We start from the raw sequence: 115,343 nt of genomic DNA, 5'->3' as shown, positions 1-115,343 counted from the left end.
GCGACCCAGGCCGAGGCAGAGGCAGAGGCCCAGCTTCTCGCAAAGAAGGTTGGGTTCGAGTAAGCAAGTGAAAGGCTTTACTGTCACTACCGCAATCTCCGGCGGCCATAAGTTGACCGGTACTGCCTTCAGTTGCACTACTGGCTTCAACGTCTTCGACGCAGATCGTGAGCTTGGCGTCCTCACGGCCGGTCACTGTGACAATACGCTGACCTATCAGGGCATTGCCGCGCCTCTCGTTTTCCAGAGCGAGCAGAACGTAGGCGACTACGATGTCCAGTGGCATAAAGAGCCGCCCAGGGGCGCGCCCCACGCGCAGACAAATGAAATCTCCCTGATCAATGGTCCGTCGCAGACGCTCGAAATAACCAGCACACTCCCCTCCAGTTCGACGCATGTGGGGGATGTGATCTGCAAGAGTGGAATTCACGGCCATTACGCATGCGGGACCATTGAGGATATGAATTCAAGGTCCAATCATAATGGGGCCATAGGCAGGTACATTCGTGCACGCAACCTTTCTCCAGGTCCTCTCAGCGTCGAAGGTGACAGCGGTGGGCCGGTCTTTTCGAACAATGCGGCCCTCGGCGTCATTCACGGCCGGGGCGGTGAAGACACGGGATTTGAGAACGACCTGTTCTACATGCCCATCGAGCGGGTTTCAGCACTTGGCGTTACCGTATTGACGGAGGCCTTTGAAGTTACCGGCATCGCAGATCGCACAGAAAATTACTTCAGGCCATTTTCCGTTCCGGTTGCGTACAAGGGAGTTCCGAAGTTCCCGATAGAGTTGACGCTGGAGCGCCCGGTGTGCCCGAGCGGGCCCTGCGAACCCGCCACGGAAACGTTGCCGGACAAGATGCCCTCCCCGCTCAACTACACATGGGCCTGCTTCTACCCCATCGTGCTCTACCCGCCTCCCGTCATTCCCCCTCCCCCGTTGACCTGGAGGGAGCGGATTACCTTGAAGGATGCGTCTGGAATCACCGCCGAGCCCGTTGAGTACAACCTGCACTGCAGTGGATGCCCTGATTGTCCATAGCCCGCATCTGTTGATGAGTGCAGTGCTGGAACCACGTGCGTGGATTTTTCGTCAGCCGAGCATGGCTCGGCTCTACATAAGCGCCAGCTCCCTGGCAAGGAACGGCGCCGTCCTGCTGCCTTTGGCGCGAGCCACCTGTTGCGGCGTTCCTTTCGCGACGATGGTGCCCCCTGCCCCGCCAGCTCCGGGGCCTACGTCAATCACCCAGTCCGCCTGTGCAACCGCCCGCATATCGTGCTCGATCATCACCACGGTATTGCCCGCGTCCACCAGCCGCTGCAGCTGCACCAGCAGCCTGTCCGCATCCGATGCATGCAGGCCGGTAGTGGGTTCGTCCAATACGTACAGCGTGCGCCCGCGCTGGCTGCGCTGCAGCTCGGTGGCCAGCTTGATGCGTTGCGCCTCACCGCCGGAAAGCTCCGTGGCCGGCTGGCCCAGCCGCAGGTAGCCGAGGCCGATCTCCTGCAGCAACTGCAGCGGCCGGGCAATGGCCTCTTCCTCGCTGAAGAACGCATGCGCCTGGTCCACCGTCATCTGCAGGACCTCGGCGATGTTGCGGTCATTCCACTGCACCTTCAGCGTGGCGTCGTTGTAGCGGGCGCCATGACAGGTGGGGCACGGCGCATAGACGCTGGGCATGAACAGCAGTTCGACGCTGACGAAACCTTCGCCCTCGCAGGTCTCGCACCGGCCCTTGGCCACGTTGAACGAGAAGCGGCCCGCGTCGAAACGGCGGCGGCGCGCGGCGGGTGTCGCAGCGAACAGCTTGCGCACGTGATCGAACAGCCCGGTATAGGTGGCCAGGTTGGAGCGTGGCGTGCGGCCGATGGGCTTCTGGTCGACCTGCACCACCCGCTGGATGGCGTCTACATCGCCCGCCAATGTGCCCCGGGTCGTTTCGATCACGGTTGGCCCGTCGGTGGGCGCGCTATCGGCGTTGTCGTCCGCAGGCTCATGCCCGAGGTGCAGCAGTAACAGCTCGGGCAGCGCCTGCGCCATCAGGCTGGACTTGCCGGAGCCGGAAATGCCGGTCACCGCCGTCAGCAGCCCCAGCGGTACCTGCGCGTCCACACCCTGCAGGTTGTGGCGGTGGATGCCCTTCAATTCCAGCCAGCTGCTGGCGTTGCGCTGCCGGCTGGCAGGTGCGGGCACCTGATCGAACAGATACAGGGCCGTGCGCGACTCCTGGATGTGGCGCAGGCCATCGGGCTCGCCACTGTAGAGCACGCGCCCGCCGTGTTCCCCTGCCTGCGGCCCCACATCCACCAGCCACTGCGCGCGGCGCATCAGCTCCAGATCGTGTTCAACAACGAACACCGAGTTGCCGCCGTCGCGCAGCCGTTCCAGTGCGTCGTACAGCGCCTGGCTGTCGGCCGGATGCAGGCCGGCCGAGGGTTCATCAAGCACGTACAGCACGCCAAACAGCAGCGAGCTGAGCTGCGTGGCCAGCCGTAGGCGCTGCAGCTCGCCGGCTGACAGGGTTGGCGTCGCACGGTCCAGCGAGAGATAGCCCAGGCCCAGGTCACGCAGCTGGCGTACACGCGCCATGACTCCGCCTGCCAATCGTTGTGCTGCCAGGCGCTTCTCTTCGGACAAGGCCGAGGTCAGGCGCACGTCCGGAGCGCCCTCGTGGGTCGCCTGGCCACTCGCGGCCCTCCGGGCGCGATCGCGGGGTGTCGCGCTCCTGCTGGTGCGAGCGCCCTTGCTGTGCGCGCCGAAATCACCTTGTGCGATGGGCTCCAGCAGCGCCGCCAGCTGGTCCAGCGGCAGCCGCATGAACTCACCGATATCCACGCCGGCAAAGGTGACCGAGAGCGCCTCCGGCTTCAGGCGCTTTCCGTGGCAGGCCGGGCACAACCGGCCTTCCATGTAGCGCGACACGCGCTTGCGCATCAGCGCGCTCTGGGTGTTGGCAAAGGTGTGCAGCACGTAGCGGCGTGCGCCGGTATAGGTGCCCATGTAGCTGGGCTCCTGCTTGCGCTTGAGTGCGGCACGGGTCTCTGCGGGCGTGAAACCGGCATAGACCGGCACGCTGGGCGCTTCCTCGGTGAACAGGATCCAGTCCCGGTCCTTCTTCGGCAGCTTCTTCCACGGTATGTCGATGTCGTAGCCGAGCGTGACCAGGATGTCGCGCAGGTTCTGGCCATGCCATGCCGGCGGCCAGGAAGCGATGGCGCGCTCACGGATGCTCAGCGACGGGTCCGGAACCATCAGCGCTTCGGTTACTTCGTAGACATGCCCCAGGCCATGGCAGGTGCTGCAGGCGCCCTGTGGCGTGTTGGGCGAGAAGTCCTCGGCGTACAGCATGGGCTGGTTGGCCGGGTACGCACCGGCACGCGAGTACATCATGCGCACCAGGCTGGACAGCGTAGTCACGCTGCCCACCGATGAACGTGCATTGCTGGCGCCGCGCTGCTGCTGCAGCGCCACTGCCGGCGGCAACCCGTCGATGGCATCCACGTCCGGCACGCCCGCCTGGTCGATCAGTCGCCTGGCATACGGCGCCACCGACTCGAAGTAGCGCCGCTGCGCCTCAGCGAAGACAGTGCCGAAGGCCAACGACGACTTGCCCGAACCCGACACCCCGGAGAACACCACCAGTGCATTGCGTGGGATGGAGACGTCGACATTCTTGAGGTTGTGCTCGCGCGCACCGCGCACCTCGACGCAACCGCTGGCGGCGGCAGCGCATGACGATTCACCAAAGGGGGTGTTGGACATCGTTACGATCCTGCAGGCAGTGAGTGGCGCGCGCCAGGGCGCGCCCAATGATGCATTTTCGCTGCTGCGGGGTGAATGTGGGTGACGGACGATCCTGCAATGCGTGATCTGCTGGCTGCAGAACACCTTCTCAGGCGATACACGCTGTCCGCCGCCGCCCATTCAATGTGGCCGGCCAACGGCAGGCAGGACGGATCTACTCCCCGGCCGCTTGGATGTGCCCTGCCCTTGTGGTCGCATTTCCTTCGATGGCCCAAACGCTGTCCTTGTGGCCCATCTTTGCGCGCTTCCTGGATCGCCTCGCCAGTTGCCAGAAAATGGCAGCAGCGACAATTGCGGTCGCGTCCACGGCCACCCCGGCACTTGAATGGTTCCAGGTGCCGGGGACGCCAGCCAACGCCGCAAGGCTGCCGACCGGGATCAGTGCCGTCACTACTGCGCCAACGTACAGCAGCTCATAAGCGGAGCGCGCGGCCCCACGCAGGAATGCCCAGGCCACTGCCAGCAGGAAGGCCGCATAGTAGATGCCTTCGTGCCATGCCGGGACATTGGCAACCAGCCCAGGCAGCCACTTGGTAGCTGCCAGTGTTGCCGATATGCCGATGACACAGCCCAGGGACACACCGATGGTCAGCGATCCCAGCACACGGGTGGATCGCTTCTGCTCGGGAAGGTTGGCATCGCGCTGCTTCTTGCGTCGTGACTCGATCCACAGCAGGTTGCCGGTGTAGAACACGATCGCACCGCCAAGCCCAAGGAGCAGGTACATCCAGCGCACGGGGTTCCCGCCAAAGCTGCCGAAGTGCAGCATGAAGAAGGCATTGACCGCCGTATCCCAGCCGCCCATGTGTCCTGGCAGGTCATGTGTGTCCACCATGCCAGTGTACGGATCGAGATGGGTACTCATGTAGGTGCGGGCACGGGTCCCGTAGCGGATATCCAGGCCGGTGACACGCCCCTCGACCACACTGCCCTTCTGCTGGAAGCCCAGGCTGTAGACCTCAAAGCCCGGCAGCTGTGCCTTTACCTTTTCCAGCAGTGCAGGAGCAGGCAGAGGCTGGGCGCCCGGAGCGGGCCGGTCATCGTGCTCCTCGCCCCATTGGATGCCATTGGGATAAACCACCTTGTCCTGGATGTCGTAGAACTGATCGTGGAACGCGAATACCACGCAGGTCACGGCCATGATCAGGTGGAATGGCAAGCTGACAATGCCCAGCGCGTTGTGCACATCCAGCCACATGCGCTTGATGTTCTTGCCTACCCTCACGGCGAAGAAGTCTTTCACCAACGTCGGCAACAGCACGATGACGCCGGAGATCAATGCGACGGCATACATCAGCGCAATGATGCCCATGATGGGGCGCGAAATCGCATCGGGGAACGGCAGGCCGACGAACTGATGCAAGGTGTCGACAAGCTGCGCCACCGGTGCCTTTCGCAGCTGCTCCACCTGAAGCCGCCCTTCCGCGTCGAAGCTTGCGCCAAATTCGGTGAACTGCCGTGGCTTGTCGCCGCGTACTCGCCAGATCACCCGGGCAGACGCCTCAGGTGAGGTCTGCACCATCACGCTGTAGTTCTTCGCCGCCTCGGGATGCGCCTTGAGCACCGCGGCCAGCAGTTCAGGTGCACGTTCCATTGGGACCGGCGCAGACAGCGCAGACGGGGGTGTTGCCCATCGCTCCAGCGGCTTCTCGAACATGGTGATCGAGCCGGCATAGAAGGCAACGAACAGCATCAGGCCAGCAAAGATGCCGACCCAGATGTGCACGTCCTTGTAGACCTTGATGATGTCGTTGCGGATCTTCATGTGAGGTCCAGTCAGCCCAGATGGCTGCGCGCCAGCCAGAGCGCGCCAAAGGCAACCACGTTGGCAGCACCGAGCCACAGCCAGGCGCTTGCGCTGCTACGAAAAAGGAAAACAAATGACAGGATCGGGGCCCACAGCAGCGCGACCAGCCACATATTGAACTGGGCCTTGCCGCCCCCGCCATCAATGCCGCCGGGTCCGAACCACGCGAACAGGCCGGACAGGGCCAGGGAGAGCCCAAAGCCCAGCAGTACACCGGCACATGTCTTCCCGAACCAGTGTCGGCTCTGCAGCTTGTCAGGGCCGGCCATGGGCACCTCCACGCTGTCGAGCGCGCCAGACGCCCAGGAAGGGCGCGGCCGACCAGACCAGCATCAGAATCGTCAGCCAGGTGAAGAAGGCCGCACCGCTTCCCATCAAGGACAGGAACATGGCCAGCGAGACCAGCGACAAGGCGCTGCCGGGAATCCATTTCCCACGGACAGGCCAGGGTCCGGCGCGCCGCCACTGCTGCTTCGGTGACGCCAGATAGAACAGCCACGCCCCGACCACACCCGCGGCTGAAGCCAGCACTGCCATCATGACCGACATTCTGGAAGTCTCATTTGGAGGCCCCGTGACCTGGCTGGCCGGTCACGGGGCAGAAGGGTTACCAGGTGAACCGGGCGGTGGCCGTGACGGTGCGTCCTGTGCCGAAGAAGCATGAGGAGACACCGCTGCACGTGGTCACGAATCGCTTGTCGGTCAGGTTGCTGACGTTCAGTGCGAACTGCGTGCCCACACTCCCGATCGCACCGACGTCATAACGGATAGCTGCATCCCACATCGTGTAGGACGGAATCAGGTAGACGTTGGCGCTGTCGCCGTAGCTTTCACCGTTGTAGCGGACGCCTGCGGCAAGGCTCAGGCCTGCGAGTGCCCCGCCTTGGAAGGTGTAGTCACCCCACAGCGCAGCGGTCCAGTCCGGAACCATCGCCAGCTGCTTGCCCTGGTAGCCGTTGTTGCTCTTGGTGACTTCCGAGTCCATCCACGACGCCGCGCCGATCACGCTGAAGCCATCGAGGGGGGTGATGCGGCCTTCCAGTTCCACGCCACGCACGCGACCCTCGCCATCCTGCACCTGGCACTGGCTGGACCCAGTCGTGCCGCAGGTGTTGTGGCTGGGATCCGGATCGTTGGTCAGGATGTTCTGCTGGCGCAGATCGTAGGCTGAAAGCGTGATCAGGCCATCGAATCCAGACGGCTGATACTTCACGCCCACTTCCCACTGCTTGCCGGTGATCGGGTCGAACGGGGTCCGGTCGAAGGACTGTGTAGCTGTGCTGCCTGCGGGCTGGAACGACTCGGCATAGCTCAGATATGGCGTCAGGCCATTGTCAGCCACGAACAGGATGCCCGCGTTGCCGCTGAAAGCCTCGTTCTTGATGCGGCTCGGCGCGCGTGCGCCATAGCGATCCGTAGCCACGGTGTACGACTGCGTCCAGGTGTCGTCCTTGGTCCAGTCGTAACGGCCGCCCACGGTGAAGCGCCACTTGTCCAGCGCGATCTGATCCTGCAGGTAGGCTCCCGTCTGGCGGTTGACGCCTCCCGAGTAGCTGATGCTGTTGGTCACCGGGACATAGCCGGTGTAGACCGGATTGAAGATGTCGATCGGCGCCGGATCACGCATCGCACCGCGTGCCGCATCCCAATCGGCCTTCTGCCAATCCACGCCCACCAGCAGCGTGTGTTCAGCCGAGCCGGTCTGGAACTTGCCGGTAACGCGGGTGTCGATGGTGTCGCCCTGGGAGTCTCCCTCGCCCCAGGTGGCACGTCGCTTCTGCGTGCGCCCATCCTGGTTCAGGCCACCGTTGGTCACCACGGTGCGGAAGGTCGATTCCACGTTGGTGCGGCGGGCACCCTGGCTCAGGGTCCAGTTCTCGTTGAAGGCATGTTCGAACAGCCAGCCGGCCGTCCAGATCGTGCGGTCGTAGGTGTTCCAGTTCGGTTCGCCAATGAAGGTCGTGTTCTTCATGCGCCCATAGGGGGTGGCCTTGAGCGTGCCGTCCATCGGCAGGAACTGGTAGGTCGAGCCGCCGTCATCGCGCTGATAGAGGCCCAGCACCGTCAGCCGCGTACGCTCGGCCATCTGGAAGGTATAGCTGGGGGCCAGGAACCAGTGCTGCTGCTGGGTATGCTTGATCTGGGTGTCACCGTCGCGATACAGGCCCACCAGGCGCCCGAGGTGGCGCTTGTCGTCCGATGCCGCGCCCAGATCGAACGCGCTGCTGTACTGGCCGTTTCCATCCAGACCCAACTGCAGCACCTGCTGCTGGTCAGGTGTCGGGGTCTTGCTGACCTGGTTGACCATGCCGCCCGGAGCCACCTGACCATACATCACGGCCGACGGTCCCTTCAGCACCTCGACACGGTCCAGGTTCCAGCTGTCCACCATGGTCCGGTTCCACTGGCCACCCTGCGGCGCTCGCATGCCGTCGACGGTGACGTTGTTGCTCCAGCTGCCGGCGTCGAAGCCGCGGATGCGGAAGTCATCGACGCGATTGTCGATGCCGCCGCTCTCCAGAACCACGCCGGCCACGTAGCGCATCGCCTCGTTGAGGTTCTGCACACCGCGGGCATCGAGCTCTTCGCGGGCAATGACCGAGACCGACTTGGCCATTTCCGCAACCGGCGTGTCGGTCTTGGTAGCGCCGGAGGTGTGCGTGGTTGTGCGATAGGCGTTGACGCGTACCGCATCGAGCGTGGTGGCGCTGCCATCGGGGACTTCTGGCGAGGGCGGTGCTTCAGCGTGACCGGCCAGCGGGAAGGCCAGCATGAGGGCAACGGACACGGACAACAGAGAGCGCCTCGGGGCGCGGGAAGTAGTGGCGATCTTGTTCATTTGGGGGCCTACGGTAGGAAGTGCGCCCTAGGCGGCAGCTGCGGCGGCGTTAATTTCGCGTTAAATAATACCAAATGCAAATCGTTCGCACTAGCAACCGCAGGCGCCTGCCCTGTCGGGAGCGCTCTCACCCTGTCTGAAGCATCGCCACCCACACCCCCATCAGGGCACTCCCCGCCAGCAGACTCAGCCACACCTTCCCCACCCTGCGGGCGCTGAAGACGCCCACAGCAATGGCAATGAACAGCACGAACCCCAGCAGTGAACTGGCCAGGACCGAAACGGCTGTCCTTACCCCCACCAGCACGGGCAACAACAACGCCAGTGCCGTGGCAGTAACGGCGGTGAACACGTAGCCGCCCAGCGAGGCGGCCAGCACACGGCTCGCCACCTGCCAGCGATAGGCCGCTTCCCGCCCGGCCGGAGGCTTGGCAGGGCGCGCCGCCTCCGGCGCCCGTGGCCAGCGGCGCTGCAGCATCACGGCCACTCTGGCCAACATCAGCCCGAATGCCAGTGCGACCAGCTCCACACCGGCCTGCTGCCATGCGCCCCGCTGCAGGTACATCAGCAGCCCCTGCCCGGTGGTTGCCAGATTCACCAGCGGCAGCGCCAGGCACAGTGCTGCGGCCAGCCACAACTGATCGATCCAGGCCAGGCGCGGTGGGCGCCACAGCGCGTGCGCCACCGAGGCAGCGCAGGCCGTAAGAAAAATGCGTATTTCCCACGCACTTCGATCGCTCATTTCCAGTGGCAGCAACCGATTGCCGTACAGGTAGACGATGCTTGCCAGCGCCACCCCGGCCAGCGATGCGACGTTGAACGCTTCCACGCAGCGATAGATGCCCGCCGTGGCCGCGCCGAACTCGTGCTCGCTGCGCTTGCGCCGCTTGATGGAAAACAGCAGCGTGCCAATGGCGATCATCGCCGTGCCGAGCAGACCGCTGATGAAGTACAGCCACTTCATCGGCCAGCCGCCGAAATCGGCCTTGTGCAGTGCTTCGATGGTTTCGTGCACCTGTACGGCGCCAATGGCATGCGGATGTGCGCCATGCTGTTGCAGCAGCGTGCCGCTGGCAGCATCGAACGCCGCCCGGCTGGCCTCGGTCAGCAGATGCCTGTCCGCGCCCCCCTCCGGCTTGCGGCCGATCACCTCCACCACGCTGTGCACGGTGCCGGGCGCCTGGATCACGATCAGTACTGGCGGCTGCCCGCTGATGGCCTGCGCGCGTGCGAGCAGTTGCTGGAGGTCCGGCAGTCGCGCGGTGGATACCAGGATGCCTGGCGGAGTCGGCTGTGCAGGCGCCAGCTCGGCTTCATAGCGCGCATAGGCGTCATCGGCATCGCCATAGGCTGCCTGCACGGGCCACGGCAGATAGCTGCTGTAGAAGAAGGTCAGCCCCGTGTAGCCGATCATGAACAGGAACGGCAGGGTCAGCACGGCACTCAGGTTGTGCGCATCCAGCCAGCTGCGCTGTCCCTTGCCCGGGCGGAAGGTAAAGAAGTCCTTGAAGATGCGTTTATGCACCACCACGCCGGACACCAGCGCCAGCAGCATGCAGGCCGTGATCCAGCCCACCAGCCAGTAGCCGGCCATGCCGCCGTGCAGGGTGTAATGGAAGGACATGAAGTGGCGCCCGCCTTCGGTTTCCCGAAGACGAGGTGGAGGCTGTGGCATGCCGGTGCCGGCATCCACCCAGCGTTCGTGCGCGGTGCCGTCGCCATCCTCCCATGACAGCTCCAGCGGCCAGCCGTGATGCGCAGGCCAACGGATCTGCCATGCCCGGGCTTCGGCGGCGTTGGCGGCCAGCCAGTGCTGCGCACGTACCGCCTGCATTCCCGTGTCCACCGCCGGCGAGGAGACCGGCACGGGGCCGGCCTCCATCCATCGCGTGATCGACTCGCGGAACACGCTGAGCGTGCCGGTCAGAAAGATCGCGCACAGCAGCCAGCCACAGGTCAGGCCGCACCAGGTGTGCAGCCACGACATGCTCTGCCGGAAGCCCGCTTTCATGCCTGCCCCGTGGCGGGCAGGCCGTTGCCCCGCCGGCTGCGGAAGATCACAGCGAGCCGCGCAGCGTCAGCATCACATTGCGGGGTTCGCCAAAGAAGTTGCCGCGGCGGATCTGGCTGATCATCGCGTAGTAGCGGGTGTCGAACAGGTTGGCCACGTTGACGCCTACGCTCCAGCGCGGATTGATCCGGTAGCCGGCGCGCAGGTCCCACACGGCACGTCCCGCTGCGCCCATGCGCCAGTCCGGGTCGTCGTAGGCCGGATAGGAGTAGCTGCTCTGTGCCGATACACCACCGCCCACAGAGAACGCGTTCCACTTGCCCGGCAGCTGGTAGGACGTCGACAGGCGCAGCAGGTGGCGGGGCGTCTCGGCGCTGATGGTCGCGCCCTCATCGTCGCGGCTGGTGACGTGGGTATAGCCCGCCATCATCTGCCAGCCCGGCGCCAGTTCGCCGCTGGCCTCCAGCTCAAAGCCCTTGCTGCGCAGCTTGCCGCCATTGCGGTAGCAATCGGACGACGCCAGCGAGCCACGGCAGCTGCCCGGGTCGGATTCGTCCACCACGGCGTTGCCGGTCTTGCGGATGGAGAACACTGCGGCGGAGACATTCAGGCGGCCATCGTTCAACTCACCCTTCACGCCCAGCTCGTAGTTGGCGCCGATGGCCGGATCCAGCACCGAGCCGGATGCGGTGACGTACGAGCTCTGCGGCTGGAAGGTATCGGCGTAGCTGGCATAGACCGACCATTGCGGACCCAGGTCGTAGACAAGGCCGGCGTACGGGGTGAATTCGTGCTTCTGTTCGTAGTCGCGGCTCTTGGCGCCGGTGAAGCCATCGCTGGACTGGTACTTCACCCAGCTCAGCCGGCCACCCAGCGTGAGGTGCAGCGGTTCTGCTAGCTGCAGGCGCAGGTTGCTGTACACGCCGCTCTGCTGGGCGCGGGCGTTTTCTGACCAGTCCCACGCGGGCTGCAGCGGCTGCGCGATGGCGCTGTGGTCGGGTGCGTAGACATCAATCGGCACGTCGATGGCCAGGTCCGCCGAGCTCTGGCGGGTACGCTGGCGCGACCACATCGCGCCCAGCAGCAGCTGATGGCTGCGGCCGAAGGCGTCGAAACTGCCGGTGGTGTGCAGGTCGATGCCATCACTGCGCACGCGCGAGCGGTTGAAATAGATGTCATAGAAGCGCGAACCGATGCCGGTGGCGCGGTCCACCCCGCCCAGCGGAACCGCGACACGCTGGTCCAGGTCCGACTCGGTGCGGTTCACCGACAGGCGTGCCTTCCAGCGTTCGTTGAAGCGGTGCTCTGCCTCTGCAAAGGCTTCGTCGACGGAGCCCTCCTGCCGGTTCCAGTCCTGGATGAGCGAGGTGGAACGCTTGATGTCCAGCGCACCGCCATCGGTGTAGCGCGGCAGGCCGAACAGCCAGTAGCCGTCGGTGTCACTGGCCTGATGGCGCAGGCCGAAGGTCAGCGTGGTATCCGTGCCCAGATCGGCATCGATCACGCCGTAGGCGACTGGAGTCTTCGATGAGGTGCCGCGCTGGAAGTAGTCGCGGTCCTGGTAGGCGGCGACGAGTCGGCCACGTACCGTGCCAGCGGCATTGAGCGGGCCGCCACCGTCGACCTCGAGGCGATAGTTGTCCCACGAGCCCAGCGTGGCCGCCAGATCCAGATGGGCCTGGTCGCGCGGGCGCTTGCGCACCATGTTGATCGCCCCGCTGGGGTCGGCCGCGCCGAGCATCATGCCACCGGCACCGCGCAGCACTTCAACCCGTTCCAGCACGGCGGTGTCGATCGGCAGCCAGCCCACCGGGGCATAGACAATGCCGGCCACGCCATCGACCAGATAGTTGCTGTCGTCCACGGTGAAGCTGCGGATCGAGAACTTGTGGTTGCCGAAGTTGCGGGCGGTCTTGGTCACGCCGGTGGTCTGTGCCAGCGCTTCGTCCAGCGTGGTGAGGTTGCGGTCGTCCAGCTGCTGGCGGGTGATCACGCTGACCGACTGCGGGGTCTGGCGGATGCTCTGCCCCAGCTTGCCCAGGCTCAGCTCACGTGCCGTGTAAGCGCCATCGCTTGGGGCATTGGCGGTGACGTTCACCGTCTGCAGGGTGGTCTGGGCCTCCTTGCTGCGCGCAGGTGTTGCTGCTTCCTGGGCCAGGGTGAACACGCCCGGACGGGTGGCATTGACACGCACGCCACTCCCCTCCAGCAGGCGCGCCAGTGCTTCCTGCGGCGTGTAACTGCCGGTCAAGGCCGGAGCGCGACGGCCCGCCACCGCCGATTCGCTGAACAGCACCTGCTGCCGGGACTGCTCGGAAAAGCGGCGCAGTGCGGCATCCAGCGGTTGCGCCGGAATATTGAACTGCACGCGTGCAGCCGGCTGCGACTGTGCAATGGCCGGCGCTGCCAGCGCGCTGGAAATGCACAGTGCCAGCAACGGCAGCCGCTTGGCGTGTACCCCCGTAGAGAACGCGCCAGCAACAAGTGCGCGCTTGATCTTCATGTACCCCATTACCGCTCCATCATGCTTGGCCGCTACTGGCCTCACTGGGGTAAACGGAAAATGACGGCGGGGTGGGAACCCGCGCCGGAAGAAATTTTCGTTCCGGCGTCAGCGGGTAACAGGTCGTTCGTCGATGCGATAGCCGCCCTGGGCATTGCGGGTCACCTGCACCGGCAACAGATCCGGCAGCGCTTCCAGGAAGGTGGCCGGGGCATCGGTGGCTGCGTAGCCGGAGACCGGCAGGAACTTCAGCCCTGGCTGGCCCAACGTGACGGGATGGCCCAGATACTGCCCGACCTCCTGCGCCACTTCGTCCAGCGGGGTGCGCCGGAACACCAGGCGTCCATTGCGCCAACCGCCAATGCTGTCTGCGCTTGCGGCGATGGGGCGATAAGCAGCGGTGAGCGTGGTAACGGCCAGGCCCTGTTCGGCGCGCAGGCTGACCGGCGAGGCACCTTCGGCGCGATCCGGCTGTACTCGCACGTGCCCATGCAGCACCTTGACCACGACTTCGCCCGGCCCATTGCGCACATTGAAGGCCGTGCCGACCACCGTCACCCGGCTGCGCTGGGCATCAACGGTGAAGGGCCGGTCGGCCGCCGGGGCGACCTCGAAGAACGCCTCGCCCTGGCTGAGCACCACTTCACGGCGGGATCGATAGAAATGCACGGCCAGCGTGCTGCGTGCATTGAGCGAAATCCGTGAGCCGTCCGGCAATTGCAGATCACGTATCTCGCCCGCGCCGGTGGCCACGTCCTGTACGTAGCTGGGCGCGGCGTACCAACCGTAGCCGACGTACCCCAAGGCCAGCATCGCCACGGCCGCAGCCGCCGCAACGCGTGGCAGGCGCCACGAGCGTGCACGCCGCGCCGCCCTGCCCCGCCGTAGAGCGGCAGGTGCAGGTACTGCTGGGGTGATCACCGCATGCGCGTCCGAGGCCAGTACGGGGCGTGGCAGCTGGCCCAGGTCGTGCCAGGTTCTGGTCACATCGGCGAACGCCTGTCGATGTGCTTCGCTCCCGGCCAGCCAGTGCTGCAGGGCTGCCTCGTCCTTCGGTTGCCAGTCCGCATCCTGCCGCCGTACCAGCCACGCGGCCGCCGCCTCATGCAGGGCAAACGGGTCGGAATCTGCGGGAGAAGGGAGATCGGTCATCGGCAGGGAAAATCAGCATCGATGGCAGGCGCCAACGCCTCGCCCGCCTTGGTCGGACGATGCAGTTCCTGCATCTGTGCCAGAGACGCATAGCGTACCCGCACTTCGCAGTAGGCAACCGCTCGCGACAGGTGCTTGACCACCATGCGGCGGGAGATCTGCATGCGAGCGGCCACGTCCTCCTGGGTCAGGCCATCGAAGCGGCAGAGCACGAAGGCCTCGCGTTGACGTTCCGGCAGCTCGGCCAGCGCTTCTCGCAGGCGCTCCAGGCGCTGCCGCTGGGCGCTGAGCTGCAACGGGCACTGTGATTCATCGCTGGTGATGGCCTGGCCCGCATCCTCGGCATCTGCCAGTGGCAGGGTCTGGAGACGGCGGCCTGCGGTGTGCTCACGATACTCATCGGCCACGGTGTTCATCACCGTTCGCCGGAAATAGGCGCCTTGCTGGTCGCACGAGGCCAGTGCAGGGTTTGCCGCCAGCCATTTGACTGCACCGTCGTGCAGGGCGTCCTCACCGTCCGCACCTCTGACACGCGCAAGGCTGCGCAGAATGGGCCCGCGCCAGCGGGCATAGGCTTTCGCAAGGAGGTTGCCGCCCATTGGCGAGGCGTCTTCCGGAATGCCCGCCTCCGTGGACGAGGCCCGATCCGCGTTGCTGCCCGTGCCCCGGCCTAGCGTGGACACATCACCCTCAGGGCAAATGCCTGCGGTCTGCACAGGTGGGGCGGGGAATTCACGTTGGGAGCCGGAGTTCTGGCCGCCATAGGCGGCGGAAGGGGTGGGATGCCGCAAGTGTAGTGAGAGTCATTTGCAATTGGAACTCCCTCCCCCCTCCCTTTCCTGCAGCCGCGGTTCGGATGAGGCCTGGGAACCGGGGTGAAGCGCACGGCAGTTGCGCCCTCCGGGAAGCTGCCGTGATCGCACCATTGGCGCGATGAACTCCACCGCATCAATCGCGAACCGGCCTGCAAGCGCCTTGGCGTGACCGTCCGGGGTGTAGCTTTTCCGGATGTCCCTCATATCGGCTTCGTCGGCGAGCAGCAGCAGTGCTACCTGCCTGCCAGTGCCTGCGTCGATCGCCTCGATCTCGAGGGAAAGCTGCCCCTTGCTCACCGGTCCCATCAGGACCGATGTGGCAATGTTCAGGCCGACAGACACCTCCTTCACCGAGGTGATCCTTGCAAGCAGCAACAGCCCCGTTCCCGGCCGCCCTGCCCCACTCCAGCCCAGGCGCCTGTCGATCTGCCGCTGCAGCTGACTGCTTACGGCAGCCTTGAGGCGATCACCGACGCCCGGGCTCAGCGTTGCAGCTACCTCTGGCATCAGCAGGACGGGGGCGAGAGTCACCGTCTGGAAGTGCCCGTGCGTGCTACCCGCTGGCACGATCTGCATCCGACGCTCCCCGTGGATGCTGAGACCTGCATAGGTCCTGGCCTGGTTTGACCTGACCACATGCACCGGACTGCATGCGGCCAGCAACAGCATTCCCACTCCTGCGAGGAGCCGCGGAACCCGCCGCCACAAGCTGCCTTTCGCGGCGCGTCCGGAACCGGATGTTCTGGCCAGAGTGGCAGTTCGATCGCCGCCTGATGAATGACTACGGCAGCAGGGAATTGCAGAGTGCATGACTTTCGCAGGTTGAGTGGAACGGAATCAATCGAGGTCGAACATCCCCCATGTGCGGGGCTCGCCTTGGCCGGTCCGGAGTGCCGGGCCCGACGATTGCAGGGTGTCGGCAGGATGTCGGCAATCACCAATGCAACATGTGCTTCGGATCGAACAGCACGCACGACACTGCCATGATGATCACGACAAGCACCGCGAATCCTGTGGCAATGGCGCCTCTGAGAAATCCAATTCGGATGAGGATGTGCTTCAACAGGGCCACCTCGCCAAGCAGCAGGACAAAGAGAAGTCCTGCTTGTGCTGCGGCAAGCAGCGCATAGACCAGTGCCCAGCACCCCCATGCGATGGCCGCCACACGAATGACGGACGCCGGAACGTCCATCAGCAGCCCCACCACGATCAGCATCGTCACCGCAATGGTGATCGTGCGCATGTTCTCAGCCACGTTCTTCAACGTAGCGCCTTCCCGCGCCAATCGATCGACCTCAAGGAATCTCGCCGCGAGTTTCGATTCAAACAGCCGTATGCGCTTCATGGTTCTACCCAGGTGAAGGAGGGGTGGCTGGAGAGGACTGCACACGCACTGGTGCAATGGACTACAGACGCGCAACCACCACCGGCAGCACGGCCCGGCGGCAGCCCCGACGTCATTGGGTGGCCCGGTCTCTACCGATGGCTACCCGCCGTGCTGGAACCAGGGGGGATGCTGACTACCTGGATTCCCGGAACTCGGTTGGCAGGCAACCCGCCCAACGCTTGAATGCGCGGCGGAATGCACGGGCGTCGGAGTATCCAACCGCGTCTGCAACTTCGGCGATGCTCAACTCTGAGTTCAGCAGGAGATCGCGGGCCCGCTCATACCGGGCCTCATCGCGGAGTTCCCGATAACTCGAATCCTGGCGATTGAGCCGGCGCCTGAGCGTTCTCTCGCTTACATTGATCAGGCTTGCGAGTTCGCTCTGCCGGGTGGTCGTCTCGATGTCGCACCGCAGGTGGCTCGACAGCGATTCGACAATTTCATTGCGCACGCCCCGCATTGGCAGCAGCGTGTCGAGCTGGTCGCGTACGATCTTCGAGTTGATCCGGTCGAAGCCTGGCAGCCGCACACTCAACCAGTGTGAGTCGAAGGTCAGGCGGTTGATCCCTGCATCAAAGCGCACCGGGCACTGGAAGAACCGCCGGTAGACGTCCGGATCGGAGGGCTTGGGTAGGGAAAAGTCGACCCGTAGCGGTGCAAAGGAGGGGCCAATTAGGTACCTGCTGACGGCGACGAACCCAGCGAATGCATCCTCCACAAGAACGGATTCCAGCTGGATATCAAAGCGCCGGAATCGGACCTCCATCCGGATTTCACGACCCGCTTCCTCGATCGTGTGAATCAGCATGGCGCCGATTGCCTGCTGGTGGCTGAGCCCATAGTTCAGGGCTTCCCCATAGGTCTCGCAGGTGAGCATCGCCAGGCCGGGAACACCCCAGGAGATGGGTGTCTGCCGGGCTCCCAGGGCGAGGCCCAATGCAGGTTCGTCCAGCAATCGTTCTGCGCGCATGAACAGCTTGCGCATCTGCCTGTAGGACAGCCTTACATCTCTCATCGAGAGATCGCGGTACGTGAAACCAAGCCCGCGGCACAGCTCTTCCGGCGAGAAACCCCGTTCTTCAACAAGCCCAAGGATGGCCCTGGCTCCGGTCGGCACGATTTCTGCGATCTGCGATTCGTGCGTTGAGCCTGGATCGTCGGAGGGGTTCAGAGACGTCGCGTCCAACGCGAGTTCCTCACCGGGCTCACGCCAGTCCATGGAGGTCGGCAGATTCTTGGAGATGGCAGCCATCACGTTTTCGAAGGGGCGTTTCGCAGTCCCCATAGTCATCCCGTGGGGGACTGATTTCAATGCAGGAGACCGCGCGTGGCCTAAACGGCCCCCCGCGTGTCCGGTAATGCTCCTGATGGGTCCGGATGATGATCCAGCGTCGATGTGACTGACTGGCTTCAGGTGGGACTGCGTTGTCCGGATGGCCGCTTTGAGTGCGCCGCCTGTCCCAGATGACCTGTACGAGCCCCGGCATGTCCGGAAGTGTCCTGTTCGTGGTCCAGGTGTCCCCCTAAATTTACGCCGCCTGCAGACCTGACCACACCGCGCTGGTCTGTGGAACTGACCACCCATACAAGGAATCGAACGTGAAAACCCATATGACCTGGTCATTGGTGCCTCGTCTCAGCGCGCTGGCCATTGCCCTGTCCGCGATGACGGGATGTTCCGATACACCAGAGAGCGGGACGGCAGAAGCCCGCACCGCGTATGTCGCCTCCGTTCGACAGGCTGCTGGCGATCAGCGCGCTTACATCGGCACCGTGCGTGCCACGCAGCGAGGACAGCTGTCCTTCCCGGTCTCCGGAAAGGTCTCCGCGGTACTTGTTGAACCGGGTGACGTTGTACGCAAGGGACAGGTGCTTGCTCGACTGGATCCGGTCCCCTTTGCAGCGCAGGAGGCGTCCGCTGCCGGCGACGTCGCACGCGCGCAGGCCGCACTGGACGAGGTCCAGCGACGCGTCGAGCGACTGGATGTTGCGCAGAAGGCTGATGCGCTCAGCCCGGCGGAGATGACCGCCGCGAAGGCCGAACTGGCGGCTGCGAATGCGGCCGTCCGCAATGCCCGCGCGCAGCACGAGCTCGCCGGCTGGTCGCAAGGCGAAGCCACGCTGAAGGCAACGTTTGACGGAGTCGTGGCTGCCCGAAACGTTGAAGTTGGACAGTCCGTGGGCCCCGGCGCTGTTGCCATCCAGGTCGATGGTGCGGGCCGCGAGCTGTCTGTCGCGATTCCGGGCACAGCTCCCCTGGCTGTTGGGCAGCTGGTCAATCTGATCAGCGGCTCGGACACCGTGGCGAGCAAGGTGCTCCGTGTCGACGGCCGCGTTGATGCAGGCGGCGTGCGTACCGCATACATCGCAGTGCCCGAGGCGGCGACCGTGGGTTCGACCTGGTCGGTCCGGATCACCGGAACGGATACAGGCCCAGCCAGGCTTCAAGTGCCATTTCGGGCTGTTCTGCCGTCTGCCGTTGGCGGCAAGGGCCAGGTGCTTCGGCTGGCAAAGGATGGCAAGACGACTGAGCTGGCGGAGGTAGATCTGGGTCAGTATCACGGTGACTGGATCGAGGTAAGCGGGCAGATTTCCGCCGGCCAGCGCGTCGTGGTTGCGGGTGCCAAGGCCATCCGCCCGGGCACGCAGATCAAGCCTGTCGACATGAAGATGGGATCAGAACAATGAGCCTCTCCTCATTCTCATTGGCGCGTCCCCGCCTGACCCTGCTGGCGATCGTAGCGATCGTCCTCACCGGCCTCATTCTGGCGCTCGACTTCCCGTCCACTGAAGAGCCCCCCATCACCATTCGCACGGCGACGGTACTCAGCTTCATGCCGGGCGCCGGCGTGGACCGGGTCGAGCAGCTGGTCGCTCGCCCGATCGAGGAGAGCATTCGTGGCATGCCGGAGGTCAAGCGGATCCGGACGACTGTCCGTCCAGGCTTTGCGTTCACCTACGTTGATCTCTATCCCACCGTGGAATCGGAGAAAATTCCCATCGTGTGGCAACGGTTGCGCTCACGCATGGGGGACATCCAGAGCCAGCTTCCCGAGGGAACGATTGGCCCGGTCGTGGACGACGAATTCGGTCGGGTTGCGGTGATGACCATGGGCCTGACCGGCGATGGCTATAACGCAGGCGAGCTCCGGGCAGAAGCCCGCCGCCTGCGCGATGAACTGTTCCGGCTGCCCGGGGTGGAACGTGTCTCGCTGCACGGCGTGAGGGACGAGCAGGTCCAGATCATCCTGGACGTGCCTTCCCTGGCTGCGCGTGGGCTCAACCCCAATGTGATTGCCGATGCGGTTTCCAGGCGCAATGTGATTGCGCCGGCGGGCTACGTCGAGATCGGAGGTTCGGAGATTACGCTCAACGTGAGCGGTGACGCCGACAACCCCTCCCAGCTGAAGAGCACGCCGATACCGCTGCCGAAGGGTGGCTCGGTGCCGCTGGGTGCCCTTGCGCGAGTGGAACGGGTGACCCAGGACCCGCCGATGACGGGTGCATTCGTCAATGGCACGCCGGCCGTGGTGATAGCGGTCTCCATGGCGCCAGGACTCAACGTAGTCAGCTTCGCCGATCTGCTGCGCGGCGACGTTGAACGGCTTTCGGAAACGCTGCCGGCCGGCATGCAGCTTGTCCAGATCACGGATCAGGCCGAGGTTGTTTCCACCCAGCTGCTGCGTGTTGCCAAGGTTTTCCTGGAGACCCTGGCCATCGTCATGGCGGTCGTCGTGCTGTTCCTTGGAATGAGGACCGGCCTGATTGTCAGCGCCATCGTGCCGACCACGGTGCTGGGGACGATGGCAATCATGAAGATCCTGAACATCGATCTGCACATGATCTCGGTGGGTGCAATCATCATTGCCCTGGGCCTGTTCGTTGACAACGCGATCGTGGTTGCCGAGGACATGGAGCGGCGGCTCTCGCTGGGTGAGTCGCCGGACCAGGCTGCCGCTCACGCAGGCAGCACGATGTTCGTGCCGCTTCTGGTTTCTTCGCTGGCGATCATCCTCGCGTTCATGCCGCTGGCCATCTCCAGCACGGAAACCGGCGAGTATCTGCGCAGCCTCGGCATCGTGATGGCCATCGCGCTGCTGTTGTCGCTGGTCATCGGCGTTACCCTGATTCCGCTGCTGTGCAAGTACTTTGCCCATCACCATGCCGAACTCAGCCGCACCGCACGCGCGGTCGAGCGGCTGACGGGCTGGTACCGCGGCAAGGTCCGCTGGATCCTGGGGCACAAGGCCATCTACATCGGCGTAATGGTTGCACTGCTGGCAACCTCCGGCTGGTTGTTCACCACCGTCCCCAATGAGCTGATGCCGCCGTCCGAGCGCCATCAGCTGCAGATGGCCATCGAGCTGTCCCCGGATTCCAGTCCGGCCAATACGATGGCGGTTGCTCACCAGATCAGCAAGGTACTGGCCGACGAGAAGCTCGTTCCGGAGATCTCCAGCCACGCCCTGTACATGGGCGATGGTGGCCCACGCTTCATTCTGGCACTCAATCCCCCTACTCCTGCAGGACACCGCGCGTATGCCGTGCTGTCACTTGCGAAGGGCGTCAAGCATGAAGCGGCCATTGAGCGGCTGCGTTCTGTAATGGCTACACACTTCCCTGATGTGCGGGTGGAGCCCAAGCGGTTCTCGATGGGGTCTTCGGATGCCGGCGTAGCGACGTTCCGCATCTCCAGCAGCGACGGCGCACATCGGATTGCCGCCGAGAAGCTGCTGCGCACGCTGCAGGACACGCCGGGGATGGTGGATGTATCCAGCGATGCCGAACGCCAGGTTGTCCAGCTTGATGTGGACGTCGATCAGCCCAAGGCCCAGGCCGCAGGCATCAGCAGCGCGGACATCGCCAAGAGCATGGACATGCTGCTGACCGGCGCAACGATCTCCCGTTATCGTGAGGGCGACACCGTTCTCCCGGTCATCCTCCGCGGAGAGGCGGCACTGCGCACGGATATCGGCCAGCTTGAGGCACTCCCGATCCAGAAGGCGGATGGCAGCGGAAGCGTGCCCCTGGGCCAGGTGGCCAAGCTTCGGTTGGCGCCGCAGCTGTCTTCAATCCAGCGAGTGAACCAGACGCGTGCGGTCACCGTGCTTGCAAAGAGCTCCGAGCTGACGGCCCAGGGGATCGCGGACAAGGTCGAGCCACTTCTTTCCGAATTCCGCAAGCAGGGCGTGCGGGTTGAACTCGGTGGCGAGATCGAAGAGAGCAAGAGTGCCAACGAAGGCATCGAGAAGCTGCTCCCGCTCTGCCTTGCTGCCATGTTCCTGTTGTTCGTATGGCAGTTCGAGAGCATCCGCAAGAGCTTGATCGTCCTGGCGAGCATTCCGTTCGTGGTCATCGGCGCGACCTTGGCACTCAAACTGAGTGGCACCAGCCTGACCTTCATCGGAACACTTGGGCTGCTCGCACTTGCCGGCATCATCGTCAACAACGCGATTCTGCTCATCGATGCGATCGACGAAGGCCAGCGCGATGGCTTGCCTCCTCTCCAGGCTATTGAAGAGGCTGCGGCCAAGCGCCTGCGCCCCATCGTCATGACCAAGATGGTCTGCATTCTCGGCCTTGTCCCGCTGCTGCTGTTTGGCGGTTCCATGTGGACCAGCATGTCGATCGTGATGATCGGCGGCCTCGCCCTTGGAACGCTGATCACGCTGGGTCTCATTCCAGCGCTGTATGCCGCGCTCTACCGCATTCACCCGACCGAGGAGGCATGATCATGGCTATTGGAAATCGAGTTGCCTGCCTGTCGATTGCTGTGCTTGTGGCCCTGTCTTCTGGCTGCGCCTCTGTGGCTCCCAGGACCGAGATCCCTGACGCCGCAGCCCGGCATCATGTGGGCCAGGCCCCCACGCCGGCGGCGCTGGATGCGGATGTCCTGCCCGGGACGCCCAACAGGCAATGGTGGAAGGACTTCTCCGACCCCAACCTGGATGCGCTGGTCAGCCTGGCCATGCGCGGGAATCATGACCTGAAGTCTGCCCTTGCCGCCGTGGTGGAAGCGCGGGCGCTGGCAGGCGCGGCGCGCAAGGACTATCTGCCGAGCGGTGCGCTGCAGGTCAAGGCCGAAGCCATGCAGTCCGCCCAGATCGAAGCGGATCCCTATCGCCAGGATCTTCCCCGGCCGCCTTCCCAGAGGCTGCTGTCCGCTGGACAGATGTTCTCCTGGGAACTGGACCTGTTTGGGCGCATTGGCACCGCCGCAGCCATGGCCGATCGCAAGGCCGATGCCGCGGCGGCTGACGCGAGATCAGCTGCCGCAGTGCTCCAGGCCGAGGTTGCGAAGAACTACTTCCTGCTCAGGATGGACCAGATCAACCTGTCCTCTCTTGAGCGGGAGGTTGAGCTGAGCAAGGCGCGCGTTGTGCGTGTGAAGGCCCGGTATGCGGCCGGGCTGGTCGATCGCAGGGAGGCACTTGCGGTCGAATCCGAACACGCCGAGCTGGTGGCGCAGGAGGCGGCAACCGCTACCCGGCTGCAGGCGGACAGGGCCGCATTGGCGGTTCTTGCAGGCCGCTCGCCGACCGCGCAGGATGACGCCTGGGAGGCGTTGCTGGCCCCGGCTCCACTGCCGGCCCCACCGGATCTTGCATCGCTTGCGCAGCCGACCGACCTCCTGGCGCGGCGGCCGGACGTCGCCAAGGCCGATGCACTCCTGCGAGCAAGCCTTGGCAACGTCGTACTCGCCGAGCGCGCGCACCTTCCGCGCCTCACGCTGAATGTTTTCGGCGGCATCCTTGCACCGTTCGGTTCGCTGGGCGATTCCAGTGCAAAGCGCTTCTCGGCCGGCCCGGAGCTTCAGTGGGAGTGGCTGAGCTTTGGCCGGAAGAAGGCCAGGGAGGAAGCCGCTCGCGCCGGCAGTGATCAGAACTGGCATGCCTTCGAGCAGACCGTGCTGACGGCGCTGAAGGAGAGTGAGGACTCCCTGCATGCGTGGACGAGTTCCCAGGTCAGGATGCAGCAGGCAGTAAATGCCGAGGCACTCAGCAGCAGATCTTCGGCCTATGCCTCTTCCCGCGTGGACGCCGGAATCGAGCCGAAGGATGCCGGCCTGCAGCAGCAGGCGCTGCACGAAAAGGCGCGCAGAGAGCTTGCGGCGGCACAGGCCGGGCTGCTGATGGCCCACGTGCAGGTGCAGCTGGCACTGGGGGCATGGCAGCCCGAGAAGGGGGACCCTGAGATTGAAATCGGCAGGCCCATCGCCTCCCGGAAGAGCGCCGAAAGCGAAGCATCCACGGCGCATCACTGACTGGCCCGAACGGCAACCCGCCAGGCCGTACCGGCCTGGCGGATCGTTCGTCGCCCGCTACATGAGGAAAACTCTCTTGAACGCTACCCACAGTTCGTCCGTGCGTGTGCCCGGCATACTCATCCGCGAAACGGCAGCGCTTATCGTCCGCAATGGCCGGTCTTCGGTGACCGTCAGTGAGATTCTCGAATGCTCGGGCGTCAGCCGTGGCGCGATGTTCCATCACTTCTACTGCAAGCAGGATCTCATTGACGCCACATTCTCGTGCTGGCTGCAGAACTTCAATCATGATGTGGAACGGAGAATGCGTGCCAACGGGCTCCGCCCCGGCGCATTCACCCACGCCTACGTGGAATCGGTGGTCGAGGGCTGCAGGCGGCACGACGTTGCAATGCTCTCGGCCCTGATCATCCGCCTGGACCTGACCCAGGTATCCGCGTCGCAGTGGATCGAGTGGATGAAGAAGAAGCTGGCCACCGAGCCGTCCGAGGCCGACGATCCCGCGCTGAAGTCTGCGCGTCTCGCCGCCGATGGTCTGTGGCTTGGCTCACTGTCCAGCCCTGCCCCAGCCAATGAACCGAAGATCGACATTCAAACGCCGCAGATCCCGGTGCAGCGCTGTGGCCACGGTCCGTCCCATCGCCTTGTCTAAGGACGATCAGGACGCGCGGTCGCGCGCTCATCGAACAGCAGGGATGCAACCGTGCCATGGCTAGAAGAACCAGGGAGGACGCACACGCTACGCGTGAGAGGATCCTCGATGCCGCACTGGTGTGCCTGCTGCGCCATGGGCCCGCCGGCGCCACGCTGGAGCTGATCGCCACCGAGTGCGGCTATTCGCGCGGCGCGATCTACTGGCACTTCGGGTCCCGTCAGAACCTGCTGGGTGAACTTTCCGCGCGAGGGCGGCCAGATGCACCCGAAGGACTGCGGGAAGCCGCCATCCGGCAGTGCAGTGACCCGTTCAAGCTTCTATTTGCGGACCTGGTCAGGGTCTTTGATCACACGCGCCGCACCCCACGCGTTCGCCGAACGGTTGAGCTTCTGCTGCGCTCTGGTGCATCACATGAGCTGGGCGGCATAGGCGACGTGCTCGCGGCGTGCGCGATGCCGGAGGTCCGCATGCTGGAGCTTGTATACCAGCGTGCAGGAGCACTGGGCCAGCTCCGTGAGGGCGTTGATACAGCCACTGCGGCGCGCAGCCTTCATGCGATCGCGGTCGGTGTTCTGCTGGGATCAATCCTGGAGCCCGGCATCCTCGACCTGGAGATGGGCGGGGCACGCACCGTGGAAGACCTGCTCAGGCTGCACATGGCTGTTCCCTTCGCGGACGCCGGAGCGTGGCTCAGCCCATGTGTGGGCTGAGCCGGTTCCTCATCGATCCACTTCGCCGAACACAATGTCGTAGGTGCCAATCATGGCGACGACATCCGCCAGCATGTGGCCCCTGACGATTTCATCCAGAGAAGAGAGATGAGCGAAGCCGGGAGCACGCAGATGCACCCGGAACGGCTTGTTGGCGCCATCGGAGATCAGGTAGCAACCGAACTCGCCCTTGGGCGCCTCGACCGCTGCGTAGGTCTCACCTGCCGGCACCTGGTAGCCTTCGCTGAAGAGCTTGAAGTGATGGATCAGCGCTTCCATGTCGGACTTCATCTCCTGCCGGGACGGCGGCGCCACCTTGAAGTTCTGGACCATCACCGGGCCGGGGTTGGCGCGAAGCCAGTCGACACATTGCCGGATGATGCGGTTGGACTGCCGCATCTCCGCGACCCGGCACAGGTAGCGGTCATAGCAGTCACCGGCGCTGCCGACCGGAATGTCGAAGTCAACGGCATCGTACTTCGCGTAGGGGCGCTTCTTCCTCAGATCCCACGCCACGCCCGAGCCTCTCAGCATCACCCCGGTCATGCCCCAGTCCATGGCCTGCTGTGGGCTCACAACGCCAATGCCCACCGTACGCTGCTTCCAGATTCTGTTGTCGGTGAGCAGGGTTTCGTACTCATCAATGCGGTTCGGGAACTCGCGGGTGAAATTCTCGATGAAATCGAGCAGCGACCCTTCTCTCGCGGCGTTCAGCCGCCGCAGCTCCTTCCCCTTCTTCCAGCGTGACTCCTTGTACTTCGGCATCTGGTCAGGCAGATCACGGTACACGCCGCCGGGCCGGTAATACGTGGCATGCATTCGAGCGCCGGATACCGCCTCGTAGCAGTCCATCAGCTCTTCGCGTTCCCGGAATGCATAGAGCATCACGGCCATGGCGCCCAGGTCCAGCGCGCCGGTTCCGATGTTCATGAGGTGATTGAGGATACGGGTGATCTCATCGAACATCGTGCGGATGTACTGTGCCCTGATGGGCGCCTCGATTCCCAGAAGGGTTTCAATCGCACGTACGTAGGCGTGTTCATTGCACATCATGGATACGTAGTCCAGCCGATCCATGTAGCCGATGGACTGGTTGAAGGGCTTGGACTCCGCCAGCTTTTCGGTACCCCGGTGCAGCAGGCCCACATGCGGATCCGCGCGCACAACGGTCTCGCCATCCATCTCAAGCACAAGGCGCAGTACCCCATGTGCCGCAGGATGTTGGGGGCCGAGGTTCATCACGTAGTTCCGGATCTCGGTATCCCGCCGATCACCGCGCACGGGAGCGGGGCCGCCCGCCGTCGTCCGCTTCATGTTCATCCAATAGCTTCCGTAGACCGAACGCATTCAGCGGAAGTGCTCAATGCTCCAAACGTCGATGCTACTTCGACGTGGAAGGCCGGTTATGGACTGCTTGGTCTGGAATGTGCGTGCGCTGCGCTTCAGCCCACCGCGCCGAGTGCGCGGACCGAACACGCGCCATCGCCTGCGCGAAGCAATTGTTCCTCCAACGCTTCGATCGCAGGCGTCCGCACGGCTGCACTGCGCATCAGCCGGAAGCTCGCTGCGGGGAGCACAGGAAGGCCCAGTCCACTGCCCGCAATCATCAGGCCATCCTGGATGTCATCCTGAAGAGCGACAGTGATGGCGAGCCCGGACTTTGCAGCCGATCGCAGGCCCTGCTGGTTCGCCGAGGTAAAGGTGACGCGCCATTCCAGGCCGGCTTCAACAAGTGCTCCGATGCACACGTCGCGGTGCATGCACGGGCTGGGCGCGAGTGCGAGTGGCAGCGTCTTTTCCGGTTCGTGCTCAAATCCCGAACCGATGGCCCAGACGAAACGTGTCCGCCTCAGAACCGGCCACTCAACGTCCTCCCGCAGGAACAGGTTCACCGCCAGGTCGAGTGTTCCCGCCTGTATCTGTTCGTTCAGCGCCCCATAGGACTCCACGGCCACATCCAGCCGCACCGCGGGGAACCTGCGGGAGAAGCGCGACAGCATTGCGGTCAGCCGGTCGCCGGCATAGGTCTCCGGCACACCCAGGCGCACTGCCCCGGTAACGGGAGCCCTCTGGAACCGGCGAACCAGCAGGCTCTGGGCAGCAAGAATCTGCTCGGCATGTCGCAGGAAGTCTTCGCCGTCTTCGGTGAGTGTCACGCTTCTCGTGGTCCGTTTCAGCAAGGCGCTGCCCGCCTGCTCTTCCAGCTTCCGGATCTGGTGGCTGATGGCGGACTGGCTGAGGTTCATGCGCTCACCCGCCTTGGTGAAGCCGCCGGTCTCTACGACGGCGACAAAGGCGCGCAGCAGGTCGGGGTCAAAGAACACCGGGGCAATCCATGATGAGGATTGATCAATTCTATTAAATCAAATCATTTTTATCATCATGGAAGTCCCTCCAAGATGGCCGCTCACTTGAAACGCGCAGCTGCAGTCGACCCGGCAGTGCGCCAGATCCCGGACCTGCCTGAGGAGACCCATGACTTCCCTTTCATCTGCTGCTCGAGACCGCCTGACGCTTTCTGCGGCGTGCTTGGCTTCCCTGATGTTCGGGCTGGAAATCTCCAGCGTGCCGGTCATCCTGCCGATTCTGGAGACAGAGCTTGGCAGCAGCTTCAGCGGCCTGCAGTGGATCATGAATGCCTACACCCTCGCCTGCACGACGGTGCTGATGGCCGCTGGCGCACTGGCGGATCGGTACGGGCGCAAGCGCATCTTCGTGATCAGCCTGTTGCTGTTCGGCATCACATCCCTGGCCTGCGGTCTTGCTCGAAGCGGAACGGCGTTGATCGTGGCTCGATCGCTGCAGGGTGCGGCGGGAGGCGCAATGCTGGTCTGCGTGTTTACAGTGCTTTCCCATCAGTTCAGTGACTCCGCACAGCGCGCCAAGGCCTTTGGCATCTGGGGCGTGGTCTTTGGCATAGGGCTGGGTTTCGGGCCGGTCATTGGTGCTGGCGTTGTTGTCATCAGCAGCTGGAGCTGGGTGTTCCTGGTGCATGCGCCCCTGGCAGTGGGCGCGACGGCTCTCGCCGTTCTGGGCATCCGGGAATCGTGGGCGCCAAGCCAGCGGAAACTGGACCTTGCAGGAATCGTCTCGCTGTCAGTGGCCGTCTTTTCCTTCACCTGGTACATCACCCAGGGCATTCCTGCAGGCCTTGCAAGCGCCTCTTCCATGGTGGCCGCTCTGGTTGCCGTCATCAGCCTGGCGGTATTCATCGCGGTCGAGCGCAGGGCGCCGGACCCGATGTTCGATTTTTCCATCTTCGGCAACCGGCGCTTCTCGGGCGCATTGCTGGGCTCGATGGGCATGAACTTCAGCTTCTGGCCACTGATGGTGTACCTGCCACTGTTCTTCCAGCACGGACTTGGCTACTCAAGCATCGCGACCGGCCTGTCTGTTCTGGCATACACATTGCCGTCGCTGCTGCTGCCGCCTTACGGCGAGCGTCTCGCTGTGCGCTTCGGGCCTGAGCGCGTGATCCCCGCTGGGATGTTTGCCATGGGCGGCGGGATGCTCATGATGGCGATCGGTGCAGGCGCGGAGAACGCGAGCTGGTTGACCCTGCTGCCAGGCTGCATTCTTGCGGGCTCGGGCCTGGGCGTGATCAATACGCCCGTCACCAACACGACGACCAGTTCCGTGCCCAGCGATCGCGCCGGCATGGCATCCGGCATGGACACCAGCGCCAGATTCATCAGCCTGGCCATCAACATCGCGGTGGTGGGGTTGATTCTGGTGAAAGGTACCTACTACGCACTTGAAACGAACCTGCCCGGCGGTGACCCTTCGCATCTGCGGTCGCTTGCGGAGGGATTGTCCGCAGGTACTGCGCACCTGGATGAGCTGGCGGCCACTGGCCAGGCAGTGTCCCTTGACGTAGCGCATCAGTCGCTGCTTTTCGGCTACCGACTGGCCATGGTTTACGCGGGCGCTTGTGCCTGTGCCCTGGCCGTTGTCAGTGCGCTTACGTTCCGGGGCGGTCATCCCGGGATCACATCGTCCGCCAGGAATCGAAACTGCCAGACGACATCTGAGGATTGAGCTGAACATGCTGCGCCCAAGCGTGCGACGCCTGTTCGTAAAACCGGCCACGATCATCGGCGGAATGGGGCCGGGCGAAGGAGCAGCCATGACCTACATGTACGCGAGGGTATCCATCGATGGACGGCCGCAAACAGCCGCGAGGTCATCGCAAGGCCGTTGATCCCCTCACCACGCACCGGCCGGTCATCACCAGCCGGCGTACCGGCAGCTCCGGCGCGCGCAGGCGCTCAAGCAACAGCGACATCGCTGCGCGCCCCATCTCTTCGACCGGCTGTTCGATCACGGTGATGCCCGGTTCGACCAGCTCGGTCCAGCGTTCGTTGTCAAAACCCGCCAGCGCCAGCGCGTCCGGAATTGCCAGACCTGCACTGCGGGCGGCCTTCAACGCTCCCATGAGCAGCAGGCTGTTGCTGGCGACCAGCGCCTCCGGCCGCGATGGGCCGGCCAGCCACTGATCGACCGTTGCAATGGCCGCTTCAGCCGTGGGCTCAACCTCGCGGTAATCCGGCTGAAGCCCATGTGTACGCATCGCAGCGAGATAGCCGTCGCGACGTTCGGCCGCCGTGGTGCTGGTGCTGCCGAACAGGCCGCCGATGCGGCGATAGCCGCGCGCGACCAGATGCTCGACCAGGCCCGCCATCGCGGCCGGATTGTCGAGCACCACGCTGTCGATCGATCCGCCGGGTGCGGCGCGGTCCACCAGCACCGTGGGATAGTCCAGTGTGAGCCGCTCCAGCCGGCCCACCGTGGTCCGGGTGGGCGCGAAGATCAGTCCACTGATGCGCTCCTCGTGCATCAACTGCAGATACAGCGCCTCGCGCTCGGGGTCCTCGTCGGTGTTGCAGAGGGTGACGCGCAGGCCTTCGCGATAGGCAACCTCCTCCACCGCTCGGATCAGCGCCGTGAAGAACGGGTTGCGGATGTCCGCCACGATCAGCCCGATGATGCCGGTGTGCCGGGCACGCAGGCGCCGTGCCTGCAGGTTGGGGTGATAGCCGGTCTGGCGGATCGCCGCCTCCACCCGGCCACGCACGGCCTCGCTGACCGGGCCGCCGCCGAGCACGCGCGACACCGTGGACTTGGAGACCCCCGCCACGCGCGCGACGTCGTTGATGCTGATGCTCATTGGAACCGTTCCCGGAAACTGTCGCTGTTCGAGGCCGGATGGCCATTCAGGGCAATGCTAACGCCAAAGGACTATTGGCTTTTTGTGCAGTGCACATTGAAATGAAGACTGGGAACGTTCCCAATACGCCACAGCACCCCCTTCCCGGAGCCCACCTTGCAGCCCTTGACCTCCCCAGCCCCCGTCAGCCGGGAACTGATCCGCCTGGATGCGCGGGCGCTCGACAAGGCCGACGCCATCGCCCAGGTGGCGCAGATGCTGGTCGCCGCCGGCTGCGTTGCGCCGGCTTACGAGGCCAGCATGGGGCGTCGCGAGGCGTTGGCGAACACCTTCCTCGGCCACGGCGTGGCCATTCCGCACGGGCTGGGCGAGGACCGCCACCTGGTGCGCCGCGATGGCATTGCCGTGTTGCAGTTTCCGGAAGGCGTGGAGTGGAATCCGGGCCAGGTCACCCGCCTGGTGGTCGGCATTGCCGCCCAGTCCGATACCCACATCACCCTGCTGCGCCGGCTGACCCGACTGATCCAGGATGACGCAACGCTGCAGCGCCTGTTCACCACTGCAGATGCGAGCGAGATCATCAGCGCGTTGGCCGGCGATGTTGCGACCACGGCCCCCAATGTGCCGGTGACTGACCTGGCCGACCGTTTCGACTGGACCATCGCCTATCCCAACGGGCTGCACGCACGCCCGGCCACGCGCTGGGCCGAAACAGCGCGCGGCTTCGCGGCCCGCGCACAGGTCCGAGCGGGCGATCAGGCTGCCGATGCCAAGAGCCTGGTGGCGCTGCTGCAGCTCGGGTTGCGCCATGGCGACGCGGTCAGCGTGTCTGCTGAGGGCGCCGATGCCCCTGCCTTGCTGGCCGCGCTGCGCAAGGTCATGGACGGGCTGGTGGCACAGGAAAGGGCCGATGCCGAGCGCGCGGCGCAGCGCAAGGCCGCGCCGGTTGCGGGCTGGAATCCGCCCGACGCACAGGCGGCGATCGTCGGCATCGGCGCCAGCCCAGGCCTGGCGATCGGCCCGGTGCATGTGCTGGCCAGCACGCATGCCGACGTTGCTGACCGCCCCACCCCGCTCGGCGAAGGCGGCGCACGCCTGCAGGAGGCGCTCAGCCGCACCCGCCAGCAGCTGGCTGCACTGCAGGACGACACCCAGCGTCGGCTCGGCGCCTCGGATGCGGCAATCTTCAAGGCGCAGGCCGCGCTGCTCGACGACACCGATCTGATTACCCGTACCTGCCAGCTGATGGTCGAAGGCCATGGCGTTGCATGGTCCTGGCACAAGGCCATCGAGCAGATCGCCTCCGGGCTGGCTGCCCTGGGCAACCCGGTGTTGGCCGCGCGCGCCGCCGACCTGCGTGACGTGGGCCGGCGCGTACTGGCACAGCTTGATCCGTCCGCGGCGGGTGGCGGCCTTGCCGACCTGCCTGCACATCCTTGCATCCTGCTCGCTGCTGATCTGTCGCCCTCCGACACGGCCAACCTCGATACCGGTCGCGTGCTTGGCCTCGCCACCGCGCTGGGCGGGCCGACCTCGCACACCGCGATCCTCTCGCGCACGCTGGGCCTGCCGGCGCTGGTCGCCGCGGGCGCGGAGCTGCTGGCGATCAGCCCGGGCCGCGAGGCGATCATCGATGGCAGCAGCGGGCGCCTCTATCTGTCTCCGTCCGAGGCCGATCTCGCCTCGGCCCGTGCGTGGATCGCCGAACAGCAGCAGATTCGCGAGCGTGAAGCGGCGCAACGCGCGCAGCCGGCACAGACCCCTGACGGCCACCGCATCGACATCGGCGCCAACGTCAACCTGCCCGAGCAGGTGCCGCTGGCACTGGAGCAGGGCGCGGAAGGCGTCGGCCTGATGCGCACCGAATTCCTGTTCCTCGAGCGCGGGAGCACGCCCAGCGAGGATGAGCAGTACGCCACGTACGTGGCGATGGCCAAGGCACTCGACGGCCGCCCGCTGATCGTGCGCGCGCTCGATATCGGTGGCGACAAGCAGGTCGCTCACCTGGAGCTGCCACGCGAGGAAAATCCGTTCCTCGGCGTGCGTGGCGCGCGCCTGCTGCTGCGCCGCCCCGACCTGCTGGAACCACAGCTGCGTGCGCTGTATCGCGCGGCGAAGGACGGCGCACGCCTGTCCATCATGTTTCCGATGATCACCTCGGTGCCCGAGCTGATCGCACTGCGCGCCATCTGCGAACGGTTGCGCGCCGCGCTTGAGGCACCCGACGTGCCGATCGGGATCATGATTGAAGTCCCTGCCGCAGCAGCCCAGAGCGATGTACTGGCGCGCCATGCCGACTTCTTCTCGATCGGCACCAACGACCTGACCCAGTACGTGCTGGCGATCGACCGCCAGAACCCGGAACTCGCCGCCGAGGCCGACAGCCTGCACCCGGCCGTGCTGCGCGCGATCCGCGCCACGGTGGAAGGCGCACGCCTGCATGGGCGCTGGGTTGGGGTCTGCGGCGGCCTGGCGGGGGATCCCTTTGGCGCAATGCTGCTGGCCGGCCTGGGCGTGGACGAACTGTCGATGACCCCGAACGACATCCCAGCGGTGAAGGCACGCCTGCGTGGCAACGCGATGGCCGATCTGCAAGCGCTGGCCACTACCGCGCTGGACTGCGAAACCGCAGAGCAGGTGCGCGCCCTTGATGGAGCGCGCGCGTGAGCGCCCGTGCCGTCACCATTACCCTGAACCCGGCGATCGACCAGACCGTGCGGCTGGCGCACCTGCAACCGGGTCACGTGCATCGCGCCCGCAGTTCCCGCGACGACGCCGGTGGCAAGGGCATCAACGTGGCCGCCTGCCTGGCCGATTGGGGCGTGCCGACCACCGCGATGGGCGTGCTCGGCAATGGCAACGGCGGCGTGTTCAGCGCGTTGTTCGCCGAGCGCGGCATCGCAGACGCTTGCCTGCGCATTGCGGGCCGCACCCGCACCAACATCAAGCTGGTCGAAGAGGCCAACGGCGAGACCACCGACATCAACCTGCCCGGCCTGTCACTGCGTGATGCCGATCTGGACGCGGTATCGCGCCGACTCGACGCCCTGCTCCAGCCGGACCTGCCGGTGGTGCTGTCCGGCAGCCTGCCGTCCGGGCTGCCAGCCGATGCATGGGCGAGACTGCAGGCGCAGGCGAGCGCCGCCGGTGCGCGCGTACTGCTCGATACCAGTGGCGACGCGCTGGCCGCCGCATTGAGCGGCGCACAGGGCGCACTGCCCTACGCGATCAAGCCCAACCGCCACGAACTGGAGGCTTGGACCGGTACGCCGCTGCCGGATCGCAGCGCCCTGCGGGCCGCAGGCCACGCCTTGGTTGAACGCGGAGTTGCGCTTGTGGCGATCTCGATGGGCGCCGACGGCGCGTTGTTCATTGATCGCAGCGGCGCCCTGATCGCGCGACCGCCGCGACTGGCACGCGGCAGCACGGTCGGTGCTGGCGATGCCATGGTCGCCGGCATTGCCGCCGCCTTGCTGGAGCCCTCCCTGGATCTGACGGGTTGCGCCCGATTGGCGACGGCGTTCTCGATGAGCCGGCTGGAGAGCGGCGACGCGCGACGACTGGACCCGGCGCAGGTGCGCGCGTGGACCGGCGATGTACTGATCGAGCGGTTGGATTGAAACCCCTGCAGAGGGAGCTGCGGCTGGCCCGCCCCCTCCTGCAAGGACGAACCCGAAGAATTCCAGGAGCGCCCATGCAAGCTTCCACCGTAGTCATCGCCGCCGGCGAACGCAGCATCGAGGCGGTTCTTGCCGCCGAAGCGCTGCGCCGCGCCGCCCGCCAGCAAGGCGCTGAACTGGCGATCGAAATTCGCAGCGACCAGGGCGTGACCGGGGCACTGCCCGCCACGCAGGCCGCCGCCGCAACGCAGCTGCTGCTGGTGGGTGACGGCGAGGCGGATGCCGCGCGCTTCGGCAGCGCCCAGATCGTACGCGCCAGCCTCGGTGAGGTGCTGGACGACCCGCTTGCCGTGCTGGCGCAGCTTGCCGCGACGTCCGGAACCGCGCCCGCCCCGGACGCCAGCAAGCACATCGTCGCCGTTACCTCCTGCCCGACCGGCATCGCCCACACGTTCATGGCGGCCGAAGGCCTGCAGCAAGCCGCCAAGGCATTGGGCCACGCGATCCGGGTGGAAACCCAGGGCTCGGTCGGCGCGCAGGACGCATTGAGCGACGAAGAAGTCGCTGCCGCCGACCTGGTGCTGATCGCCGCCGACCGCGAAGTCGATCTGTCACGCTTTGCTGGCAAACGCCTGTTCAAGAGCGGCACCAAGCCGGCGATCAATGACGGCCAGAGCCTGATCCGCAAGGCGCTGGCCGAGGCCAGCGTGCAGGCGGGTACGGCGGCTTCAGGCCGCACCACCGAAAAGGCCAAGGTCACCGGTCCCTACAAGCACCTGATGACCGGCGTGTCGTTCATGCTGCCGTTCGTCACTGCCGGTGGCCTGCTGATCGCACTGGCGTTCGCGCTCGGCGGCATCTATGCCTTCGACGATGCACACAAGGGCACGCTGGCTTGGTCGCTGTTCCAGATCGGCGCCAAGTCCGGCTTCATGTTGATGGTGCCGGCGCTGGCCGGTTACATCGCCTACTCCATCGCCGATCGCCCGGGTATCGCGCCGGGCATGATCGGCGGACTGGTGGCAGTCAACATGGATGCGGGCTTCATCGGCGGCATCCTGGCCGGCTTCATCGCCGGCTACGGTGTGCACTGGATCAATCGTGCGCTGCGCCTGCCGCGCAGCCTGGAAGGCCTCAAGCCGGTGTTGATCCTGCCGGTGCTGGGCACGCTGCTGGTCGGCTTGCTGATGATGTATGTGATCGGCACCCCGGTCGCCGGACTGCTGGCCTGGCTGACCGACTGGTTGCGCGGCATGCAGGGCAGCAGCGCGATCCTGCTCGGCCTGCTGCTGGGCGGAATGATGGCGGTGGACATGGGCGGGCCGGTCAACAAGGCCTCCTATGCATTCTCCACCGCACTGATCTCCAGCCAGGTCTATACGCCGATGGCCGCGACGATGATCGGCGGCATGACGCCGCCGCTGGGCATCGCACTGGCAACGTGGCTGTTCAGCAACCGCTTCACTGCCGAGGAGCGTGGCACGGCCGGTGCCGCGGGCGTGCTCGGCCTCAGCTTCGTGACCGAGGGTGCGATCCCCTACGCCGCACGCGATCCGCTGCGCACCATTCCAGCGCTGATCCTTGGCTCTGCCGTGGCCGGTGCGATCTCGATGGCCGCAGGCGTCGAGCTGAAGGTGCCGCACGGCGGGGTGTTCGTGCTGCCGATCCCGAATGCGGTCACCCACCTTGGCATCTACCTGATAGCGCTGGTGGCCGGCGTGGCCGTCACCGCGGTCGCGCTGCGCGTCCTCAAGAAGCCGGTCACGGCTCCCACCCTGTAAAAGGAACCTCGCCCATGATCTGCTCTTCCCGCCGCCTGTTGCCGGTAGCGATCCTGCTGGCCCTGCCGTCCGTGGCCGCAGCCGCCGGCACGAGCGACGTTTTCACCCCCAAGCTGGCGTACACCGGTGAAGCAGCTGCCACGCTCGACGGCGGCAAGCGCAGCGGCACGGCGTATGCCGGCCAGCTGATGTTCGGCGCCGACGTGAACCTGGATGCTGCGTTTGGATGGCGGGGCGCGACGATCAAGGCCTACGGTATCAACCGCCATGGCACCAACCTGGCCAACAGCAGCACTGGCAACAGCACCTCGGTGCAGGAAATCTACGGCGGCCAGGGCACGCGCCTGGCCAACCTGACGCTTGAACAGAAACTGCTGAACGACCGATTGGTGCTGGAAGCCGGGCGCAGCGTGGCCAACATCCATCACCTCGGTTCGGAGCTGTGCCAGTACTTCCAGGGTAATTCGGCCTGCGGCAACCCGACCTACGTGTTCCGCACCAGCAATTTCACCTGGTGGCCGGTATCGAGCTGGATGGCCGATGCCACGGCCTGGGTGACGCCCGATGTCTATGTGCGCGTCGGTGCCTACCAGGTCGACCCCAGCCAGGCCGAGGACGGCCAGCACGGCCTGAAATGGAGTACCAGTCAGGCCACCGGCTGGATCGTGCCCTATACGCTCGGTTGGCGCAGCCCTGCTTCGGCACGACTGAAAGCCCGCTACGAACTCGGTGGCTGGCAGGACAACTCGACCTATCTGGATCCGCTGCGCGATGCCAACGGCGCCCCGGCGCTGCTCAGCGGCCAGGACTATGCGAACCGCCGTGGCCGTTCCGGGGTGTTCGCCCGCTTCGAGCAGCAACTCACCGGGGATGGTGCCGGGCGCGGCCTGACCCTGTTCGGTGCGGCGCTCAAGGGCACCTCCGGCCAGTTGATCGAGGATCATTTCCTGCAGGCGGGCGTGGTGCAGAAAGGCACGTTCGCCGGCCGGCCGCAGGACAGCATCGCTTTCGTTGTGACCCAGCAGAAGTACAGCGGCATCGCCTTGGAGAACCTGCGCCTTGCCCGCGCCGCGGCAGGCGGTAGCGGCACGCCGCACGGGAGCCAGGTCATGATGGAACTGAGCTATGGCATCCAGCTCACCCCGCAGCTCCGGATCGCACCGAACCTGCACTACATCGTGCATCCGGACCAGTTCAACGAACCTGCCCGCCAGCGGGACCTGCCGAATGCGTTGATCGCCGGCATGCGGGTTGATTGGAGCCTGTAGGGACATGGGGTGCCGGCCAGCAGTCGGCACTACCCTCCCGGGCTATTAATGTGATGCATCACGGCGGAGTGGGATTCAGCCTGCGACCTCCAGCCCCTTCCCCGCTGCGTCCAGTCGCAACGAGGCCAGATAGCGGCAGTACTTGCCGATGAAGAGGCCGGTGAATCCGCCTGCCAGCAGCAGGTAGGCGGCGCTGAAGCCGGCGTTGGCGGTCAGCGACGGCGACACCGCAAATGCGACTTCGAAGCCGTACTTCACCAGGAAGGTGATCAGCAGCAGCGGCAGCAGGCTGAAGTCCGCGTTGCGCCAGAGCTTTCCGGTAGCGCCATCCAGGGTCAGCTTCACGTGGCCCAGCAGCAGCCATCCCAGTGCTGCCCCGGTGCCGATGCCGACCAACCACTCGCCCCAGGCGGTCAGCGAGGCGCCGAAGCGATGACTGATCGACCACGCGCCCCACACGGCGAACAGGACGGGCACGATCGCCAGCTTCTGTAACGAAGTCTCACCCGGTTTCATGGCGGCGATGCCACGCGTGACCAGGAACGCCAGGAGCAGCCAGACCCAGATCGGCGTCTGCGTGGTGAGTTGCTGGAGCATGTTCATGAGCGGTCGCCTTGGTGGTTGGTGGCGAGGTGCCCTCGCCTTGGCGCCCACTATTCGCTTCCGCCCGGGTTGCAGCCAGTGACAGCTGTCAGTCTTCGGGTGTTACTGGGCGGTAATCGGGCGCACTCAGGACGCTCTCGATCCAACCCACATAGCGCGATACCCGAACGTTGTGCACCACCTGCCCGTAGAAGCCGGCCTCAAGGGCATGCTCGGGAACCGCGGTGATCCAGGAGCCCAGCCCCACCAGCTGCCAGACGCCGTGATCCTTGATCAGCAATGGGCCGCCGCTGTCCCCGTTACCGAGCACACCTTCAAGCGGCAGGCCCTGTGGCGGGGCATCGAACCGATACCAGAGATAGCGATCATTGCCGCCGGTAATCGCGTTGTATGCCCGCCGCAGCGTAGTGCGATGCGGTCCGCCCGGCACCAGTCCCATCGCACCATTGCCAGTGGCGCCCTTCCCGATCAAGGCGGCGATCTGCGTGACCTCGGCGCTGCCGCGATACAGCGCCACGGGCTGCACGTCGCTCACTGGGGCTGTGAGCCTGATCAGCGCAATGTCATCCGATCCGGCCAGGAACGCGTGGATCTTCGCCGGGCTTCCCGTTGCCATAGCCTCCTTGCCCAATGCGTCAGGCATTCTGCTGTAGCCGGGGTGCACGAACACGCGCTCCACGCCGTAGTCCCTGCCGTTGATGGCGATGGTCAGCCCCATCCCTTCCATCGGTGCGGCATGCGCTGCCGTCAGCACCCACTGTGGGGCGATCAGAACGCCCTGCCCTTCACCCGGCATGTCGGCCAGGGCGGGAAATTCTGATCCCTCGATCCGGTAGCGGGCATCGTCCACGTCGTGGCGGATGACCACGGCCCCGGCAGCGAGCGGCAGCGCGGCAAGCGCGAGGAACAGCCAGCGGATCATGGGGGCCTTCATCCTTGCGGTCAGTCGCTGCAGCCTAGCCGAACACCTCCCGCGAAGGGAAAACGTCCGACCAACCTCACGTGTTCGACGACGAATGCCGCAGAACCGGCTACGAAACCGGGGCGGCCACGGGCCTTTAACAGCCTGCCTCTATGCTGGGACCTCATTGCAGACCCACGAGGTATGACCATGACCAAGCTGCGCACCCTGATGTTGACCGGCTGCCTGTTGGCACTGAGCCCCCTGGCCTCCGCCGAGAGCGTGAACCTGACCAACAGCGCCGACGGCGCCAATCGCGATGCGGGCATCGCGGCGGTCAAGAAGAAGCTGCAGGACGCGTGCACCGACCGCAAGGGCTCGCCCGATGCGGCTTCCTTCGAGGTGGTCTTCGAGAAGACCAGCGAGAACCCAAACGTACCCAAGCCGTACTACGTGGACGGCAAGATGAAGTGCGAACTGCCGGGCTGAAGGGCCCAGCCACGCGATCATCGATAGAGCATCAAACGCTGGCGGCCGACGTGCGCCGCCGGTACCGCTCTATCCAGCCCAGTGATGGCGCAATGCCACCGAACGGGAAGAAGTGCGGGCTGACCGGGCCATGGGCGTCCGTCAGCCCACTCAGCAGGCGATCCATGAACACCTCCGGCCCTGCCGTTCCCAGCAGCCGGCCGATCGAGATGCCGTACCGCGCCAGCATCGATGCACTGGCACCCACGCCGCACATCGCGGCGTAGCGCGCCAGCCGCGCAATGCTGGCCGGCCCCGGCACGCCCACCAGCACTGGCACCGTGATGCCACGGGCGCGCAGCGCATCCAGCCAGGCCAGCACGATATCGGCATCGAAGGCGAACTGGGTGATGATCAACGGCGCCATGCCCTGCACTTCGATGGCCTGGCATTTGCGTTCCAACACGCGCCATCGATCCTCGGCGGTCATCACCGGATGCCCTTCCGGATGCCCGCCCATGGCAACAACCTTGATGCCGCAACGTTCAAGAAGGCCAGTCTCGATGATCGAAGTACTGTCGGCATACGGACCTGCGGGCGTGGAAAGATCACCCGCGATAAGCAGGCACGTCTCTACCCCCGCTTCGCTGGCGGCGCGTTCCAGGAACCGCTCAAGTGCCGCACGCGACCCGATGCGGCGGGCAGAGAGATGCGGCATCGGCTCGAAGCCGAGTTCGCGCACCGTGCGCGCGGCCGCCAGCCGGGCGTCGTCGTCCTCGCTCGCCAGGTAAGGGATCGAGATCGTCGTTCCCGGAGCGATGCGCTCCGCTTCCGCGCGCAGTGCCGGCATGGCCTTCGCGCTCACTTCCAGAGAAAACGCGTCGATGAAGGCGTCCGCCCGCTGCGATCCAGGTGCGGGCATCAACGGGCTCCGCCTGCATTGCCGGCGATCGGCGTGCTGTTCCGCGCCAGCTCGACGAAGGCCTGCAGATAGTCGATACCCGTATCCGCCTCGCGCGCGCCCAGGTAGATCTGCTTGGGAATGCCCTTCGCCCCCAGGCGCACCGGCACCACGTCCATGCGCGCGGCATACTCCTCCACCAGCCAGCGCGGCATCGCGGCCACACCACGGCCGCTGGCCACCATCTGCATCATGATGTCGGTGGTTTCGATGGTCTTGTGGCGCCGCGGCGTAATGCCGGCCGGCAGCAGGAACTGGTTGTAGATATCCAGGCGCTCGAACGGTACCGGGTAGCTGATCAGCACTTCCTGGCCGAGCTGGCGCGGCTTTACGTGGTCCACCTTGGCCAGTGCATGGCCCTTGGCCACCACCAGCACCTGCTCGTAGTCAAAGACGGGCACGAACTTCAGGCCCGGCTTCAGCAGCGGATCGGGCGTGACCAGCAGGTCGATCTCGTAGCCGAACAGCGCGCCGATGCCACCGAACTGGAACTTCTGCTTGACGTCCACATCCACGTCCGGCCAGGCGGCCAGGTAGGGCGAGACGATCTTCAGCAGCCACTGGTAGCAGGGATGGCATTCCATGCCGATGCGCAGTGCGCCGCGCTCGCCCTGTGCGAACTGGCCCAGCCGCTCTTCGGCCAGGTCCAGCTGCGGCAGCACGCGGTTGGCCACCGCCAGCAGGTACTGCCCGGCCTGGGTCAGGCGCAGGCTGCGGCCTTCGCGCAGCCAGACATCGGTGCCGAGCTGCTGTTCCAGTTTCTTCATGCTGTGGCTCAGGGCTGACTGGGTCAGGTTGAGTACGCCGGCGGCAGCGGTCAGCGAGCCCTGCTGCTCGACCTGCTGCACGATGCTGAGGTGGATCCGTTCCAGCATGACGATGAATCCCGCTCATGGATTGGTGAAGTAATACCATTTTACGTCATGGAAGGGCATGGCTAGGATCGGGTCATGCCTTCGGTTGCCTGCCAGCCCGGTCACCTCGCCGGCCTGCAGGACTGCGCCCCCGCAGATTGCCCGAAGGAGCCCCTCCCCTGCTGAAAGCGAACAGATGACCCGCCCCCTCCGTATCGTCGCCGTTTCAGGCGGACTGCAGCGCCCCTCCAGGGCTGCAACCCTGGCCGAGTACCTGCTGGACCTGATCGGCGAGGACGTTGCCTGCGAGCCGCACCTGATCGAGCTGGGCGAACTGGCGCCGCAGCTGGCCGGTGCGCTGTGGCGCTCGCAGCTGCCCGAGGCTGTGGAGCGGCAGCTGGTGGCCGTTGAACAGGCAGACGTACTGGTGGTGGCCACGCCGGTCTACCGCGGCTCGTACACCGGCCTGTTCAAGCACTTCTTCGATTTCATCCACCAGGATGCGCTGGTCGACACCCCCATCCTGCTGGCCGCCACCGGCGGCAGCGAGCGCCACGCACTGGTGATCGATCATCAGCTGCGGCCGCTCTTCAGCTTCTTCCAGGCGCGCACCCTACCCCTCGGCGTCTACGCCACCGACCGCGATTTCGCCGAGGGCCGCGTGCACAACGACGCTCTGATCCAGCGCGCACGGCTGGCGGTGCAGCGGGCGATGCCCCTGCTTGCCCTGTCCCATCGCGCAGCGCCTGCCACTGCCGAGGCCGCTGCAGTCCTTTGAATGCCGAATGCCAGCGACCCGCATTCGGATGTCACCTCCGCAACCCGGAACGCCGCCCATGACGACCGAGAACTTCACCTTCAGCATCACGCGCATCCCTTTCAACGAGGACTACCAGCCCGCTGACGGCACGCGCATCACCACCAACTTCGCCAACCTCGCTCGCGGCGAGTCCCGCCGGGAGAACCTGCGCAACACGATCAGCATGATCAACAACCGCTTCAACGACCTGGCGCACTGGGACAACCCGAGTGCGGACCGCTACGCCGTTGAGCTGGACATCATCTCGGTGGAGATGCACATCGATGGAGCCGATGGCAGCGATCCGTTCCCGCTGATCGAAGTGCTGCGCCCGACCATTGTCGACACGCACACCGGCGCGCGCACCGAGGGCATCGTCGGCAACAACTTCTCGTCCTATGTGCGCGACTACGACTTCAGCGTGGTACTGCCGGCCAGCAACGAGGGAAAGGCCACCTTCGGCATTCCGGAAGGCTTCGGTGATCTTCACGGCAAGCTGTTCCAGCACTTCCTGGAATCGGAGGCCTACCGCGCCAATTTCAGCAAGGCGCCGGTGATCTGCATCAGCGTCTCCAGCAGCAAGACCTACCATCGTACCGAGAACCACCATCCCATCCTGGGCGTGGAGTATCGCCAGGGCGAGTTCTCCCCCACCGACCAGTACTTCGACAAGATGGGCCTGCAGGTGCGCTATTTCATGCCGCCGGGCAGCGTCGCGCCGCTGGCGTTCTACTTCCAGGGCGACCTGCTGGGCGACTACTCGAACCTGGAACTGATCGGCACCATCAGCACGATGGAGGCATTCCAGAAGATCTACCGGCCGGAGATCTACAACGCCAATTCCGTGGCCGGCAAGGTCTACCAGCCCAGCCTGAAGCACCAGGACTACTCCTCCACCCGCATCGTCTACGACCGCGAAGAGCGCAGTCAGCTGGCGGTCAAGCAGGGCAAATTCACCGAAGAGCACTTCATCAAGCCGTATCGCGCCGTGCTTGAGCAGTGGACTGCCCGCTGATTTACCGATTCTCCATTCGCCCCAGGACACAGAACGCAATGTCGACGAAGAAACTGCTCCCTACCTCCACCGCCGGCAGCCTGCCCAAGCCCTCCTGGCTGGCAGAGCCCGAAAAGCTCTGGTCGCCCTGGAAGCTGCAGGATGAAGGACTGACCGAAGGCAAGCAGGATGCCCTGCGCCTGTCCCTGCAGGAACAGCAGCACGCCGGCATCGATATCGTCAGCGACGGTGAGCAGACCCGGCAGCACTTCGTTACCACGTTCATCGAGCACCTCAACGGCGTCGATTTCGAGAAGCGCGAAACCGTGCGCATCCGCAACCGCTACGACGCCAGCGTGCCGACCGTGGTCGGCGCCGTGAGCCGCCCCAAGCCGGTGTTCGTGGAGGATGCGAAGTTCCTGCGCCGGCAGACCACGCAGCCGATCAAGTGGGCACTACCCGGGCCGATGACCATGATCGACACCCTGTACGACGCGCACTACAAGAGCCGAGAGAAGCTGGCCTGGGAATTCGCGAAGATCCTCAACGAGGAAGCGAGGGAGCTCGAAGCCGCTGGCGTCGACATCATCCAGTTCGACGAGCCCGCCTTCAACGTGTTCTTCGACGAAGTGAACGACTGGGGCGTGGCCGCACTGGAGCGTGCGATCGAAGGACTGAAGTGCGAGACCGCCGTGCACATCTGCTACGGCTACGGCATCAAGGCCAACACCGACTGGAAGCAGACGCTGGGCTCGGAGTGGCGCCAGTATGAAGAGTCGTTCCCGAAGCTGCAGACCTCCAACCTCGACATCATCTCGCTGGAATGCCACAACTCGCACGTGCCGATCGATCTGATCGAGCTGGTGCGCGGCAAGAAGGTGATGGTGGGCGCCATCGACGTGGCCTCCAGCACGGTGGAGACGGCCGAGGAAGTGGCCAACACTCTGCGCAAGGCGCTGCAGTTCGTGGACGCCGACAAGCTCTACCCGAGCACCAACTGCGGCATGGCGCCGCTGGCCCGTGACGTGGCACGGGGCAAGCTGCGTGCGCTCAGCGAAGGGGCCAGGATGGTGCGTGAGGAGCTCTCGGCGTAGTCGCTGAAAGAGATCAGCGTCCGGACCTCTATGCGGGGTCCGGACGCATCGGCACTCAGCGCTTGCGCGCGCGTCGCTCGGGGCACTCCTTCGGATCGAACAGATCGTAGGTCTGCTTGATGGCCAGATTGCGGATCGCCCTGCGATTTCCCTGCGCTGCAGCCTCACAAGTCCAGTAGATGTCCTCATCCTGGTCCTTGGGCACCCCATGCCCGATGGAGTACAGGTATCCCAGCTCGGCCTGTGCAGGCGCGTAGCCCGCCATTGCCGCCTTGCGATACAGGTCGGCGGATCGGGCTTCATCCTTCTGTACGCTGATACCCTTGGCATACATCAGGGCGAGCCTGGTCTGCGCCTCCACATCACCGCCATCGGCAGCCGCTGTGAATGCTTCAACCGGGCCAAACGCGCCGGGCGTGTCCATCTCGGCACACCACACCTCGTTCTCCTTGCGATTCAGGCACAGCTCCAGACGGGCCTCCTTGACTCCCGCTAGGCCGAGCTCCTGCACGGCTGCCCTGGCATACCACTGCATGGCCTGGGCCTCGTCTTTCGTGAGGCCGGCGCGTCCCTTCTGATAGAGATTGGCAAGGCTGTACTGCCCGGCCGGCGAGCCGAGTTCAGCGGCTCGGCGGAGCCACAGGACAGCCTGGGCATCATCCTGCTGCGGGCCCAGGCCCTGCAGGTACATGATCCCGAGATCGGACTGTGCGTCCGCATTGCCCTGATCGGCAGCCTTGCGTACCCAGTGCAGGGCCTGAGCGGAATCCTTCGGCACGCCATTGCCTCGCAGATACAGCACACCCAGCATGGACTGTGCCGGCGCATAGCCCTGATCGGCCGCCTTGCGGTACCAGTCCGCTGCCTTCGCTGCGTCCCTGTCGACGCCTGCGCCGCGCAGATACCTGTCCCCAAGTTCATTCTGGGCTTCCGCGTTGCCGGTCTTCGCCGCAGCCATCACGCGATCCCGCTCGGCTGCGTTGTCATTGCCAAGCGCAGGCGTGCTGCAGGCCAGGGCAGCCAGTCCCGCACAGAGTGCGACGCGCCGCAGGGCGCCAATCCATTCTTCCGTGAACGTCTGCATTCTTGATCAACTCCAGATGGATGCCGCAGGTAGACCCGGCAGGTGCCTTGATCAGCAAGTGATCGGGGCCGGGGGCGGCATTATAGGTGCGCGCAGGACCACGTGGCCGAGGTTCTATCTGGGTAGCGGGCGTGCCTGCTCCTGCGCTCGCGACATCGCAGGGGTCCGTCTCAGCGCCAGCGCCTCCTTGATCCGGCCCATCTCGCGCGACCCGGCCTCGGCCAGGCGGCGGGCCTGCTGCCGCTGCTCCCGCGTGAGCGCGGAAGGTGGTGGAGTACCGGCATCCAACAGCCGCGCCACCGCATCGCGCAACCGCAACTGCGGGCAGAGCCGGGCGGCGCACCAGCGTTCGGCGTAGCGCTTGGCCTGCCGCGCATTTGGGGCAGCCACCACCTTGGTCTGTGACATTTTCCGCGCGTCGAGGAACAGGCGGACACCGAGCACGGCATGCGGCACGATGTTGGCCACGCAGCGGCCGTTCCACCACAGGTCCCAGCGGTCACCGCTCTGCACCCAGCCGGAGGGCCGGCGGGCCGTCATGAAATCGGGAGGGCTGGAGGGCGAATGCATGGCCGGAAGAATACGGTCGGCCGTCGCATGGACTGAGATTGCGGAGTGGCGCTGGCAACCTCACAACGCTTCTGCCGCAGCGAAGCCCTCTTTACCACTCTGGGCCGAGCAGTTTCTCCACCTCGGTTTCGAGCCTCTTGGCGGCTTCCTCCTGCGAGGCCACCTTGATGCACAGCCCGGACTGGGCAGGCCCGGGGGACAGCCGGTAACGGTTGATGGTGCCGCCGCCGTCGCCATCCAGTTCCACCCGGGCCACCAGGGTTCGGCCATTGGCGTTGAAGGTCCAGTCCTGGTATTCGAACATCGTTGAGTCCACCGCAACGCCTTGAATGGCTCCCACCTTATGCGGGGTGGTGGTGAAGAACGCCCGAAGAAAACGTTCGCGGAGCGTGCGTGCCAGCGGCACGCGGCAAACAGCCGAGCCTGGGCTCGGCGCTACAGCCCAGGTGCGGCTCGCAGGGTATGATGCCGCCTTCCCCGAACCACCGTGATTGCAGCGGGCGCGCTCCTGCGAGGTACGCGTCGGCGCCGCTGAGACCCCCCGCCCGATGCTCGTTTCCTACTCCTCTTTCCTCATCTGGGCGGCCGTGGTCGTTGCCACCGTCGGCCTGCTGTTCCGGCCGTTCCGCATTCCGGAATATGTGTGGGCACTGGGGGCTGCCCTTCTGCTTCCACTGCTGGGAGCGGTGTCGCTCGGCACGACCTTGCACGCGGTGGCCGAGGGCCGCGATGTCTATCTGTTCCTGGTCGGCATGATGGTGCTGGCCGAGCTGGCCCGGCGCGAAGGCCTGTTCGACTGGCTGGCGTTGTACGCGGTCCGCCATGCGGGTGGCTCGGGACGACGCCTGTTCGACCTGGTGTTCCTGGTCGGCACGCTGGTGACCGTGTTCCTTTCCAACGATGCCACGGCGGTGGTGCTGACCCCGGCGGTCTACGCCGCCTGCAAGGCGGCCCGTGCCAACCCCCTGCCCTATCTGTTCGTCTGTGCGTTCATCGCCAATGCGGCCAGCTTCGTGCTGCCCATTTCCAACCCGGCCAACCTGGTGGTGTACGGCCAGCACATGCCGCCCTTGATGCAGTGGCTGGCACAGTTCGCGCTGCCGTCGCTGGCCGCGATCGGCGCCACCTATCTGGTGCTGCGCTGGGTGCATCGGCGCGAGATCGCGCAGCCGCTGGTGGCGGCGCCGGCGCATCGCCCGCTGACCGAAGGCGGGCGGCTGAGCGCGCTGGGCGTGTTGTTCACCGGCACCGTGCTGCTGGTGACCTCCGCACTGAACGGCCCACTCGGCCTGGCCACGTTCTGCGCAGGCACGCTGAGTGTGGCACTGGTGGCGATGCGCCAACGACGCAGCCCGTTGCCGCTGCTGCGCCATGTGTCATGGGGCGTACTGCCGCTGGTGGCCGGCCTGTTCGTGCTGGTGGAAGCGGTGGCACAGACCGGTGTCATCCAGGCGGCGGCCAGCGCGCTGCAGGCCGTGGCGCAGGCATCGCCACACCGGGCCAGCTGGCTGGCCGGTGCCGCGGCCGCGCTGCTGAGCAACGTGGCCAACAATCTGCCGGTCGGCCTCGCCGCAGGCTCGCTGGGCCAGATGGCCGACCTGCCGGCGCAGACGCGCGCCGCATTGCTGGTCGGCGTGGACCTGGGCCCCAACCTGTCGGTGACCGGCTCGTTGGCCACGATGCTGTGGCTGGTGGCGCTGCGCCGCGAGGGCGAGCATGTCAGCGCGCTCGACTTCCTGCGCGTCGGCGCGCTGGTGATGCCGCCTGCGCTGATCGGGGCACTGTTGCTGCTCTAGCCGGGGGCTGCCGGGCGCCACCCGGACTATGGGGTCTTGCCTGCAGCAATCTTCCCGACCAGGGCATCGATCGCCGCTTCCATGGCATGCGCGGTCTGGTCGCCACTCTGGTTGGTGATCACGAAGATGCCCAGATCGTGCTCGGGCATGATGTAGATGTAGCACTGTGAGCGCGGTACGCCACCGTGATGGGCATAGTAGACGCCCTTCTGGCGATCGCCGGCGACGATGTTCCAGAAGTAGCCGATGCTGAACTCGTCGTCGAATCTGGCCAGGGCGCGATGCGATTCCTTTACCACCGGCCCATTGGCCAGTTGGAACCGAAGGTACTTCACCATGTCCGGGACGGTTGCTTTGACGTTTCCGGAAGCGCCCCATGGCAACTGCGGCATCGGCGTGGTCGGTACGGGATTGTCGCTGTGATAGCCGGCCGCCAACCGCGGCGCTTCGGCATCATCCAGCCTGATCCGGAGGCCGGTCATCGCCGCGGAGTCGCTGAAGAAGCCACGCAGCAGTGACGCGTAGTCGGTCTTGTAGGCCACCTCCAGAACATGCGCCGCCAGCTCGGTCCCTGCGCTGGAGTAGGCGTACTCCTTGCCTGGCATCCGCGGGATCTGCACAGCGTGCAGGTCCCGGAGGAAATCCGGCTTGCCGTAGCGCGCGTAGAGCGCATTGAGCTCGCCCGGCGTGCGGTGATCGGTAAAGTCCTCCAGTACCGTGTTCGCGCGCTCCGGCAGCATGTTCGGCAGGCCACTGGTGTGCGACAGCAGGTGGCGGACGCGGATGGGTTGGCCCTGGTACTGCAGGTTGGGATAGTCGCCCTGCAGGTACGTGCGAACGTCATCCTCCAGGCCCACCCTGCCTTCCAGCACCGCATTGGCCATCAAGGTGCCGGCCAGCGTCTTGCTCAGTGAGCCGATCTCATAAAGCGTGGCATCGGTCGGCGCGCCGGCTGTACCGGCCACCATATCGCCGCGATGGCGGATGAAGGTCCTGCCCCGATACACCACGCCAATGGAGGCCGAGTGCAGCAAGGGCTGCTCGATCAGGGTCTGCGCAACCTCGTCGATCTCTGCCCCCGGTTCCTTCGATGGCGCCTTCCCGCCCGTGCATCCGGCACCAAGGAGTACGACGGACACGACGAAGGCATGAAACCAACGTCTGTTTCGAACGGTCATCGAAGTGGCTTCCATGCGTTGGCGCTTGAAGGGCGATCAGGAAAGAGCGCTCACGATAGCCGATTGTGGAGGCGAACACGCTGGCTGCGGAGCGCCTCCTGGCCCTAAGCATCGCCCCTGAGATCAATCACCCGGTCAGTCGGGCTCACGATACCGCGCCGATGGGTGATGGCCACTACGGTTACATCGTTCGCCAGTGCGCGGATATGGTCCATGATCTCGCGTTCAGTGGCCTCATCCAGCGCGGAGCTGGCCTCGTCCAGGAACAGAATCGCCGGCTCGCCATACAGTGCACGGGCAATCGCGATGCGTTGGCGCTCCCCGCCGGACAACTTCAGGCCCCGCTCGCCCACGGTGGTTTCAAGGCCCTCGGGCAGCGCCTCGATCAACGGCAGGATCGCAGACTTGCGTGCGGCACGCTGCAGCCGATCATCATCGCGTGCGCGCCCCAACAGGATGTTGTCGGCCAGGCTTTCGTTGAGCAGGATGACATCCTGCGGAACCACCGCGACAGCGGCATGCCAGGCCGCACGGTCGATCAGGGACAGGTCAAGGCCATCGACCAGGATCCGGCCACGCTGGGGATCGATCGATTTCAGGGCGAGCTTGAACAGCGTCGACTTCCCTGCCCCGGTCGGCCCGATCAGGAAATTGATGCCGCCACGTTCGGCCTCGAAGGACACATCGCTTACCCCGCGACCGTTGCCATAGCGGTGGCTGACCCGCTCGAACGCCAGCCGGCCGTTTTCACCCGCAAAGCGCTGGGCATCGGCCACCTGCTGCTCCTCGGGCGCCGCCCACAAGGTGGAAAGCGGAGCCAGCATGCTCCACGAGCGCGCGACGTCATCGATCGAACGGGCGATCATCTCGAACGGCATGTTGAGCTGGAGCAGCAGCAGATTGAACAGGACGATGTCGCCGACGCTCAGACCGCCGCTCTGGTAGCGCGGCAGCAACAGATGGAAGGTAACGATGAACTCGACCGCCAGGCCGATGCCCAGCAGCGCAATGAAGCCGATCCGCTGTAGTACGTAGGCGCGCCAGCTGTCGCGCACCTCCTGGGCCTTCTGCTCGAAGCGCTGCACCATCCAGGCGCTGCCGCCGAACTGGCGCAGCGTCTCCATGGCATTCATGGCATTGCCGACGAAGCGCGCGTTCTGCTGGCCGGCCTCGACCGCAGCTTCGCGATGGATGCGTGCGCGCCGGGTAGCGATGGCGGAAAGCGTGACGGCTACCGTGCCGTAGGCCAGCACGATGGCCACCACCTGCAGGTTGATCAACGCACCCAGCGTTATCAGCGTCAGCAGGATCTGCAGCGCGCTGGGAATGAAGGCCACCAGCCCCAGCTGCACCACGATCTTCAGCGCGCCACGGCCTTTCTCCCCTGCAACCTGCAGCTCGGCGGCGTTGTACTCCAGGAAGAAGCTGTTGGTCTTCTTCAGCAGACGGGCGAAGTAGCGGGTACTGGTGATGAAGCCAAGATTCTCGCCGCTGAGGAACGACAGGTACTGCACGGTGTTCTGCAGGGCGCTGCCAGCGCCAAGCATGACCGCATACAGCAGGAAGCCGCTCGCGAGAGCGCCGACCCCGTCGATGGGCAGACGGTCGATCAGGCGTGAGAAAAGATAGGGCGCCGCAACATTGGCCAGGCTGGACAGCACGACACTGCCGGCGATGAGCAGCAGCAGCCTGCGGTCAGCCTTCCAGTACGTGCCCAGGATTTCAGCGACGGGCGGCGGAACAGCAGTCTTCTTCATCGGCCTGGTTCCGGCGTGGACTCAACCCCAGAATGATATGCTATAACATATCTATTCAGGAGCGACGTAGCCACGTCGCAGGCCACTTTCGGATGGGATCGATGGACCGGGGAATGACGAACGTATCCGCTGCCATGCCACGCGCGCTCATGGCCCTCAGCATTGCCGCTGCACTGTTGGCCAGCGTGCCTGCGATCGCCCAGAACCCCGGCGATGCCCGGCGCTCGCGGGCCGCAGGCGCAGCGCCCGAGGCGCCGACCGCCACCCTGGACAAGGTGCTGGTGGTCGGCAGCAACATCCGCGATGCCATTGGCGGAGGCGCCTCGCCGGTGATCGTGATCGACAAGGAGGCCATCGACCGCACCGGCGTGGCCACCGTGCAGCAGCTGTTCGAGAAACTGCCGCAGAACTTCGGCGGTGGCGCCAATGGTGCCAACGTCGCCAACCTTGGCGTCGACCGCGATACCGGCAACAACTTCGGCCAGGGCACCGCCATCAACCTGCGCGGCCTGGGAACCGGCACCACGTTGACCCTGATCAACGGCCACCGCGTGACCTCGTCGAACCGCTACCAGTACGTGGATGTCTCGCTGATACCGCTGAGTGCGGTGGAACGCGTGGAGATCCTCACCGATGGTGCCTCGGCCATCTATGGCACCGATGCGGTCGGCGGTGTAGTCAACATCATCCTGCGCCGCGACTTCACCGGGTATGAGACCGCTGTGCGTTACGGCGCAGTGACCACCGGCGGCATGGAGGAATACCAGGCCTCGCAGTCGGCAGGCTGGTCGTGGGATGGTGGCCATGTGCTGGCCAGCTACGAGTTCCTGAAGCAGAGCAACCTGCCGGCGGTGGACAAGGATTTCTCGAAGAACGTGCGGGTCAAGCCGTACGACCTCTACCCCGGTTCGAAGCGCCACAGCCTGTACGTGGACGGCGTGCAGCAGCTCAGCGATGTGCTGACCCTGAACGTGACCGGCTCGTTCGCCAAGCGCGAGATGGACACCACCATTTCCGGCACGGCCGACGAAACCCGGTTGTTCCCGCACACGCGCCAGTTCGACCTGTTCGCCGGCCTGACACTGGACCTTCCGCGTCAGTGGCAGGCGCGCCTGGATTCGGGGTTCGGCAGGAGCGATGTGTCCTATCAGCGCACCACCATCACCGGCAGCTCGGCCAGTACCGCGCCGCCCACCAATACCAACTCCGAATCGCGTTACCTGGACCTGGTCGCCGACGGTGAGCTGTTCAGCCTGCCCGCCGGTGGGGTTCGCGCGGCATTCGGCGCGGGCTACCGCCGCGATGGCTATGAACTGATCGATCACCGCGGCCTGGAAAAGCCACTCGATCTGCATCGAACGATCAGGTCCGTCTTCGGCGAGCTCAACATCCCGCTGCTGAAGGACATGCCGGGCGTGCGCAGCCTGTCCTTCACTGCGGCAGCGCGCTATGACGATTACAGCGATTTCGGTTCCACGCTGAACCCCAAGTTCGGCCTGCTGTGGGAGGCGACCCAGGGGCTTTCGTTCCGCACCAGCTACGGCCGCTCCTACCGGGCGCCGGTGTACCAGGACATGCAGTTGAACAACACCGTGGTGGTGGCGAACGTGCCCAACCCGAGTGCAGCCAATGGCAACACCATCCTGATGATGCTCTCCAATGGCAATCCCGATCTGGGCCCCGAACGGGCCAAGACCTGGACCGGCGGTTTCTCGTTCGCGCCGCCGTCGCTGCCGGGGCTCAAGATCGATGCGAACTACTACCACATCGAATACGCCGACCGTATCGGCAGCGGCTTCGGCGGCAGCTTCCCGTCGCTGTTCCTGCAGTCCACCGCACCTTACGCAGACATCCTGACCACCAATCCCACGCAGCAGCAGATCCAGCAGGCACGCCAGCTGGGCGTATCGGGGCTGGGCCTGTTCGTCTCGCGCGTGGGGCCGTATGCGTTGCCGCCAGGCATGGACGAAACCAACAGCCAGGTGATCCTCGACAACCGCTTCCGCAACAACGCCTTCACCCGGCAGCGTGGTGTCGACTTCAGCGGATCCTATGGCTTCGATGCCGGCCAGACCCACATCGGGCTGAACCTGGCCGGGCAGTACATCATCGAGTCGAAGCGGCGCGTGACCAGTACGTCGCCCGAGGTGGATGCGGTGAATTCGGTGTACTACCCGGTGGACCTCAAGATGCGCGGCGGCATCACGCTCAGCCGGCAGCAGGCCGCGGCGGGGATCTTCGTGAACTACGTGGACAGTTATCGCGACCCCGCCAATGTCGCCCGGCCCCACGTCAGCTCCTGGACGACCGTAGATCTGAACCTCGCCTACCACTTCGGTGCATCGGCGGACCCGCAGCGTGGCACATCGCTTGCGTTCAACGTGCAGAACCTGTTCGACCGGGATCCGCCGTTCATCGTCAACAGCATCAACACCGGCTACGACCCCACCAATGCGACAGCGCTGGGCCGCTTCCTGTCCATGTCGCTGACCCACCGCTGGTAAGCCGCCATGCGCGCCGAAGCCCCTGCCTTGTCCCGGTCCGTCATGGCCATCCAGCAGGCGTTTGCTGTTGCGGCAACCCAGCTCACGTTGATGTGGCGCGAGCGGCGCGTGCTGTGGCTCGCCCTTGCCCTGTTGCTGATTGCGGGAGCATCGGTGCTCAGTGGTGCTGCACGCCTGACCCTGCAGGCGCAGGAGCGCCAGGCAATGAGCGAGGAAGAGGCGCGGCTCTGGGACAGCCAGGGCACAATCGACCCGCATAGCGCCGCACATGTGGGGCGTGCCATTGCTGCCCCTGTGCGGCCACTGGCTGCACTGGACCCGGGGCTGACGGACTACCTCGGAACCTCGGTGTTCATCGAGGGCCACGCGCAGAACCCGGCCCGGCACCGTGCCGTGGATGGTGGCACCGCACTCAGCCGTTTCGAGGGTTTCTCTGCGGCGTGGGCGCTGCAGGTGGTGGCGCCGCTGCTGATCATCCTGGCCGGGTTCGCCACACTGTCCGGCGATGTGGCCCGCGAGACGCTGCGCCAGGAACTCGGCACCGGCGCCTCGGCCGGCGTGCTGATCTGTGGACGCTTGATTGCCCTGGCGGCCGCCTCGCTGCTGCTGGTGATGGCCATGCTGCTGATCAGTCTTCCGGGGCTGTCCATCCAGTACGGCGACGCCACGGATCTTGCCGCCCTGCTCGCACTGGCGGCCGCCTACCTGCTCTATCTGCTGGTGTTCTGTGCACTTACCGTGGGGGTGTCGGCACTTGCCGGCTCGGCACGGACGTCACTGGTCGCGCTGCTCGGCTTCTGGGTGGTGTCCACACTGCTGCTGCCGAGGGTGGCGCCTGCGGTTGCCGAATCCCTGTACCCGACCCCTTCGGCACCGGCGTTCAGGACCGGCGTGACCGAAGAAGCGGAGAACGGCGCGGATGGCCATGACCCGGCCGACAAACGCCTTGATGCCCTGCGCACGGCGTTGATGGCGCGCTACCGGGTCGACAGCGTTGACGACCTGCCGCTGAACTTCCGCGGTGTGGCGCTGGAGTTTGCCGAGGCCAACTCGACGCGCGTCTACAACCGCCATTTCGATCGCCTGCATGCCACCTACCAGCAGCAGGACGCCACCCAGCGCCTGTTTGGTCTTGCCTCGCCAACGCTGGCGCTGCAGTCCTGGTCGCGCGCCTTCGCCGGCACGGATTTCCCGGCGCATCTGGCGTTCCTGCGCGGCGTGGAGGACTACCGCTATCGGTTGATCCAGGCACTCAACCAGGAAGTGAAACTGCACAAGGCACCACAAGGCGGGAAGCACGTGGCCGACATCGCCGGCATCACCCGTTCAGTGCACTACCGGCCACCGCAACAGACCCTGGCCGGTACCGCTACCGCGCAGCGCGGAAATCTCGTCATTCTGCTGGTCTGGCTGATGCTGGGTTGCGTGGTGGTGCTCATCTCCGCTCGGAAGCTGGGGAGATCGCCATGAACGTTGTATCGATTGCCCGCTATGAGATCCGCCGATTGCTGCGCGATCGAGCGCTGCCGGTGCTGCTTGTCCTGCTGCTCGGGCTGGGTGCCTACGCCGCGTGGAACGGCCGCGCATGGGTGGACCAGCGGGAGGCGGCCATCGCCCTGATCAAGCAGGAAGAACAACAGACGAAGGAACGCAGCCGGGCATTCGTCGGCAAGGCGCCCTCGGTGCTGCCCCGCGCCCAGCCGGTGCTTGCGCCTGCCGCCATGGCACCGCTGTCGATCGGCCAGGCAGACGCCTACCCCTACACCGCCGATGTGGTCGCGCTGGGCGATCCGACCCAGCTGCTCAAGCACGTTTGGGCCGACATCGGCAATCCAGCGGCACGGGCTGCGGGACGGTCCGACCTCGCCTTCGTCATCGTCTTCCTGCTGCCGTTGGTCATTCTCGTGGCCACCCACGATCTGTGGTCCCGTGAGCGCGAGCGCGGCATCGCGGCGCTGGTGCTGTCACAGCCGGTGTCGGCAACGCGCCTGCTGATGGTCAAGGTGCTGGCCCGTGGCCTGATGGTGCTGCTGCCCGCACTGGCCATCCTCCTGGCGGTGACGATCGGGGCCGGCGCGCGCAGTCCTGCGGGCCTGGCCATGCTGGCCCTGACCGTCCTCCTGTACGGCGCGTTCTGGCTGGCCCTTGCACTGCTGATCGGCTGCCTTACCCGGCGCACCACCGAGGCGGCCATCGCCGCCGGCGCGCTGTGGCTGCTGATCGTGGTCATGGCGCCGTCGCTGGCGCTGGCCACGGTGAATCTGATCGCGCCGCCGCCGTCACAGATGCAGTTCGCCACCGAAGTAAAGGCGATGCAGTCCGACATCGCCACGCGCCAGCGGCGCGAGCATGCGACGTCGGCGCCAGTGAATTCGCCGTCCCCCGTCATCTCCGACACTGTGCGCCAGGCCTACGCCGATCGGGTTGCAGCTGACCGGGAACTGGAACGCCTGATCGCCTCGCATGCGCAGGCCGAGGCCGCACATCGCCAGGTTCTGGACAAGGTGCGGCTGCTGCTGCCGGCCGTCGCGACACAGGACACGCTCGACCGCATCGCAGGCTCGGATGCCGACCGCGCGCTCGACTTCCAGGGGCAGGTCCACTCCTTCTGGCAGGCGCGGCGGCTGTTGCACAAGGCCTATCTGGATCGTGACGCGCCGCAGACCTTCGAAGAGTACGACACCCTGCCCCGCTTCCAGTTCCACGAAACAGCCGGCGTCGCCCAACGTGGTGTCCTCGCCGATCTCGCCGCACTGATCATTGCCACCCTGCTTGTCCTGCTTGCAGCCGGTGCATTGCGCAGCCGGCTGGCAACGCCCTGAGGAGACGTCCACATGCTGTCTGCAAAAAGCCTGGTCATGGAACACGGTGCACATCGGGCGCTGGATGACGTCAGCTTCGAGGTGAAGCCCGGCGAGATCTTCTGCCTGCTGGGCGCCAACGGCGCCGGCAAGTCGACCACCATCAAGCTGTTCCTTGGCTTTCTGAAACCCACCTCCGGTGCGGCCGAAGTGGACGGTCTCAGTGCGCACCAGCAGCCGCAGGAGGTACGCCGGCGGCTGCTGTACATCCCCGAGACCGTCGCGCTGTACGACGAGCTGACCGGCTACGAGAATCTGGACTACTTCGCCCGCCTGGCCGGTGTCGAGGAACGCTCGCCAGCGCGGTTGAAGGACGCACTCAGGTCCGCCGGCCTGGCGAGCGACGCATTCGGGCGACGCGTGGGTCTCTATTCCAAGGGCATGCGGCAGAAGGTCGGCATCGCACTGGCCATCGTCAAGGAAGCCAGCGCCCTGTTGCTGGATGAACCCACCTCGGGCCTGGACCCAACGGCGTCAGCCGAATTCCATGAGTTGATCGTGCGGGAACGCGATCGCGGCACGGCGATCCTGATGGCCACCCACGATCTGTTCCGCGCCCGGGAAGTGGCGACCACGATCGGCCTGATGCGGGCCGGCCGCCTGCGCAGGACGCTTGATGCCAGCACGATCACCGCGAACGATCTTGAGAGCCTGTACCTGGAAGAAATGAGCCGCAGCGCCTAGGCCACGGCGGCCGCCTGCGCGCCACGCTGGCCGGACCAGCGCCGCAGCCACGCTTCGATGTTGATCTGCGGGCCGAAGATGCCGAGCACCTGCGAAGAGTGGTCCGGGCCGACCTGCTGGATGCCGGCATCGGCCAGCGCGCTGTCGAGATAGCCGCGCCTGGCCAGCATACCGTCAACCAGCAGATTCCTGATGAACTGCTGGTGCCCCTGGGTGACCGCCACGGAGTGATCATCCAGATAGGATTTCACCTTCCGCGACAGCAGCACCTCCGGCAACAGGCCTTTCATTGCACGCCGCGCGATGGTGCGGTCTTCCGCGTCCGCGATGAGCAGGTGCAGCGGAATGCGCGCGAACAGTTCGACAAGCGGCTGCGCACTGATCGGCGATACGCCATGCCAGTGGCCTGCACCTTCGAAGGGATCAAGGACGCTGGTCGGAAACACCATGCGGCCAATATGGGCCAGCTTGTAGGGTGATACGCGATGCCCCTGCGCCTGCGCGTGCCGCAACCAGGCCGGCTGCATGCCATCCTGTTCGGCGCGGTCCACCCGCACCCATGGGCAGGGTTTGCCCCAACGGCCATTGATGCGGCCTGGCCGCTTGAGCAGACCATGGACCATCGCATCCTTCAGCACCCCGTACAGTGAATCGCCGGACTGCGCGGTTTCGAATGCGACGCGGAAGAAATCCCGGTCGATGCCGCGCCGCCAGGCGTAGTCGATCGCAGCGGCATTGCCCTTGAAACGCAGGAACACCGCATCACCGCCAACACCGGTGAACTGCACGGTGTCACCGTCGAAGGCCACGTCACGGCGATGGAGAAGATAGCCGGAACAATGCGCCGGCCGGGCTGTACGCGGGAAGGTCATGATCTCTTCCAGCGCGCAGTGAGGTTGCCTTCGATACTCGATGTATTCGCAACGCCTGCCCGAGGAATCACTGGCCCCTTGCACTGCCATCCGCGCGAACAGCCGTTCGTCGGCACCGATGCCCTCATCGTAGTGGTGGACACACGTCACCTCCGGTGCCGACGGCGCCTGCAACAGGCCGGCCAGGATGATCGAGGAATCCAGCCCGCCTGACAGCTGCAGCTGGATGCGCCGGTGCGGGCTGGCCAGTGCACCGATGCAGCCCAGCAGCGTGGAACGCGCCAGCGACACGGCTTGCTGAAGATCTTCGATCGGCGCGTCGCGGGCCAGCCGCACCACGTCCCACTGGCAGTGCCGGCCCACCGGCTCTCCATCGCGGATTGAAACCGCTTCACCCGCTTCGACCGCAGTGACCTCCTGGAAGCCGGTCTGCAGGCCATCACGAAACGGGTACAGCAGCGAGTACGACAGGAAGGACCAGTCAACACTGAATTCGCGCAGACCCAGCATCAGGCAGTCTTCCATGTTGGAGAAGACCAGCGTCAACTGGCCCACCGTGGTCATATAGCACGGGATCTCCGCAGTGGGATCGCGCAGGACGAACCAGCTCGACGTTTCCTGCTGGAAGCCGAACGCCACGTAGCGGCCCCAGTAGTGTTCTACGATGCTGCGGCCCTGGCTGCTGCAGGCGGCGTCCGCTGTGGCGGGATCCAGGTTCACGCAGCAAGGCACTTTGCCTTCGCCGAACGTTTTGTGAAACAGCTTGCCCAGTACCACCAGCGAGTTCGAGCGATTGCATTCGAAATAGCCGTGGTTGTCGCTCTGCACATGGATCGCCGCGCCATTGTCGTTCAACACGCAGGCGATGCCGGGCAGCCTGGCGCCGATCCTTTCCACGATGCGTTCCGCCTGCGCCGTCGCGGATTCCGAGTGGGTGTTCCAGAGCACGGCGATGTATCGGTACATGGCAGGTTTCGTTACAGCACCAGGATGGGAACCATCCGGCGCAGGTTGAAGGGAATGTCGGTCAACACCTGATCGCCGTGCTGCAGCCAGCAATGCGCGGCGAACGGCTGGGTTCTGACGGCGAACACCCAGGCCGGAACGATGCCGTAGTTCGACAGGAATCCGCGCATCGCCAGGCAGTAGAGAAAGCACTCATCGGTTTTCCTGAAGGCCAGGGGCCGAAGCCAGTCGAACACCCGCACCCGCAGGGCCAGTTCTTCAGCGCTTACCGGCCGGCTGTGGCCGCGATCCGCCCGACGGCGCACGGCCGACACCGTGGAACTGAAAGGAAGGAACGTTCTGCTGCAGGCGGCATACGCGCACGAGGCGATGAATCGACGCAGGTCGCGCGCCATGATGGGCGGACGGCCTCGCGGCGCGCCTTCGCGCGCCCAGTACCGAGGCAGCGCAATGGCAGGGCTGGCAGCGGATTTCCCCTGCTGCGGATCCGCGGTGATCAGGCGGCGGTCGATCAAGGCCTGCAGAAGCCTTGGCGTGCTTGCGTCATCGGACTGCAGGGGCCAATCGAGAACGAGCTTGCCAAGGCCTGCGGCGCCGCGTTTTTCAAGGGAAAGATACTTTCCCGTGGCCTGGTCCAGAATCACCATCGCATCGCCGGTGACACAGACGTGGGCGTGCTTTGACAGGAAATACGGGGCGGCAGCCTGCTCCATCATGCGCTCCTGCGCCGGAACCGGAGAAGCGGTGCATGCAGGGCATGCACCGCAGATGCGGCATTGCGCGGTAGATCAGGGCGACGTGGTCGGGAACACGCCATCCCACAACGTGCCGTGGTTGTGCGCCTTCGTTTCCGAAACCACCGAGCCCAGCTCGATCAGTTCGCCACCCATGCCCTGATCCTCAGGGTTCTGCTGTCCTGCCACTACACCCAGCTCAATCAGCTCGTTCATGAACATCTCCTATCGTCAGTGGATGTACCCGCGCATTGCGTTGGATCGCGTTGCATTGGATACGGAGCAGCCAAGCCACCATCGCCGCGACATTGCAGGGCGATTGCCGCCAAGGCACCTGAATGTTACGATATAACATATTATTTTGGCGTGACGAATGACGCCAGTGGCCCGTTGTCGATATGACCTACGAGAGGCGAGAGGGATGAGCAGCGAGATCAGAGACGACGGCCTGGATCCCACGCTTCTGCTGAAAGGGATGTTTCCCTTGCCGAAGTTCATCCGTTTCGTACGGGAGCGTTGCCCACCGGGACGCTTCGACGAGGCTGCGCTGGTGGAGGAATGGCGGACGGCACGTGCCGAGGTGCTGAGGCTGCAGCAGGAGGAAGCCGGTGAGGCCGACGCCATCAATGTCCATGCGTTACCGGATGAGATGCTGCCGCTGGCTGAGCAGGCGCTGCGGCAACCCTCGATGCACCGGATGACGAGTGTTCTGCCACGCAGTTGGCAGATGGTCGAGATCGATCGACTGGTGATCTTCCAGGAGTGCATCAACCTGCGTCACATCGACCAGTTGGCGGCATCCCTGACCGCCTCGCCCAGCGCGCAGGAGGTCATGCAGCTTGTCGCGCGCAGCGGCAGCCATGCACATCCGGAAGTGCGCTTCACCCAGTCCGATGGCAGCTACACCTTCGCGTCCACCTCGAGCGACCTGCGCTTCCTCGATGTGGCGACCCTCGATCCGGCTGCCATCGCCGACTACGAGCCGTTCGGCGCAGCCAGCCACGCCGTCGTCATCTATCTGGGTTTCAGTGACAACCTGATCAGCGCCACCCGGTTCGGCAGGCGCATGGTGCTGACCAATGGCTCCCATCGCCTGTACCTGCTGCGCCGGCTCGGGTTCCGCCATGCGCCCTGCCTCGTCACCGATGCCTCCGACAGCGACCTCAGCGAGGTTCTGCTGCCGGCGGCGGTCAAGCAGGATCGCGGGTTCTACCTGTCTTCGCCGCGGCCGCCGCTGTTCAAGGATTATGTCGACCCGCGCCTGACCTGCGTGGTACCGGTCACCCGCAAGCACTACGCTCTGAGGGCCAAGCTCGACCTGCAGAGGATCACGGTTCCGGCGATGTAATCCTGGGCCGAGCCCTCCCTTCCCTGGGGCCACGTCGACAGAGATGGCCGGATTGGTGAATCACCTGGCGGAACTGTCGAATGACGCCTGCGGGCTTGCCGCATACGCTTCCCATCCTCAACAAGAGAGGATGTCAGCGTGATTGAACAGCCACGGACCACCGAGCCCGCAGGAAAGGACACGCCGATCGTCCATGTCCTGATGGGACTGATCTGTGTCTGGCACCGGCGCCAACCGGGGTCGGCACACGATGACCAGTGAGCGCCACCGTGCTGTGCGGCGTCCCTCTCGGACCTAGGCGCCGCCGTGGAGATTTCGATTGCAGGGCTGAGCGAGATTGGGCCCGACTACCCGGACCGTGTCGATCTTCCGGTGATGGTGCTTGGGCTGGACCCCATTCCAGATGCCTGGCAGATGCCCTTCCATGCGCACCGGAAGGCACAGCTGCTGGTTGCCACGCGCGGCTTGATCATGCTGGAGACCGCAGCCGGCCTGTGGGTGGTTCCCCCGCAGGGCGCGATCTGGATTCCCGGTGGCCTGTCCCATCGGGCCAGCAGCAGTGGGCGGCCGCATGGGTTCGTGGTGTTCGTGGAACCCGGTGTCGTGCCGGGGCTGCCGACGCACTGCGCTGCAATGGCGATCACCCCGTTCATGCAGGCCCTGCTGGAGCGGGCGTCCGCCCTTCCCGGGCACTACGAGCCCGGCAGTGCGCAGGACCGCCTGATGGCCGTGTTCCTGGATGAGCTGATCGCCGCGCCACCGGAGTGGCTCCATCTGCCCATGCCATCCGATGCAAGGTTGCGCCGGCTGGCCAACGCAATGCTGGACACGCCAGCCGAACGGGCAACGCTTGAAGTCTGGGCGAGCCGGATTGGAATGAGCGAGCGCAACATGTCGCGCCTGTTCTCTGGAGAAACCGGTTTAAGCGTAAGGCGCTGGCGCAGGCAGCTGCATGTGGTGGTCGCGCTGCCGCTGCTGGCCAAAGGCAGGACAGTACAGGCCGTTGCGGACCACCTGGGCTATGACAGTGCCGGAGCGTTCGTGACCATGTTCCGCAAGACCGTGGGTGCACCACCCAAGCGCTTCCTCGCGGAACGAGGCACTCGGCAGCCAGTATCGGACGCCGACGATCAGCGGCCGCAGGAGCCACGTTGACCGATGTGGGAGCGCGTGGCTCCCGCACCGGCAAGGATTGCCCTTCCCCTCAGCGCTGGTAGTCCTTCAGGAACAACCACGTGATCAGCGTGGCATCCGGTCCCTTCGGGTCGGTGAACGGCAGGCCGGACTGGCTGCCGCTCCAGGCATGCCCCATGCCCTGCACCACGTAGTGCTGCACCAGCGTCCTGCCACCATAGGCATAGGTGTCCACGGTGTAAGCGCGCCCACCCGGCACCTGCCCCTGGTAGGTGCTGGTCGGCAGGTACTTCACCGAATCGTTGTCCAGGCCATCGTCGGCCAGGTCATTGGTCTGCAGGAACTGGCGCACGGCCTGCTGCCCGTTCACCGGATTGACGGTGAGATCGGCGCTGCCATGGAACACCAGCACCGGGATCGGACGCGGTGACGGCGAGCCCGAACACTGCCAGGCCAGCCGGCCATTGCTGTCCGGCGAATAGATGCTGCCGGCCAGCAACGCATAGGCGCTACCGGAAATCGTGGTCGCACCCTTGAACATGCCGCCGGAATGGATGGCGCCGGCGGCGAACACATCCGAGTAGCAGGCCAGCATGATCGAAGTCATCGCACCGCCCGCGGAAATGCCAGTGACGTAGACCCGATGTGGATCGACGCTGTAACCGGACTTCACCTTGTCCACGATGCCAGCCAGGATCGAGGCCTCGCCGCTGTCGCGCGCCTGGTTGATCGGCAGCTGCCAGTTCCAGCAGCGGGCCGGGTTGGAGGTGACGTTCTGCCGGGGGTAGACCACGATGAACCCCTCAGTGTCGGCCACATCATTGAAGCCTGACGCCTCGCCCATCAGGTTCGGCCCGGTCACACAGCCATGCAGCACCAGCAGCAGCGGCAGCGGCCGGCTGTCGTCATAGCCGGCCGGCACCCAGACCTGGTACTCGCGGGCGCCGAACAGATTGCCGTACAGGCCGATATCCCAATGCCCGGCCGGGCCAGCGGCAAGCGCGCTGCCCGCCATCGCCAGCCAGCTGCACAACACCAGCAGTACCGCCTTGATCGAATCGATTCCGGATTTCTTGGCCAGATCCTCGTGCGTGAGTCGTGGATGAAGGAGTACCGGGGACCGCTTCCGGCTGGGGACGCGCCCAGTATCCGCATCCACCGGCCGCTGCCGACTGGACCTAGGTCCACTCGCTGCTGGCCGATGACACCGCTAGCCTTGGCTGCAGGGGTGGCAATGGGCCATCCGCACGCTCATGCCTGGGGGAGGACCGAATGAAACGGAATTGTTTGAGTCTCATGATCGGCGCGCTGCTGGCCACGGGGCCGGTACTGGCACAGGAATCACCGACGGCAGGCAGATCCGCTTCGCCGACCAACCTGGACAGCATCAAGGTCACCGCGCGCAAGCGTGAGGAAACCCTGCAGGAGGTGCCGGTCGCAGTCACCGCCTTTACCTCCGAGGCGCTGGACAAGATGAATGTCCAGGACATCAGCGACCTGGACGCGCAGGTGCCCAACCTGACCATCTACGCGGCGCGCGGCGCCAGCAGCACGGTCACCGCCTACATCCGCGGCATCGGCCAGTCCGATCCCACCTGGGGCGCCGATCCGGGCGTAGGCATCTACCTGGATGACGTCTACATCGCGCGCCCGCAGGGTGCGCTGCTGGATGTGTTCGATGTCTCGCGCATCGAGGTGCTGCGCGGCCCGCAGGGCACGCTCTACGGCAAGAACACCATCGGCGGCGCGATCAAGTACATCTCGCGCGGCCTGCCCACCCAGACCGAGGGCTTCGCCCAGATCACCGTGGGCAACTACAGCCAGCTGGATGCGAAGGCGGCCATCGGCGGCCCGATTGGTGGCGCCGACAGTGGCCTGCGCGCCCGCGTGGCGGTGGCCAGCATGAACCACGACGGGTTTGGCGAGAACACCTTCAACGGCCAGCCGGTCAGCGACAAGCAGATCAATGCCGCACGACTGAACGTCGGCGCGTACGCGGGCGATGACTTCGACGTGCAGTTCGCACTGGACTGGATCGATGACCAGTCCGGCATGCGCGGTTCGAAGATGCTGGCGCCCAATCCGTTCCTGCGCGCATACCCGCCGATGGACAGCCGCTATGACATCCGCTCGGGCATGCGCAACCTCAACAACGTGGAGAGCAAGGGTGCCTCGGCCACGGTGAACTGGCGGCCGAACGACGACATTGCACTGAAGTACGTGGTCGCCAAGCGTGAATCGGACAGCGAGGCCAACATCGACTTCGATACCGCGCCGGTCAAGCTGGCCGACGTGGGTGGCACCTATCACGACGACCAGGTCAGCAACGAAGTGCAATTGAACTACGATGCCGGCGGCCGGGTGCGCGGTGTGGTCGGCCTGTACCAGTTCAGTGGCGAGGCGGGCGGCCAGATCCAGAACAACTACTTCAGTGCGCAGTTCGCCGACAACCAGGGCAAGGTGTTGACCGACAGCATCGCGCTGTACGCGGACTGGACCTTCGACCTGACCAGCAAACTCAAGCTGGATGTAGGCGCCCGTTACACCGACGAGGACAAGCGCGCGATCGTGCTGAACCGCCTGTACGCCGACCCGGCCTTCAGCCGCCCGGTAGCGGTGACCGCGGACTTCGACAAGAAGACCAACTTCAAGAACGTCTCGCCCAAGGTCTCGCTGGACTACCAGATCACTCCGGACATCATGGTCTACGGCCTGGCCACGCGTGGCTTCAAGTCCGGTGGCTACAACATCCGCGCCAACGCTGTGGCCGTGCCGCGCTCGGCCGAACCGTTCGATGACGAGACCGTGGACAGCTACGAGGTCGGCAGCAAGATGGCCTTCCTCGACCAGCGCCTGTTCCTCAATCTGTCGGCCTTCTACAACAAGTACAAGGACATCCAGCTATCGGTCTTCACCGGCCTGGATACCAATGGTGATGGCATCGACGATTCCTTCTTCGGCGATTTCACCAATGCCGGCGCGGGTACCGTCAAGGGCCTGGAGGTCGAGTACCAGTACCTGCCCAGCCAGCACTGGCTGATCTCCGGCAACCTGGCCTGGCTGGACACCAAGTACGACGAGTACATGGATCGTGGCGTCAATGTGGCCAGGCAGATGAAGTTCACCAACGCGCCGGAGTTCTCGGGCGCGTTCAACGTGGAGTACCGCACCGAGCTGGCCAACGGCAGCAACCTGTCGGCACGGGTGAGTTACAGCTACCAGAGCGAGGTGTGGCCGACCACCGACCTGAGCCCGGTGATCCGCCAGCAGGGCTACGGGCTGGTCAATGCCGGCGTCATCTGGCGCCTGGATGATGCGTGGACCTTCTCGCTGCAGGGCACCAACCTGGCCGACAAGGAATACCGCACCACCGGCTACAACATCCCGGCGGTCGGCACGCTGATTGGCTTCTATGGTCCGCCACGCCAATATAGCCTCAGCGTCCGTTACGATTTCTAGCGCATCCGTTACGATCTCCAGGAAGCTTCTGCATGACGCAGTCTTACGACGACCTGTACTGGAACAGCAATGATGGGTTGCGCCTGCACGCGCGCGACCATGCACCCGATGCGGGGCAGGCAGCGCGTGGCACGGTGGTCTGCATTCCCGGGCTGACCCGCAATGGCGCTGATTTCGATGCGCTTGCCGATGTGCTTACCGCCGAGGGCTGGCGCGTGATCGCGGTCGACCTGCGCGGTCGCGCAGGGTCGGAACGCGCATATGACCCGTCCAGCTACAACCCGCGTGCCTATGCGGATGACATGGTTGCGCTGCTGCGCTCGCAGAACATCGCCAAGGCGGTATTCGTCGGCACCTCGCTGGGCGTGCTGGTGACCATCACCCTCGCCTCGCGCGCGCCCGAGCGGATCGCGGGCGCGGTGCTCAACGATGCCGGCCCCAAGGTGCCGCGTGAGGCGCTGGCACGGATCGGCAAGTACGCCGGCAAGCCGGTGCCGCCGATGGACCTGGTGCAGGCCACCGCTTACGTGGAATCCATCGGCAAGGCCGCGTTCCCTCGCTTCAGTACCGACGACTGGCGGCAGATGGCGGTGCGCACCTTCCGCCCGCGCAGCGATGGGCTGCTGGAGCTGGATTACGATCCGGCCGTGATCCGAACGACACGTCCCTGGCTGCTGTGGTTGCTGCGGCCGGTGCTGTGGCGTGCGGTTCGTGGGCTGACCGCACGGGTGCCGGTACTGGTGGTGCGCGGTGCGCTGTCCGACATCCTGCCGGTCGATGTCGCGCGGCAGATGGCGGCCACCTCGGAAAGTGCCCGCCTGGTGGAAGTGCCGGATGTGGGACACGCTCCGATGCTGTCCGAGCCAGAGGCACGTGACGCGATCCTGACCTTGCTGGAGCGTGTGGCGTGAGTGCAGACAGCAACCTGCCTCCCGCGCTGCAGGGGTTGCAGCAGTGGGCGGCCAGCGAGCGGGTGAGTGGCGTGACCCACGTGGACCAGGCGCGCATCGATGCCTTTGCCGACGCCACCGGCGACCACAACTGGATCCACGTCGATTCAGGCCGCGCGCAGACGCAGCTGCCGGGCGGGCAGACCATCGCGCACGGTTTCCTGCTGCTCTCGCTCACCGTGCAGGACGATGTGGCCGCCCTCACCGGCTTCCCCGGCATCGCCCATGTGCTCAACTACGGCCTCAACAAGATCCGCTTCCTGGCGCCGGTACCCAGCGGGTCCGGGGTGCGGGTACGCTCGCAGCTGGTGTCACTGGAGGCGCGCCAGCCCGGCCAGTGGCTGCTGACCCAGCGCAAGGCCGTCGAGCGGGTTGTCGATGGCGAGCTGGCACTGGTCGCTGAGCAGCTGTCACTGATCGTGGTCGTCCCCTAGCACCCCCCTGCCCGGTTCTCTCCCTACACTGGAGCGATGTTGACGCCCTCCATCGTCCTCTTCGCCTGCATTGCATGGACCGCACTGCTGTTTGGCGTGGCGCTGTGGGGTGAGCGCCGGGGGCACCGGCTTTCGAAGGCATGGCCGCTCATCTATGCGCTGTCGCTGGCCGTGCACTGCACCGCGTGGACCTACTACGGCGCGGCCTCGCAGGGACTGCAATGGGGCTTCCCCATTCCACCCACCCTGGCCGGCATGGCGTTGATCTTTGCCTTCGGCCTGCCGTTCCTGCTCCGCCTGGGGCGGCTGGCCAAGCAGCACAACAGTGCCACCATCGCTGATCTGGTCGTCGCACGACTGCGTGCCGATCGCGGTCTCGGCTTCACCATCACCCTGGTGGCACTGTTCGGCATCATTCCTTACATCGCCCTGCAGCTGAAAGCCGTCAGTCAGGGCCTGGGCGCCTTGCTGGGCGATCGTTTCGCGCCTGCTGCCGCGCAGCTGGACATGTCGTTCTGGTTCGCCCTGACGATGGCCGCGTTCACCCTGCTGTTCGGTGCACGCAAAGCATCGGCTACCGAGCCCAATCGTGGCATCGTGGTCGCACTGGGGCTGGAGTCGGTATTGAAGCTGGTGGCGCTGCTCGCCATTGGCCTCTATGCGGCGCTGTCGGTGCGCCAGGCGGGCACGCCGCTGCTGGAAAAGATGGCGCAGCTGCCGCCACCGGCCATCATGCCGGACTATCTGACCATGGTCGCGCTGGGCGCGATCTCCGCGTTCACCCTGCCGCACCAGTTCCATGTCGGCGTGGTCGAGCTGCGCCAGACCTCGGACCTGAGGACGGCACGCTGGTTGTTCCCGGTCTACCTGCTGCTGATCGGGCTGCCGTCGGTGCCGATGGCGCTGGCCGGTGCCGCGCAGCTGCCCGCATCGGTGTCGCCTGACCTGTACGTGCTGGCGCTGCCGCAGGCCGGCGGCCACCACCTGCTGGCCTTGCTGGCCTATCTGGGCAGCCTGAGCGCCGCCACCGGCATGATGATCCTTTCGGGGCTGACCCTGTCGATCATGCTCGGCAACCATGGCTTCGGCTCACGGTTGCTGGACGGTATTGCCGGCGGTGCCGCGGCGGCCGACCTGCGTCCACGCGTGCTGGCCTTCCGCCGTGCCGGCATCCTCGCCGTGTTCCTGATGTCGTGGCTGTACAGCCGGGCGATGAGCGACACCGAGGCACTCAGCGATTTCGGCCTGATGTCCTTCACCGCCCTCTCGCAGCTGGCGCCGGCGGTCCTGCTGGCGGTGTATCGCCCGCGCACGCCTTCTCCGGCCATCATCGCCGGCATCGTGCTGGGGTCGTTGGCCTGGCTGTGGCTGGTGCTGCTGCCGATGGTGATCCCTGCCACGCCCCCAGCCTCGGGCCCCGATGACCTGCACTGGCTGTCCGTGGTCTCGCTGCGCCTGCAGTCGGGCCATATCGCCATCAGCATGGGCGCCAGTCTGGCGGTCAACCTGCTGACGGTTGCGCTGGTGTCGCGCGCGGTGCGTCCCTCGTTGCCGCGACGACGGGATGCGGTGGCAGCAGCCTCGCTGCGCAGGACGGCCGGACGCTTCCTCGGCCAGGAGCGGGCCCGGCAACTGATGGATGGGCATGCCGGGCAGCTGCTGGACGACGACCGGGTCATCACCATCGAACGCGAACTGAGCGCCGTGGTCGGCGCGGGCATGGCGCGCCTGCTGGTGGAGGCCGCTCGCGATGGCGGTGCCGCGCCCTTGGATGCGGTAACCCGTGCTGTAGGCGAAGCCACCCAGGCGCTGCGCTTCAACCAGCGCCTGCTGGAAGCGGCGCTGGAAAACATGAGCCAGGGCATCAGCGTGGTCGACGCGCAGCTGCAGCTGGTAGCCTGGAACAGCCGCTACGCCGCGTTGTTCAAGTTTCCGCCCGAGTTGCTGCAGGTCGGGCAGCCGGTGGTCAATCTGACAGCGTGGGCGCTGGCCGAACTGAAGATCGGCGACGGCCCTGGTGACTCTCGCGACAAGGCCCTGCAGCGTCGCGCCGCACACATGCGGCGTGGCACGCCGCATCTGTCCGAACGGATCTTCCCCGACAACACCATCGTCGAGATCCGTGGCAATCCAATGCCCGGCGGTGGCTACGTAGCCACCTTCACCGACGTCACCGCCTTCCGGCGTGCCGAGGAAGCGCTCAAGCGCAGCAACGAAACCCTCGAGCGCCGCGTGCAGGACCGCACCGCACGGCTGGAACAGGCAGTGCACGAAGCCGAGCGCGCGAACGTTGCCAAGACACGCTTCCTGACGGCGGTCGGCCACGACCTGATCCAGCCACTGCATGCGGCGCAGCTGCTGACCGATGCGATGTCGCAGCACATCGAATCGGAGTTCCTCGACAGTTTCCTGCGCCAGATCCGTGGTGCGCTGGACTCCACCGACGACCTGCTGTCCGGGCTGCTGGATATCTCCCGTCTTGAGGCGGGCGGGCTGGTCGCCGATCCGCGCCCCTTCGCGCTGTCGACCGTCCTGGATCCGCTCGCGCAGGAGTTCGCGGTACTGGCGGCGGCGCGCGGCCTGCAGTTCCGCCATGTGCGGAGCCAGGCCTGGGTCCATAGCGACCCCCTGCTGCTGCGCCGGGTGCTGCAGAACTTCCTGGCCAATGCCATTCGTTACACCCGCCATGGCGGTGTGTTGCTCGGTGTGCGCCGCCAGGGACAGGCACTGCTGATCGGTGTGCATGACACCGGCCCCGGCATTGCTCCGGAGCAGCAGGCGGTGGTGTTTGAGGAATTCCACCGGGTCGATCGCAGCAACGGCCAAGGACTGGGCCTGGGCTTGACCATCGCACACCGCATCGCCGACCTGCTGCACGCACCCCTGCACCTGCGCAGCGTGCCCGAGCACGGCTCGGCCTTCTCGATCAGCGTGCAACGCGCAGCACCCCCTGCGACCCCGCGCAGCTCGCCGCCGGCAGCCGGCAGCAGCGCGCTCAAGGGAGTCCGCGTGCTGGTGGTCGACAACGACCCGGACGCATTGGAGGCGATGCGGCAGCTGCTGCTTTCCTGGGGTTGCGATGTCATCGCGGCAGGCCAAGCCGATGACATCGGACCGTCAGCGCACGAGGCGGCGCTGTGGTTGTTCGACTATCACCTGGATGATGGCGATACCGGTGTTGCGCTGTGGAAGCGGCTGGTAGGCATGCATGGGCCGCGTCCGACGGTGATCCTCAGTGCGGATGCCGGCAGCGATACGCGCGAGGCGGTGCGCGGCGTTGGGCTGTCCCTGCTCAACAAGCCGTTCAAACCGTTGGCGCTGCGCTGGGCGATCAACCACCTGCTGGCGGCCAGTACCACGCCCTGACCGGTCAGGGCTCAGGCAGTTCTTCGATCTGCCGGGACGGATCGGCCAATCCCATTTCGTGCAGCACGCGGATGGCCTGCGCGCGGTTGCGCACGCCCAGCCGCTCCATGATGCGTGTCATGTGCGCCTTGACCGTGCGCAGCTGTACGCCCAGCCGGTCGGCAATCTGCTTGTTGAGCAGGCCCTCGGCCACCAGGCCCAGCACCTTGTACTGATGTGCCGACAGGCTGGCCAGGCGTGCGGCCAGGTCGGCATCCCTGCTGAACGTCGCCACCCGTGCCACCGGTTCGCGCAGCAGCGCCGGGATCCAGCGCTCGCCCTCCAGCACGGACTGCAGCGCGGACTGCAGCTCGTTCAAACCCGAGCTCTTGGGCAGATAGCCCGCGGCGCCAAGGTCGATGGCACGCCGGATGACCTGCGGCTCCTCGTTGGCGGAGACGATGATGATCGCCAGGCCCGGCTGCAACGCACGGATCGTGGCCAGCCCGGCCAGTCCGTGGTTGCCCGGCATGTGCAGGTCCAGCAGCATCAGATCGATCGACTGGTTCTCGATCACCTCCAGCACGCTGTCCAGCGAATCAGCTTCGCTGATCTGCAGATCGGCGACCGCCTCTTCCGCCGCGCGATGCAGTGCCGCGCGGAACAAGGGGTGATCGTCGGCGATGAGCAGGGTGGGCATGTCCTGGCGAGATTATCAAATCGGGTGCGCGCGCGAACAGGTACCTAGGTACGCTGGTGCAGCAGGAAGGGCTTGCTAGTGTGGTGCGGAGAAGGCCGGCGACCGCAACGCCGCCCACGAGGAAATGCCATGTCATCTGCCCCCACTCCCGATGCCAATGCCTATCCACTGCTGATCAAGCAGCTGCTGCTGATGCCGCTGGCGGTGAGCCCTGAACAGGAGATCGTCTACGGCGACCAGGTCCGATTCGACTACCGCACCCTGCAGGCGCGCATCGGCCAGCTGGCCGGCCTGTTGACCTCGCTGGGAGTCGGCCACGGCGACACGGTGGCGGTGATGGACTGGGACAGCAACCGCTACCTGGAGGCCTACTTCGCCGTGCCGATGATCGGTGCGGTGCTGATGATGGTGAACGTGCGCCTGGCCCCAGAGCAGATCGCCTACACGCTGAACCACAGCGGGGCGCGGGTGATCCTGGCCAACCGCGAGTTCCTGCCGCTGCTGGACGCCATCGACGAGCAGCTGCCGGACCTGCGCACGCGCATCCTGCTGGACGATGCAGGCGGTCCGCTGCCGCCAGGCTTCGCCACCGAGTACGAAGCGGGGTTGCGCGATGCCACGCCGATCGTCCGCTTCCCGGACTTCGACGAGAACGCCCGTGCCACGGTGTTCTACACCACCGGAACCACCGGGTTGCCCAAGGGCGTGTATTTCAGCCACCGGCAGCTGGTATTGCATTCGCTGGCGGCGATGGCCGCGCTTGGCGGTGCACCCCGTCAAGGCCGCCTGCATCGTGACGATGTCTACATGCCCATGACCCCGATGTTCCATGTGCACGCGTGGGGCCTGCCCTACGTGGCAACGGCGATGGGCATCAGGCAGGTCTATCCGGGGCGCTACCTGCCTGCGACGCTGCTGGCATTGATCGCGCGTGAGAAGGTGACCTTCTCGCACTGCGTGCCAACCATCCTGCACATGCTGCTGGAGCATCCGGACGCGGCGCAGACCGACCTGGAGGGCTGGAAGGTGATCATCGGCGGTGCCGCCCTGCCGCGTGCGCTGGCGCAGCGTGCACTGACGCGGGGCATCGACATCTTCGGCGGCTATGGCATGTCCGAGACCTGCCCTCTGCTCACCATCGCCCAGATCGACGTGGACAGCGTGACCGATGCCGATGAGGTGCTGTCGCTGCGCACCAAGGCCGGCATACCGGTACCGCTGGTGGACCTGCGCATCGTCGATCCGGACATGAAGGATGTCGCCCACGACGGCATCGCCACCGGAGAGGTCGTCGTGCGCGCACCCTGGCTCACCCAGGGCTACCTGCACGATCCGGATGCATCTGCAGCACTGTGGGCAGGAGGTTATCTGCATACCGGGGATATCGGCAACATCGATGAAAGCGGCTACCTGAGGGTGACCGACCGGATCAAGGATGTGATCAAGACCGGCGGTGAGTGGATCTCCTCGCTCGCCCTGGAGGACATCATCGCCCTGCATCCGGCGGTCAGCGAAGTCGCGGTGATCGGCATCGCCGACACGAAATGGGGCGAGCGGCCGTTGCCGCTGGTGGTCAGGCAGCATGGCAGTGAGGTGACCGAAGCGGAGATCATCGAACTGGTCGCTGCGCGAAGCCGCTCGGGGGACATCTCACGGTATGCGATTCCGGAACGGGTCAGTTTCGTGGAATCGATCGAGCGGACCAGCGTGGGCAAGATCAACAAGAAGAAGCTGCGTGGGTTGCATGACCCAGCGACTGGCTCGGGCCGTGGGTGATCTCCGCTTGATCGCCGAGGTCAGTGTTCGCACGGCGAGGTATGGAGCGGCACCCCGGAACCATGATCTCCCGAGGTACCACTGTACTGCAGCAGACCTGGTTCAGTTCTGCCAGGACCGGTCACCCTCAGTCGATGCAGGGTCCCTTCGCAGCGATCTCCGAGCCGGATCCCTTCGCACCGATGCTGGCCGGGCCCTGGCATGCATCAAAGCTGTACTTGATCAGCTTCCACGACCCACTCGACCATCGGTATGTCCACGACTCGGAAGCACCGCTCGGCAAGGTATTGGAGATCGAGATGACCTCGCCCTCCACACCGCGTGCAGGCAATGGAACAGGCGGGCCCGCCGCACCGGCCGGCTTCAGGCTGCCAGCAGACTGATAGCTGTGCGAGATGGCCAGTTCGCCCGTCTGCAACGCCGGCGCGTAGGCGGGCGAATTCCGTTTGATCCAATCGACGATGTAGCCGGCTTCCAGCGAATCCGACGCGTACGTGGCCTTCGCAACTACAGTGGCGGTCGCGGTGCCCGCGATCGGTCCTGCATTGACGCTTCCACCGGGGACTCCACTCAGTGCCAGCACCAATGGCAGCGCCGCGCCCAACAGCGAGAACTTCATACCCTGCTCCTTGTGTGTATGCAGCTTTCTCAACGGGCCGTCTATGACCCGCGGGCAGTGTAGGCATTGCGGACAGGCTGGGCATCGGCGCAGTCATGCCCATTTCTCATATCCATCAGGCTTCGAGCGCGAGCTGCCTTGCTGAAGGTCGCAGCGCCGATTGTGTTGAACGCGGCGCTCAGATCCGCGTCGTTGCCATGAAACGTTCGCGGTCCTGCTGCGTACGGCGGCGGATCTCCTCCAGCGCCTGGCTTTCGGTCGCCTGCAGCATGGCTTCGAACAGGCGCTGGAAGTGAAGGCGCATCGCATTGCGCGCGGCCACCGGATCACGCGCGCGCAGGGCTTCGAAGATCGCCATGTGCTCGTCCGCACGGCTGGCGCCATCATCATGGCAGACCCGGGCATAGACCTCGGTCACCCGCGGCAGTTCGCTGCGCATGCGCCAGATCTGCTGCACGAAGAATTCCACCACCGGGTTGCCGGAAAGCCGTGCGATGGCCAGGTGGAAACGGCGGTCGTACTCGCCGGCTTCCGCGTCACTCAGGTCGCGACGGCACAGCGCTTCGGCCAACGCCTGCAGCTCGGCAATGCCGGCATCATCCAGATTGCTGGCAGCCAGAGCGGCGGCCTCGGCCTCGAATACCGCGCGGGCGGCGGTGAGGTCGAAGGCGCTGACATCCGGCAGCCCGCCGGACGCCTGCGTCGGGCGCGGTTTCACATGCACGCCCGAGCCGATGCGGATGGCGATCCAGCCCTGCGCTTCCAGTGCGATCTCGGCTTCGCGGATGGTGACCCGGCTGACACCGAACCGTTCGGCCAGCTCACGCTCGCCCGGCAGCCGCGAGCCCGGCGGAAATTCGCCGTCCTCGATCAGCTTGCGGAGCTTGGCAGCGATGGTCTGGTAAAGGCGGTTGGCGGACATGCGGCTGACCCTTGGCGATTCCTTCCGGGTCCCTGCCCTGCCACCGCGGCCGGCAAGGGTCCGGTTGGAGCGACGGCGCGACCACTGGCCGCGCCGCCCTGTTCAGAACTTGTATCGTACACCGAAATACGCACGCCGCCCGTAGGTCACCACTTCGCGGAAGTTCCCATAAAGCGGCTGGTAGGCCACGCGCGGCTCGTTGGTCAGGTTCATCAGCTCCAGCGACAGCGACAACTGCTTGTTCACCCGGTAGCGCAGGCGCAGGTCCACGCTGGTGTTGTCATCGTAGTAGCGGTTCTGCTGCGCGGTGTTGCCGGTGAAGTCCTGGTAGTAGTGCGAGCGGAACTTGCCGATGGCCTGGATGTTGAAGCGCCCGACGTCCCAGTAGATCGAGCCGGACAGCACGTGCCGCGAGAAACCACTCAGGCCAGCCGGTGGCACGATGGCCGGAATGATCGTGCCATCGCTGGCCAGCTGCTCGCCCAGTCGCGAGTCCTGGGTCTGATAGTCGGCATCGGCGTAGTTGTAGCTCAGCTTGAAACCCAGCCCGTCGAACGGCTTGGGCAGGTACGACAGTCGATGGGTGGCGGTCAGCTCGAAGCCGGTCAGCGTGCTGTTCTCGTCGGTGGTTACCTGTTGCCGCACCGGTACGGTCACGCTCTGGCCGTCGATGGTGTAGGTCTCCGGCACCAGCGCAGTGGCGGTGCCGCCGTTGAACTGCTTCCAGTACACCGCGCCGGCCAGCATCGTGTCCGGGTTCGGGTACCACTCCAGGGAAAGGTCGCCGTTCCAGGACATCAGCGGCTGCGCGGCGGGGTTGCCGCTGGCGCTGATGTCATCCAGCGCGTCGGCCAGGTTGCCGTAGGTGGCATCACTGCTCACGTTGATGGTGCGCCCGGCACCCAGCGCGGCAATGTCCGGCCGTGACATCGCGCGATATGCACCGACCCGCAGCAACACGTCCGGGCGCAGCTCGAAGGCCGCGTTGAGGCTGGGCAGCAGCTTGTCGTTGCCCGCCTTGAACACCTGCGTGCTGTACTCGCCGGTGGGTTGCAGGCGGATCGTCCCGTCACCGTTGTCCTCGATGCGCAGCCCGGTACGCACGCCTTCAGAACGAACATCGGTCTTGACCCAGCGCAGGCCGAGGTTGCCGGTCACCGGCAAGCCGAACAGGGTGCTGCTGAACTCACCCATCAGATAGAGCGCGCGTGTCTTCTCGGTGATATCGACATTGTTCGGATCCTGGAAACCCGGATCCAGCCCGCTGTCGAGGCTGCCGCGGAACGACTGGTACAGGCAGTTCGGATCGAAGTACGCCCACGAGGAGATCGTGTTGCCGCTGGCGGCATCCATGAAGTCATCCTGCGGGAAGGGTGCACGGCAGGCCTGGTTGGCGGCGATGATCTTCGCTTTGTCGGCCGCCACGCGCTGGTCGTAGTCGGTTACCAGGGTGTTGTCGCGCAGGCGGTAGTCGGCCTGGCTGGCGCGCACGCCGCCCTTGATGCGGGTGAAGAAACCGGACTCCGGCATGAAGCTGGCATCGAAGCGGCCGGCCTTGATCCTGTGGTCATTCTCGGTGGCGCTGGAGGTCACCCGCGCCGCCCCCGTATAGGCGTCCCAGTTGTTGGGGTCGAAGTTCGGCGCCAGGGCAACACTGGGCACTTCGCCGTGCCAGTCCCAGTCATAGTCCACGTAGCCGGTGGCACCACTGCTGATACCGGGCACGACGGCATTGTTGACGTCGCGCTGGTTGGCGCGCAGGCGGGTCATGCGCTCGCTGTCGAGGCGATTGGTGTGCGAGTAGGAAAGATCGGTAGACAGCTCCCAGGCCGGGGTCGGGCGCAGGATCAGGTTCAGGCCACCCCCGGTGTATTCCTCGCCACGCCAGTAGCGGTTGGAGGTGGAATCAATCGAGGTGCTGCCGTGCAGGTGGCGCACGATACCGTCTTCGTCAACCTCGCGCTGGGTGATGCCGCGTCGTGCGTTGGACAGGCTCAGATCGCTGCGGTTCTCATACCAGTTGCGCTCGGTGTGCTCGAAGTCGACATTCAGCTCGACCACGTCATTGGGCCGCCACTGCAGCGCGGCGAACTCGCTCTGCCGGTCGTTGCGCTCCTGCTTGAGCCGGTAGATGCGGCTGCTCGGCACCAGGTAGTACGGCGCGCCGTTGGCGATGGCCTGCGCGGACACTTCGTTGCAGTTGGCATTGCCCACGTTCTGCGTGCCATCGCAGGCATACCAGGTGGAACCGCTGGTAATGCTCTCTTCCGGATCGGTGCCGTCCAGGCGCTGGAAGCCCAGCGAGATGCCCAGCTTCTGCCCGTTGCCGAACTCGAACTGATCGATGTAGCTGGCGGTGCCGCGATAGCCGATGCCGTCCTTGTCACGGTACTTGCTGTCGTACTCCGCCCAGCTGCCGCGCAGGTCCAGCTGCACTGCACGCTTGCCGTACTCCAGTGGGCGCACTGTTTCCAGGCCGATGGTGCCGGCCACGCCGCCTTCGATGATGTCGGCGCGCTGGGTCTTGTAGATGGCCACCGTGTTGATCAGCTCGGCCGGGAACATGTTGAAGTTCACCGAGCGGTCGCCGCTGCCGTTGGTGATCTCGCGGCCATTGAAGTTGGTGCTGCTGAGGAAGGCGCCCAGGCCCCGGATGGAGATCTCCGAGGCGCCGGTCTTGTCGCGGGTCGAAGCGGCGCCGGTCAAGGTCTCGATCGCATCGGCCAGCGACGGTGCCGGCAGGTCGCCGATGTCATCGGCCGAGAGCACGTCGGCGATGACCGTGTCGTCGCGCTTCTTGTTGATCGAACTCTGCATTGATTCGCGGATGCCGGTGACCTGCACCTGGTCCAGCGTGGTGGGATCCTGCCCTGACGCGTCCTTGCTGGACTGCGCCTGGGCCGCGGGCATGCCCGCCAGCACGGCAAGCAGCGCCACGATCAGGGGTGTGGGGGACAACGAGATGCTGTGCACTGCTCCGGCGGGTCGCCGCATGGTTTCCTCCTCCCAAAGGATCGCCTGCATGCCAGGCGTGGGACGCAGCTTCGGCACGGCGACATGAAAATGTCAACCAATTGGTATGCGAATGTTCAAATGCCTTTCATCCATACCAGTTGAATGCAATTTAATGTGCTCATGCAGCATGACTTTGCGCGAAAGCTGGCTTACAACGGACCCGGAAGTGGTATGCAGACCCACCCTGAAACGACGGCCCGGCCGTCTCTGGAAGGATTTCATGCGCATTCGTCCGCTTGCTCGACATCCGCTCAACAATCCTTCACTGTTTTGCCTGACCACTGGTCTGGCAATGTGCCTGACCACTTCAGCGGCAAGTGCAGCCAGCTGGCTCGTCCACGATGTCGCTGAGTTCACTACCGCCGCCTCGGCGCTGCAGCCCGGCGATGAGATCGTGTTGGCTGACGGCACCTGGACCGACGCGCGGTTGCTGCTGAAAGGCCAGGGCACGGCAGCCGCGCCGATCGTGTTGCGCGCGCAGACCGCCGGCAAGGTCGTCCTCAGCGGACGTTCGGACCTGCGCCTGGCGGGCAGCTACCTGCAGGTGTCCAACCTGGTGTTCCGCAACGGCTATACGCCGGGTGATGCGGTGGTGGCGTTCCGCGAATCCAGCAAGGCGGTGGCCCGCCACAGCCGGGTGACCGGCCTGGTGATCGATGACTACACCAACCCCGATGCCAGCGACCAGGACTACTGGGTATCGCTGTATGGCAGCAACAACCGGTTGGATCACAGCCAGCTGCGCGGTAAGACCAACGCCGGGCCCACGGTAGTGGTGGTGCGCGATGCCACCCAGGGCCTGGACAACCAGCACCGCATCGACCACAACTGGTTCGGACCGCGCCCGGCGCTGGGCGTCAACGGCGGCGAAACCCTCCGCGTCGGCACCAGCGACACTTCGTTGAGCGATTCCAACAGTACGGTGGAGAACAACTGGTTCGAAGGCTGCGACGGCGAGACCGAGATCATCAGCAACAAGTCCGGCGGCAATACCTACCGCGGCAACGTGTTCTACCGTTCGGCCGGCGCGCTCACGCTACGCCATGGCAACGGCAACCGGGTGATCGACAACGTGTTCCTGGGCGACGACAAGGCCGGCACCGGCGGCGTGCGCATCATCAATGCCGACCAGACCGTCAGCAACAATTACTTCGAACGACTGGCCGGCTCCAGCAACCGTTCCGCGCTGGCGGTGATGGACGCGCAGGCCGATCCGCCGCTGTCCGGCTATGCGCCGGTGGTGAATGCCACGATCAGCCGCAATACTTTCGTGGACGTGGCGAAGATCAGTTTCGGCGTCGGCCATGATGAAGCCAAGGGCATCGTGGTCGCCGCCAGCAACAGCCGCTTCAGCGCCAACCTGATCGTCAACCGCACCAGCAGGAACCCGCCGAATGCCGCCAGTTCGCTGGCCGGCCTCGACTTCAGTGGCAACGTGCAGTCACCGGCAGCCAGCACCGTATTCCCGGGCGGCGTAGAGGGGCGTGGCATCAGCCTGCAGCAGGCTGACAGCGGATTGTGGGTGGCCGCGCCCGCCCTGCCCGCCGTGGGCGCCGATCCTGCCCTGGCGATGACCGCGCGCGAGGCGACCGGCGTCGACTGGTATCCCAAGGTGGGCGAAGTTGCCCTGTCACGCACCCGCAATGGAGTTGATCGATGAGGTTGCAGCCGCTGTTCGTCTCCCTGGCCCTGGCCACCCCCTTTGCCCTGCTGCCGGCCGCGCCGCTGTTCGCAGCCCCCGCTGCCGCATCGAGGCAGGCCGACACCGCGCCGGTGCTGGTGACCGCAGCGCAGTGGCAGCGGATGGCCAGCGAAGGCGGCCGCTACCCGTGGTTCGCCAAGGAACAGGCGCGCACGGAAAAATCGCTGAAGAAGATGATGAAGGCCGGCATCGACGTGCCGGTACCGAAGGACAAGGGCGGCGGCCGCACCCATGAACAGCACAAGCGCAACTACCAGGCCCTGATGGCGGCCGGCACCCTGTACCGGCTGACCGGCGACAAGGTCTATGTCGACTACGCGCGCGACATGCTGCTGCAGTACGCCAGGCTCTACCCCACCCTGGGCCCGCACCCCGAAGGCCGCGGACAGATTCCAGGCCGCGTGTTCTGGCAGGTGCTCAACGATTCGGTGTGGCTGGTCAACGCCATCCAGGGCTACGACGCGATCCGCGACGCGCTGTCCGCCGAGGACCGCGACACCATCGAATCGAAGGTGTTCCGGCCGATGGCTGAGTTCCTCGTCAGCGAGCCGAAGAACTACGACCAGATCCACAACCATGCCACCTGGGCGGTGGCCGCCACTGGCATGACCGGCTACGTGCTGCGCGACCCTGAGCTGGTGGAGAAATCGTTGCGCGGCAGCCAGAAGAACGATCAGTTCGGCTTCCTTCGCCAGATCGACCTGCTGTTCTCGCCCGATGGCTATTACGAGGAAGGCCCGTACTACCAGCGCTACGCACTGGCACCGTTCCTGCTGTTCGCCAACGCCATCGAACGCAACGAGCCGCAGCGCAGGATCTTCGCGCGCCGCGACGGCGTGCTGCTGAAGGCGGTGGATGTGCTGGTGCAGTCCAGCTATGACGGCCTGTTCTTCCCGATCAACGATGCCATCCTGGACAAGGGCATCGATACCGAGGAACTGGTGGCCGGTATCGGCATCGCCTATGCGCGCACCGGTGACGACCGCCTGTTGTCGGTGGCCCAGCAGCAGAAACGCCTGCTGTTGTCCCCCGAGGGACTACAGGTGGCGCAAGCACTGGCCGCCAACAAGGCCAAGCCCTTCGATTACCGTCCAATGCTGCTGCGCGATGGCCCGGACGGCGACCGCGGTGGCCTGGCGATCCTGCGCATGAACGGCGAACGCGGCCAGGCGCTGGTGCAGAAGGACACGATGCAGGGCATGGGCCATGGCCACTTCGACAAACTCAACTGGCTGTTCTACGACAACGGCAATCCGGTGGTGACCGACTACGGCGCCGCCCGCTTCCTCAACGTGGAAGCCAAGCGGGGTGGCATCTACCTGGCCGAGAACCGCAGCTGGGCCAAACAGACCGTGGCCCACAACACCCTGGTGGTGGACGAACAGAGCCACTTCAAGGGCGACTGGAAGCGCGGCGAGGAGCATGCCCCGCAGGTGCGCTTCTTCCAGGCCGATGCCGATACCCAGGTTGCCTCGGCGACCATGCGCGATGCCTACCCCGGCGTGGTGTTCACCCGCACCCAGGCGCTGCTGCGCCACCCCGACCTGGGCCTGCCGGTGGTGCTGGACCTGCTGCAGGTGCACGGCGACAAGGCCGCGCGCTACGACCTGCCGCTGCACTTCAACGGCCACATCGTCACCACCGGCTTCGAGGCAGAACACTTTCCCACCCAGCGCCCGGTGCTGGGCAAGGACAACGGCTACCAGCACCTGTGGCTGGATGCACGCAGCACGCCCGGCAGCGAATCGCGTTCCCTGGCGTGGCTGCTGGATGGGCGCTTCTACACCTACCGCTTCGGCAGCAGTGCGCCGGCACAGGCGCTGCTGGTGGAAAGTGGTGCCAACGATCCCGAGTTCAACCTGCGCCGTGAACCGGCCCTGCTGCAGCGCGTGGAAGGCCAGAAGGACGTGACCTTCTTCAGCGTGCTGGAGCCGCATGGCGAGTACAACGGCACCGCCGAGTACGTGCACGGCGCGGACAGCCGCATCAAGGACATCATGCGCAGCCGGGGCAGCGATGCAGAGGTGATCGAACTGCGCCTGGCCAGCGGTGCACGCATCGCCCTCGGCGTGGCCGACGACAGCAGCGCCAAGGGCGAGCACAGCGTGACCGTGGACGACCATGCCTACCGCTGGAGCGGCAGCCATGCACGCATGGACCGCAGCAAGGGTGACGGAAAATGAACGGCCCTGCCGTGGTGGCCAACCTGCGCAAGGTGCCGGTGCGTTCAGCAGTGCGCTGGTTGATCGTGGGCCTGATCGCCGTCGCTACGGTCATCAACTACATCGACCGCAATGCACTGGCGGTGATGTGGCCGGAAATCGCCAGGGAAGTAGGCGCGACCAAGGACGACTATGCCCTGCTGGTAACGGTGTTCATGCTGTTCTACGCCGTCGGCCAGTTCCTGTTCGGCCGCCTGTTCGACATGATCGGCACGCGCCTGGGGTTCGCCCTGTCGATCAGCGTGTGGTCGATCTCGATCGCGCTGCACTCGATCACCCATTCGATGCTCTCCTTCAGCCTGGTAAGGGCGATGCTCGGCATCAGCGAAGCGGGTGCGTGGCCCGGCGCGGTCAAGGCCAATGCCGAGTGGTTCCCTGCGCGCGAACGCGCGTTGGCGCAGGGCGTGTTCAACGCGGGTGCGTCGATCGGCGCGATCGTCTCCGCACCCGCCATCGCCGGCCTCTATCTGTGGCTGGGCTGGCGCGGCACCTTCGTGCTGGTCGGTGCGATCGGCTTCCTGTGGCTGCTGCCGTGGCTGTTTGTCTACCGCGCCGGGCCGGACAAGCATCCGTGGGTGAGCGATGCCGAGCGCCGGCTGATCCAGCAAGACCAGGCCGGGCAACAGACAGAGGCGGCGCCCAAAGCCAGCGTGCGCGAGCTGCTGGCCCATCGCCAGAGCTGGGGCATGCTCGCCTGCCGCTTCCTGCTGGATCCTATCTGGTGGCTGTTCGTGTCCTGGCTGCCGATCTATCTCGCTGAAACCTTCGGCTTCGACATCAAGCAGATCGGCCTGTTCGCCTGGGTACCCTTCGTCGGCGCGATGCTGGGCAGCCTCAGTGGCGGCTGGCTGTCGGGTCGCATGATCCGCGCCGGACACAGCGTGGACCGCGCCCGCAAGCTGGCCATCACCCTGGGGTGCGTGATCATGGCCCCAGCCCTGCTGGGTGCTGTGCTGGCCAACCAGCCGCTGCTGGCAGTGCTGGCAATCGCTGCGGTGCTGTTCGGCTTCCAGGTAGCCATCGGCAACATCCAGACCCTGCCCGGCGACCTGTTCGACGGCCGTTCGGTGGGCACGCTGGCAGGCCTGGGCGGCCTGGCGGCGGTCGCCGGCACCTTGATCACCACTTGGCTGGTGCCGGTACTGACCCGCCATTCCTACGCCCCGATCTTCATCCTCGTTGCCGCGCTGGTGCCGCTGTCGCTGGCTGCGCTGTGGTGGTGGACCGGACCTATCCAGAAGCTCGACCGTCGCGGCGGCTGAGCCTGGGTCTCCTTCTTTTCCAAGTACTTCCATTCCCCCGCAAACCAAGGAGTTTTCCGCATGTCGTTCCAGGACAAGGTGGCCATTGTCACCGGTGGTGGCCGCGATATCGGCCGCGCCGTTTCGATCAAACTGGCTGCCGCCGGTGCACGCGTCTGCATCAACTACGCCCATGATGAAGCCAGTGCCCAGGAAACGCTGGCACAGATCCAGGCGGCCGGTGGCCAGGCCATCGTGCATCGCGCCGACGTCACCGATGCCGCCGCCGTGGCCGGCCTGGTCGCTGCGGTACAGGCCGCGTTCGGCGAGCGTATCGACCTGCTGGTGAACGTGGCCGGTGGCATGGTGCAGCGTCGGCCGCTGGCTGACATCGACCCGGCGTTCTTCCACACCGTGATGGACCTGAATCTGACCTCGACCTACCTGACCACGCACGCGGTGGTGCCGCACATGCGTGACGGCGCGGCCATCGTCAACTTCGCCTCGCAGGCAGGTCGTGATGGCGGCGGCCCGGGGGCATCGATCTACGCCACCGCCAAGGCGGCAGTGATGACCTTCACCCGTGCCATGGCCAAGGAGCTGGGGCCGAAGGGCATCCGCGTGAATGCACTGTGCTGCGGCATGATCGCCACTCGCTTCCATGATGAGTTCACCAAGCCGGAAGTGCGCACGGCCGTTGCCGGCGCTACCCCGCTGCGCCGCCAAGGGACACCGGACGAAGCCGCCGACGCTGCGGTATTCCTGGCCTCGGATGCGGCGGCGTTCATCACCGGTGCGAATCTGGACGTCAACGGCGGCACCTACTTCTCCTGACTGGAATCCTGACCATGCAGCGCTGGACGCTCCTGCTTTCATTGACGATCTGTTCCGCCGCGGCCGCGCCTGGCGCGTTGGCCGCACCGGTCTGGGTCACCGCGTGGACCGCCTCGCCGGCACCGGACCGCAAGGATGGCATCGCCGAGGCCCCCGTACAGTTCGCCGCGCAGACCGTGCGCCAGGACATGCGCATCGGCAGCCGTGGCGATGCGTTGCGGCTGCGCATCAGCAACGAACTCGGCACGGCGCCGTTACGGGTCGAGGACCTGCGCGCAGGAGTGAAAAACGGCACGTCCGCCCCTCTGCCGGTAACGGTGGATGGCCGCGCGGTCATCGAGGTGCCGGTGGGTGCCGCGCTGCTGAGCGACCCGGTACCGATGCCGGTGACGCCGCTGCAGGAGATCAGCGTGACGGCCTATTTTCCGCAGCCGACCCGCCCGGCGGTGCGCCGCACCGAAGTGCGGGTAGCGGACGGCAGGCAGACATCGGTTGCCGACAGCGTGCGGCTGAGCTACCAGCAGAACGTGTTCTCGGCCGTGATGGTGCAGCGCGCTGATCGTCCCCAGGTGATCGTGGCACTCGGCGATTCCATCACGGAAGGTGCCACCGCCCGTCGCGGAACCTTCAACCAGTGGCCGGAGCGATTGGCGCAGCGCCTGCAGCAAGCCTGCCCGAACCGGTTCGTGGTACTCAATCAGGGCATCAGCGGCAACAAGCTGCTTGACCATGGCCGCAGCCACAGCGCCCTGTCACGATTGGATCGCGATGTGATCGCGGTGGCCGATGCCGATCAGGTCATCCTGTTCGAGGGCATCAATGACATCCGCCACGGTGGTGGCACGCAGCCGCTGCCTGGACGCAGTGCGGCGGACATGCTGCTGGGCTATCAGCAGGTTGCAGCGCGACTGCATGCGCACGGCATCCGCGCCTGGCTGGGTACGTTGACCCCATTCGGTGGTTCCGAGCGCTACGAGCCCGTGTCCGCAGCGACCCGCACCTCGATCAACCAGTGGGCACGCGGTGGGAAGACCGGGTTCGATGGCATCATCGATTTCGATGCCGCGCTGCGTGACCCGAAGGCCGTGGAATCGTTGCCCAACGACATCACCCGCGACCACCTGCACCCCAATGACGAAGGCTATCGGCGCATGGCCGATGCCATCGATCTGCGCATGCTGGGCTGCACCCCCACCGAATGAGAGAGAACCGATGAGCCGCGTCGTTTGTTTCGGTGAACTGCTGCTGCGCCTGGGCGCACCCGGTCGTGAACTGCTGCTGCAGACACCGCAGCTGCAGGTCCACGTGGGGGGCGCCGAGGCCAATGTGGCGGTCTCACTGGCCTGTTTCGGCCACGATGTGCAGATGGTCAGTACGGTGCCCGGCAACGCGCTGGGCCGGCATGCCGTGGCCGAGCTGCGGCGGCATGGTGTGGGCGTGGCAGGTGTGCGTGAAGTCGACCGCGACCGCATGGGCCTGTATTTCCTGGCCACCGGCGCGCTGCAGCGCGCCAGTGAAGTGGTGTATGACCGGGCAGGTTCGGCATTCGCCAACACTGCACTTGCCGACCATGACTGGCCAACGCTGTTGCGTGATGCGCAGTGGCTGCACCTTTCCGGCGTCAGTCCGGCGCTGGGCGCCAATGTGGCCGAATCCGTCTTGAGCGCTGCACGGGCCGCACGCAGGTCAGGCGTGCGTGTGTCCTTCGACGGCAACTACCGACCTTCGCTCTGGCAGCGTTGGGGCGGCAACGCCGCCGCCATCCTGCGGGAACTGTTCGCAGAGGCGGATATCGTCTTTGCCGACCATCGCGATATCGAACTGGTGCTGGGACTGCGCTTCGCCGAGGACAGCCCCATCGCGCGGACCGAGGCGGCTGCAGCGGCCGCGTTCGCGGCGCTCCCGCACCTGCAGTGGCTGGCCTGCACCCAGCGCGACGTGGTGAGTGCAGACCATCACATCCTGGGCGCGCTGCTGTTGGGACGCGACGGTACCCGTGCGCAGGCCCCCTCGCGGCCATTGCCCGGTATCGTTGATCGCATCGGCGGCGGCGATGCGTTCGCGGCAGGCATCCTGCACGGGCTGGCGTCCGGGTTCGATGCAGAGAGCACCGTGCGCTTCGGTCTGGCGGCAGGTGCGCTGAAGCACTCCATTCCCGGAGACTTCAGTCCCGTGCGCGAGGCCGATGTCTGGGCGCTGCTGGAGAGTGACCAGTTCGACGTCCGGCGCTGATCTCGCTCCGCCGTACATGCCGCTCGGCCTGGCCAGCGGCACACGTACGCCGACCATGTACTTCAGCAGCGCCATGCCGAGCAATGCACCGGGCGTCAGCATTCAACGACGGAAGGCTCCTGCCCGCGATGGCGGCCTGGCAGCGCTGGGTGGCGGGATGTTCATGCGATCCTCTCCTGCGGAATTCAGCCCTGCACGAGGTCCTGCGCGCACCTACAGCGTCAGCAGCCACGCTTCAAGCGCCCGGGTGTCGCGCATGTCGCCCGTATAGCGATGATCGGGCACGTGCGGTTCATTCGAACCACGTACCCGCCCACGGAACACCTTCATCGGCACCGAGATCCTGGCCAGCCCGCTGGGCAACCGCTCCGGCCGCACGTCCATGTACAGACTGTCGGCCGAGGTCTCGACGCCCACCTGAACCGCGCCCAGCCGCTTCCACAGGTCCAATGCATCCAGGCAGGCCGAGCCACAGGAAGCATCGGCCACAACCAGGACCCTGCCCTTGCGCACAGGTCCGGCCTGGCTTGCGGCGGATGCTGGATCTGCGCTGGCCTCGGATGGCTCGCGCCACAAAGCCTCACCCCGGCCGCGAGCCTGCGCCATGCCTGCCGTCACCGATTCCAGCATGCGACGCAGCTCGGGCGACGCGTCGGGCGCCTGTTCCAGCTTCTGCAGGAAGCCGTGAAGCTGGGCGATGTTGCCCTCCGAGGTCCGCCACTCTACCCAGCTGCGGTCGGGCAGCGCATCGACAGCGGCCCGGCCCCAGATCAATCGCGCCAGTTCGATGCTCCATTGCGAAGCACCGCCAGTGTTGCCACGCACGTCCAGCACCACCGTCGGTGCCTGCTGCAGCCCTTCGGCTTGCGGTTCAAGCTGCTCAAGCAGCGCGGTCAGTTCCTTGAAGTTCTGCTCCGCAGGGTCGGCATTGAAGCTGCTGGTGGTGATCCAGTAACTGCCATCGGGCATCGCGTGCCAGCCGTTGGGGGGACGGAAGCTGCGCCGGGTATCAACCAAGCGCTCCTTGCGCTGTGCTGCCTGCAGCGGCTGCCACCGCAGTGCATAGGATGTCTCGCGTCCGCCCACCTGGAAAACGCAGGTACGCAATGCAGGCACGTATGGATTGCCCTGTTCTAGCAGCACTTCACCACCACCCTGGATACGGCTGGCCTGCAGGTTCCAGCGACCGCTGAAGTCACCCACCCGGCGTACAGCCAGCGTCTGCGCATCAATGCCGTCACACGACAGCAATTGCGCGCCTAGCGGCGGATGGCCCGGACCACCATCCACGGTCATGACCACCTGCGCATCGCCGTCGAAGCCGGTCAGGAAGCCCGGCCACTGCGTTGGAAGATCGGGAGCATCGGCAAGCGCGTTGAGGCTGACATGCCCATCGTTGAAGGAGGCCGCATAGCCCTTCATCGCCCACCAGTAGCCCGGGTAGCTGGCGACCCGTTCGGCGCGCGAGCGTGCAAGCGCCAGGGCATCGTCCAGCTGTGCGCCGAAACCAGGATTGCGCAGGTCCACGGCGCCCGGATGGCTGCCGCGCATGGCGGCGTCGGCAGCGTCCAGATCCTTCAACAGCGTATCCGACCAGTCGATCGGCGCGCCTTGCGCGTTAGGTGCCGCAAGCGCTGCACCGAGCAACAGCCAAGCAATGACCATGGATTCTTCCCGTCCCCGGAACAAACGCCAGTCTCGCAGTTCTACTGCCTGGCGTACCGCGCCCGCCGCAACGGGCGCGGCCTTCCATCAATGCAGCGGCACCTTCAACACCGAAGGCGCATTGGCCGGCGAACTGAAAGTCACCGTGCCACCCAGCTGGCTGATGCCCGCATACCGCAGGTCCACGGTGTCCACCACCAGGGTCAGGCGGCTGCCGGCCGGAAGGTTCCAGCTGCTGGCTTCCAACCGCAGGTCGATGGTCTTCGCGTGCCCCGGCGTGGCACCACGCAGCGTATAGGGCTTGTGGCTGATCAGCTGGCCGTTGCCCAGCACATCCTCGGCGTACAGGTAGGCGTACAGCGTGGTGTTGGCGCGGCTGGGCGTGACGGTCAAGCGTACCTCCGGCGTTCCATCCAGGCGCTGCGCACTCCACTGGATCGGCCCCTGCCAGACACCTGCGGCGTTGCGGCCCACGAAGGGCACATAGGCACCGGGCGGCAGGTTGATCATCTGCAATGCACCGGAGGCCATCGCCACGCCGGAATTGGCGGCGGTCAGCAGCCCGCTGCCGATCCGGTAACTCCAGCCGGTGCTGCTGCCGCTCGCGACGAGGCCGCCCGTGGGCAGCAGAAGTCCTTTGGGTGCGCTCAGCGCATAGCTGACAGCGCCGGCATTGGTCGCCTCCCAGTTCGGATAGGTACTCCAGCTGCCCTTCTGCGATTTCAGCTGTACTGCAGGCTGGCGGTCGATGCCATTGGCTTCACCCTTGAGGTAATGGTCGAACCAGTCGCCCACCGAATCGTAGACCTCGTTGGGAACACCCAGAGCGCCAAAGGCTTCGTTGAGCGCATGATCGCCGTGGCGCAACTGCAACTGCTTGGGGCCTTTCAACCGGGTGAAGAAATCGACCAGCTGGCCCGGCGGGAACAGGCTGTCGTTGAAGGCGTTGGCGAGGAACACCGCTGGCTGGTTGGCGTTGATCTCATCGATGCTGGACCCGGGGCTGCGCTGCGCCGCCACCGGCAACAGCGAATCCACCGCGCCCTGGTAGTTGCCGACCAGTACATTGCGATTGATGGTCGTCAGTTCCGGTCCCGGGCGGCCGGTGGCCAGGCCGGCTGCCACCAGCAAGGCGATGCCCTGCGCGCTGGGGGTGTCGTTGCTGTACAGCGAGGCCTGCAGATCGGCCCAGCCACTCAGCGCCGCCACGGCCTTGATGCGTGGATCGCGCGCCGCCGCCAGCAGGCTGGTGCCTGCGCCGTAGGAGATGCCCGAAACGCCGATCCGGGCCGGATCGGCGCGGGTGTTGTCCAGCGCCCAATCAATCAGGGCGCTGACATCTTCGACCGTGGCTGGCCCTGCGATGTCGATGCTGCCGCCGGACTCCCAGAAACCCCGCGAGCTGTAGCTGATCACCACATAGCCGCGCCGCGCCAGCGACTGCGCCACCCCCACATACTCCACGCTGGGTACCGCCCAGCTGCTGGGCATCACCAGCAGTGGATAGCGCCCGCTGCCCGCGTCCTGCGGTTCGATGACGAAGGCCCCGAGAGGCGTTCCATCCCAGCTGGGAATGGTCCGGTGGGTGGTCTTGACCGTAGCGGCCCAGGCGGTGGGCGCCAGTCCGGTCAGCAGGATCAACAGCAGCAATACCTTGCGCATCGTCGTCTGTCCCCGTCGGTGGTGGTGCAACGGGTTGGACCGTACCAGTGCGAATGGTGGGTGGCACCTTGCGACGCAACATGACGTTTGCTGCATTGCCGGCCTATGGGATCGATGCTATGAGAGCTGGGCCCCAAGGATGAATGGACGTCATGAGGTCACGCTTCCTGCTCTTCGCTGTACTGGCGCTATGTGCGCAACGAACCGTGATGGCCAACGAGCAGGCGTTCTCCGATGCGGCGGCCCGCGAGGTCTTCCGGCGCGCCGAACAGCTCTGCAACGGAGACCGGGGTCGATTGTGGGGTCAATCCCTGTGCGGGCCGATGATGCTGGTGGATCCAAAGAGCCGGCAGGTCATCGCCTCGCAGGCAGACGCACATGGTGCGCTGAAGGAGCGCGGCGATGTGTTCACAGGCCAGCTTCCGTCTGATGCGATCGTCGCCAACACCGCCGTGGACTGGTCCGGCACACGCTGGACGCAGCTGCTCTGGCCATTGCCGCAGGACGCGTCCCGACGCAGCACGCTGCTGGCTCACGAAATGTTCCATCGCCTGCAGCCGGCGCTGCCCATCATCGCACCGGCGGCAGGTGGAAACGAACACCTCGATTCGCTTGAAGGACGCTACTGGCTGCAACTGGAATGGCGCGCGCTTGCGGACGCACTCGAATCCACCGATGCAGTAGCGCAGCACACTGCGATGACGGACGCACTCGCATTCCGCGCCGAGCGCTACCGCCGGTTCCCTGCGGCCGCGCAGGAAGAAGCGGCGCTGGAATTGAACGAGGGCCTGGCCGAGTACACCGGCGTGTTCGTCGGCAATCCGACGCCGTCGACACGTATCCAGGCGGCACTGCATGACCTTCGCGCACACGTGGGTGATCGCAGCTTCGTCCGCTCTTTCGCCTATGCCACCGGCCCGGCCTATGGCCTGCTGCTGGACCAGGCGGCACCTGGCTGGCGCGGCGACCTCGCCCACCAGGCTCGCGATCTCGGCACGCGTCTGGCCGAAGTGACGCAGGCCCCATTGCAGCTGGACGCGACCACGCTGGGAGCGGCTGCCGCGCGCTATGACGGGCCGGAGCTGCACGAAGCCGAAACGCTGCGCGAGCAGCAGCGCCTTGCGCAGCTGGAACACAACCGTGCGCGCTTCGTGACAGGCCCGGTCGTGCGCCTGGATCTGCGCAACATGCGCATCCAGTTCGATCCCAACACCATGCAGCCGTTGCCAGGCCAAGGCATGGTGTATCCAGCAATGCGGCTGTCCGACATCTGGGGCAGCCTGGATGTCACCGACGGTGCGTTGCTGCAGAGCGACTGGAAGGTCGTATTCGTGCAGGCCCCGGCAAGTGCTGAACCGCCACTGGAGGGGCCGGGGTGGTCGCTGAGCCTGAAGCCGGGATGGTCGCTGCTGCCGGGAACACGCAAGGGCGACTACGTGTTGAAGACGAACCCCTGACCATCGCTACAGGCAGCGCGATGTCCTAGCACGCCTGCGTTTCATCCACGCGCCGCATGATCTGACACATCTCCAGTGCTTGCGCGCTGTCACAGCTTCGTCGTTTCGCCATTGACCGAAAGACGACAGCTTGTGACGCTTACGACACCGCACGGCCTCCGCGGCCCTGTCATCGCGGTCACGTCCCACGCATTCCGCACTACCCGACTCCGCAGTGTCCTCACATGACCTCGCTCCGGCCCGGTCGTGGCGGGCGGCTGCGTCCTGAATCCTCTGCTGGAGAATCGCAATGCGCCTTGCAGGTTTCTTCTTCGCGTTCGTCCTCAGTACCTTCGCCGGTGCCGCCCAGGCCCAGGTCGTCACCCTCAACAAGGGCGGCTTCGTGCTCACCTACGACTGCAGCATCCACAGCGCCACCCGCTACGAATACACGCTCACCGCCGACACCGGCTCCGCCGCGCGCCCGTCCAGCTTCTACAAAGACCCGGACCTGCCGGCCGGCTGCCTCGGCCAGAACAGCACCGCGTCGTATGCCAGCATCCGCAGCGGCTATGACCGCGGCCATCTGGTGACCTCCAACCACATGGACTACAACGCGACCTACATCCGTCGCGCCAACTACATGACCAACATCGTTCCGCAGGTTTCCAGCTTCAATCAGGGCGTCTGGGTGAAGGCCGAAAACGTGGCCGAGTGCTACCGCGACATCGCGCCGGTGGATGTCTACGGCGGCGTTGTCTATGGCGACGCGTCCAACGATTACTTCCTTGCCAGCCACGGCATTCCCACGCCGGAGTTCTTCTGGAAGACGATCATCACCCGCGACCCGAACACCGGCACCGCCAAGGCGATCAGCTGGATCATCCCGAACGAAGCGAACCTGGGCACCCTGGACAGCTACCTGGTGACCATCGCCGACCTCGAGGAGCTGCTGGGCGCCAGCTATGTGGCGATCAACGCGCCCGCTTCGCTGAAGAACATGCTGCCGGCCACCACCTGGCCGCAGCCGGCGGGCTGTGATCTGAGCTGAGCTGCCAGGACGCCCGTGCGGTCGCGATTCCGGCCGCACAGGCGCACTTCGCCTGGACAGGCACGGCGCAGTTGGATTCAGTGCTCTGCCACCTGCACCACCACTTTGCCGAACGGCCCCTGCTGCAGTGCTGCCAGTGCCGCAGGCAGGCCGGCGAACGAATGCACGCTGTCGATGACAGGCTGCAGGCGCTCGCGTTCGATGAAGCCGTTCATCCCCTCGAAGGCCCGGCGATGGCCAACCGAAACCCCCTTCAGGGTCGCGCGGCGCAGCATGAGAGGAACCGCCGGCATGTGCAGGTCGGGATCCTCGAGGAAGCCGATCTGCAGGATGTGCCCGCCCACTGCGAGCGCCTCCACGCTCTGGGCGAGGTTGCCGCCTCCGAGCAGCTCAAGCACATGATCGACGCCCTGCCCTCCGCTCAGCTCCATCGCTCGCGCGCCCCATGCAGGATGCTGCCGCGTGTTGATCGACGCCCATGCACCCAGCCGTTCTGCAAGGGCAAGCTTGCTGTCACTGCGTGAAGTCACGATTACCCGTGCTCCCAGCCGCTGGGCGAACTGCAGCCCGAACAAGGAAACACCACCGGTACCCTGCACAAGCACGGTCTGACCAGGAGCGAGTTGGCCGGCCTCGACCAGTGCAAACCAGGCCGTCAGCGCCGCCACCGGCAACGTGCTGGCCTGCAGGTCAGACAACGAGGGGGGCGTAGCGACTGCCACGTCCTCCGGCAGCACCACATACTCCGCCAGCACGCCCGGCAGCGGACCGCCCAGGGACAGTCCGTGCTGCAGCATCTCGGGCGGAGGCGCGCCATCGAGCCACTGCGTCCAGAAATTGCCCATCACCCGCTGGCCAACGCTGAAGCGTCGCGCTGGGCTTCCGGTTTCGACAATGACGCCGGCCATGTCCGAAGCGGGAACAAACGGGTGTGGCAGCGGACCGGACAACAGTCCGCCGTCGATCACCAGGCGATCGCGGTAGTTGAGCGACACGGCACCGACCTTGACCAGTACCTCACCAGGGCCTGGCCTGGGAATGGGGCGCCGTACGCAGCGCAGGTGAGCAGGGCCCGGGGCATCGAGCTCCCAGACCTTCATGGTCGAAACAGACATGGGAAATCACTCATTGGCGCGCGGAAGTGCGCCAGGAAAGTCTATTGACGCATGGAGGTGTTCAGTGACGGGATATTGTCGATACACTGAATCCATTAACTCCCCAATTGACGCATATGACCAGCTACAGTGCGGCGCGCCTGCAGGGCATCAGTGTGTTCGTCCAGGCCGTGGACGCCGGCAGCTTCACCGCAGCCGGTCTGCGCATGGGGCTGAGCAAATCGGCCGTTGGCAAGAGTGTGGCCACGCTGGAGCGGCGACTGGGCACCCGGTTGCTGGATCGCACCACGCGCAGGCTGGCGCTCACTGTCGAGGGCGCCGAGTTCTACCAGGTCTGCCGGCGCATCCTGGCCGAACTGGACGAAGCCGAATCCAACGCAGCGTCGCGGCGGCAGGAGGTTTCCGGCCTGTTGCGGGTCAGCCTGCCGGTAGCGTTCGGCCAGCGCTGGGTGATGCCGGTACTGATCGGACTGGCGCAACGCCATTCGCGGCTGCAGCTCGATGTCAGCTTCACCGACCGCAGGGTTGATCTGCTCGAGGAAAACGTCGATCTGGCCGTCCGCCTGGGGCCGCTTGACGACAGCAGCTCGCTCTCTGCCCGGGCGCTCGGCCGCCAGCATGCCGTGATATGCGCTGCACCCGGATACCTGGCGGCACGTGGCGTCCCGGTGCGCGCCGAGGATCTTGCCGGACACGACTGCATCACCTTCGGCCGGCAGGGGCACGCGCTGCCCTGGACGGTGCCGGACGGCTCCGGCGGGCTTGTCCAGCACCGCATTGAAGGGCGCCACCGCATCAGTGACGGCGATGCGCTGCGTAGCGCATTGCTGGCCGGGCTGGGCATTGCAGAAGCGACCACCTGGCTGGTGGGGGACGCGCTGCGCAGCGGCGCACTGGTGGCCGTATTCCCTGCCACGGGTAGCGCGGGCGCGCCCCTGCATGCGCTCTGGCCTACCACCCGCGACCTTGCTCCCAAGGTGCGTGCCGCAGTGGATGCGCTGGTCGAGGCGTTCGTTCCGTCTCCACCGTGGGAAAATACCCGCTGATCGCCCCCATGGCTGTTGTTTCAAGGAGCTGTAGATGTCCCGTTTCCCCTTCGATGCCGTGCTGTTCGACTGCGATGGCGTACTCGTTGATTCCGAGCCGCTGGTCGCCCGCGTGCTTTCGGAAATGCTGACCGAGCGCGGCTGGCCGCTGACCCCGGCGCAGGCCGGTGAGGTGTTCCTGGGCCAGTCCGTGGCCCATCTGGCCGGCCTGATCGAAGAACGCACCGGCAAGCCGTTCACCGAGGAATGGCTGGAAGAGTTCCGCCAGCAGCGCAACCGCGCGTTGGAACGTGACCTGGTTGCGATCCAGGGTGCGCCCGAGGCGGTGCGTGCGATCGCGGTGCTCACCGACGGCCGGATTGCATGCGCGTCCGGCGCCGATCTGCACAAGGTGAAGCTGCAGCTGGGCAAGGTCGGCATCCTTGATGCCTTCGGGGCCCACGTGTTCAGCGGCCAGGACATGCCGCACACCAAGCCGCATCCGGATGTCTATCTGGCCGCCGCCGCTGCGCTGGGCGTGGACCCGAAGCGTTGCGCGGTGATCGAGGACACTGTTACCGGTGCAACGGCCGGTGTGGCCGCTGGCGCAACCGTGTTCGGCTTCAGTGAAGGCGGTCCGCACCACAGTACGCCGGAGGCCCTGCGTGCGGCGGGTGCACAGGTGATCTTCCAGCGCATGGAAGACCTGCCCGCCCTGCTTGCCGCCCATGCGGTCGACGCGGTCGCCTGACCTTGCCTCAGCCCGCAGCGCCGAGTGCGGCGCTGCGGCGCCTTCCGGCGTAGTGCAGCACGAACAGGTAAAGGCCGGTGAACAGTTGCAGGAACAGGGGTGGCAACGGTGAGTAGGTGAGCCACGCCACAGGCTCGCCCTGTCCCATCGCGCGCACTACGAAGTTGGCGATCACCGCCAGGGTGAACACGATCGAGGTCCAACGGTGCACGGGCCGTGCCCAGCCACCGCGGCTCATTGCCGGCGCCTCGTCTCGGAGCGGGCTTCGATCATCTTCCAGCCATTGCCTGATGGATCGCGGAATCCGGCGTCCACGGCGCCATAGCGCTCGATCGGCTCCTGGGTGAATTCCACGCCCAGCGCCAGCCATTGCGTGTAGCGCGCCTGGCAGTCATCCACGGCCAGCACCAGCGGCGGCATTGCGCCCTTGGCCACCAGCTGCTGCAGCGAAAGCGCGGTGGCCGCATCGTGGGTGGGCGGGCCAGGCACGAACAGGCCCAGCTGGAAACCGTCCTGGCCCGGGCTGCGTACCGTCAGCCAGCGGTAGCTGCCGTTGCGTACATCGGTATGCACCTCGAAGCCGAGCTTGCCGACATAGAACGCGAGCGCCTCATCCTGGTCGCGCACATACAGGCCGACCGTGTTCACAGTGTTCGTCATGGGACCTCCCTCAGGTGGGGTCCACATTAGCAACCGCCTCGCGGCGACGCTTCTCCAAAACTGCGATCTTAAGGTCCGGTCGCTGTGCGGCACGTGCGTGGCATTCCGGCACGCTGGCCGACGCCGCCTGGCCTGCACGCTCACGCTCACGCACATTGCCCGGGCTGTCACCGGTGATGTCACGGAAGATGCGGCCAAAGGTGCCCAGGCTGCTCCACCCGGTCTGCACGGCGATTTCGGTGACCGGCATGTCGGTGTCACGCAACATCGCCACGGCCCGTTCGATGCGGCGGCTGAGAAGATACCGGTGCGGCGGCAACCCGAATGCCTGCTTGAACGAGCGGGCGAAGTGCGCCGGCGACACCGCACTGACCTCGGCCAGGCGTGTGACTGGCCATTCCTCATGGCTGGCCCGGTCCATCCGGTCCTTGGCACGCAGCAGGCGTCGCAGCAGTTCGGGGCTCTGGTTCACAGCGTCACCGCTTGGGCCAGATGATGGCGTGCTGCGTGCCGTGCCTCGGCGGCCTGTTCGACCAACCAGTCACGGAATGCGATGACCTTGGCGCTCCCACTCCGCGCCGAGGGCGCCACGAACCAGAAGCTGCGACCGTCGCTGGCGACACCCGGATGCGCCTGCACCAGGCGCCCGCTCTCCAGCTCGGCCTGGAACAGGATCGGCGAACCGATGGCGATGCCCTGCCCTGCGATCGCGGCACCGACATCCAGATGCTCGACGGCGAAGGGCGTGACCAGACTCCCTGGTGCCGGCGGTGGAAGGTGCCCGTGCGCGGCGAACCACAGGGCCCACCAGTCCGGCCGACCGAGCAGGGGAATCTCCAGCGTGGTGCTGCCCAGCCCACGGGCCGACGGCAGCAGCGCCGGCGCACACAACGGCATGAAAACGCTGGGGAACAAGGGTGTGGCCTGCAGCCCAGGCCACTCGCCATGCCCGTTGCGGATGGCGGCATCGAAGTGGCCGGCGGCAAGATCCTGCGGCTCTGCCGACAGATCCAGTTCCAGCAGGAGCTGCCGATGGCGGGCGCGGAACGTACCCAGCCGCGGCGTCAACCAACTGGTGCCCAGCGTTGGCAGTACGGACAGGCGCAGTCGCGCCGCATCCATGCCAGCGGCGCGCATGAAGCTGGCGCGTAGTGCGTCGAATGCCCGGGTGGCTTCCTGCGCGACGCTGGCACCCACCACCGTCAGTTCCACGTGCTGTGCGTGGCGCAGGAACAGGCAGGTACCGGTCTGGGCCTCCAGCCGCCGCACGTGATAGCTCACCGATGCCGCAGTGGTGTCGAGCTCCTCTGCGGCACGCGCGAAGCTGCCCAGCCGCGCCGCCGCCTCGAAGGCGCGGATGGCGGCAAGCGATGGCAGCTGGCGTTGGGTGACCATAAGTGTGGCTTAGCCTGAGCCCCGATATCTGCGTGGTCAATCCCCTTCGTACCCGCAACGATGGGGGCACCTTCGGTAGGGGATCACGCATATGGATCGACGGCAGTTCCTGGTCACCCTGGCCGCCACGGCCGCGTCCACCGCCCTGCCCGCCGGGTGGGCCCTGGCCAGTCACAGCGATGACTGGAAATGGTTGCAGGGCACCTGGCAGGTCCGGCACCAACGCCTGAAGGAGCGGCTGGTGGGCGATACCCGCTGGGAAGCCTTCACCGGCGCCAGCGCGGTCTGGCTCACCCTGGGCGGGCTCGGCACCATCGATGACAACGTCATGGCACTGCCTTCGGGTCCCTACAGGGGCCTGGGCGTGCGTGCCTTTGATCCGGTGTCTTCCACGTGGTCGATCTGGTGGATCGATGGCCGCAATCCTGCCCATATCGAAGCCCCCGTACGCGGCGGTTTCAAGGGCGATGCCGGCAGCTTCCGCGGCACCGACCGGATCGACGGACGCCCCATCGACGTGTGGTTCCGGTGGCACGCCATCCATGGCGAGGAGCCGTGGTGGGAACAGGCATTCTCCGACGACGCCGGTGCGCACTGGGAGGTGAACTGGCGCAACTGGTTCCGCCGCACGGCTGCGGCCCCCTCGCCGCTTCCGAAGCTGCCGGATGCACCGGGCGATTTTGATTTCCTGGTGGGCCATTGGAACGTGCGCCATCGTCGCCTGCGCGCCCGACTGGCAGGCAGCGATGCGTGGGACGCGTTCAACGGCACCCTGCACAACTGGCCGGTACTGGGAGGATTCGGCAACGCAGGTGACAATCTGATGGACGTGCCAGGAGCCCCGCTGCGCGGCATGGGCATCCGCGCCTGGAATGCGGCTGAGCGGCACTGGCTGAGTTGGTGGCTGGATGGCCGGGAACCGACCCGGATCGGCGCGCCACTGCTCGGCCGTTTCGAGGCCGGTGTCGGTCGCTTCTTCGGCGAAGACCAGCACGACGGACGAGCGATCCGGACGCGGGTGATCTGGTCACGCATTACCCCGCGTTCGGCGCGCTGGGAACAGGCGGCCTCGACCGATGGTGGACGCAGCTGGGAAACCAACTGGGTCAGCGACTTCGAGCGGCAGGCATGAAGGCGCTGCTGGCCGTGATGCTGCTGGTGTCTGCGTCGCCTTGCGCGTCTCCATCCAGGGTGCTGCAGATCGTCGGCCCGGCCGAGCGCTTTGCTCCGGGTATTGCATCCACGCAGTACGACGAGATTCGACTGACCTTGAGCCCGGACGGAAAGACCGCACTGTGGTTCAGCCGCAACCGGCCCGGCGGTCCGGGCGGGTATGACATCTGGGTCTCCCGTAACGATGGGCAGCGCTGGCGGCCGGCGAAGCCGGTGCCGTTCAACACGCCGGGACGTGACTTCGATCCCGCCTTTTCCGCCGATGGCCGCGCGGTGTATTTCTGCTCGGATCGAGCAGGCGGCCAAGGCGGCGACGATCTGTATCGGGTCAGCGTGGGGAGCGACGGTCGATTCGGGGAGCCGGTCAATCTTGGCCCCGCAGTGAACAGCGCGGCCGATGAGTTCGCGCCAATGCTCTCGCCAGACGCAGCCACGCTGCTGTTCTCCAGCGATCGCGCAGGCGGTGCGGGTGGCCATGACCTCTACGTCGCAGCGATGGTCCGTGGTGAGGCGCAGCCCGCGCGGCCACTGCCCGGAGACCTCAATACCTCGGCGCAGGAGTTCGATGCCACCTTCCTCGGGGATGGCCGTACTGTGGTCTTTGCCCGCGCTCTCGACTTCGGCAGCGCACCGGTGCGCCAGTTCATTGCCTACGAACGTGGAGGCCGTTATGACGCGGGCCATGCATTGCCCTCGCCCTTGAACGAAACCTCCGGCGACAGCTACGGCGCGATGCTGGATGGCTCGCAACCCGGCACGTTGACCTATTCGGCCCGGCGTGCGGACGGTGCAGGGTTGGACCTGTACCGCATCCGCTACCGGATGAAGCGCCCTTGAAGGCGGATGTTGTCGATTCCCGGCACCCCGGTTCGTCGAGAGGATGAATACCCCAGGAGAAAATGCAGATGCCCTCCCATCAGTCCCTTGCCTGCGCCTGCGGCCAGGTCCGCCTGACCGCCACGGGCCAACCCATTGCCACCGTCGAATGCTGCTGCGACAGCTGCCGCAAGGCCGGCGCCATGCTGCAGTCGCTGCCCCGAGCACCCGAAGTACTGGGCCCGCATGGCCAGACGCTTTTCGTAATGCACCGCAAGGATCGCGTCAGCATCGATGCCGGACATTCCATGCTGCGTGCGTTGCGCTTGTCCAGCAGGGGCGGCAGCCGCCGCGTCCTGGCGGGCTGCTGCAATACGCCGCTGTTCCTGGAGTTCAGTGGCGGCCATTGGCTGAGCCTGTATGGCCTGCTGTGGCCCGCATCGGCAAGACCCGCCGTGGAGATGCGGACGATGGTCAGTGATCTTCCTGATGCGTCTGTCCTTCCGGACGATGTGCCGAACCTGCAGACCCGGTCGCTGCGGTTCCATGCACGGTTGATGAAGGCGTGGATCGCCATGGGCTTCCGCAGCCCACGCATCGAAGTCGCGGGAGATAGCCATGTCTGAGCCCGAGCGGATCGAGATCGAGAGCATCACCACGCCCGGGCACATCCAGCGCGTGGATCGTGCCAAGTATCTCGCCATGCGCCATGCCTTGCTGCAGGCCCTGCCTGCGCAACCTCCAGGCCTGACCGTTGCGCAGGCCAAGCAGGCGCTGCTGCCGCACCTGCCCGCCGCCCTGTTCCCGGCAGGCGCCACCGCCGGCTGGTGGTTGAAGGCCGTGCAGCTGGACCTGGAAGCCAAGGGCGTGATCGAGCGCGTCACGGGCAAGCCGTTGCGCCTGTTCAAGCACCTGGCGGCCGGCTGATCAGCGCTGCGCAGGCAGCTCCAACCGGTGCTTGCGGCATAGGCGATACACCGTCACCCGCGAGATCTGCATCTGCCGCGCGCACTCGGAAACGTTGTAGCCGGTCTGGCGCAGGGTCTGCAGCAGCACATCGCGCTCGGCCTGGCCCCGCGCATCGTGCAGCATCGCCCCAGGCAGGACCGCCACCGATGCGCCCAGCTCCAGGTCACGCTCGCTGATCAGCTCGCCCTCGGCCATGATCGCCGCACGCTGCACGCGATTGAGCAGTTCGCGTACGTTGCCGGGCCATTCGAAACGCCGCATGGCCTGCAGTGCGGCCGGCGCAAAGCCGCGTGCACGCACGCTGTGGCGCTGCCGGAAACAGCGCAGGAAGTGTTCGGCCAGCAGCTGCACATCGGCACCGCGCTCACGCAATGGTGGCATGAGCAGGCGCAGCACGTTCAGACGGTAGTAGAGATCGCTGCGGAACCGGCCCTGCGCCACCGCGTGTTCCAGTTCCACGTGGGTGGCAGCCAGCACTCTCACATCCGCCCGCAACGGCTGGCTGCTGCCGACGCGCTCGAAGGTGCCTTCCTGCAGTACACGCAACAGGCTGGTCTGTGCCTCCGACGGCAGGTCACCGACTTCGTCCAGAAACACCGTGCCGCCGTGCGCGGATTCGAACACGCCGATCTGCCGCTTGTCGGCACCGGTGAACGAGCCACGTTCGTGGCCGAACAGCTCCGACTGCACCAGGTTGGCCGGAATCGCACCACAGTTCACCGCAATGAAAGGCCTGCCAGCACGCCCCGACAACGCATGCAGCGCATGTGCGGCCAGTTCCTTGCCTGTACCGGTTTCGCCGGTGACCAGCACCGGCAGCTCCACCGGCGCGAACTTGTGCAGCACCGTGCGCACCGCATGCAGCGCAGCGCTTTCACCAATCAATGCGTGCGGTCCCTGCCCGCTGCAGGTTGCGTCGACAGGCGGATCATCTGCGTCGAACTGCTGGCGCATTGCGCAGACCAGATCCTGCAGGCCGAACGGCAGCGTGAAGCGGGCACGGCATCGCTGCAGCAACGGCAGCCAGGCCGCTGAAGCAGGTCCGGCACCCGGTGGCAGTACCGCCAGCCAGGGTAGATGCTGGTGCTGCTCGATCCACGGTACCAGCAGCTGCAGCGCGACCGCATCGAGGTGGCGCAGATCGAGCACGGCGAGCAAGCGATCGCGCCCGCGCAGGCCAATCGCCATGGCGGGATCGGGACGGATGCTGCGCACATACCAGCCTGCTGCCGCCAGCGCACTGCGCTCGTTCGCCAACGGCTCGCCAAACCAGAGCACGCAACGTGACGTTGAAGCCTCCGGGACCGCTGCCATGCTTCCCCCAGCATCCGGACACCGTCGGCGGACTGTCAGGCAATCACCGGCGTGCCGCCCCCCGCCGGGACCTCTACGGCCACCGGGGCGGCCTTTGTTGGGCGGATCCTAGCGCTTCCCTAAACGGCGGCGCAATGAGCAGTGCGTCAAGAAATTCCTGGCTGAAGCGGCACCGTTGCAGACCGCGACGCCACCTGTAACACGGATGCGACAGTCGCCCGCCGCCCTTGCCCTGCGGTGCCTGGGGCTTCGAAATCCCAACAATTCCACGACGTGCCTGTAACAGCGTGGCAGCAGCCCGGTCAGGTGCGGCACGGTGCCGACATTGGCCGGTGGGCACTTCGGAGTTGGCACGGTTGATGCGTGGTTCCGCCGCACCCATCGCGGGAGATCGGCATGGACGGCTCCACCCTGATTCGCGGCCTGGCCGCAGCACTGGCAGTGGCCCTGCTGTCGGTTGGCGCGGGCGCATCCGCATCCGGCGCCCGCCAAGGCGTGAAGGCACAACCGGGCGAGATCGTCCTGCTGCGGGATGTATCCGCGCGCCCGGCATACCGCATGGCACCGCCGGGCATGGCGCTGATTGCCGACCCGAAGCCGCAGCGCGAGATCGCCACCGCATTGGGTGCCGGCGGCACAACAACCGGCATGGACGAGTTGAGCGATGAGGACTATGCCGGCATGGGCGCCGGCCAGGCCGCGTCCATCACGGCGCCGGGTGGCACCACTGTTGAACGGGTCACCCAGCAGGCCCTGGGCGGCACGCTGGGCCGCAGTGGCGACGGCATGGTCGGCAGCAATCTGGGGGGTGCCATGAGTGGACCGCTCGGTGCTGTGGGCAGCAGCACCCGCGGTATCGCCGATACCGTGCGCGGCGCACTGGCCCAGTTCCCGCTGCAGGGCACGGCCCCGGCAGGTGGAAAATGAAGGCGCTGCACGGGTTGCTTCTGCTGCTCGCTGCCGCGCCCTGGGCGACCCGGGCCGATGACTACAGCGGCATGCTCGCCTATCTCGACGTGGCCCGCATCGACGGCCACGCACTTGCCGGAACGAATGGCGCCATCGCCGTGAACCAGGCCGCCGGCGACCTCAACGTGCAGGCCAACCTACGGGGTATCGCCAAGGGTGATCGCGCCGACGTCGCGATCAATGCGCGGCAGCTGCAGCAGGGCAACCGCGTGCTGTCCGGGCCGCTGCAGGCCACTGCATTCATTGGCGGTGACGCACTGGCCGGTGCCAGTGGCATCGCATCCATCAACCAGGCCAGCGGCATCGCCAACACGACGCTCAACGTCGTCAGCGCGACGCTGGCCCGACAGGGCATACGCGAAACCGACGATACGGCCTTGGCCGCCGAGGGTTCCGCGTTGGCAGGGGGGCGGGACGACACCGGTCACGGCGTCGCGACGGGCACCCGCAGCGCAGGTGTAGCCAGCACCGCACTGCGGGGATTCGACGGGGTCCTGCAACTCAATCAGATCGCGGGCAACGGCAACGACACGGCCAACGTATTGGGCCTGGTCGTGCAGGACCGCCCGTGACAACCACCCAACCGATGCACCACCTGATGAGAGAGAGGGCACCATGAAAGCGACCGTCAAACAGACCATGCTCGCCATGGCGATTGCCACTGCCTCGACCGCCGCTGCGGCCAATGGCTGGGACAACCAGAACGCCAACGCGAACATCAATCACAACCACACCGTCAGCGAGACCCGCAACGACACCCACAACCACACCGACAACGACGTACGCAACCGCACCGTCAACGTCAATGTGCAGAAACACAGCAACATCCAGGCCGACGAACGCAAGGAAAAGAACAACCACGGCGTCGACGTGAACCTGGAGAAGGACCTGCGGCTGAGCACCGACATCAATTTCTCCGGTGACCCGAACATCACCGGCGACATCGACCTCGACTCGGCGGCCATTGCCGTGATCGACAACCGCCAGTCGATCAGCAACAACGCCACCAGCAACAGCCTGGTCACCAACAGTGCTTCCATCGGTGACAGCGTGGGTGCCGGCGCCTCGGGCAATCTCGGCTTCAACGTGGTGTCCGGCGACAACAACGCGCAGGACAATGCCGCGTCGCTGTCCGCTGCCGACGCGTCCTTCAGCTTCGGCATGGCCGACGCCGAGGTGTTCGTCAACCAGGCCGGCTTCGGCAACGCCACCATGAACTCCGGCGTCACCAACGCCGCAGGTCTCGGCGGCAACGCCTTCGGTGGTGCTTCGGGCAACATCGGCGTGAACATCGCCTCGGGCAACAACAACGAGCAGAAGAACGCGCTCGCGGCCTCGGTAGCGACCACCGCGGTGGCGCAGTCGAGCATCAGCTCCAACCAGGTCTCCACCGGCAACACGGTCAGCAATGCCGGCTTCGTGCAGTCCTACACGGATACCGTGCAGGTCGGCATGCGTGGCGGCGTCAGCGGCCTGACCCTGGCCTATGGCGCGGGCACCTACCGCGGCACCGGCAACGCCTACCAGATGGCCAACTACTATCTGGATACATGGAATGGCGAGCTTCCACATCCGGGTGGCAACAGCACCGGCCACATCGACCTGGACAACGAGATCCAGAACGCCACGATGAACCCCAACCGGCCGGGAGTGGGCGGCCTGGGCTTCGATACGCGTGAGAGTGGCACCAGCCAGTTCGTCGAACTGGGCGTGGCCGATCTGTACGCCAGCCTCAGCGGCACGGTCAGCACCACGCGCTGGGTGAACGTCAACGCCACCAACACCTCGGCGTTGTCCGGCAGTGCCTTCTCCGGCGCCTCCGGCAACATCGGCGTGAACGTTGCTGCGGGCACCGGCAACCTGCAGGCCAACAGCCTGGCCCTGGCCGTCGCCCAGCCCAGCACCGGCGGCGGTGGCGGCAGCGGCGAGTAAGCGCAACACCCCGGCCGTCCGCCAATGGCCGGGTTCCCGGGAGCCCCTGTTCCTCCTCCCCCTTGGGACAGGGGCTCCCCCCTGCTGCCGGAGAACGTGATGATCCGTTGCCGCCTCTCGTTGCGCCTGCTGGCGATGCTGTTGCTGCTGGGTACCGCCTCCGCGTGGGCGGGCGAGGTGCGCTTCAGCGGCGTATTGCCCAATGGCGCGTTGCTGCAGCAGAAGGTGGAGAGCATGCAGGAGCGGCGCTACCGCAACGTGGTGCGGCAGCACACCGATTACAGCTGCGGGGCCGCCGCGCTGGCCACCATCCTGCGCCACGCCTACCACCTTGATACCGACGAGGCGACGGTGATCGAGGGAATGATGGGGGTCTCCGATCCCGCTCTGGTAGCCGAGCGCGGCTTCTCGCTGCTCGACATCAAGCGCTACGTGGAATCGCTGGGCATGCGCGGTCGGGGCTACCGCATCGATGAAACACGACTGCGCACCCTTCGCGTGCCAGGGCTGGTGTTGATGGACGTGCGCGGTTTCCGCCATTTCGTGGTGCTCAAGCAGGTGCGCAACGGCATCGTGGAAGTGGCCGACCCGATCCTGGGCAACCGCAGCCTGGCCCTTCCGGAGTTCCTGGCCGCCTGGCCATCGCGCGCGGTCTTCGTGGTGATCGGCAGCGACTTCGATCGCAACACCGCTCTTCTGCAACCCAGCGAACGGCCAAGCGCCCGCGCGCTCTACGCGCGGCAAGGGCCGATCACCGATGCCGAACTGGTCGACTTCGGCTTCAGCCACGCCGACCTGTTCTGAAGGAGGTTCGACCATGTTCCGCCAACCGATGATGATGGCTCTGCTGCTGGCCTTCCCTGCCCTGCCCCTGCAGGCGGCAGAGGGCGCTCCCGGTCGCGGCCTGAAGGAAATTCCGGACCCGGAACTGAGCCTGATGCGGGGGCGCTACACGGTGGGTGGCAACAACGTTGCCTGGTTCGGGGTCACCATGGTGTCGCAGTGGCAGGCCAGCAACGGCGCGACGCTGCAGGGCAGCCTCACCCTGGGCATGGACTTCCGTGGTGGTGGCGTGCCGAAGCTGAGTTTCCAGCCCAGCGTGCATGTCACGGCAGCCGATGCGCCGCTGCCCGATACCCACGGACGCAGCATCGACAGCAGCGGTCTGGCCAACGCCAGCGGCCTGGTGCAGAGCGTGCAGGTGGCCGGCGATGGCAATGTCGCGCGCAACGTCACCACGCTGACCGTCCGCGAGGGTGGCGTGCCAGCCGTTCTCTCTGATGGCGCAGGCAACGTCACCGCGCAGCAGGCCGGCGCCAGCGCGACCGCCATGCTGGAAGGCAACCAGGCACGCCTGCTGCTGCAGGTGGATGGCCAGGGGCTGGTGCAGCAGTGGATCCGCAATGGCAGCGTCGGCCAGGGTATCGCCCTCGCCGGTGACGGCCAGATCGCCAGTAACCAGCTGCGGCTGGAGCTGGTGCGCAACGCCGTGGGCAGCAACCTGCCGTTGAGCCAGAACGTGGCCCAGGCGATTGCGTTGAACCGCGGCATGGGGCCAGGCCAGTAACAGGGCCTGGCATTGGGGGAAACGCTCCACAACGCAGGACACCAACATGCACACCCTGATAAGGATCACCCCGTTGGCGCTGGCGGCGCTGACGGGCACCGCCCTTGCCGCACCGCCGACGTCCGACGATGGCGCTGACGTGCAGGCCCTGGCCAACCAGCTGGAACAGCTGAAGGCCAACTACGCACAGGAAGTGCGGCGGTTACGCGAACTGGACATGCAGGTCCAGGCCATGCAGGCGCGCTTGAGCGGGCGGGTTGGCCCGGTCACAGCCCCACCGGCCGCGCCATTGGCGCAGGCGGCCGCCGCCGCGGTCCCACCGAGCAGCGAGGGCTACGCCAGTACCGCCGCCGAGGCGCAACAGGCCAAGCAGGAGTCGCGGCGCAGCGTGGACGACGTGAAGCAACAGCAATCGGCCCTGTTCTCCCGCCGCTTCACCATCGAGAACAGCCTCACCTACGCCCGCTACGACCGCAAGCAGCTCACCCTCAACGGCTTCCTCGCGCTGGACGCCATTTTCCTCGGCAATATCGCCATCGAGAACGTGGAGTCCGACTCGCTGACCTACAACGTGGCGGCCCGCTGGGGTGTCAGCCCGAACCTGACGCTCAACCTGGACGTGCCTTACCTGGCCCGGCGCACCGTATACCAGAAGGGCGGCGCCGGCGGAGCAGCGGCCGCCATTGCACAGGAAGAGACCAACGGCAACGGCCTGGGTGATATCGGGCTCAGTGCGAACTACCGGTTGTTCGGCGAACGCGGCTGGCGCCCTGAGACCGTGCTTACCGCCGGCGTCACCGCCCCCACCGGGCGCGCACCCTACGGCCTGGACTGGAAGGTGATCGAGCGCGATGACGACGACTACATCCGCTTCGCCGTGCCGCGCGAGCAACCCACTGGCAATGGCGTATGGCAGGCCAACCTGGGCCTGTCGATGGTGAAGACCGCCGACCCGGCCATCCTGTTTGCCAACATCGGCTACGTGCACTCCATCCCGCGCGGGTTCGACGACATCGACAGTAATCCGGACACGGTGAACCCGGGCGATGTGAAGCTGGGCGGCTCGGTGTACTTCGGCGCAGGCGTGGCCTTCGCATTCAACGAGCGGACCAGCCTGAGCCTGTCCTTCAGTGACCGCATCAGCGCCCGCGCTTCCACCCGCTTCCAGGGCGGCAAGTGGATGAAGGTAATCGGCAGTGATGCCAATGCGGCATCACTTAACCTGGGCGTGACCTATGCGCTGAACCAGCACACCACGCTGGTGACGCTGCTGGGCATCGGGTTGACCCCGGATGCGCCGGACTTCACGTTGGCGTTCAAGATTCCGTACATGTTGTAGCTGCATCTGCCATGCGACCTCATCAACGTCCTTCGTGGCTACTGACCGAAATGACAACCACAGGGAATCTTCTTTTTCGGGAAAAGCGCGCAACCAGCCAATTCCAGACCAGGTGGTAGGGCGTTGAACATGCATGGGCCGTGTTGAAGCGCCCGGCATCTTCTCCCTTGTTCAGCAGATGGCTTGGCATAGCGTACTTGTTGCAAGCCAGGATCAGCTGATGACAAAGATCACTCCAATCTGGCGGTAAGGCGGTGAATGCAAGTTTGAAATCATTCCTGCCTGCGATCCGGGATGCGTCAAACGTGAAATCCGCACCCACCTCTCTTCCGCAAGCCAGAGAGCCCGTGCGTACCAGAGCTTCGAGCAACGTCCCAAGCGATTGGTCGCACGGCTCACCCCGTTTGGCAGCGCTTGCTACCCAGTGAGGACTGAAAGGACGCTTCGGATCAGAAGAAGCACCGATGTACCACGCGTGCGGCGGTGCTTGCTTGGATTGAACGTAACTGCCGGCACCAATTTGGTAGCCGTTCTGTAGCGCCGCATTCGACCCTGCAGCGAAGTAGAGGTCGAATGCGGGCCACTCTGAAAGCAGAGCAAGCTCTTTCAATGTCGAGTCGTTCTTCTTGCTAGGAAGCGACACGACAGGTGTCACCAGCTTTTTTCCTTTTGCGTTTCCTACCACCTTGGCCTGCAGGATCAAGCCACGTGCAGCCCTCACGAAGCAGGTGCCAGAGTGGATCTGAAGCCGGTCGATGAAGAAGACCGCCGCATCGCCAATCTCAACCCGCTCGGTTATCTCCTGGCCCCTATGGTCCTTCACAACATTGGTGAATCCGGCCATGGGGATTTTGTCAATGTAACCGAGGCTGACTTCGACCGTCCTTTTCATGCCATTGCTGCTGGAGAAACTACTATCGCTGCGGATCAGCGCCTCGAACGGTTTCCAGAATCCGGGCGAGAACAACGCCGCAAGCTGTTGAAGTTCCCCCCTTCTGCCTCGCTTCTTGTGTACCCGGGAGACAAGATCGTCGATGTTCTTGGCCGTGAAGGCTGCACCGGAACTCATGTCATTCCATCCTTGAAGATTAGCTAAGATTCCCGCCGGACTGTAGCGGATTCCGCCAGACGAGTGCTTGCCGGTGCTTGACGCCCCGTTGGCGGGATGACCGCGCCAACACAGTCCCTGATTCACCCACCGGCACCACAGCCGCCCCCGGCCACTGCTATATTCAGTCCAGCTCGGCAGGCATGGTGCCTGCCCTCGAATCACAGGGAGTTGGTCATGGGTCTGGTACAGGCGGTGAAGGGTGCGGTTGGCGGTGTGCTGGCCGACCAGTGGAAGGACTTCTACACCGTGCCGGCGGGCCTGCCGTCCACGGCGGCGCTGTTCGCGGCCGTGCCGCAGGGCACCAATGCCGGCCGCGGCTCCAACACCAGCGGCTCGTCCAACATCATCACCAACGGCTCGAAGATCATCGTGCCGGAGGGCTATGGCCTGCTGCTGTTCCAGGACGGCGCGATCACCGCGTTCGTCGCCGAACCGGGCGGCTACGAGTGGCGCTCTGACGATCTGAACTCGCAGTCGATCTTCGCCGGTGACGGCCTGGTCAGCACCTTCATCAAGCAGAGCTGGGAGCGCTTCAAGTTCGGCGGCCAGCCGGGCTCGCAGCAGGCGGCCTACTTTGTCTCGCTGAAGGAACTGCCGGATAACCGCTTCGGCACCCAATCGGAAATCTACTGGGACGACGGCTTCCTCAATACCCAGGTCGGCGCGGTCACGCGTGGTTCGTACACGCTGAAGATCGTCGACCCGATCCTGTTCGTGAAGAACTTCGTGCCGGCCAGCTACCTGCAGCCGGGCCAGGTGTTCGACTTCACCGACCTGGACAACGCCGCCGCCAGCCAGCTGTTCAATGAAGTGGTCGGTTCGCTGGCCCCGGCCTTCAGCCTGTATACGAACGATCCCAGCAAGGGCAACCGCATCACCAAGCTGCAGCAGGACTCGCTGGGCTTCGCGCAGAGCCTGTCGGCTGCGGTCGAACAGGGTTACCAGTGGAAGTCCGACCGTGGCCTGGCCATCGTCAAGACCGCTATCGTCTCGATTGAATACGACGCCAATACCCGCGAACTGCTGAAGACCGTGCAGCGCGCCGATGCCCTGTCGGGCTCGCGCGGCAATTCCAACCTGCAGGCCAGTGTCGCCCAGGGCATCCAGTCGGCTGGTGAGAACGGCGGCGCGGCCGGTCTGGTCGGCGTCGGCATGGCGTCGGGCATGTTCGGTGTCGGTGGCATGCAGCAGCCGGTCACTCCGGCCGCGGATGACCCGGTCGCCAAGCTGAAGAAGGCCAAGGAAATGCTGGACCTGGGCCTGATCACCCAGAGCGACTATGACGCCCTGAAAGCCAAGGCACTGGGCCTGTAACAGCAGGACGCACAACGAACATGTCCGATCCCCGAAACGGCCCACCGCCGCTGCCCGGATCCGCGCCCGCGACGCCGCCGCCCTTGCCGGCGGCGTCGTTGGATGGGCCCGGTTCGCCGCAGGACGTCCCTCCCCTGCCCGGCAGCTTCCCGCTGGACACCTCGAAGCTGCCGCAGGCGATCCGCGATGAAGTGGAAGCGCCCGATCCTGTGGCCATCGATACTTCGGCCAGCGAGCTGAAGGACGGCCTCAACCGCTGCCCCAAATGCGGCGCCACCGACATCCGGCCCAAGGCCGGTACCGATATCCTGGTCTGCCTGTACTGCCGTCACGAATGGCATGGCGCACGCGTCGAGGAGGAGTTTGGGCTGGGCGAGGCCATCGACCAGCTGCGCGGCACCGTCATCGCCTCCGGCGCACGCGACATCGATGCCGACACCTCGGCGTTGATGACGTTCAAGTGCACGGGCTGTGGCGCAGAAGTCACGGTCAACACCGAAAGCACGATGACGGCGCGCTGCCACTGGTGCCGCCACGTCTTCGGCGTCAACGAGCAGATTGCCAATGGCGCGGTACCCGATGCGGTGCTGCCCTTCCACATCAAGAAGGACGATGCGGTCGCGCGCATCCGCCAGTTCGTCGACAAGCGCCGGATGTTCGCGCTGAAGGCGTTCAAGGACCAGTTCACCCCTGAAAACGTGGTGGGCGTGTTCCTGCCCTACATGATCGTCGACAGCAATGTCAGCGCTGCGGTGGCCGGCAAAGGCGAGATCAAGACCCGTGAGTACACGGTCGGCAGCGAGAAGAACAAGCGCACCCTCTACGACGCCGATGTCTACCAGGTCGAACGCCAGGTCGATTTCACCGTCGACGATCTTCCGCTGGAATCCTCGGCCGAGCGCGGCAACCTGGATACCCGCGCCAACACCAACAACATCATCAACACCATCCTGCCGTTCGATACCAAGAACGCGGTGAAATGGAACGCCTCCTACCTGGCCGGCTTCACTTCGGAGAAGCGCAACCTGGATGTGGAAAAGCTGCGGCCGCGGCTGGAAGACCAGCTGCTGTCGATTGCCCGCGCACAGGTGGAAGGCTCGGTGAAGCGCTACAACCGCGGCGTGCGCTGGGAGCAGGAACAGCTGGAGGTGCATGGCACCCGCTGGGTGTCGATGTACCTGCCGGTCTGGCTGTACTCGTACCATCAGCCTGGCAAGAACGGCGGCATGCTGCACTACATCGCGGTGAACGGCCGTACCGGCGAAACCATGGGCAGCGTGCCCGTGCAGCAATGGAAGATGCTGCTGGCGGCCCTTGCCACCGGCACCGTCATTGAAGCCCTCGCAATTGCCTTCCTGGTGGCATCGACATGAGCGACGACAGTGGCCTCTGGCTGTTGGCGGCAGGTCCGGCCGGCGCAACCGCGCTGTACTGGGCGTTGTACCGCTATTACCGCAACACCGACAAATCACATTCCTTCGAGCACGAGACCGAAATCGAGGCGCAGCCCGTGACCGGTTCAGACCAGCAGGTGGGCCGGGTCACCGGCACCGAGGAAAAGCGCATACGCGGTGACAACGTGTACGAGTACCGGAAACGGGTGGCAAGGGTGAAACCCGACCAGTAGAGCCAGGCCATGCCTGGCTGATCGACAACGTCGCAACGACGACGGTGAACAGCTTCAGCCGGGCAGATGTGTACGCGCCTGCGACTGTGGCCTGCTTCGCAGATCAGCTTTGTTTGCCATGCCTATACTACCGCCGCTTCCACCCCGGCCATCGTTGCACCTGCCGGTGGAAGCGGCGGGGCTGGATGTCCCCGTCGGGTCGGCCGCCACGCTGCCGCCGGCCCTGCCAGTGATTTGTAACCCAACGCGGTTCAACCAATCACCAGGGGGAAGGCTATGCGCTACACACGTCGTGATTTTCTTGCCACCACCGCCAGCGCTTCATTGGCGTCACTGGTGGCGCCCGGGGCCTGGGCCAGCGGCGCCGCACCGGCCGGAAAGGCCGCGCAGGCGCGCTACCACCGCTACAACGTCACCAGCCCCGAAGGCCAGCGCATGCTGGCCAGCTACGCGCGTGGCATCAAGGCCATGTTGGCACTGCCGGCAGACGATCCACGCAACTGGTTCCGCAACGCCTTCGTGCATCTGATGGACTGCCCGCACGGCAACTGGTGGTTCTATGTCTGGCACCGGGGCTATGTCGGCTACTTCGAACAGACCATCCGTACGCTCAGCGGTGATCCGCAGTTCGCCATGCCCTACTGGGACTGGACCGAGCTGCCACGGATTCCCCCGGCGATGTTCGACGGCGTATTGACGCCCACTGACAGCGCCTATGCGCCGTATACCCGCAACCTGGCGGTCTTCACCCGGTTCATGCGCCCGGCGTTGCAGCGCTACTGGGACACGCTGGATGCAGGCCAACGCGGCCAGCTCAAGTTCCGCGGCTACCTCACTGCAGACGATGTCTGGAACGATGTAACCGGCTACAGCGTCGCGGAAAAGACCGGCATCTCGGGCAATGCGGCCTATGCGATCACCTGCGGCGCCCGCTACCTCTGGCGCGAGAATCCCGGCTTCGATGCAAAGACCGCTTCGGCCGTGTCTCCCGACACCATCCACGCGGGGCTGTCGCCGGTCGAGTTCTACAACGACGATGTCAGCCGCAGCTTCACCAGCTCGCGTACGGCCTCGCACGTGGTGCAGCCTGACGGCGCCACGAAATTCTCGGTACTGGAAGGATTCCCGCACAACAAGGTGCACAACTGCATCGGTGGCGTCGGCGCGGTCGATCCCGGCCCCTACGGCAACATGACCAACTTCCTGTCACCACTCGATCCGATCTTCTACCTGCACCACGCCAACATGGACCGCCTGTGGGATGTGTGGAACCAGCTGCAGCAATCCCGCGGCAAGCCGATCATGCCCGTCAATGTCGACCAGCGGCGCCAGTTCATGAACGAACCGTTCCGGTTCTTCGTCGATGCACAGGGCAAGCCCGTTGGCGAGCGTCCGGCCAGCGCGTTCTTCTCCACCACGGCCTTCGACTACGACTACGTCTATGCGCGCCGCAACGACATGCTGGAGGCGGTCACGCTGCCAGCAGCTGCCGGCGCGGTGCGGCTGGTGCGCGGCACACGCTCCGATGGCGCCGTCCGCGTGGCTGTCCCCAATGAGGCGGTGCGCGCGCACCTGACCACATCGGGCCCGCGCCAGTTGATTGCCGAAGTGACCCTGGAGCGACCACGCGGTTTGAACAATACGCGCGAGTTCGACGTGCTGATCAACGCACCGGCGGGCACCGCCTCCGTGGCGGCCGACAGTCCGTACTACGCCGGCACCGTATCGTTCTTCGGGCCGACCATGGCCGGGATGGATCACAGCCACCCAACAACGTTCGCGGTGCCGCTGCCGCAGAAACTGGGGGCCCTGCAGGCGCTGAATGCCGCCGATGGGGGAACGACCACGCTGGAGATCCGCCTGGTTGCATCGTCCGGCCAGGCACCGCGGACATTCCCGGTACTGGATGCCGCCATCCTGGTAGCGCCGCCGCAGCCGTGATGACGCACGGCAGGTGCCGGGCTGTCCGGCACCTGCCTTCAGCCTGGCAGTCTTCAGCCAGCCTGCCCCAGCCGTACCTTCAACTGCTGGATCTCCTGCTCGCTCACTCCGATCGACTTCAGGTACCCTTCCGCACCACCGTACTGGCTGTGCAACGCCGCCAGGAACTGCTCCATGTTGTCCGGTGCGGTACCGGCCATACCGGCCATCTTGCGGGCGATCTCGGGATTCTGCTTGACCAGCGCCATGATCTGCGCGTTCATCGCACTGTCCTTCGGCTGCCCTTCCAGATAGTGCGCGGAGATCGCGTAGTTGTGCACGATCTCGGCCTTCGGCACGCCCGCCAGGTCCAGCAGCAGGCCAGCGATGATGCCGGTACGGTCCTTGCCGGCCGTGCAATGGAACAGCACGGCGCCATCCTGCTGCGCGGCGATGCGCTGGAACACCTGCTTGAACTGCAGCTGGCTGTGGCCCAGCCACTGCACATAGGCTTCGCCCAGCGAATCGGGGAAGCTGGTCATCATCTTCTGCAGGTCCATCTTCTCCGTGCCCATCAGCGAGATGCGCTGGTAATCGAAGCGATCATCCCTGGCCAGCAGGTCCGGTGACTGCGCTTCCTCATCGGCGGTGCGCAGGTCGATGTCCAGCTTCACGCCGGCCGCGGCCAGGGCGTCGCGGTCGGCATCGGTGAGGCGGCCGAGATCGGCGGTGCGCACGAACGCATCGGCCGGAATCGGGCCATGGCGGCCCTGCAGGCCGGCGAAGGTGCGCACGTTCCAGGCTCCCTGCAGCGGGATCACCCGCTGCGCGTCGGCAGCGACCGGCTTCACGTTGGCAGCGACCGTCGGCTTTGCGGCGGTGGCCTGCGGTGCATCGGCAGCAACGGCGGTCACGGCCAGCGGCAGGCTGAGCATCAGGGCCAGGACAAGTTCGGTAGAGCGGTGCTTCATGGAGTTCTCCGTTCGAATCAGAAGTTGACGGCCACGTCCAGACCGAAGGTGCGCGGGTCATTGAAGATGCCGGTCTGGCCCAGCGCCGGGCTGTTGAGCTTGTAGAACAGGTGCTGCTCATCCAGCAGATTGCGCGCCCACAGCGAGAACGACATCGTGGTGCCGGTGCTGCTGACCGGAACGTCCACCAGCGCCACCCGTGCATTCACCACGAACGAGCTGTCGGTCAGCATCTGGTCGTACTCGCTGGTGTAGTAGCCATCGGACCAGTTGCCGTCCACATGGAATTTCAGCGCCGAGAAGTTGGCGAACGGGACCAGATAGTCGACCGACAGGCTGCCGGCGTTCTTCGGCGCCAGCAGCGGCTGCACGGTCACCTGCACGCCCGCACCGAACGGGTCGGTTGCTGTCTGCGCATCGATCTTCGTGTAGGCGTAGTTGAGGCCGAGCGTGAGGTTGTCGACCGGCATCACGTTGAACTCCAGCTCCGCACCCCGGGACTTGCCATCGCTCAGTGCATTGGTGGTGACCATGGTGGTGCGGGTTTCGCCGCTGTTCGGGTCGAACGGCAGCGAGAAGTCCATTTGTTTGTGCGCGATGGTCGAATCGAACAGCGCCAGGTTCAGGCGGGCGCGGTTGTCCCAGAACTGCGACTTGAAGCCGAGCTCGTAGGCGGTCACTTCTTCCGGACCGAACGCGGTGTAGTTGGTCGAGCGCGAATTGGCACCACCGGCCTTGAAGCCCGTGCTGTACTTGGCGTAGACCATCGCGTGCTCGCCGAGGTCGTAGGCGATGTTGACCATCGGGTCGAAACGGCTCCAGCGGTCCTTGAAAGCGAGATTCGTCGCCGCGCCGTTGACGGTGTACAGACTGCCCTTCTTGTCGTCACGGGTGTAGCGACCGCCGGCAGTCAGGTGCAGGCGCAGCAGTGCTTCCGGCGTCCACGTGGCCTGGCCGAACACGCCCAGGCTGTCCGTCCACGCTTTGCTGGCGCGGTCGATGCGTACCCGCGAGAGATCCAGCGGGTTGGTCGCCGGATTCACGGTGTAGCTGTTGCCACCCGGCCCCCAGACCAGCATGTTCGGGGTCTGCGCATTGTCACCGGCAGTCTCGTGGTAGTAGAACGCTCCGCCGAGGAACTGCACCTGCGAGGTATTGCCGATCAGCTGGAATTCCTGGCTGTACTGGTGCTGGTAGACCTGCGCCAGGCTGTAACGACCGAACGGCGTCCCTGCACCACCGTAAGCGGAAATCGCATCGACCAGGCCCATGTCGAACTGGCCCTGGGTGAGTTCACGGTATGAGCTGATCGACTTCAGCTCCAGGTTGTCATTCAGCGTCCACGACAGGTTCAACAGATGGCCGCTGGTACGCCCGATGTTGTCTTCCTGCGGTCCACCGAGAATCGCGCTGTCGCGGCGATCCAGGCTGGCACCGGCCTTCTGCAACGGGCTGAGGTACGCGCCCGGCACCAGCACCTGGGTGTGGTACGGCGTGGTGGCGTCGTAGGAGCGATCGAACGCGTACAGCAGCGAGAAGTCGTCGCTCGGCTGCCACAGCGCACTCAGGCGTGCGCCGCGCTTGTCGTAGCTGTTGAAGTCGCGCTCGCCGCGCATCGGGTTGTCGGTGGTGCCGCCACGCTTGGCCTGCACGGCGTCGATCTTGAAGCTGACATCGCCCACCTTGGGCAGGTCCAGGTGCAGCGCACTGTTGTAGCCGCTGAAGTTGGACACGCCGGCGCTGACGCTGCCGCCGAATTCGCCGGTGGGCGCCTTGGTCACGATGCTCACTGCGCCGCCTTCGGTATTGCGGCCGAACAGCGTGCCCTGCGGGCCCTTCAGTACTTCAATACGCTCCACGTCGTAGAGCATGTTGCCCAGGCCCTGTGCGCGGCCCATGAACACCCCGTCGACGTAGATACCGACGCCGGCGTCGCGGGCCGGCTGGTTGGCGTCGCCGGAGGCGCCGATGCCACGGATGCCGATGTTCAGCGCCGAACTGCGGGTAGCGAACGGCGTGACCCGCAGCGACGGGATGGAGCCATCGGACAGACTGCCCAGCGAAATCGCGCTGCGGTCCTTCAGCGCTTCGGCATCGACCACCGATACCGAGATCGGGGTCTCCTGCAGGTTGGTGGCGCGTTTCTGCGCGGTCACCATCACCTGGTCGAGGGCAACGACAGTGCGCGCGGCCTCGGCTGATGCCTCGGCGTCGGCACTGGGACTGTCTTCGGCATGGGCCAGTGCCGGCAGCGCGGCGGCAATGGCGAGGGTGAGCAGCGGGCGGTGCAGCAGGGCGTGGCGCATCGGACTCATTCGCGGAAGGAGAAGGCCGGCGCAGTCTGGGAGGCGGGAATTACAAATGAATGACCGTTCATTCACACCTTTTGTGACGTACTATCCCGCCTCTGGACGCCCCGACTTCACGCAATGACGCCGAAAACCGCCGTAGCCGTACCCGCTGACGCCCCTGCCGCCGCCCCTGCCGCCGCCCATGCCGAAGCCCAGCGCCGTCGCATCCTCGACGCCGCCCAGAAGTGCTTCATCACCCGCGGTTTCCATGCCGGCTCCATCGGCGATATCGCCGCCGAGGCCGAGATCAGCCAGGGGCTGATGTACCGCTATTTCGCCAACAAGCGCGCCCTGATCCTGGCCCTGATCGAACGCCAGCTGCGTCACGACCAGGCCTCGATCAGCGAGATGCCGGCGGCCTCGGATCTGGTCGATGGCCTGCTCGCGTGCTACCAGCAATGGGCACGCGGCGAGGTGCTGCCGATCCACGGCAATGCCATTGCCAGCGTGGCGCTGTATGCGGAAATCAACGCCGAGGCTCACCGCGACCCTGTGCTGGCCGAGGTGCTGCGCACCCACGACAAGCAGACCAGCGCCGCGATCCATGCCTGGCTGCGCCAGCGTGACCTCAATCTAGGCCGGCGCGTCGACGAGGAAGGCATCGCCGGACGCACCCTGCTGCTGCGTTTGCTGGTGGAAGGCCTGGCCATGCGTGCCGTGCGCGACCCCGACCTGCCGCCAGAACGGGTCCGCGCCCTGCTGGCCGATGCCATTGGTCGTGTGATGGGGTAGTGGGGGGGGGGGGGGGGGGGGGGGGGGGCCCCCCGGGGCCGGCGGGGGGGGGGCGGGGGGCGGGCGCCCCCCCCCCGGGGC

At 65.5% G+C, this 115,343-nt stretch carries 95 protein-coding genes and 1 pseudogene; 52 read left to right on the top strand and 44 right to left on the bottom strand.

Annotation, left to right across the window (positions count from 1 at the left end):
* Positions 1 to 67 precede the first annotated feature (67 nt).
* Positions 68 to 1,042, top strand: a complete 975-nt coding sequence (locus V3B48_RS00635) for a S1 family peptidase (protein WP_329892954.1) — start codon at positions 68 to 70, stop codon at positions 1,040 to 1,042.
* A 72-nt stretch (positions 1,043 to 1,114) separates the two neighbouring features.
* Here the strand turns inward: V3B48_RS00635 and V3B48_RS00630 are convergent, their stop codons facing one another.
* From V3B48_RS00630 to V3B48_RS00575, 12 genes are all read right to left on the bottom strand, one after another.
* Positions 1,115 to 3,763 carry an excinuclease ABC subunit UvrA gene (locus tag V3B48_RS00630; protein WP_329892953.1) on the bottom strand — a complete coding sequence of 883 codons (2,649 nt, stop codon included), beginning with the start codon at positions 3,761 to 3,763 and terminating at the stop codon, positions 1,115 to 1,117.
* A gap of 196 nt (positions 3,764 to 3,959) precedes the next feature.
* Entirely contained in the window at positions 3,960 to 5,570 is a 1,611-nt protein-coding gene (locus tag V3B48_RS00625; protein WP_329892952.1) for a PepSY-associated TM helix domain-containing protein, read from the bottom strand.
* An 11-nt stretch (positions 5,571 to 5,581) separates the two neighbouring features.
* Positions 5,582 to 5,881 carry a hypothetical protein gene (locus tag V3B48_RS00620; protein WP_040007713.1) on the bottom strand — a complete coding sequence of 100 codons (300 nt, stop codon included), beginning with the start codon at positions 5,879 to 5,881 and terminating at the stop codon, positions 5,582 to 5,584.
* Positions 5,868 to 6,152: a hypothetical protein gene (locus tag V3B48_RS00615; RefSeq protein ID WP_147427797.1), complete on the bottom strand. Its 285-nt coding sequence runs from the start codon at positions 6,150 to 6,152 to the stop codon at positions 5,868 to 5,870. Before V3B48_RS00615 ends, V3B48_RS00620 begins: the two co-directional genes overlap by 14 nt.
* Positions 6,153 to 6,219: 67 nt before the next feature.
* Positions 6,220 to 8,400, bottom strand: a complete 2,181-nt coding sequence (locus tag V3B48_RS00610) for a TonB-dependent siderophore receptor (RefSeq protein WP_329892951.1) — start codon at positions 8,398 to 8,400, stop codon at positions 6,220 to 6,222.
* 178 nt (positions 8,401 to 8,578) lie between these two features.
* Positions 8,579 to 10,462, bottom strand: coding sequence for a PepSY-associated TM helix domain-containing protein (locus tag V3B48_RS00605; RefSeq protein WP_329892950.1), 1,884 nt, complete (start codon positions 10,460 to 10,462; stop codon positions 8,579 to 8,581).
* Positions 10,463 to 10,508: 46 nt separating this feature from the next.
* Positions 10,509 to 12,965, bottom strand: a complete 2,457-nt coding sequence (locus tag V3B48_RS00600; RefSeq protein ID WP_329892949.1) for a TonB-dependent siderophore receptor — start codon at positions 12,963 to 12,965, stop codon at positions 10,509 to 10,511.
* 108 nt (positions 12,966 to 13,073) lie between these two features.
* On the bottom strand, positions 13,074 to 14,117 hold the full coding sequence (locus V3B48_RS00595) for a FecR domain-containing protein (RefSeq protein WP_329892948.1): 1,044 nt from the start codon (positions 14,115 to 14,117) through the stop codon (positions 13,074 to 13,076).
* On the bottom strand, positions 14,114 to 14,716 hold the full coding sequence (locus V3B48_RS00590; protein ID WP_071228350.1) for a sigma-70 family RNA polymerase sigma factor: 603 nt from the start codon (positions 14,714 to 14,716) through the stop codon (positions 14,114 to 14,116). Before V3B48_RS00590 ends, V3B48_RS00595 begins: the two co-directional genes overlap by 4 nt.
* A 204-nt stretch (positions 14,717 to 14,920) precedes the next feature.
* Complete coding sequence (locus V3B48_RS00585) at positions 14,921 to 15,601, bottom strand: DUF3313 family protein (protein WP_329892947.1); 681 nt, start codon at positions 15,599 to 15,601, stop codon at positions 14,921 to 14,923.
* A gap of 265 nt (positions 15,602 to 15,866) precedes the next feature.
* A complete protein-coding gene (locus tag V3B48_RS00580) occupies positions 15,867 to 16,277 on the bottom strand; it encodes a hypothetical protein (RefSeq protein ID WP_012511082.1) in 411 nt (136 codons plus the stop codon).
* Positions 16,278 to 16,452: 175 nt separating this feature from the next.
* Entirely contained in the window at positions 16,453 to 17,571 is a 1,119-nt protein-coding gene (locus V3B48_RS00575) for an AraC family transcriptional regulator (RefSeq protein WP_223224614.1), read from the bottom strand.
* 347 nt (positions 17,572 to 17,918) lie between these two features.
* Here V3B48_RS00575 and V3B48_RS00570 point away from each other — a divergent pair, with 347 nt between their 5' ends.
* The 5 genes from V3B48_RS00570 (at position 17,919) to V3B48_RS00550 (ending at position 24,948) form a co-directional block, all read left to right on the top strand.
* Positions 17,919 to 19,007 (top strand): efflux RND transporter periplasmic adaptor subunit, encoded by a 1,089-nt coding sequence (locus tag V3B48_RS00570; RefSeq protein WP_256200921.1) that lies wholly within the window; start codon positions 17,919 to 17,921, stop codon positions 19,005 to 19,007.
* Positions 19,004 to 22,051 carry an efflux RND transporter permease subunit gene (locus tag V3B48_RS00565; protein ID WP_121503300.1) on the top strand — a complete coding sequence of 1,016 codons (3,048 nt, stop codon included), beginning with the start codon at positions 19,004 to 19,006 and terminating at the stop codon, positions 22,049 to 22,051. Before V3B48_RS00570 ends, V3B48_RS00565 begins: the two co-directional genes overlap by 4 nt.
* A complete protein-coding gene (locus tag V3B48_RS00560; RefSeq protein ID WP_329892946.1) occupies positions 22,048 to 23,583 on the top strand; it encodes a TolC family protein in 1,536 nt (511 codons plus the stop codon). Before V3B48_RS00565 ends, V3B48_RS00560 begins: the two co-directional genes overlap by 4 nt.
* A gap of 100 nt (positions 23,584 to 23,683) precedes the next feature.
* Positions 23,684 to 24,235: a TetR/AcrR family transcriptional regulator gene (locus V3B48_RS00555; protein ID WP_329892945.1), complete on the top strand. Its 552-nt coding sequence runs from the start codon at positions 23,684 to 23,686 to the stop codon at positions 24,233 to 24,235.
* Between the two features lie 56 nt (positions 24,236 to 24,291).
* Positions 24,292 to 24,948 (top strand): TetR family transcriptional regulator, encoded by a 657-nt coding sequence (locus V3B48_RS00550; protein WP_329892944.1) that lies wholly within the window; start codon positions 24,292 to 24,294, stop codon positions 24,946 to 24,948.
* A 9-nt stretch (positions 24,949 to 24,957) separates the two neighbouring features.
* Here the strand turns inward: V3B48_RS00550 and V3B48_RS00545 are convergent, their stop codons facing one another.
* Both V3B48_RS00545 and V3B48_RS00540 read right to left on the bottom strand, forming a co-directional pair.
* Positions 24,958 to 26,262: an NADH-quinone oxidoreductase subunit D gene (locus tag V3B48_RS00545; RefSeq protein WP_049401595.1), complete on the bottom strand. Its 1,305-nt coding sequence runs from the start codon at positions 26,260 to 26,262 to the stop codon at positions 24,958 to 24,960.
* A 128-nt stretch (positions 26,263 to 26,390) separates the two neighbouring features.
* Complete coding sequence (locus V3B48_RS00540; RefSeq protein WP_121503304.1) at positions 26,391 to 27,272, bottom strand: LysR family transcriptional regulator; 882 nt, start codon at positions 27,270 to 27,272, stop codon at positions 26,391 to 26,393.
* A gap of 151 nt (positions 27,273 to 27,423) precedes the next feature.
* On the opposite strand from V3B48_RS00540, the gene V3B48_RS00535 reads away from it, so the two are divergent.
* Entirely contained in the window at positions 27,424 to 28,986 is a 1,563-nt protein-coding gene (locus V3B48_RS00535; protein WP_329892943.1) for an MFS transporter, read from the top strand.
* A 145-nt stretch (positions 28,987 to 29,131) separates the two neighbouring features.
* Here V3B48_RS00535 and V3B48_RS00530 read toward each other — a convergent pair whose 3' ends face one another.
* Positions 29,132 to 30,115: a LacI family DNA-binding transcriptional regulator gene (locus V3B48_RS00530; protein ID WP_110712379.1), complete on the bottom strand. Its 984-nt coding sequence runs from the start codon at positions 30,113 to 30,115 to the stop codon at positions 29,132 to 29,134.
* Between the two features lie 156 nt (positions 30,116 to 30,271).
* Here V3B48_RS00530 and ptsP point away from each other — a divergent pair, with 156 nt between their 5' ends.
* The 4 genes from ptsP (at position 30,272) to V3B48_RS00510 (ending at position 36,784) form a co-directional block, all read left to right on the top strand.
* Positions 30,272 to 32,782 (top strand): phosphoenolpyruvate--protein phosphotransferase, encoded by a 2,511-nt coding sequence (ptsP, locus tag V3B48_RS00525; protein ID WP_329892942.1) that lies wholly within the window; start codon positions 30,272 to 30,274, stop codon positions 32,780 to 32,782.
* Positions 32,779 to 33,735 (top strand): 1-phosphofructokinase, encoded by a 957-nt coding sequence (pfkB, locus tag V3B48_RS00520; protein WP_329892941.1) that lies wholly within the window; start codon positions 32,779 to 32,781, stop codon positions 33,733 to 33,735. Before ptsP ends, pfkB begins: the two co-directional genes overlap by 4 nt.
* Before the next feature lie 74 nt (positions 33,736 to 33,809).
* Complete coding sequence (locus tag V3B48_RS00515; protein WP_329892940.1) at positions 33,810 to 35,516, top strand: fructose-specific PTS transporter subunit EIIC; 1,707 nt, start codon at positions 33,810 to 33,812, stop codon at positions 35,514 to 35,516.
* Positions 35,517 to 35,530: 14 nt separating this feature from the next.
* Positions 35,531 to 36,784 carry a carbohydrate porin gene (locus V3B48_RS00510; RefSeq protein ID WP_329892939.1) on the top strand — a complete coding sequence of 418 codons (1,254 nt, stop codon included), beginning with the start codon at positions 35,531 to 35,533 and terminating at the stop codon, positions 36,782 to 36,784.
* 75 nt (positions 36,785 to 36,859) lie between these two features.
* Here V3B48_RS00510 and V3B48_RS00505 read toward each other — a convergent pair whose 3' ends face one another.
* Together V3B48_RS00505 and V3B48_RS00500 are read right to left on the bottom strand one after the other, a co-directional pair.
* The gene (locus V3B48_RS00505) at positions 36,860 to 37,387 is read right to left on the bottom strand and encodes a DUF6622 family protein (RefSeq protein WP_329892938.1); all 528 of its coding nucleotides are present in this window, start codon (positions 37,385 to 37,387) and stop codon (positions 36,860 to 36,862) included.
* 88 nt (positions 37,388 to 37,475) lie between these two features.
* Positions 37,476 to 38,309, bottom strand: coding sequence for a trypsin-like serine protease (locus V3B48_RS00500; RefSeq protein ID WP_329892937.1), 834 nt, complete (start codon positions 38,307 to 38,309; stop codon positions 37,476 to 37,478).
* Between the two features lie 189 nt (positions 38,310 to 38,498).
* On the opposite strand from V3B48_RS00500, the gene V3B48_RS00495 reads away from it, so the two are divergent.
* A complete protein-coding gene (locus V3B48_RS00495; RefSeq protein WP_329892936.1) occupies positions 38,499 to 38,777 on the top strand; it encodes a hypothetical protein in 279 nt (92 codons plus the stop codon).
* 31 nt (positions 38,778 to 38,808) lie between these two features.
* Here the strand turns inward: V3B48_RS00495 and V3B48_RS00490 are convergent, their stop codons facing one another.
* Complete coding sequence (locus tag V3B48_RS00490; RefSeq protein WP_329892935.1) at positions 38,809 to 39,678, bottom strand: methylenetetrahydrofolate reductase; 870 nt, start codon at positions 39,676 to 39,678, stop codon at positions 38,809 to 38,811.
* Positions 39,678 to 40,592 (bottom strand): LysR family transcriptional regulator, encoded by a 915-nt coding sequence (locus V3B48_RS00485; RefSeq protein ID WP_032127269.1) that lies wholly within the window; start codon positions 40,590 to 40,592, stop codon positions 39,678 to 39,680. The genes V3B48_RS00490 and V3B48_RS00485 overlap by 1 nt, the downstream gene beginning before the upstream one ends.
* A gap of 175 nt (positions 40,593 to 40,767) precedes the next feature.
* On the opposite strand from V3B48_RS00485, the gene msuE reads away from it, so the two are divergent.
* Genes msuE through V3B48_RS00470 form a run of 3 tightly spaced genes read left to right on the top strand, consistent with a single transcriptional unit; the run spans position 40,768 to position 43,458 of the window.
* Positions 40,768 to 41,349: an FMN reductase gene (gene msuE, locus V3B48_RS00480; RefSeq protein ID WP_125893154.1), complete on the top strand. Its 582-nt coding sequence runs from the start codon at positions 40,768 to 40,770 to the stop codon at positions 41,347 to 41,349.
* A gap of 58 nt (positions 41,350 to 41,407) precedes the next feature.
* Positions 41,408 to 42,385 carry a DUF1852 domain-containing protein gene (locus tag V3B48_RS00475; RefSeq protein ID WP_329892934.1) on the top strand — a complete coding sequence of 326 codons (978 nt, stop codon included), beginning with the start codon at positions 41,408 to 41,410 and terminating at the stop codon, positions 42,383 to 42,385.
* 38 nt (positions 42,386 to 42,423) lie between these two features.
* A complete protein-coding gene (locus V3B48_RS00470) occupies positions 42,424 to 43,458 on the top strand; it encodes a methionine synthase (RefSeq protein WP_329892933.1) in 1,035 nt (344 codons plus the stop codon).
* A gap of 55 nt (positions 43,459 to 43,513) precedes the next feature.
* On the opposite strand, the gene V3B48_RS00465 is transcribed toward V3B48_RS00470, so the two are convergent.
* The 3 genes and pseudogenes from V3B48_RS00465 to V3B48_RS00455 all read right to left on the bottom strand — a co-directional run bounded on the left by V3B48_RS00465 (position 43,514) and on the right by V3B48_RS00455 (position 45,518).
* Positions 43,514 to 44,542 (bottom strand): tetratricopeptide repeat protein, encoded by a 1,029-nt coding sequence (locus V3B48_RS00465; RefSeq protein WP_329892932.1) that lies wholly within the window; start codon positions 44,540 to 44,542, stop codon positions 43,514 to 43,516.
* Positions 44,543 to 44,719: 177 nt separating this feature from the next.
* A pseudogene (locus V3B48_RS00460) lies at positions 44,720 to 45,112 on the bottom strand (hypothetical protein); the annotation flags it as partial.
* A 91-nt stretch (positions 45,113 to 45,203) separates the two neighbouring features.
* A complete protein-coding gene (locus V3B48_RS00455) occupies positions 45,204 to 45,518 on the bottom strand; it encodes a hypothetical protein (protein ID WP_239506091.1) in 315 nt (104 codons plus the stop codon).
* Between the two features lie 142 nt (positions 45,519 to 45,660).
* Here V3B48_RS00455 and V3B48_RS00450 point away from each other — a divergent pair, with 142 nt between their 5' ends.
* Complete coding sequence (locus V3B48_RS00450) at positions 45,661 to 46,908, top strand: arsenic transporter (protein WP_329892931.1); 1,248 nt, start codon at positions 45,661 to 45,663, stop codon at positions 46,906 to 46,908.
* A gap of 26 nt (positions 46,909 to 46,934) precedes the next feature.
* Here V3B48_RS00450 and V3B48_RS00445 read toward each other — a convergent pair whose 3' ends face one another.
* Both V3B48_RS00445 and V3B48_RS00440 read right to left on the bottom strand, forming a co-directional pair.
* Positions 46,935 to 48,101 carry a serine hydrolase domain-containing protein gene (locus V3B48_RS00445; RefSeq protein ID WP_329892930.1) on the bottom strand — a complete coding sequence of 389 codons (1,167 nt, stop codon included), beginning with the start codon at positions 48,099 to 48,101 and terminating at the stop codon, positions 46,935 to 46,937.
* 89 nt (positions 48,102 to 48,190) lie between these two features.
* Positions 48,191 to 49,843 carry an ABC transporter ATP-binding protein gene (locus V3B48_RS00440; RefSeq protein WP_329892929.1) on the bottom strand — a complete coding sequence of 551 codons (1,653 nt, stop codon included), beginning with the start codon at positions 49,841 to 49,843 and terminating at the stop codon, positions 48,191 to 48,193.
* Between the two features lie 113 nt (positions 49,844 to 49,956).
* Here V3B48_RS00440 and V3B48_RS00435 point away from each other — a divergent pair, with 113 nt between their 5' ends.
* From V3B48_RS00435 to V3B48_RS00420, 4 genes are read left to right on the top strand one after another with little or no spacing between them, the layout of a single operon-like run.
* On the top strand, positions 49,957 to 52,347 hold the full coding sequence (locus tag V3B48_RS00435; protein ID WP_329892928.1) for a TonB-dependent receptor: 2,391 nt from the start codon (positions 49,957 to 49,959) through the stop codon (positions 52,345 to 52,347).
* Between the two features lie 27 nt (positions 52,348 to 52,374).
* The gene (locus V3B48_RS00430) at positions 52,375 to 53,817 is read left to right on the top strand and encodes a DUF3526 domain-containing protein (RefSeq protein ID WP_329892927.1); all 1,443 of its coding nucleotides are present in this window, start codon (positions 52,375 to 52,377) and stop codon (positions 53,815 to 53,817) included.
* On the top strand, positions 53,814 to 55,169 hold the full coding sequence (locus V3B48_RS00425; RefSeq protein WP_329892926.1) for an ABC transporter permease subunit: 1,356 nt from the start codon (positions 53,814 to 53,816) through the stop codon (positions 55,167 to 55,169). The genes V3B48_RS00430 and V3B48_RS00425 overlap by 4 nt, the downstream gene beginning before the upstream one ends.
* A gap of 12 nt (positions 55,170 to 55,181) precedes the next feature.
* On the top strand, positions 55,182 to 55,892 hold the full coding sequence (locus V3B48_RS00420) for an ABC transporter ATP-binding protein (protein ID WP_285302082.1): 711 nt from the start codon (positions 55,182 to 55,184) through the stop codon (positions 55,890 to 55,892).
* Here the strand turns inward: V3B48_RS00420 and V3B48_RS00415 are convergent.
* The 3 genes from V3B48_RS00415 to V3B48_RS00405 form a co-directional block, all read right to left on the bottom strand.
* Positions 55,889 to 57,730: an asparagine synthase-related protein gene (locus tag V3B48_RS00415; RefSeq protein ID WP_329892925.1), complete on the bottom strand. Its 1,842-nt coding sequence runs from the start codon at positions 57,728 to 57,730 to the stop codon at positions 55,889 to 55,891. The genes V3B48_RS00420 and V3B48_RS00415 overlap by 4 nt on opposite strands.
* 11 nt (positions 57,731 to 57,741) lie before the next feature.
* Positions 57,742 to 58,443 carry a lasso peptide biosynthesis B2 protein gene (locus V3B48_RS00410; RefSeq protein ID WP_329892924.1) on the bottom strand — a complete coding sequence of 234 codons (702 nt, stop codon included), beginning with the start codon at positions 58,441 to 58,443 and terminating at the stop codon, positions 57,742 to 57,744.
* Between the two features lie 75 nt (positions 58,444 to 58,518).
* Positions 58,519 to 58,680, bottom strand: coding sequence for a hypothetical protein (locus V3B48_RS00405; RefSeq protein ID WP_162292259.1), 162 nt, complete (start codon positions 58,678 to 58,680; stop codon positions 58,519 to 58,521).
* A gap of 259 nt (positions 58,681 to 58,939) precedes the next feature.
* On the opposite strand from V3B48_RS00405, the gene V3B48_RS00400 reads away from it, so the two are divergent.
* Positions 58,940 to 59,812 (top strand): hypothetical protein, encoded by an 873-nt coding sequence (locus tag V3B48_RS00400; protein WP_329893037.1) that lies wholly within the window; start codon positions 58,940 to 58,942, stop codon positions 59,810 to 59,812.
* Between the two features lie 306 nt (positions 59,813 to 60,118).
* A complete protein-coding gene (locus tag V3B48_RS00395) occupies positions 60,119 to 60,967 on the top strand; it encodes a helix-turn-helix transcriptional regulator (protein ID WP_329892923.1) in 849 nt (282 codons plus the stop codon).
* Between the two features lie 49 nt (positions 60,968 to 61,016).
* On the opposite strand, the gene V3B48_RS00390 is transcribed toward V3B48_RS00395, so the two are convergent.
* A complete protein-coding gene (locus V3B48_RS00390; RefSeq protein WP_329893036.1) occupies positions 61,017 to 61,961 on the bottom strand; it encodes a PHB depolymerase family esterase in 945 nt (314 codons plus the stop codon).
* Between the two features lie 281 nt (positions 61,962 to 62,242).
* On the opposite strand from V3B48_RS00390, the gene V3B48_RS00385 reads away from it, so the two are divergent.
* From V3B48_RS00385 to V3B48_RS00370, 4 genes are read left to right on the top strand one after another with little or no spacing between them, the layout of a single operon-like run.
* Positions 62,243 to 64,405, top strand: coding sequence for a TonB-dependent receptor (locus V3B48_RS00385; protein ID WP_329893035.1), 2,163 nt, complete (start codon positions 62,243 to 62,245; stop codon positions 64,403 to 64,405).
* Between the two features lie 32 nt (positions 64,406 to 64,437).
* Positions 64,438 to 65,316 carry an alpha/beta hydrolase gene (locus tag V3B48_RS00380; protein ID WP_329892922.1) on the top strand — a complete coding sequence of 293 codons (879 nt, stop codon included), beginning with the start codon at positions 64,438 to 64,440 and terminating at the stop codon, positions 65,314 to 65,316.
* Positions 65,313 to 65,789 (top strand): MaoC family dehydratase, encoded by a 477-nt coding sequence (locus V3B48_RS00375; RefSeq protein ID WP_329892921.1) that lies wholly within the window; start codon positions 65,313 to 65,315, stop codon positions 65,787 to 65,789. The genes V3B48_RS00380 and V3B48_RS00375 overlap by 4 nt, the downstream gene beginning before the upstream one ends.
* Before the next feature lie 36 nt (positions 65,790 to 65,825).
* Positions 65,826 to 69,155, top strand: coding sequence for a PAS-domain containing protein (locus V3B48_RS00370; protein WP_049422245.1), 3,330 nt, complete (start codon positions 65,826 to 65,828; stop codon positions 69,153 to 69,155).
* A gap of 4 nt (positions 69,156 to 69,159) precedes the next feature.
* On the opposite strand, the gene V3B48_RS00365 is transcribed toward V3B48_RS00370, so the two are convergent.
* Positions 69,160 to 69,834, bottom strand: a complete 675-nt coding sequence (locus tag V3B48_RS00365; RefSeq protein ID WP_032127250.1) for a response regulator transcription factor — start codon at positions 69,832 to 69,834, stop codon at positions 69,160 to 69,162.
* A gap of 129 nt (positions 69,835 to 69,963) precedes the next feature.
* On the opposite strand from V3B48_RS00365, the gene V3B48_RS00360 reads away from it, so the two are divergent.
* Complete coding sequence (locus V3B48_RS00360) at positions 69,964 to 71,610, top strand: fatty acid--CoA ligase (RefSeq protein WP_329892920.1); 1,647 nt, start codon at positions 69,964 to 69,966, stop codon at positions 71,608 to 71,610.
* A gap of 127 nt (positions 71,611 to 71,737) precedes the next feature.
* On the opposite strand, the gene V3B48_RS00355 is transcribed toward V3B48_RS00360, so the two are convergent.
* The 3 genes from V3B48_RS00355 to V3B48_RS00345 all read right to left on the bottom strand — a co-directional run bounded on the left by V3B48_RS00355 (position 71,738) and on the right by V3B48_RS00345 (position 76,145).
* Positions 71,738 to 72,229 (bottom strand): hypothetical protein, encoded by a 492-nt coding sequence (locus tag V3B48_RS00355; protein WP_329892919.1) that lies wholly within the window; start codon positions 72,227 to 72,229, stop codon positions 71,738 to 71,740.
* A gap of 178 nt (positions 72,230 to 72,407) precedes the next feature.
* A complete protein-coding gene (locus V3B48_RS00350; protein ID WP_049401514.1) occupies positions 72,408 to 73,151 on the bottom strand; it encodes a FadR/GntR family transcriptional regulator in 744 nt (247 codons plus the stop codon).
* A gap of 102 nt (positions 73,152 to 73,253) precedes the next feature.
* Complete coding sequence (locus tag V3B48_RS00345) at positions 73,254 to 76,145, bottom strand: TonB-dependent receptor (protein WP_329892918.1); 2,892 nt, start codon at positions 76,143 to 76,145, stop codon at positions 73,254 to 73,256.
* A 241-nt stretch (positions 76,146 to 76,386) separates the two neighbouring features.
* Here V3B48_RS00345 and V3B48_RS00340 point away from each other — a divergent pair, with 241 nt between their 5' ends.
* From V3B48_RS00340 to V3B48_RS00315, 6 genes are read left to right on the top strand one after another with little or no spacing between them, the layout of a single operon-like run.
* Positions 76,387 to 77,826 carry a polysaccharide lyase 6 family protein gene (locus V3B48_RS00340; RefSeq protein WP_329892917.1) on the top strand — a complete coding sequence of 480 codons (1,440 nt, stop codon included), beginning with the start codon at positions 76,387 to 76,389 and terminating at the stop codon, positions 77,824 to 77,826.
* Positions 77,823 to 80,051: an oligoalginate lyase gene (locus tag V3B48_RS00335; protein WP_329892916.1), complete on the top strand. Its 2,229-nt coding sequence runs from the start codon at positions 77,823 to 77,825 to the stop codon at positions 80,049 to 80,051. The genes V3B48_RS00340 and V3B48_RS00335 overlap by 4 nt, the downstream gene beginning before the upstream one ends.
* A complete protein-coding gene (locus V3B48_RS00330; protein WP_329892915.1) occupies positions 80,048 to 81,352 on the top strand; it encodes an MFS transporter in 1,305 nt (434 codons plus the stop codon). The genes V3B48_RS00335 and V3B48_RS00330 overlap by 4 nt, the downstream gene beginning before the upstream one ends.
* Before the next feature lie 60 nt (positions 81,353 to 81,412).
* Positions 81,413 to 82,165, top strand: a complete 753-nt coding sequence (locus V3B48_RS00325; protein ID WP_329892914.1) for a glucose 1-dehydrogenase — start codon at positions 81,413 to 81,415, stop codon at positions 82,163 to 82,165.
* A gap of 14 nt (positions 82,166 to 82,179) precedes the next feature.
* Positions 82,180 to 83,367 (top strand): GDSL-type esterase/lipase family protein, encoded by a 1,188-nt coding sequence (locus V3B48_RS00320; protein ID WP_329892913.1) that lies wholly within the window; start codon positions 82,180 to 82,182, stop codon positions 83,365 to 83,367.
* A 10-nt stretch (positions 83,368 to 83,377) separates the two neighbouring features.
* Positions 83,378 to 84,397 (top strand): sugar kinase, encoded by a 1,020-nt coding sequence (locus V3B48_RS00315; RefSeq protein WP_329892912.1) that lies wholly within the window; start codon positions 83,378 to 83,380, stop codon positions 84,395 to 84,397.
* A 213-nt stretch (positions 84,398 to 84,610) separates the two neighbouring features.
* Here V3B48_RS00315 and V3B48_RS00310 read toward each other — a convergent pair whose 3' ends face one another.
* Both V3B48_RS00310 and V3B48_RS00305 read right to left on the bottom strand, forming a co-directional pair.
* The gene (locus tag V3B48_RS00310; protein ID WP_329892911.1) at positions 84,611 to 86,062 is read right to left on the bottom strand and encodes a hypothetical protein; all 1,452 of its coding nucleotides are present in this window, start codon (positions 86,060 to 86,062) and stop codon (positions 84,611 to 84,613) included.
* Between the two features lie 87 nt (positions 86,063 to 86,149).
* Entirely contained in the window at positions 86,150 to 87,724 is a 1,575-nt protein-coding gene (locus V3B48_RS00305; protein ID WP_329892910.1) for an alpha/beta fold hydrolase, read from the bottom strand.
* Between the two features lie 143 nt (positions 87,725 to 87,867).
* Here V3B48_RS00305 and V3B48_RS00300 point away from each other — a divergent pair, with 143 nt between their 5' ends.
* Both V3B48_RS00300 and V3B48_RS00295 read left to right on the top strand, forming a co-directional pair.
* Positions 87,868 to 89,181, top strand: a complete 1,314-nt coding sequence (locus tag V3B48_RS00300) for a hypothetical protein (RefSeq protein WP_329892909.1) — start codon at positions 87,868 to 87,870, stop codon at positions 89,179 to 89,181.
* Positions 89,182 to 89,470: 289 nt separating this feature from the next.
* Complete coding sequence (locus tag V3B48_RS00295) at positions 89,471 to 90,211, top strand: DNA/RNA non-specific endonuclease (RefSeq protein WP_180837186.1); 741 nt, start codon at positions 89,471 to 89,473, stop codon at positions 90,209 to 90,211.
* A 77-nt stretch (positions 90,212 to 90,288) separates the two neighbouring features.
* On the opposite strand, the gene V3B48_RS00290 is transcribed toward V3B48_RS00295, so the two are convergent.
* A complete protein-coding gene (locus tag V3B48_RS00290) occupies positions 90,289 to 91,326 on the bottom strand; it encodes an NAD(P)-dependent alcohol dehydrogenase (RefSeq protein WP_329892908.1) in 1,038 nt (345 codons plus the stop codon).
* Positions 91,327 to 91,442: 116 nt separating this feature from the next.
* Here V3B48_RS00290 and V3B48_RS00285 point away from each other — a divergent pair, with 116 nt between their 5' ends.
* The gene (locus V3B48_RS00285; RefSeq protein WP_032127235.1) at positions 91,443 to 92,372 is read left to right on the top strand and encodes a LysR substrate-binding domain-containing protein; all 930 of its coding nucleotides are present in this window, start codon (positions 91,443 to 91,445) and stop codon (positions 92,370 to 92,372) included.
* Between the two features lie 34 nt (positions 92,373 to 92,406).
* A complete protein-coding gene (locus V3B48_RS00280) occupies positions 92,407 to 93,102 on the top strand; it encodes an HAD family phosphatase (protein WP_329892907.1) in 696 nt (231 codons plus the stop codon).
* A gap of 7 nt (positions 93,103 to 93,109) precedes the next feature.
* Here the strand turns inward: V3B48_RS00280 and V3B48_RS00275 are convergent, their stop codons facing one another.
* From V3B48_RS00275 to V3B48_RS00260, 4 genes are read right to left on the bottom strand one after another with little or no spacing between them, the layout of a single operon-like run.
* Positions 93,110 to 93,340, bottom strand: a complete 231-nt coding sequence (locus V3B48_RS00275; protein ID WP_285302055.1) for a hypothetical protein — start codon at positions 93,338 to 93,340, stop codon at positions 93,110 to 93,112.
* Positions 93,337 to 93,762 carry a VOC family protein gene (locus tag V3B48_RS00270; RefSeq protein WP_071228312.1) on the bottom strand — a complete coding sequence of 142 codons (426 nt, stop codon included), beginning with the start codon at positions 93,760 to 93,762 and terminating at the stop codon, positions 93,337 to 93,339. Before V3B48_RS00270 ends, V3B48_RS00275 begins: the two co-directional genes overlap by 4 nt.
* A gap of 10 nt (positions 93,763 to 93,772) precedes the next feature.
* Positions 93,773 to 94,234: a helix-turn-helix transcriptional regulator gene (locus V3B48_RS00265; protein WP_285302054.1), complete on the bottom strand. Its 462-nt coding sequence runs from the start codon at positions 94,232 to 94,234 to the stop codon at positions 93,773 to 93,775.
* Positions 94,231 to 95,157 carry a LysR substrate-binding domain-containing protein gene (locus V3B48_RS00260; protein ID WP_285302053.1) on the bottom strand — a complete coding sequence of 309 codons (927 nt, stop codon included), beginning with the start codon at positions 95,155 to 95,157 and terminating at the stop codon, positions 94,231 to 94,233. The genes V3B48_RS00265 and V3B48_RS00260 overlap by 4 nt, the downstream gene beginning before the upstream one ends.
* Positions 95,158 to 95,248: 91 nt before the next feature.
* On the opposite strand from V3B48_RS00260, the gene V3B48_RS00255 reads away from it, so the two are divergent.
* Positions 95,249 to 96,289: a hypothetical protein gene (locus tag V3B48_RS00255; protein WP_285302052.1), complete on the top strand. Its 1,041-nt coding sequence runs from the start codon at positions 95,249 to 95,251 to the stop codon at positions 96,287 to 96,289.
* Entirely contained in the window at positions 96,286 to 97,167 is an 882-nt protein-coding gene (locus V3B48_RS00250) for a hypothetical protein (RefSeq protein ID WP_285302051.1), read from the top strand. Before V3B48_RS00255 ends, V3B48_RS00250 begins: the two co-directional genes overlap by 4 nt.
* On the opposite strand, the gene V3B48_RS00245 is transcribed toward V3B48_RS00250, so the two are convergent.
* Positions 97,146 to 97,451 carry a hypothetical protein gene (locus tag V3B48_RS00245; protein WP_285302050.1) on the bottom strand — a complete coding sequence of 102 codons (306 nt, stop codon included), beginning with the start codon at positions 97,449 to 97,451 and terminating at the stop codon, positions 97,146 to 97,148. The genes V3B48_RS00250 and V3B48_RS00245 overlap by 22 nt on opposite strands.
* Before the next feature lie 3 nt (positions 97,452 to 97,454).
* Between V3B48_RS00245 and V3B48_RS00240 the strand changes: the two genes are divergently transcribed.
* Both V3B48_RS00240 and V3B48_RS00235 read left to right on the top strand, forming a co-directional pair.
* Positions 97,455 to 97,772 carry a hypothetical protein gene (locus V3B48_RS00240; protein WP_285302049.1) on the top strand — a complete coding sequence of 106 codons (318 nt, stop codon included), beginning with the start codon at positions 97,455 to 97,457 and terminating at the stop codon, positions 97,770 to 97,772.
* Positions 97,765 to 98,073, top strand: a complete 309-nt coding sequence (locus V3B48_RS00235; RefSeq protein ID WP_106468122.1) for a hypothetical protein — start codon at positions 97,765 to 97,767, stop codon at positions 98,071 to 98,073. The genes V3B48_RS00240 and V3B48_RS00235 overlap by 8 nt, the downstream gene beginning before the upstream one ends.
* Here V3B48_RS00235 and V3B48_RS00230 read toward each other — a convergent pair whose 3' ends face one another.
* On the bottom strand, positions 98,074 to 99,429 hold the full coding sequence (locus V3B48_RS00230) for a sigma-54 dependent transcriptional regulator (RefSeq protein ID WP_279911845.1): 1,356 nt from the start codon (positions 99,427 to 99,429) through the stop codon (positions 98,074 to 98,076).
* A 396-nt stretch (positions 99,430 to 99,825) separates the two neighbouring features.
* On the opposite strand from V3B48_RS00230, the gene V3B48_RS00225 reads away from it, so the two are divergent.
* From V3B48_RS00225 to V3B48_RS00200, 6 genes are all read left to right on the top strand, one after another.
* Positions 99,826 to 100,356 carry a hypothetical protein gene (locus V3B48_RS00225; protein ID WP_049422221.1) on the top strand — a complete coding sequence of 177 codons (531 nt, stop codon included), beginning with the start codon at positions 99,826 to 99,828 and terminating at the stop codon, positions 100,354 to 100,356.
* Positions 100,353 to 100,970, top strand: coding sequence for a hypothetical protein (locus tag V3B48_RS00220; RefSeq protein WP_121503352.1), 618 nt, complete (start codon positions 100,353 to 100,355; stop codon positions 100,968 to 100,970). The genes V3B48_RS00225 and V3B48_RS00220 overlap by 4 nt, the downstream gene beginning before the upstream one ends.
* Before the next feature lie 43 nt (positions 100,971 to 101,013).
* The gene (locus V3B48_RS00215) at positions 101,014 to 102,330 is read left to right on the top strand and encodes a hypothetical protein (protein ID WP_012511147.1); all 1,317 of its coding nucleotides are present in this window, start codon (positions 101,014 to 101,016) and stop codon (positions 102,328 to 102,330) included.
* Between the two features lie 99 nt (positions 102,331 to 102,429).
* The gene (locus V3B48_RS00210) at positions 102,430 to 103,134 is read left to right on the top strand and encodes a C39 family peptidase (RefSeq protein WP_180837209.1); all 705 of its coding nucleotides are present in this window, start codon (positions 102,430 to 102,432) and stop codon (positions 103,132 to 103,134) included.
* A gap of 13 nt (positions 103,135 to 103,147) precedes the next feature.
* The gene (locus V3B48_RS00205; RefSeq protein ID WP_329892906.1) at positions 103,148 to 103,897 is read left to right on the top strand and encodes a hypothetical protein; all 750 of its coding nucleotides are present in this window, start codon (positions 103,148 to 103,150) and stop codon (positions 103,895 to 103,897) included.
* A 46-nt stretch (positions 103,898 to 103,943) separates the two neighbouring features.
* A complete protein-coding gene (locus tag V3B48_RS00200) occupies positions 103,944 to 105,236 on the top strand; it encodes a transporter (protein ID WP_285302046.1) in 1,293 nt (430 codons plus the stop codon).
* 22 nt (positions 105,237 to 105,258) lie between these two features.
* Here V3B48_RS00200 and V3B48_RS00195 read toward each other — a convergent pair whose 3' ends face one another.
* Positions 105,259 to 106,305, bottom strand: a complete 1,047-nt coding sequence (locus V3B48_RS00195) for a hypothetical protein (protein ID WP_285302045.1) — start codon at positions 106,303 to 106,305, stop codon at positions 105,259 to 105,261.
* A gap of 216 nt (positions 106,306 to 106,521) precedes the next feature.
* On the opposite strand from V3B48_RS00195, the gene V3B48_RS00190 reads away from it, so the two are divergent.
* The 4 genes from V3B48_RS00190 (at position 106,522) to V3B48_RS00175 (ending at position 111,229) form a co-directional block, all read left to right on the top strand.
* The gene (locus V3B48_RS00190; protein WP_049401484.1) at positions 106,522 to 107,661 is read left to right on the top strand and encodes an SPFH domain-containing protein; all 1,140 of its coding nucleotides are present in this window, start codon (positions 106,522 to 106,524) and stop codon (positions 107,659 to 107,661) included.
* A gap of 20 nt (positions 107,662 to 107,681) precedes the next feature.
* Positions 107,682 to 109,034: a membrane protein gene (locus V3B48_RS00185; RefSeq protein WP_049461047.1), complete on the top strand. Its 1,353-nt coding sequence runs from the start codon at positions 107,682 to 107,684 to the stop codon at positions 109,032 to 109,034.
* Positions 109,031 to 109,288, top strand: coding sequence for a hypothetical protein (locus tag V3B48_RS00180; RefSeq protein WP_032127215.1), 258 nt, complete (start codon positions 109,031 to 109,033; stop codon positions 109,286 to 109,288). Before V3B48_RS00185 ends, V3B48_RS00180 begins: the two co-directional genes overlap by 4 nt.
* Positions 109,289 to 109,564: 276 nt before the next feature.
* The gene (locus tag V3B48_RS00175; protein ID WP_329892905.1) at positions 109,565 to 111,229 is read left to right on the top strand and encodes a tyrosinase family protein; all 1,665 of its coding nucleotides are present in this window, start codon (positions 109,565 to 109,567) and stop codon (positions 111,227 to 111,229) included.
* Positions 111,230 to 111,282: 53 nt separating this feature from the next.
* Here V3B48_RS00175 and V3B48_RS00170 read toward each other — a convergent pair whose 3' ends face one another.
* On the bottom strand, positions 111,283 to 112,179 hold the full coding sequence (locus V3B48_RS00170) for a tyrosine-protein phosphatase (RefSeq protein WP_329892904.1): 897 nt from the start codon (positions 112,177 to 112,179) through the stop codon (positions 111,283 to 111,285).
* Positions 112,180 to 112,196: 17 nt separating this feature from the next.
* Complete coding sequence (locus V3B48_RS00165; protein WP_329892903.1) at positions 112,197 to 114,485, bottom strand: TonB-dependent receptor; 2,289 nt, start codon at positions 114,483 to 114,485, stop codon at positions 112,197 to 112,199.
* A 123-nt stretch (positions 114,486 to 114,608) separates the two neighbouring features.
* Here V3B48_RS00165 and V3B48_RS00160 point away from each other — a divergent pair, with 123 nt between their 5' ends.
* Positions 114,609 to 115,262 carry a helix-turn-helix domain-containing protein gene (locus tag V3B48_RS00160; protein ID WP_329892902.1) on the top strand — a complete coding sequence of 218 codons (654 nt, stop codon included), beginning with the start codon at positions 114,609 to 114,611 and terminating at the stop codon, positions 115,260 to 115,262.
* The last annotated feature ends 81 nt before the right edge of the window (positions 115,263 to 115,343 follow it).

The organism is Stenotrophomonas sp. SMYL20 (genome assembly GCF_036320045.1).
GTDB classification, from domain to species: Bacteria; Pseudomonadota; Gammaproteobacteria; order Xanthomonadales; family Xanthomonadaceae; genus Stenotrophomonas; species Stenotrophomonas maltophilia_A.
The sequence above is the reverse complement of the archived record's forward strand: the minus strand, read 5'-3'. Positions and strand labels throughout refer to the sequence as shown.

Coding starts and splice junctions, on each gene's coding strand:
- V3B48_RS00630 (WP_329892953.1), bottom strand. CDS start 3,763: ATGTCCAACACCCCCTTTGGTGAATCGTCATGCGCTGCCGCCGCCAGC.
- V3B48_RS00625 (WP_329892952.1), bottom strand. CDS start 5,570: ATGAAGATCCGCAACGACATCATCAAGGTCTACAAGGACGTGCACATC.
- V3B48_RS00620 (WP_040007713.1), bottom strand. CDS start 5,881: ATGGCCGGCCCTGACAAGCTGCAGAGCCGACACTGGTTCGGGAAGACA.
- V3B48_RS00615 (WP_147427797.1), bottom strand. CDS start 6,152: ATGATGGCAGTGCTGGCTTCAGCCGCGGGTGTGGTCGGGGCGTGGCTG.
- V3B48_RS00605 (WP_329892950.1), bottom strand. CDS start 10,462: ATGAAAGCGGGCTTCCGGCAGAGCATGTCGTGGCTGCACACCTGGTGC.
- V3B48_RS00600 (WP_329892949.1), bottom strand. CDS start 12,965: ATGAAGATCAAGCGCGCACTTGTTGCTGGCGCGTTCTCTACGGGGGTA.
- V3B48_RS00595 (WP_329892948.1), bottom strand. CDS start 14,117: ATGACCGATCTCCCTTCTCCCGCAGATTCCGACCCGTTTGCCCTGCAT.
- V3B48_RS00590 (WP_071228350.1), bottom strand. CDS start 14,716: ATGGGCGGCAACCTCCTTGCGAAAGCCTATGCCCGCTGGCGCGGGCCC.
- V3B48_RS00585 (WP_329892947.1), bottom strand. CDS start 15,601: ATGCTGTTGCTGGCCGCATGCAGTCCGGTGCATGTGGTCAGGTCAAAC.
- V3B48_RS00580 (WP_012511082.1), bottom strand. CDS start 16,277: ATGAAGCGCATACGGCTGTTTGAATCGAAACTCGCGGCGAGATTCCTT.
- V3B48_RS00575 (WP_223224614.1), bottom strand. CDS start 17,571: ATGGCTGCCATCTCCAAGAATCTGCCGACCTCCATGGACTGGCGTGAG.
- V3B48_RS00565 (WP_121503300.1), top strand. CDS start 19,004: ATGAGCCTCTCCTCATTCTCATTGGCGCGTCCCCGCCTGACCCTGCTG.
- V3B48_RS00560 (WP_329892946.1), top strand. CDS start 22,048: ATGATCATGGCTATTGGAAATCGAGTTGCCTGCCTGTCGATTGCTGTG.
- V3B48_RS00550 (WP_329892944.1), top strand. CDS start 24,292: ATGGCTAGAAGAACCAGGGAGGACGCACACGCTACGCGTGAGAGGATC.
- V3B48_RS00545 (WP_049401595.1), bottom strand. CDS start 26,262: ATGAAGCGGACGACGGCGGGCGGCCCCGCTCCCGTGCGCGGTGATCGG.
- V3B48_RS00535 (WP_329892943.1), top strand. CDS start 27,424: ATGACTTCCCTTTCATCTGCTGCTCGAGACCGCCTGACGCTTTCTGCG.
- V3B48_RS00530 (WP_110712379.1), bottom strand. CDS start 30,115: ATGAGCATCAGCATCAACGACGTCGCGCGCGTGGCGGGGGTCTCCAAG.
- V3B48_RS00515 (WP_329892940.1), top strand. CDS start 33,810: ATGCAAGCTTCCACCGTAGTCATCGCCGCCGGCGAACGCAGCATCGAG.
- V3B48_RS00510 (WP_329892939.1), top strand. CDS start 35,531: ATGATCTGCTCTTCCCGCCGCCTGTTGCCGGTAGCGATCCTGCTGGCC.
- V3B48_RS00505 (WP_329892938.1), bottom strand. CDS start 37,387: ATGAACATGCTCCAGCAACTCACCACGCAGACGCCGATCTGGGTCTGG.
- V3B48_RS00500 (WP_329892937.1), bottom strand. CDS start 38,309: ATGATCCGCTGGCTGTTCCTCGCGCTTGCCGCGCTGCCGCTCGCTGCC.
- V3B48_RS00495 (WP_329892936.1), top strand. CDS start 38,499: ATGACCAAGCTGCGCACCCTGATGTTGACCGGCTGCCTGTTGGCACTG.
- V3B48_RS00490 (WP_329892935.1), bottom strand. CDS start 39,678: ATGCCCGCACCTGGATCGCAGCGGGCGGACGCCTTCATCGACGCGTTT.
- V3B48_RS00485 (WP_032127269.1), bottom strand. CDS start 40,592: ATGCTGGAACGGATCCACCTCAGCATCGTGCAGCAGGTCGAGCAGCAG.
- msuE (WP_125893154.1), top strand. CDS start 40,768: ATGACCCGCCCCCTCCGTATCGTCGCCGTTTCAGGCGGACTGCAGCGC.
- V3B48_RS00475 (WP_329892934.1), top strand. CDS start 41,408: ATGACGACCGAGAACTTCACCTTCAGCATCACGCGCATCCCTTTCAAC.
- V3B48_RS00470 (WP_329892933.1), top strand. CDS start 42,424: ATGTCGACGAAGAAACTGCTCCCTACCTCCACCGCCGGCAGCCTGCCC.
- V3B48_RS00465 (WP_329892932.1), bottom strand. CDS start 44,542: ATGCAGACGTTCACGGAAGAATGGATTGGCGCCCTGCGGCGCGTCGCA.
- V3B48_RS00450 (WP_329892931.1), top strand. CDS start 45,661: ATGCTCGTTTCCTACTCCTCTTTCCTCATCTGGGCGGCCGTGGTCGTT.
- V3B48_RS00445 (WP_329892930.1), bottom strand. CDS start 48,101: ATGGAAGCCACTTCGATGACCGTTCGAAACAGACGTTGGTTTCATGCC.
- V3B48_RS00440 (WP_329892929.1), bottom strand. CDS start 49,843: ATGAAGAAGACTGCTGTTCCGCCGCCCGTCGCTGAAATCCTGGGCACG.
- V3B48_RS00435 (WP_329892928.1), top strand. CDS start 49,957: ATGACGAACGTATCCGCTGCCATGCCACGCGCGCTCATGGCCCTCAGC.
- V3B48_RS00425 (WP_329892926.1), top strand. CDS start 53,814: ATGAACGTTGTATCGATTGCCCGCTATGAGATCCGCCGATTGCTGCGC.
- V3B48_RS00420 (WP_285302082.1), top strand. CDS start 55,182: ATGCTGTCTGCAAAAAGCCTGGTCATGGAACACGGTGCACATCGGGCG.
- V3B48_RS00415 (WP_329892925.1), bottom strand. CDS start 57,730: ATGTACCGATACATCGCCGTGCTCTGGAACACCCACTCGGAATCCGCG.
- V3B48_RS00410 (WP_329892924.1), bottom strand. CDS start 58,443: ATGGAGCAGGCTGCCGCCCCGTATTTCCTGTCAAAGCACGCCCACGTC.
- V3B48_RS00405 (WP_162292259.1), bottom strand. CDS start 58,680: ATGAACGAGCTGATTGAGCTGGGTGTAGTGGCAGGACAGCAGAACCCT.
- V3B48_RS00400 (WP_329893037.1), top strand. CDS start 58,940: ATGTTTCCCTTGCCGAAGTTCATCCGTTTCGTACGGGAGCGTTGCCCA.
- V3B48_RS00390 (WP_329893036.1), bottom strand. CDS start 61,961: ATGGCGGGCAGCGCGCTTGCCGCTGGCCCGGCCGGGCATTGGGATATC.
- V3B48_RS00385 (WP_329893035.1), top strand. CDS start 62,243: ATGATCGGCGCGCTGCTGGCCACGGGGCCGGTACTGGCACAGGAATCA.
- V3B48_RS00380 (WP_329892922.1), top strand. CDS start 64,438: ATGACGCAGTCTTACGACGACCTGTACTGGAACAGCAATGATGGGTTG.
- V3B48_RS00370 (WP_049422245.1), top strand. CDS start 65,826: ATGTTGACGCCCTCCATCGTCCTCTTCGCCTGCATTGCATGGACCGCA.
- V3B48_RS00365 (WP_032127250.1), bottom strand. CDS start 69,834: ATGCCCACCCTGCTCATCGCCGACGATCACCCCTTGTTCCGCGCGGCA.
- V3B48_RS00360 (WP_329892920.1), top strand. CDS start 69,964: ATGTCATCTGCCCCCACTCCCGATGCCAATGCCTATCCACTGCTGATC.
- V3B48_RS00355 (WP_329892919.1), bottom strand. CDS start 72,229: ATGAAGTTCTCGCTGTTGGGCGCGGCGCTGCCATTGGTGCTGGCACTG.
- V3B48_RS00350 (WP_049401514.1), bottom strand. CDS start 73,151: ATGTCCGCCAACCGCCTTTACCAGACCATCGCTGCCAAGCTCCGCAAG.
- V3B48_RS00345 (WP_329892918.1), bottom strand. CDS start 76,145: ATGCGGCGACCCGCCGGAGCAGTGCACAGCATCTCGTTGTCCCCCACA.
- V3B48_RS00340 (WP_329892917.1), top strand. CDS start 76,387: ATGCGCATTCGTCCGCTTGCTCGACATCCGCTCAACAATCCTTCACTG.
- V3B48_RS00335 (WP_329892916.1), top strand. CDS start 77,823: ATGAGGTTGCAGCCGCTGTTCGTCTCCCTGGCCCTGGCCACCCCCTTT.
- V3B48_RS00330 (WP_329892915.1), top strand. CDS start 80,048: ATGAACGGCCCTGCCGTGGTGGCCAACCTGCGCAAGGTGCCGGTGCGT.
- V3B48_RS00325 (WP_329892914.1), top strand. CDS start 81,413: ATGTCGTTCCAGGACAAGGTGGCCATTGTCACCGGTGGTGGCCGCGAT.
- V3B48_RS00320 (WP_329892913.1), top strand. CDS start 82,180: ATGCAGCGCTGGACGCTCCTGCTTTCATTGACGATCTGTTCCGCCGCG.
- V3B48_RS00315 (WP_329892912.1), top strand. CDS start 83,378: ATGAGCCGCGTCGTTTGTTTCGGTGAACTGCTGCTGCGCCTGGGCGCA.
- V3B48_RS00310 (WP_329892911.1), bottom strand. CDS start 86,062: ATGGTCATTGCTTGGCTGTTGCTCGGTGCAGCGCTTGCGGCACCTAAC.
- V3B48_RS00305 (WP_329892910.1), bottom strand. CDS start 87,724: ATGCGCAAGGTATTGCTGCTGTTGATCCTGCTGACCGGACTGGCGCCC.
- V3B48_RS00300 (WP_329892909.1), top strand. CDS start 87,868: ATGGACGTCATGAGGTCACGCTTCCTGCTCTTCGCTGTACTGGCGCTA.
- V3B48_RS00295 (WP_180837186.1), top strand. CDS start 89,471: ATGCGCCTTGCAGGTTTCTTCTTCGCGTTCGTCCTCAGTACCTTCGCC.
- V3B48_RS00290 (WP_329892908.1), bottom strand. CDS start 91,326: ATGTCTGTTTCGACCATGAAGGTCTGGGAGCTCGATGCCCCGGGCCCT.
- V3B48_RS00285 (WP_032127235.1), top strand. CDS start 91,443: ATGACCAGCTACAGTGCGGCGCGCCTGCAGGGCATCAGTGTGTTCGTC.
- V3B48_RS00280 (WP_329892907.1), top strand. CDS start 92,407: ATGTCCCGTTTCCCCTTCGATGCCGTGCTGTTCGACTGCGATGGCGTA.
- V3B48_RS00275 (WP_285302055.1), bottom strand. CDS start 93,340: ATGAGCCGCGGTGGCTGGGCACGGCCCGTGCACCGTTGGACCTCGATC.
- V3B48_RS00270 (WP_071228312.1), bottom strand. CDS start 93,762: ATGACGAACACTGTGAACACGGTCGGCCTGTATGTGCGCGACCAGGAT.
- V3B48_RS00260 (WP_285302053.1), bottom strand. CDS start 95,157: ATGGTCACCCAACGCCAGCTGCCATCGCTTGCCGCCATCCGCGCCTTC.
- V3B48_RS00255 (WP_285302052.1), top strand. CDS start 95,249: ATGGATCGACGGCAGTTCCTGGTCACCCTGGCCGCCACGGCCGCGTCC.
- V3B48_RS00250 (WP_285302051.1), top strand. CDS start 96,286: ATGAAGGCGCTGCTGGCCGTGATGCTGCTGGTGTCTGCGTCGCCTTGC.
- V3B48_RS00245 (WP_285302050.1), bottom strand. CDS start 97,451: ATGTCCGGCATCGATGCTGACGCGATCCTTGCGGTGCATTACGAAAAG.
- V3B48_RS00240 (WP_285302049.1), top strand. CDS start 97,455: ATGCTGCGTGCGTTGCGCTTGTCCAGCAGGGGCGGCAGCCGCCGCGTC.
- V3B48_RS00235 (WP_106468122.1), top strand. CDS start 97,765: ATGTCTGAGCCCGAGCGGATCGAGATCGAGAGCATCACCACGCCCGGG.
- V3B48_RS00230 (WP_279911845.1), bottom strand. CDS start 99,429: ATGGCAGCGGTCCCGGAGGCTTCAACGTCACGTTGCGTGCTCTGGTTT.
- V3B48_RS00225 (WP_049422221.1), top strand. CDS start 99,826: ATGGACGGCTCCACCCTGATTCGCGGCCTGGCCGCAGCACTGGCAGTG.
- V3B48_RS00220 (WP_121503352.1), top strand. CDS start 100,353: ATGAAGGCGCTGCACGGGTTGCTTCTGCTGCTCGCTGCCGCGCCCTGG.
- V3B48_RS00215 (WP_012511147.1), top strand. CDS start 101,014: ATGAAAGCGACCGTCAAACAGACCATGCTCGCCATGGCGATTGCCACT.
- V3B48_RS00210 (WP_180837209.1), top strand. CDS start 102,430: ATGATCCGTTGCCGCCTCTCGTTGCGCCTGCTGGCGATGCTGTTGCTG.
- V3B48_RS00205 (WP_329892906.1), top strand. CDS start 103,148: ATGTTCCGCCAACCGATGATGATGGCTCTGCTGCTGGCCTTCCCTGCC.
- V3B48_RS00200 (WP_285302046.1), top strand. CDS start 103,944: ATGCACACCCTGATAAGGATCACCCCGTTGGCGCTGGCGGCGCTGACG.
- V3B48_RS00195 (WP_285302045.1), bottom strand. CDS start 106,305: ATGAGTTCCGGTGCAGCCTTCACGGCCAAGAACATCGACGATCTTGTC.
- V3B48_RS00190 (WP_049401484.1), top strand. CDS start 106,522: ATGGGTCTGGTACAGGCGGTGAAGGGTGCGGTTGGCGGTGTGCTGGCC.
- V3B48_RS00185 (WP_049461047.1), top strand. CDS start 107,682: ATGTCCGATCCCCGAAACGGCCCACCGCCGCTGCCCGGATCCGCGCCC.
- V3B48_RS00180 (WP_032127215.1), top strand. CDS start 109,031: ATGAGCGACGACAGTGGCCTCTGGCTGTTGGCGGCAGGTCCGGCCGGC.
- V3B48_RS00175 (WP_329892905.1), top strand. CDS start 109,565: ATGCGCTACACACGTCGTGATTTTCTTGCCACCACCGCCAGCGCTTCA.
- V3B48_RS00170 (WP_329892904.1), bottom strand. CDS start 112,179: ATGAAGCACCGCTCTACCGAACTTGTCCTGGCCCTGATGCTCAGCCTG.
- V3B48_RS00165 (WP_329892903.1), bottom strand. CDS start 114,485: ATGCGCCACGCCCTGCTGCACCGCCCGCTGCTCACCCTCGCCATTGCC.
- V3B48_RS00160 (WP_329892902.1), top strand. CDS start 114,609: ATGACGCCGAAAACCGCCGTAGCCGTACCCGCTGACGCCCCTGCCGCC.